Consider the following 115343-nt stretch of genomic DNA (forward strand, 5'->3'; position numbering starts at 1 on the left):
GAAACCGGCTGTTGAGTGCAATGGCATAAGCCCGCCTGACTGCGAGAGTGACAGCTCGAGCAGAGACGAAAGTCGGCCATAGTGATCCGGTGGTCCCGCGTGGAAGGGCCATCGCTCAACGGATAAAAGGTACTCTAGGGATAACAGGCTGATCTCCCCCAAGAGTCCACATCGACGGGGAGGTTTGGCACCTCGATGTCGGCTCATCACATCCTGGGGCTGGAGCAGGTCCCAAGGGTTCGGCTGTTCGCCGATTAAAGTGGTACGTGAGCTGGGTTTAGAACGTCGTGAGACAGTTCGGTCCCTATCTGCCGTGGATGTTGGAGACTTGAGAGGATTTGTCCCTAGTACGAGAGGACCGGGATGAACACACCTCTGGTGCACCGGTTGTCGCGCCAGCGGCACCGCCGGGTAGCTAAGTGTGGACGGGATAACCGCTGAAAGCATCTAAGCGGGAAACCCACCTCAAAACTAGGTCTCCCCAAGGGCCGTGATAGACCATCACGTCAATAGGCCAGGTGTGAAAGCGCAGTAATGCGTGCAGCTAACTGGTCCTAATCGCCCAATAGGCTCACTCTCTTACCGTTCCCTTAAAAGAACGGCCCGTGCACAGAAATCATCCATGCAAAACGTCATACTTCATCATACCCAACCGTCCACACCACCCCAACTCAAGGGTGATTTGGATGACCTGGTGGCCATGGCGGGGAGTGATCCACCCGATCCCATCCCGAACTCGGCCGTGAAAACCCCCAGCGCCTATGATACTGCGGCTTAAGTCGTGGGAAAGTCGGTCGCCGCCAGGTCTTCCAAATCACCCAAAAATCAACACAAACGCGGGGTGGAGCAGCCCGGTAGCTCGTCAGGCTCATAACCTGAAGGCCGCAGGTTCAAATCCTGCCCCCGCAACCAATGAATCCTGCACCAAGAACTTATTAAGAACGCCAGCATCCGGGTGATGCATGACGTTCTTCTTGTTCGTCGCAAAAATAAGCATCGCAGCTAAATCACCTTCAAGAAAAATTCCAAGCTCGTCCTTCTCGGGAATAAGCCTGATCCGCGTGATCAGGGACCGGATGGCTTCCTTAGCCTGCGTCCCGGTGGCTTCGTTCTGCAGGCTGTCGTGGAGGACGCCGATCTTCTGACGATACAGTTCCGCCATGTTCGGATGAAGGAGTGGAGGTGGGCAAGGGGCCTCGGCCAGCCGTGCTTCGATCTCGGCCTTGCGTGCTTCAAGTTGCTCCATGCGTGTCTTGAGAGCAGAACTGGCAAAGCCATCCAGGATCGCCTGAACGGCCTTGTTCAGTTCGCGCTCGATTTTGGGAAGTTCGGATTTCAGGGTAGCCAGATCGGCTCCTTTTTCCATCCGCAGCCGGTTGACCTCTCGTGTGAACTCGTCACAGAATTCCTTGAAGAGGGCAGGATCCATCATCTGGGTCCTCAGACCGTTGAGCACGGATTTCTCCAGGACATCTCGCCGGATTGTCAGGCGGTTCTCGCAGGTGCCCTTGTTGCGGGCTGTCGAGCAGCCAAGATGGTTTTTGGAGATCATCGAGAAGCCACCGCCACAGCAACCGCATTTGCTCAGACCGGTCAGGAGATGGGTCGGACGCTGCAGGGCGTTGAGCGGATGAGTGCCAGTGCCGCGGGATTTCTGGGACCAGGTCGTTTTGCTCTGACGGGCTTTGACCGCCTCCCAAAGATCCTGCTCGATAATCCGCAGTTCAGGCACATCCTGGATGGCCCACTTGGATTCAGGGTTCAGGCGTGAAACACGTTTCTTGGTAACGGGATCCTTGAGATAGCGCAGGCGGTTCCAGACCAGGCGACCGATATAAAGCTCGTTATTGAGAATGCCCGTGCCCCGTTCCCGATTACCATTGAGGGTTGATGGCCCCCAGGCTCCTGAAAGAGGCCCGCGAAGACCTTCTGCGTTCAGGGTAAGAGCAATGGCTTTGGGAGATTTACCGTCGGCATACTCCTGAAAGATCCGGCGGACGATCTGGGCCTGCTCGTTATTAATGGCGCGTTCGCCGTAAATGCGTTCCCCCTCTGCATCGCGGAGCTTGAGAACATCGTAGCCATAACACAGCCCGCCCCCTGATTTACCGTCCTTAATACGGCCGTAGAGGCCGCGATGGGTGTTTTTTGAAAGTTTATCAATGAACTCCGCGTTCATTGTGCCAGTCAGGCCAATATGCAGAGCAGTGATCCTGCCCTCACTGAGCGTCTCGATTTCTATATCCGCAAACTTCATGCGCTTGTAAAAACCCGCCACGTCTTCCTGATCACGGGACAGGCGGTCCAGACCTTCTGCCAGCACGATGTCAAACTGTCCGGCCCGCGCCTGTGCCATCAGGTCCTGAATGCCGGGGCGGAGCAGGGTTGTACCGGAGATCGCCCGGTCACTGTAGCTGGCAACGATCTGCCAGCCGTTTTTTTCTGCGTGTGCGCGGCAGATCCGGAACTGGTCCTCGATGGAGGCATCCCGCTGGTTGTCCGAGGAATAACGGGCGTAAAGCGCAACTCTCATGTCGGTTCGATCCTGTCAGTTCTCTGGCGCGTCCTCGTTCAGAGGATGCCGTGATCTTTGCTCTGCGTACCAGTCTCTGGCTGCCTGCCGGGCCAGAAGTCGAACCAGCGACCTGAGGGTGTGTACGGACTGAGGTGTTGAACACACCTGCTGGGACGACGGAATAGGGGTGACGGGGTCGACCATCGCGCTGTGCCTCCGGAATTGCAAGCACGATCCTCGCGATAAAAAAGAGGTCTGAAACGTCCCCTTTGAAGGGGACTCTCCAAATGACGCTTAATGGCAAGAGAGTGTGCCGGACTGATGATCATGATTTGCGGGGCTTTGATTCAGGACTTTCCTGTCTGGCCATTTCCCGGACAAGACTTTTGGGCAGGGCCGGCAGTGGCAGGAAAAAGGGTGACCCTGACGCTCTGTCAGGTTCAAGAAACGAAGGGGGTGTGGTGCACTGCTCATAAAAAGCACGGCGCGTCTGATAGATCTGGCCTGTTATGCCACTCCTGATCCGTATGAACGGAGTGGTCTGGGCCAGCCATGAGTCTGGATCGAATTCCGGGGCGGAGAGTGCAGTCGCCTCGGGATAGTCAGAGGACTGGAAGCGGGGACTATTGCTCTGCAGAAGCTTCTGTTCCAGCCCCCATCTCTGGAACCACAGGGCATAGGCAAGTGTTGCGACTGTCAGTTCCCGGTCACGATCATCGTCCATGAAACTGCGACGGGGTCGCAATGGTCGGATATCGCAAGTGCCGGCCCTACGTCGGTCCTCAGCATTATGAGAAGGGAGATAGTGGGTGCACCAGATGACATCCATGGCTGCCAGAAGGGGAATAACGCCTGCGAACTGTTTTTTGAGTGCAAAAAACCGCTTGCGTTTATGGCCTAAATTACGGGACCGCTTTCCGGGGGGAGGTGGGGGATGATAGCCGGTCGGGAAAGGATCATGGGGCTCGACCAGCAGGATGTCCGCACCGTTCAGAGCATCAAGGGTCTGTCTGCAGCGTTGCCAGGACAATGGAATGTCCGGATGGTGAAAATATGCACGGGCCGCGATGTGTAAAGGTCGTCCGATAAACACCCTGGCTTCGTGAAGGATCCTGTGACGCATCCTGTCGTAGGTTTCGAATGAATAAGGGGGAGCAAGTGTGGGATCTGGTTCTGAAAAAAAATCTGAATATTCTTTGTTTTTATAAAGGGTTTTGTAGATAGCTTGGAGGGTATCAAGCTGCTCGGAAAGGCTATTGCGGCTAATCTGGCTCAGTTCATCGTCCTGTTGAGACATGAATAAAGACCGGAAACTTTGTCCATCAGGAGGGCCGGCTGCGAGGGTTTCCCGCAGATCCTGCTCAAGCAGGATCTGCGCCACCCGAAGACAGGCGGTCGGGGAGGAATGGTGTTGGGATGATTGACCGCATGATGTTGCTGTCGTTTGGGGAAGGCGCGTCTGCTCTGGTGTGAGGCACTCTAAAAGGAGAGCCTGCATGCGGAAGTTCAGAAACCTGTCTTTTACGTTTAGTGGAACTAAAACCGTTCTGGTTGTGCTTTGCATGGTCCGTTGGAGCCTCGAAAAAGCTGTTTCTTCACAGACAGATAGAGCAACAGAATCATATCGGTATTTTTTCTGCTCTCACAAGATAATATCGATATTCTGTCCCACATCGGCGGTTATCATTTTTAATGCAGAACAGGCTATGAGTCCCCTTCAAAAGAGACTCCCGCTCGTTGAGCCGTTCGGACAAGGTATCTGCATAACTCCAGTTTGGGGTAAGCAGGAAAGGATGATCGGAATGCTGCGGGATAATCGCATCCGGGCTATGTCTTCGGAACAAAGAATAGCGTGGTTGAGTCGTAATGCGCGCTATAATAAAAAGAAAGATATACTTGAGATGTGGAGTATTATTACATGGTCGTGGAGAGAAGTGACACTGAAGACCATCGGACTGGTCTACCCAGCAGAGGTTCGTGGCGCGACAGTGGCCTGGAAGTCCTGGGATAACGTCCGTGAAATTGCGGCCCGATATCCTTATGATTCCAACAAAAAAGGCGATATGCCGGTTTATTCAAATCCGGTTCGTCAGGAATGGATAGAGAGAAGTCGCCGGATTGGACATAAAAGCGGCAAACTGGAGATATGGCATATTATTTTTGGATGTTGGGTTCCTGTAAATCTCGAGACGCTGGCGGCAAATTATTCCGTGGCTTACTGGCATAGTATCGGTCTCGAAAGAGCCTGGATTGAACTTCAGAGTGGCGATATCGAAATAGAAAAAGAGGAGATGAGTTTTGATGAGTCTGTCAGGCTTGTTTCTGAAAAGCTCTTTGGAAAAGGGAGTGATGTCGCGGCAAATTATGAAGAACGCATTTACGTCCTCAATGAAGACGTTAATCTCCCAGAAGAATTAAAAAACGATAATTTACCCAATAAAAAATTGGATTTTATGACGCGACTGCCAGAAAGGATTCCATCGTGCCTTGAACATTGGGCTGCAGCGCAAACAGCTCCCGTGACGTCCAGACTTGTGACGGAGGATTTGCTCGGGTGCGCTTGGCCCCTGTCAACATCACAGATGAGGGCCCTGGCAAATACTATGCGCCAGGCAGGATGGGAATTAACCCGCAAGGCGAGTATCAGGTTCTGGCTCAAAGTAGATCAGAAGTGATCAGAGTAGTGGAAATTATGGCGTCTCTTGTGTTCAGAGGAAGGGGCATGCCGCCTATGAAAATATTATTCTTCCGAAACCGTAATACCTCAATTCCACCACACATATAATATTAGTATTCAGATGCATTTTGAGGTGAAAGTGCAAGCTCCTTCTGAGGGAGGGAGCTTGCAGAAACATCAGGTGTCAAGGCGCTGACGGGTAATCAGTATAGCCATGAGCCCCTTGTGAGTACCAGGTGCGGATATCGTCCTTATTCAGGGGAAGGTCATTTTCCAGACGATGCACCAGATCCGGATTGGCAAGGAAAGGCCGACCGAATGCAATAGCATCGGCCACACCAGTGGCAACCGTTTTGATCGCGTCTTGCCGTGTGTAGTCCTGATTCAAAACTAATGGTTTCGTGAAAACTTGGCGGATTGGTCCATGGAGCTTTGGCTGGTCGGTCTTGCCAAATGTACCATTGGGGCCGGGTTCGCGCAGTTCGAGGAAAGCAATATTCAGATTGTTCAGGAGCTTTGCTGCAGGCACAAAAACCTGTTCGGGATGGCTATCGATGCAACCTTGGGTGTTGCCATTCGGTGAAAGCCTTACGGACGTTCTGTCTGCACCAATCGTGGCGATCACCCGTTCCGTGACCTCATGCAGAAAACGAATACGGTTTTCAGGAGAACCACCATAGTCGTCGGAGCGGTGGTTGGTGCTGTCCCGAAGAAATTCATCAATCAGATAGCCGTTAGCGGCGTGAATCTGGACCCCGTCAAAGCCGGCAGCCAACGCATTGCGGGCGGCTTTTTCGTAATCATTCAGAATGCGGGCAATATCATTTTTGTTAAGAGGACGAGCGACTTCGGGAGCCTGTTTCCCATCATAGGTATGTAATGGCTCAGGGGCCTTCGTCGCTGAGGCGGAGACTGGCTGCTGCCCCGTCACACTGGAATGCACCATACGGCCCATGTGCCAGAGCTGTGCTACGATCTTTCCGCCCTTCGCATGCACTGCCGCAGTAATTGGCTTCCATGCTTCTACCTGCTCCTGCGACCAGAGGCCCGGTGCATAAGGCCATCCAAGGCCTTCCCGACTGATCCCGGTTGCTTCTGAGATAATCAGCCCTGCATCGGCACGCTGAGCATAATACTCAGCCATAATGGCGGTTGGAAGATGCTCTCGGGTGCCTCTGGCGCGTGTCAGTGGTGCCATGAGAATTCTGTTGCTGGCGTAAATGCTTCCCAGTTCAATCGGCTCAAACAGGCTGGGCATGACAGATCCTTCCTAAAAGATGCAGTTTCTATAAACTGGGTAAGCTTCGTGGGGATTACAACAGGACGATTACTACCTCGTCTGAGAAGAAGTGAGTGCTCACTGTCTGCAAGTCGTAAGCATCCGGCGAGAGACGCGGTCATATTCAGGCGGCGATGGTATTGTGGACGTGCTGGCTGGTTTTCCAGTTCCAGGGGAGAAGTTCCTGGAGGCGTGGATTAGGGATGTCGACAGATACACGTGTTTGTCACCGGAATGATAAGCACAATCCAACTCATTGGCGTGCCGTATTGATAAAATACACTGTTATCCCATGAGGCTACAAACACCTCATGGGATAACTTATATACAGCCTAGCCTCTTTCTCTCTAGAGCTATGCAGCATTATATTTCTGATTGAAAAATAGAAAGGTGTTGGAATGCTTGAGGTCTATCCAAATTTATTTGTCGGTAATGAGATTGATGAGCAGTGCCTTCAAGGCGATCCGAACTGGTTCTTTATTCATGCTTGTAAGGAGCCGTATCATCGGCAAGCACTAGGTTATACAGGCAGAGCCGCATCAAAAGGTCACCCAGAATACTTAATAGCACGACGCAATCACCGTCTCATCCTCAATTTAGTCGATGTGGCAGATGTCAATTATGTCTCTTCTGATATCATTGATGCGGCACTTAAGGCTATTGACGTGCCCCCCGGAAATGTCACCATTTTAAAGTAGAGTCCGATCGAGAAGGATACGGACGAATGAAACGCAGTCGTTTTACGGAAGAGCAGATCATAGGGGTGCTGAAAGAACAGGAGGCTGGGCTCAAGGTCTCTGATCTTTGCCGCAAACACGGGATCAGTGATGCGACGTTTTACAAATGGAAGACCCGCTATGGTGGCCTTGAGGTATCTGAGGCCAAACGGCTGAAGGCATTGGAAGATGAAAACAGTCGTCTGAAGCGTCTCCTGGCGGATGCGATGCTGGATAATGCGGCGTTGAAGGAAATTGTTGGAAAAAAGTGGTGACGCCTGTCGCAAAGCGGCAGGCGGTCCTACACCTTCAAAAGGCTCTGGCACTGAGTGAGCGTCGCGCCTGTGCCCTTGTTGGTCTTGCCAGGCGTGTTGCGCGGTATATTTCCACCCGGCAGCCGATGCTCGCCCTGCGCCAGCGCCTGGTGGATCTGGCGAGCCAGAGACGCCGCTTTGGCTATCGCCGCCTGGGTTATCTTCTGGCGCGGGAAGGGTTTAGCCCCAATCTCAAGAAGCTGTTCCGCCTTTACAAGGAGGAAGGGCTGAAAGTCCGCCATCGGGGTGGCCGCAAGAGGGCGCTGGGGACGTTCTCCCATGACCATCCCTCAGGAACCCGGGCAGCGCTGGAGCCTGGATTTTGTCTCGGATGCCCTGATCTGTGGCCGCCGGTTCCGCATTCTAGCTGTTATCGACGATTTCAGTCGCAAGAACCTGGCATTGGTTGCCGACACGTCATTATCAGGTGGACGGGTGGCGCGGGAACTGACGGCTCTGGTAGAACGATATGGCAAACCCCTCATGATTGTCAGCGACAACGGCACGGGAGTTCACATCGCATGCCATCCTGAAATGGGCAGATGAGATGAAGGTTGAATGGCACTATATCGCCCCCGGGAAACCGCAGCAGAACGGCTTTGTCGAAAGTTTCAACGGCCGGCTGAGGGATGAATGCCTCAACGAAACGCTGTTCACCTCCCTCAGCCATGCCCGACAGGTTCTGGCTGACTGGCGGGAAGACTACAACACGGTGCGTCCCCATTCCCAATTGGATGGCAGGACACCGGATCAGGTCGCCAGACCGCGTCTCGCATGCCCCCGAGACACTTGTCATCCCACCAACCCCAAGCCATAAAAAACGGGAACTCTCCTTTTGAGTGGATACAAAAAGGGGGGCACGTCACTATTCACGCCAACATTGGTAATATCAAGGTGTTGCTCCATTGCAATCAAGGTCAATCACGCTCGCCCTCAATCGCTCTCCTCTATTTAGCGCGGTATACAGATCTATTTGTGGGGTTGGATGTGGATAAGGGGGTCGCAGAGTTCCGGAAAATCTATCCGTCATATGCTCCAGCGCGAGGGATGGCTGATTATATCCGATTAAATTGGGCACAATATCAATTTTCTGGCTAAAACGACCTTTCTCTGTTGACCCAACTCACACAGTAGAGAACGCTTGGCTCATGTTCGCATTTTGCCCGCCACACAATTCAGTGGTTTGTCTCACATAAGGGCGGATACCATTCGCCTGCTTAAGCTTTAGAATTATTCGTCATTTCAGCACCTTCTGGCTAACGCTAAATATATTATAGGGGCACTTAGGTTTCAGAAGTTGTTTTTACTCCAGTCGGCAACCTAGAGAGCAGGTCAGCAGCAATAATCGGTACACGTGCCGCGTCGATATGCTCACTGGCGTAACAACGCGCCAGCAATTCGTCTCCTAAATACGCGTCATATTTTGCTCGCTTCATATCAGGCACTAGTCGGGCTAGAGCTTCCGCGTCAGGCGCAGGCCTTTCAGCGAGAGTTTTCAGGGTGGCAACCAGTTTGCCTCCGTCTTTAGCCGGAATTGTGACCGCGATACCCTCCGAATTGGCCGTCACGCCATGAGAGGCAAGCGCTAGCACCAAGGCCAGTTGAGCCCGATTACCGACCCAGGGGAAAAGCAGGAGTTCGTCCTCATATCGATATAAACCTGCATGCCGCAATCCAAGATTATCGAATGTCACTCTGGCTTCCGTAAGGCATTCAAGAGCTATCTTGTCGAGAAAGCGAGGAATGGCGATGCTCTCATAAACCCGACGCATCTCCGCTACGACTTCATCGGCGGGGGGTAAGCCCTCGCCACCGAATTTGGGCGGCACGCCACCATACGCTCGTGTGACCAAAATTTCCCGGCGTTGATTGTCGAGCTCGATCACCCGCCACCGACGTCCGGCGAAGATGATGAGTTGTTCCGGCATTACCGGGCTATCGACCGGAAGCGTGCCAAGGTTCCGTCCGCGATCCGTAATAACCTTGAATTCGTCAGGCGTCATGAATACGGCGTAAAACCCACGGTCATTGATGACCCGTTCGCCTTCTTCGCCTGGTAAAAGCGTTCCGTCTGGCGCCTGCTCAATAAGCTGAACCTCCGGATGCTTCATTCGCCGCAGCACATCAATGTAGAGAGCCTGATCGATGTCAGGATATACTCGACTCTCGATCAAGAGGTTCCAGCCCTGTTTGACTGTCAGCCCGCCGTGTTGAGCAATCAGTGCCAGAATTTGCTGTATCAGCGTGGAAAGATGCAAACACCCAATTTGAGGCGGTTCATTCCAGCGCCTCAGCATCAGATTGAGCATGGCGATGCTCTGCACCGTGCGCGGCCGCATGGCATCAATGGGATGGATGCGTTCGTCAATCGCCATCTCGGTGGTGTAGACCCGCATTACTGAGGATTGTCCCGCACGCCGACCGGAACGCCCCAGTCGCTGGCGCATGCCTGAAACAGTGTGCCCAGGCCCAATCTGGCTCACAGCATCAATGTGGCCAACATCAATGCCTAGTTCGAGCGTCGTGGTTGCGATAATGGAGCCTGGTCGATCATCTTCTTTCAGCCTTCGTTCGGCTTCCTCACGGTGCTCACGCGATAAGCTACCGTGATGAGCGAAAAACTCCTCCGGCAGGCCCGATGTTTCACAAAGACTACGCAGTCTTGCAGTGTACAGTTCAACATTCCGGCGCGAGCCAGCAAAAATCAGACTCCGATGCCCTCGAAGCGTGTCGAAGAGGTGTGTCGCGATCTCTATGTCTGCTGTGCTCTCGGTTGCCTCGCCCTTGTCTGAATTCGCGTCACGTTGCTTCAGGCGTGGCTGTATATAGCCGCGAACCTGAAGTTTCAGGGGTTGGCTACCCATTTTAGATTCCAGTATCTCCACGCCATCCGGATTGAGTGGCCGTAAGAAAGCAGCTGAGATCCTCATGTCGGCCAGGGTGGCCGACAGGCCCACGCGAACGACTGGATGCCCTGCGGCGATCTCGATACGATTGAGCAGAGATTGAAGTTGGCGTCCGCGCTCTGCATCCATAAAGGCATGCACCTCGTCGATCACCATGTAACTTAGCGCAGCGAACAGACGCTTTGCTTCATTCCCTCGTCGGACGAGGATGGCTTCCAGACTTTCTGGTGTAGTCAGCAGTATCCCCTGGGGCCGCTTGCGTGCTCTTTCCTTGACGCTGCTGGCCACATCCCCGTGCCACTTCCAGACAGGCATCTCCACTTCTTCGCAAAGTGTCTCCATTCGACCGAACTGGTCATTGATAAGTGCTCGCAAGGGGCTGATATAAATGGCCTCAAACCCGGCTCCGGGTTTGCGTTCATCTGTAGCCAGTCGCGAAACAATCGGCAGGAAGGCCGCCTCGGTCTTTCCGCTTGCTGTCCCGGCCGCAATAATGAGATCCCGTTGTCCTTCCAGCAGAACCGGAATGGATCGTTCCTGGATATCTCGAAGCTCTGCCCAGGCCTGACGCCAGATCCAGCGCCTGACTTTCTCGTGCAGCAGATCGAAAGACGTCGATGCGCTGTCATCTGAGGCTTGCCCGAACGGGTCGGACGGCACGTCGTTCAAAGTCTGAAGTCCGCCAGATCATCGTCGGGCGAGGTCTGAGTGGAGCCAGTTGTTGAAGAACCAGCCGCACCAGGTGCATCTTTATTGTCGTCATCGATAATATCTCCGCCCGCCGAGGGCGCGTCCGGCGCGATCTCAGCCTGGTCCACCAGACCCTGCCACTGAGCCTGTGGGTTCTGTTCCAGAATGGCGAGCAGGTCGAGGAAAGCCTTGATGGTGTTGCGCGGTGTCCGGAAATAAGACTCACCAATCTTCTGGTTGCAGTGAGTCATAAAGGCCTTGAAAACCTCCTCCGGCACCAGGTAACGATCCTGGTCGCCATAGGCGAACACATGCCGCAATTTACCAAGCAGAATGTAGAGGTCTTCGGGGGTCAGGCTCTGAAGCCGGATGACCGGACCCGAAAGATCGACCAGACCATTGCGGGCAAAGCTGTTTTCAGCCAAACGGGATCGCAGCGCTTCGTAGGAATAGAGGCCCCGGCGGCTGTCCATCAGGAATTCGGGTGTGCCGCCGAAATAGACGCCGAGGGATTCAGCCGAGCCCTGGAGCACATCGTTCACGATACGGAGAATCTGCTCGTAGTTGGCATTGCGTGATTGGGCACTGACCAGCTTGAACAGGTTGACGCATTCATCAAGCATGACCAGAAAACCCGAATATCCTGCCAGGGTCACAAAGCGACTCATGACCTTCAGGTAGTCGTAAACCCAGGCATCGTCGATGATCGAGCGTACGCCGAGCGCCTCTCGAGCCTCGGTTTTGAGCGTGTACTCACCACGGAGCCAGCGAAGTGCCGCCGCCTTTCCACTCTCGCTCCCTTCTTCGAAAGCGCGCCAGTAGCATTCTATGACGGTCGCAAAGTCGTAGCCGGAAACGAGTTCCTGAATGGGGAGCAGCCTTTCCTGAATGACGTCTCCGATCATGCGACCTGATGCCTTGGCTGAAGCCTGTGCCTCCATGATGAAACGTTCGACTACGCTTGCCAGAGCTCCTCCGTCCTGCTTGGTGCGGGTAGCCATGTTACGCATGAGTTCTGCATAAAGACTGCGGGCCTGGCCCCCGCTGGCATGCAGGCGACGATCAGGGGATAAATCTGCGTGAGCCACTACCAGCTTGCTTTGCATGGCAATAGAACGGGCCAGGTTAAGGAAGAAAGTCTTGCCCGCTCCATAGTCGCCAATAATGAAACGAACCGCAGAACCTCCGTCCGCGATGCGTTTGACGTCCTGCACCACCTGATTGACTTCGCCTGCGCGACCGACCTGAACTAACTGGATGCCTGACCGTGGCACGACACCTGCACGAAGCGCCTGAATGACGCCATCACGGTCCTTGGGCTTGATTTTCTCTGCAGTGCGGGTGCCGTCTGACGCTGCGATACTGAGGTTGGTCATGATGATGCTCCCGGCGCGTCAGCAAGGAGCGCCATATTGATGATTAACGGGTCTCCGTCCTCGATAAGTTCCTCATCGAACGTATCATAGGCCCACTCGTTGATAGCTTCGAGCGCGCCATCCGGCATCAACCCGAGTTCGCGTGCCTTGGCCTCAAACCCGGAGCGTGTCCATTCCGGTTGGTTGACTAGGGCCTCAAGCAGGCGGGCCTGCTCAGGGCCAAGTCCGACGAACTTCGTTTCCTGTTCCAAAGTGGGAGAAACGGCTACCGAAATCGGAATTTCAGAGGCTTCTTCCTCATAGATTGGCGCGAGAATTGCATCGACTTCCTTAGTCTCCCGCAGGATGACGCTCACCTTGCTCATGTCAATGGCGATACCATCCTGAGATTTCACTTTCGAGGGGGGGGCTGGGATCCGATGACCGCCTCTCCGCGACTTATCATCCTCGACCACGATCGGTTCCGAAGCGTAGGATGCCGTAGCAGCAGTACCTTGATGCAAGACAGTGTAGAGTTCCCGTCGGCCAAGGCCAAAAGCTTCGTAAAGCCGCTCCAAAGCCACCATCATACCTTGATCTGTCTCACCTATTGTTACGGCGACAGAAGCTGCCAGCGAGGCAAGAGCAGTTCGTTGCTCGGGTTCTGCACTCTCTACGACGGTTTTGAGGCGGCCAAGGGTTGGTAAGCGTTCCGGAAGCAGCTGCAGACGGGCTGTCAGTCGTTTCGTTTCATGCGGGGTAAGCCGCAGCCGTGTGGTGAGAGCATCGACCAGCTTTGAGCCTAAAGTCAGGGTTTTGGCTGCCGAGCCGATGGCGGTCATGATCAGGGCTGCCGTGCGGAAGTCGGCACCTACGGGTGTTAACTGGCCTTGAGCATCGCCAATGCGGAATAGAATTATATTCTCACCTGGCTTGGTCCCACCATAGGTTGGATCTGGCTCCATGCCGTAACCTACTCGTGCCAGCATGGCGGACATGTCACGAGCTTGCCGGAGACCGGAGGCTGCCTTACCAGAACCAAAGCACCGCGGGCCCAGTTCTTCAAGCGGCACATTGGCAAGAGGTTGAGGCAAATCATCCAACCAGGCTTTGAAAGAACGAACAGTTTCTCTTTCCCCGAGTTCCACAGGCAGCATCAAGGCGGCGGCCATACTGTCAGCACGTTCACGTTCCTTGCCGACGGCTTTGGCAAATGCAGTCAAATCCTCACGAGCCCCTTCGCTGAGCGTGATCATTTTGGTCCACGTCAATTGCGCTGGATCAGGCAGGCGATCGAAGCCATCAAACTTTATTGAAGTATGAAGATACTGACTCGCCGACCGATAACTCAGATCAAGTCGGCTCTCTTTTTTATCTCTGAGCCGAAAACCATGCGGAAATTTCTGATTGAAACGATGTCGCATGAGTTCAATGAACTCCGGACGAGCTCGTGTCGTCGCAATGCGCGGCCATAAGCCGGTTAAGTGAGGAGGTAAGGATAGAATACCTGCTATGGCGAGGTCGACATCAAGCGGCATACCTCTCAATGCGTGTAGACCTAATTTAACCTGAAGCAATGGAGACATATGCTCTCCCAAAGCTGCGAGATCTGGCTTCCATGCCTCCACTGTAGGTATATCCGTAACAGCATGCTTCATTGCGATGAAATTGAGTAGTTCAGTGCTATATTTTACAAAAGAGCCGTTATGTCCGAAGAGTTCACGCAGGCGCTCTACTTCAGCTACCAATAACACCTCTTCGTCAATCGAAGGACTATCGGCTATCAGGCGACGTTCGAGCCCATAGAAGTAAAGAAAGGGATAGCCCATAGGGTAGCTGGTGTCGGATTTCCCGCTCGCCAGCCAATGCAGGTAAGCCAATCGTTGATTGGGCGTGATATCAGTGTAAGAGGGCCAATAGCCCAGATCCAGGTTCGTTTGTGGCGCTCCAGACGCGACCTTGAGTGATGGTCTGATAAGACAGGGCGCTGGAGTGTCGGTATTCCAGCCTCCTTCCGGCGCTGCCGTCAAAAAGTTGCCGACATAGACCATGCCATCGGTAATCTCGAAGCGATGGATAGTGACTTTTTCGTCAGGGAACACCCAGCGAGCATCGTCTTTCTTGTGAATCCTTGATTGTCTATACTTTTTTAAACTCTCATCATCATTGGAGAATACGTGTTGGGCATTAAAAGAGAGGCCGTATGTAGGTGGCGATGCGATAGTCTCTTTCCTGGTTTCCTTATTGGTTGTGTCCGAAATTTTGCGGTCACTGAAAATACGTTTTATCCAGGAAAACATGTTACACTCATTAAATAATCGCCAACTCTTTCAAATAGTAGAGGCTGTTCTTACTGTGTAGAAACTCCCCGCCTCTGGCGAATGGAAATCGAGATAGATAGAAGCTATTCCATTCACAATCTCAGGAGCAACCTATTCGCTTTATCGGATAATGATCCATTTGTCCGTCTTCCGAAAGGAATGTGGCATGTTCAGCTTGCGCCTGCGCCATCAGGAGATGGTCAAACGGATCACGATGATGCAGGGGCAAAGACATCAGGGTCTGTAGGTGTTCAGGCTGTATTGGTAGGAGAGAGAAACCTTCCGCAGGAATGGCTGCCAGAATATCGTTCATATCCGCATCAAGCTTTCCGATACGGATTTTGATTGCAATCTCCCATAATGACACGATACTCACCAGAATATCGTGGGCCGGATCTGCGATAATCTCTCGTGCGCTCTCACCCAGCCGGTCGGAGCCCGAAAGCCACCACAGCAACGCATGCGTATCGAGCAGCACCTTCACAGCTCGCGTTCCATGCTTTCAAGAATGTCTGGCGGTGTCTCATCAAAATCTTCGCTCATTCTGATACGCCCGCGAAGAGCTCCTGGCTGACGACGGGGGCGATAGGACGGAGCTGGTGGACGCAGTTCAGCAACGACCTGATCGTGAGACGTCACGAGGATCGTACTGCCCTGTCTGACTTGACGCAGATACGCTGTCAGGTTTCCCCTGAACTCCCGAACACCGATTTTCTGCGGATCTGGTGAGTTATCTGAAAGATGCTGGCTCATGGTCTCCTCCCTGTGTGTCACCATATCATGTACACAGAAGGAAGAGGTAGAGAATTCCTGAAACATGTTCGATTTCAGAGATACAGGTGCATGATTTTGCTTCAGCACAGTCCTATCCCGGGTGGGTTATTAACAGGTGGCAGTCTGCTTCTCATACATGGAGCAAATTCACGTCGGTGGGCACGCCGTTCTGACCAGAGATCTGGCGTGTGGAGATGCTGAGACTGGTGGGTGTCCCCGCATCATCATGAACGTGGCCTGCGACCGTACATGAGATCGATAGTCTGAGCCAATAACGGGAAATGACGTCACAATGACACCATTTCCCGTCATGTCATCGTCCCTGACGGTGTCATCACACTTCAAAACTGCTGTCATGAATGGTGTCATACGGTGTGGCAGTAATGGAGGGGAGTGTCTGGGCCGTAAAAATGGCCGCCTTTTTCCCTTTTCTGTCCCGTTTTTGTCTCTTTTCCGTCCTTTCGAAGGGAGTTTGAAGGCACGCTACCTCAATTTCATATGCATGCTGCGCAAGCATATGAAATCGCTGCGTTTTTTCTTCTTTTCTCTCGTTCTATCGCATTTAAAAATGCTCTCCCTTAACCCGTTGTTTTGGAATGTTTTTCTAAAAAATATTATCTGAGCAGGGTAATTTATGGATGGTTTTGTGTCTGTCCTCACGATTACGCATATCCGCTAATGCCCCATGGGAAGCGATGTGTGTGGTCTTTTCCTCCCTCTCTTTGGACGACAAGGATAAAAGTCATGTCTCATTACCCGCTTTCCGACCTGTTTCCCGTCACCGATGACGTTGTGCATGCAGCGATGGAACTTAAAGCCCTTCATGTTCTGGAGGGTGTTCTGCTGCTTGAGATTCTTGGCGGTAGTGAAGCTGCTTTTGAGGCTCTTGAGGGCCTGGTCATATTGCATCGCGACATGGAACGTCGTTATGGCCGCCTGGAACAGCTTTTGGCGGCTCCAGTGACGATGAAGCAGGCAGCCTGACCTCTTCAATCACACCCTATCCTACCAAAAAAACCTTTTCCTGGCTCCGCTTCACGCTGTGTGATCGGAGCCATTTTTTCAGGATGCTCCCTCATGACAACGGACTATCGTTTCGATCCTCTTCAGTTTCCGATGCCTGCCAGGACCGGTCTTTTTCCGCGTCGGGATATTGACCTCTATGCTGAGCTTTCGGCCCGTGTTGGCGTCTGTGTCCATGGATTTATGCTGGCAGATCTTGGGCGAAAGGCCTGGGATCTGCGCAAAAAATACTGGCAGCCAGGGGAGGGGGCATGGACGGCCTTTCGTGAGGCTGTGCACCAGTGCTATCCGCATCTGCCGGCAGAAGAAAAGCTCGCACAGGACGGTCATGAGTTTGATTCGCTCTACGAACTGGCCGTATACCGACGCCTCAAGTCCATGCTGCCATCGACACTAAAGCTTGACATTCATCCTGCTGTGAAGGGATGCGCTTTTCAGGAAGAAGCTTTCGCCGATTTCAAAGTGAGTTCGGCCCAGTCTGATAAGAGCTGCTTTATCGAAGTCGTCGGTCTGTTTGACCGGACGTTTACAGCCTACTCTTCCACGCAGAAGGAGCGAAAGGACGAGACCTTACGGCGACTGCATCGCTACCCAACTCATCAGCGCCCGATCCTTATTTTCAAGGACATGGTCTGTGATCCTGAACAGGTTGTGGGGGCCCTTAGGCAGGCTATTGAGGCTGTCGCGGAAGACGGGCTGCGAACTGCTGCCTGATGGGGGGCTTGCCGAATGACGCCATGATGACACCTGATTTTGGGTGTCACTGCCTGAAAAGTGGCGTCATGACATCAGAAACATGCTGTCATGCTCGTGTCATGACTGCTGTCACTGAGAAGATGGCAACAGATGCGAGAAAGCCCGAGATCAAGGAAATGGCAGAAAACAGCCGTTTCCTTTGGTATCCTTATGGTCGTTGCCATCGGCAGATGAGGGCACGCTACCTCAATTTCGTACGCACCCTGCGGGATGCATATGAAATGGCTGTTTTTGTCTAGGACTTTTCTGCAAATGCTCCCTCTGTGTTTATGCGGGTCTGTGGTGCTTCATGACACCGTTATCCATTATTCCGGAATTCTTCCCGGCATAAGGGACAGCATTTCAAAAGGCTGCGTGTCTGCCTTTCCAGGAACTCGAATACGATTTCGTTGCCGATAACCCGAGGCTGAGGCTCTTCCATTGCGCGTGACATCGCTCACACCGGTGATCAATGGGGGCGAAGGAGCATGGTGCTGCTTTCGTTCGTCATCTTCCTGATCGCGTATCTCGGTTTTGCTCTGTCCAGGAGTGCCTATCTAATTTCCGCATTTTTCGTCATTTATGGCCTGTATCAGGGCATTTCACGGAGTGTCGGCAAGGCACTCGCGTCCGATCTCGTGCCGCCAGAGCTGCGAGCCACCGGGATTGGCTGGTATAGTGCGACCGTTGGCTTGGTCCAACTGGTGGCCAGCATCGTCGCCGGAGAGTTATGGGACCATATCGGTCACGCGGCCGTATTTTACGACGGCGCGCTCTTTGCGGTCGTCTGCATCATCGGGCTGCTGGTATAGCTTCCACGGGGAACAGGAAACGGATTGTGTCTATCAGCGTCCCGTTCACCTGAAATGTGTCAGTCGGCCTCAACGGACCATGAACGGTCCACTCAGTAGGGCGGTGGAGGATAAGCCGGTGCCATGGGATAACCTGGCGCTACAGGGTACCCCGGACCCACCGGGGCGGACGGCACAGCGCCGACGGTGGCGGCGACCACGCCGGCAATGAGCCCGGTTGCCGCGGCCATCAGCAGATACTGTCCACCGGACTGCATCCAGTAATAGCCGGAAGGTGGTGCCCACAGACCATGGTAGCGGTGCCAGTCACCCACCATCCAGCGCTGCTCTCGCGGGCCGGAATAATAATCCCCTTTGCGCCAGTGTTTCATGTGACCGTAGCCGTGTCCTTCGCCATGATGATCGTGACCACCATGATCATGATCCCCGCGTGCCCATGGCGGGTCAGCGTAAGCGGTCGTGCTGACCATAATCAGGCAGGCCGACAGGAGTGCGGCAGGAAGTCGTGTCGTCATGGTACCTCCATGTGTTGAGAGCAATGAAGAAACATGCTTCTCATGACTTTTTCGTGAACGGGGGATCGGCGGCGCGTAGCGCGCGTACCGGCGCAGGTAATCCAGCGCCTCGTCGCGGGTGGGGTAGCTGCCATCCGGCGTGTCGGGCATCGACGGGGAGTGACCTGTAGGACGCGGGCGAGAACAGATGCAGGGAGTCCCAGCCGTCGAGCCCCGCCCCGCCTGACCACCGCCTACGATCACAACATCGAACTGTTCCGCCATTGCCCGGCTCACAGGCGTTCCGGAAGGCGGAATTCCGCCTTGCGTTCGCTATAGCGGTCCACGAGGTAGTCGGCCCGGTCCCGCAGCAGCCATGTGAACTTGATCAGTTCCTCCATGACATCCACCATCCGGTCATAGAGGGGGGACGGCTTCATGCGATCATCGTCACCGAACTGCGTATAGGCCATTGGCACGCTGGACTGGTTGGGGATGGTAAACATCCGCATCCACCGGCCCAGCACCCGTACGGCATTGACGGAATTGAAGCTCTGCGATCCGCCCGAGACCTGCATGACCGCCAGCGTGCGGCCCTGCGTCGGGCGGATCGAGCCTTCGGTCAGGGGCAACCAGTCGATCTGGTTCTTGAATACTGCCGTCATGTTGCCGTGCCGTTCAGGGCTGCACCAGACCTGGCCTTCCGACCAGTTCGACAGTTCCCGCAGTTCCTGCACTTTCGGATGCGTGGCAGGCACGGAATCCGCTACCGGCAGGCCGGTCGGGTCGAACACCCGTGTCTCGGCGCCCAGCACCTTCAGGATGCGTTCTGCCTCAAGCACCAGCAACCGGCTGAAGGATCGGGGACGCAAAGAGCCGTAGAGCAGAAGGATGCGCGGCGGATGGTCCACACGCGGTTGCGGTTCCAGCCGCGCGAGATCAACCCGTTCAAGATATTCGGGGTGGAGGGCCGGCAAGTCAGGTTCAGTCATTGTGATATTGGTCCATTCGTGCATTACGGGTGACTGATCCAGGGCAGCCACAGAGCCAGCGCCGCGAGTGTTGCCAGCAGGACGGGCGGCGTAATCACCAGTCCGACCTTCATATACTGCCCCCATGTGACCCGATGATTCTTGGATGCCAGCACATGCAGCCACAGCAACGTGGCGAGACTGCCGATCGGTGTAAATTTCGGCCCGAGGTCGCAGCCGATCACATTGGCATAGACCATCAGGTCGCGTGTCAGCGGCGTGAGGTCGTGTGCCTGCTCGATCGCCAGCGCCCCGACCAGTACACTCGGCATATTGTTCATGATGGACGACAGAACAGCCGCCAGAAAGCCGGTGCCGATGGTGGCGATGAACGGCCCCTGATGGCCGAGCCAGACCAGTACGATTGCGAGGTAGTCGGTCAGCCCGGCGTTGCGCAGGCCATACACCACCAGATACATACCCAACGAGAAGATCACGATCTGCCACGGGGCGCCCCGCAGCACCTTGCGAACTGGAATCACCCGGCCATATCCGGCGACGAGCAACAGGATTCCGGCGGCCAGACAGGCCACGACACAGACCGGGATATGAAACGGCGCTGTCAGGAAATAGGCTGCCAGAACGAGCGCCAGCAGCGGAAATGCCGTCCGGAATACATTGTGGTCACGAATGGCCGTGGCAGGTGCTGGCAGTTCGGCGACGGGATAGGTCGCAGGCACCTGCCGCCGATACCACAGCCACAGGACGGCAAGCGTTGCACCAAGTGCTACCAGATCGACAGGGACCATGATCGCGGCATAGCGATCGAACGCAATGCCGAAGAAATTCGCGCTGACAATGTTCACCAGATTGGAAATCACTAGCGGCAGGCTGGTGGTATCGGCGACGAAGCCCGTGGCGACAATAAAGGCCAGGGCCGCAGCAGGACTGAGGCGGAGTTGAGTGAGGATGGCGATGACAATGGGCGTGAGCAGCAGGGCTGCGCCGTCATTGGCGAAAACCGCTGCAATGGCCGCTCCCAGCACCACGATCAGCGGGAATAGCGTCCGGCCTCGCCCTTTGCCCCAGCGCACGACGTGCAGGGCGGCCCAATGGAAAAACCCGGCCTCATCCAGCAACAGCGAGATGACGATCAGCGCGATGAAGGTAAAGGTTGCGTCCCAGACGAGGTGCCAGACGACAGGAATGTCGTGCCAGTGGATCACACCAGCCGCCAGGGCCACGGCGGCACCAGCCATGGCACTCCAGCCGATACCCAGCCCCCGAGGCTGCCAGATGACAAAAACCAGCGTGGCAACGAAAATCAGAAGCGCCAGCATCAGATGATCCGCTTGCCGGATTCATCGACGATCTTCTCCCCGTCCTCTTTGACGAAAGCACCTCTCTGCGGGTTAGGCAGGATGTCCAGAACCGTCTCGGACGGACGGCAGAGTGCCGCACCGAGGGGGGTGACGACGATCGGCCGGTTAATCAGGATCGGATACGCCATCATGGCGTCGATCAGCGCATCATCGCTCAGGGCCGGATTATCGAGGCCGAGTTCGTGAAAGGGCGTGCCCTTTTCCCGCAGGACCGAGCGCACCGGAACGCCCATACGGGCGATCAGACTGACCAGTTCCGCACGGCTTGGTGGGGTTTTCAGATATTCGATGATGCAGGGGTCCTCGCCGCTGTTGCGGATCAGCGCCAGCACGTTGCGCGACGTGCCGCAGGCTGGGTTGTGGTAGATCGTGATGGTCATGAGCAGGATTCCCGGGATGGGCAGCAGGAGGACAGGGTCGCGATCAGGGGCGCGCAGAGTTCGGGGTTGCCCGCACAGCAGTCTCTGACGAGGAAGAGCATCAGGTCGCGCAAGCGCGGAAGGCACGCACGATAGACGATCAGCCGGCTATGGCGTTGCGAGGTCAGCAGACCGGCGCGGGTCAGGGTGGCGAGATGGGCCGAGATCGTGTTTTGCGGGACACCGAGATACCGCGCGACCTCGCCCGCAGGCAGGCCGTCCGGTTCGTGGCGTACCAGCAGGCGGAAGATCTCCAGCCGTGTGGACTGCGACAGGGCGCTCAGGGCAGCGAGGGCGGATTCTGTATCCATAAATCGACGTTCACGGATATATTGGATGAAGTCAACACTACCGAGGGCATGCACCGTTCAGAGCTTGCAACGTGGTGTCACACGCCGAACAGGCGGCCGATTCCGCCCGTGACGATCATCGCAACAATACCCCAGAACGTCACACGCAGTGCTGGACGCAAAGGCGCCGCACCGCCGGCAATGGCGCCAACGACGCCCAGAACAGCGAGAACCACGACGGACGTCAGGGACACGCCCCAGGACACCCATGCCACAGGGGTCAGAACCGCCGCGAGCACGGGCAGCAAGGCTCCAGATGAAAAGGCGGTTGCCGAGGCGAATGCCGCCTGTATGGGTCTTGCCGCCGTGGCTTCGGACAGACCCAGTTCATCCCTTGCATGGGCACCGAGCGCATCATGCTTCATGAGGGCAACGGCGACCTTGCGCGAGAGGTCTTTATCCAGCCCTCTCTTCTGATAAATCCCGGCCAGTTCGGTGACTTCGCCCTCCCAGTCCGTGACCAGTTCCTGTTTCTCGCGGGCGATGTCGGCGTGTTCGGAATCGGCCTGGGAACTGACCGAGACATACTCGCCCGCCGCCATGGACAGGGCGCCCGCGACAAGCGCGGACAGTCCCGCGACGAGAATGCTGCCGCGTGTCGCATGAGAACTGGCAACGCCGACGATGAGGCTGCCGGTCGACAGCGTTCCGTCATTGGCGCCGAGAACAGCCGCACGCAGCCATCCCAGTTTCTCGACGGCATGACGTTCGGCCAAAGGATGGAGGCGCGACATAAGATGACCTGCTGCTTCTGGTGAATACAAATAAAGGTTAAGATGCATCATTTGCCGCGACAACAGATATTTCATTCTGATATTGCGAGTTATTTTCAATATTATTTATGTTTTAGGAAAATCTGTTCTGTTCAGAATCCTGTCAGGTAAGCATGATACGGAAGTGGATTCAGGGTTCTTTTTTGCCGAGACGTATATGCCTTATTCAACGCCGGACATCACGGATAGCCTGCTGCGTTACGACAGGCCGACGATCATCCTTCACTGGATGACGGCCTTTCTGGTGCTGCTTCAGTTAGCTCTTGGCGAAACCTGGAACTGGCCAACAAAACCCGTCCATCATCTGATGGTGGTCGCGCATCTGACAGCCGGCATCCTGCTGACCGCAATTATGGTGTTCCGCATTGTCTGGCGTCTGACGAAAGGCCGGCATCTGTCGGACCTTCTCGTGCCTGTGGACCGGGTATTCGCCCTTGGAGCAGAGTACACGCTCTATGTGCTGCTTCTGGCGGAAATCTTGCTGGGCTATCTCTGGCGATGGGGTGCCGGGCAGACGATGAGTTTTTTCGACCTCCTGATCCCATCCCCGTTTGCACGGTTCCCGGCGGAAACCGTGACGTGGCTTCACACGCTGCATGAGTGGAACGCCTGGCTGATCATGGGCTTTGCGACAGGCCATGGCGCGGCGGCGCTTTTTCATCAGTTCGTCCTGAAGGACAAAGTTCTCGGGCGCATGTTGCCGCAGTGTTTCTTGCTCCGTCAGTGAGGCGGTCAGTATCCTGTCTGATTGTATGACTGGGCACACCGTGATGCTGGGCCGCCAACAACGTCAGCTTTTTTCGGCTTCCGTTGAACAGCAGACGTTTCGCCGTTCCGACCTTCCCGGACATTTGAAAGTGCTGAATTAATGGTCGCCTCCGCCGAGGCGAGGCCCGCATACGCCGATGCATCGGATAAGGCATTTGGCCGCTGCTAAGTCGTTTTGGGAAACAGTCCGGCAACCCAGTCGATGAACACGCGCACCCGTGGTGAGAGCTGCCGGTTGCGCGGATAGAGCAATGAGACTGGCGTCGGCGATGGTGGAGAATCGGGCAGAATCGTCACGAGAGTCCCCTGCACCAGATCCCGTTCGACATGGTAACGAGGAACCTGGATCAGCCCGAACCTGAAGGGCACGTTCAACACGATGCGCGAGGCCGCCAAGCGGCTGCATGACGGCGGGCGGATCATCAATTTCTCGTCCAGCGTCACGGGACTGCTGCAGCCGGGCTACGGCGTCTATGCCGCCACCAAGGACGCAGTGGAGGCTCTGACGAGCATTCTGGCGAAAGAACTGCGTGGCCGCGCCATCACCGTCAACGCGGTGGCCCCCGGACCGACTGCGACGGATCTGTTTCTGAACGGAAAATCACCCGAACTCATCGACCGTCTGTCGAAGCTCGCCCCGCTGGAGCAGCTGGGCCAGCCCGAGGACATCGCCGCCAGCGTCGCCTTCCTGTCCGGCCCGGATGGTGCGTGGATCAACGGCCAGACGCTGCGCGCCAATGGTGGAATCATCTGAACCCAGTCCCTGGCGTCCGGCACCGTGCCGGGCGCCTCCTATTCCATGAAAGATTGCGTGCCATGAAACAGATCATCGTCATCACCGGGGCCTCCGGCGGCTTCGGCGCGCTGGCTGCCCGTGCGCTTGCCCGATGGCTCGTGGCGTAGCGAACTGAATACCTGGCGCCGTTCGGAACGCAGTGGCGGCGCCCCCTTGGAACCTCTCCCGGTCCGTGTCCTGCGCTATCGATTGGACGGCGTGGAGAATGGCGACTAAACCTACACGCTGGTGACGACGATCCTTGATCCGGCACACGCACTTGCTTGCGATCTGGCGGCATTTTATCACGAGCGTTGGGAGATCGAGACCGCGTTCGACGAACTCAAGACCCATCTGCGCGGCGCGCGTCTGTGCTTGAGGAGCAAAACACCGGAACTTGTTCGTCAGGAATTCCACGGCCTGATGCTTGCACATTTCACGATACGAAGCCTGATGCATGAAGCGGCGTTGAAGGTAAGAGAAGATCCAGACCGGCTGTCATTCACCCATAGCCTGCAGGTCATACGCCGCAAGATAGGCCATATGGTCCTGCTTTCCCCCTCGGCAGAGAAATAAAGCGTGCCAGAATATCCTGCTTGAGATTCTTGAAGAGCGCGTCGTCAGCAGTCGCGGAAAATCACGCCATCGCGGCGAGCCTCCACCCTATCAGCCCGAAATCGTCATTATTACCTCTAAATGAACAGTATTAGGGAGATTTCTCCCCCTTGCCAGCTGTTGAATGCTACCTTGGGTAGCCATTCAACACTGCTGGCTCCTCTTAAAGATAACCTATTGAGATGCCCGATTTCCCGTTTTGTTTTTTATGTAAGAAACGAAAACGAACAAATACTTAACGAAAAAAGTGGATATAATAGCAGTGGCTTAAAAACTGGGTCTTGGCGGTCTAGTCACGACTGGCATGATTGAAAGAAGCTGTTGTTGTGGTGATCTCCCACAAATAGGCATTGTGGATATCCGTGAATTCTCAATCAGGTAATCGGTATAGCCGTTCAGGGAGTTGTCAGCTTCATCTGCTATAATAACAATTCTATCGCAGTCCTTTCTCATGATGAAACATACAATCGGCGGAATTTTATGTGTGGTCAAAGTATCGATTCTCTGACTGTAAAATTTAGGTCAAAACTAACGATCATATGTATCGTAGAAGCTGATATATTTCATATCTTGTTTGTTTTTCTGTTTTTCTTAGCTTCTTTTGGGTTTTCTTCAGAAGTGAAAGCCGAGAATTTCACATTTACTCAGGCCGTAGAAGATGCCTGGTCTATTGATCCTGATCGCAATGAATTGACTACAAATTATCACTCGGCATCAAGACGGGCTGTGGCTGCTAGGTCGTGGTTTGCTGGTGGTCCAACTGTGTCAGGCCAGTATTTTGATGACCATGCCATAGGTAGTAACGAAGGATACACAACCTACCAGGGTGGTGTGTCTGTTCCTTTTTGGCTTCCTGGACAAGGTAGCGCAACTGTGGGAGTTGCCAGAGCAGAAGCGCTTACCATCCAGGAACGGCTGCATGTGGCGCGAATGGCGGTGGCCATCAGAGTTCTGGATACATCAGCCAACGTCGTTATGGCTCAGCGCCGACTGGCAATCGCACGCATCCAGAAAGACACACTGGAAAAAATCCGGGCCTCAGTAATCCATGGGAAGCACATCGGGGAGATGACTCTTGCCGATCAGCAGATCATCGCTTCTGAAATCGCAAATGCAGCCAATGAATATTCCCAGTCTGAAGAGCAGGTCGAGACAGCGACCTCAGCGCTTCGTATCTTGCTGGGTCGCCCGGCCGTCCCCGATATCCTCTCATTTGACAATGTGGCGTTAGCGCATCACGGACTCTTCTCTGCCGAAGCCCTCGAAAATAATGATCCTCGCGTCAGAGCCGCCCGTCAGGCCGTGCATACAGCAGAAGCTGGCGTGCATCTCGCCAAAACCTCTTTCATGCCGAACCCTGAAGTTGGCGTAGCTGCAGTTCACGAAAAACAGTATGGCAGCCCGTGGGACGACCGCGTGGGGGTAACAGTTTCCATCCCGCTTCCCAGCGATGTCCGCAACGTTCCCATGGAAGCGGACGCCCGCAACAAGCTGGCAGCGGCTATCAGTCAGGAGCAGCAGGCTCGCCGCAATGTCAGGCAGGAACTTGCTCAGGTTTTTTCTCATCTGACGGCCACGAAAGATATGTTCAGAAATTCTGTTCTGTCCGCTGAGAATATGAACAGGCGCGCAAATGAGATGAATCGATCATGGCAGGTCGGTGAGACATCATTGGTCGAACTGTTACGAGCCAGATCCGCTGCCAGCAGTGCTTTGCAGCTCCGCAATCAGGCGGAAGTTGCCTGGCACGCTGCCATCATACGAACATTGATCGCCGCAGGAGAATTCCAGTGACTATTTCATCTGCCTCCATGAAAGACTGGAAATATTTACTCTGTGTCATGATTATTTTTCGCATTACTGAGCCGCCTGCACGAGCCGCCGGCAGTGCGCCGATTGTCGTAATGGGAGAGGCGGCGCAGAAGAATTCTGCTCTGGTAATCTCGATCGCAAGGAGTGGTACACTCGCAAAAAATCTGGATGCAATGGGAACCGTCACAGCCGAGGCGGGGCATGTCGTCCGTATTCACCCAGCAGGGTCCGGTAAAGTTCTGAATGTTGCTGTGGTACCTGGTCAGCATGTGCATAAAGGAGAGACGCTTCTTACCTATCAGGATCATTCATTACATCTGGTCCGCCTTGAAATGACAAGAGCACAGGCGGCACTGACGACAGCGTATGCGGCCTCTCAGAATGCAGCGTCAGCCTACCACCGGGGGCATGAACTGGAAGGAACAACAGTTGCAGCAGGAGAGACCAGGCGTCGCCTGGCCATATTCCAGGCAGCAAAAGACGATGTTATAGCCCGACAGGCTGATGTAGATACGCTGAAGCATCAACTTGAAGAAGAATACAACTCCGTTACGGAATCAGATAAAGCCCAGACCAGTCCGCTGGACGAGACATCGTCAATCATTGCCCCGACCACAGCAGAAGTACAGAGTGTGTTCGTTGGCGTTGCTGACGACATTTCCCCTGCGACGGAACTGATAGGCCTGACAGACATGTCATCGGTATGGATTGTTTCTGACATCCTGCCTCAGGATGCCGCTCAGGTGGTCCAGGGCGGCGAACAGACCACCGAACTCACATCGGACACAGGGACGACATTACTGAAATCGAAAATAACTTCGGTAGGGAGCATGGCGGATCCGGTCACAGGCCTCGTCCGCGTCATAAGCACGGCCCCCAATCCAGATGGCAGTCTTCATCCAGGCATGTTTCTCAATACCCATCTGCCAACACGCGAAAAGACGGCAGGCATCATTGTGCCGGAGAACGCTGTCACAGAAATCAACGGCGTAAGCACTGTATTTGTGCCGGTGAGTCCAAACCGGTTTCGGCCACAGGAAGTGCATGTTGGTGCTACGGGCAATGGACAGAAAGTCATTACCTCTGGCCTCTCCGCAGGTGAGCGGATCGTAACGCAAGGCGCATTCGCCCTGAAGGCGGTGATGCTGGTGTCAGATATGAATGATGGAGACTGAGAGCGTCATGCGTAGCGTTCTCTCCGCCCTGCAGACCCGACGCTGGCTAGTCCTTGGGGTAATCTTCCTGACATTCATCGCCGGGTGTATGATCGTGCGTGGCCTTCCCGTGGAAGCCGTGCCCGACATTTCGCCCCGGCAGGTGCTCGTTTCCGTTGTTGCTCCCGGCCTCGCTACGGAAGAAGTCGAACGGCTGATCACCTTTCCGATCGAGGCCAGTATGGCCGGCATCCCGGAGATGACAGATCTACGGTCGGTCTCCCGTTCAGGAGTCTCGGTCGTTTACATCCAGTTCGCGGATGAGACGGACATCAATCTTGACCGTGCTCGTGTGGAAGAACGGATTCAGCAGGCCAGAGGCATGATATCTGTGCCGGGAGTCAGTGTGAATATCGGGCCACTCGCTACAGGGCTTGGTGAAATCATGCAGTTGCAGATCAAAGGCGACGGTTATTCGCTGATGGATCTGAACCGTCTGATGACATGGACTGTCGCACCGCAGTTGAAACTGGTTCCGGGCGTCGTGGACGTGAACGTGAACGGTGGTGCCGAACAGACATTTCAGGTCGCTCTCGATCAGGCCCGCCTTATGGCACTGGGTGTGTCAGTTGATGACGTCTTCCGGGCGGTGGATGGCAATAACTCCGCATCAGGAGGTGGATGGATTGAGCATGGTGAAGAACAGCAGATCGTTGTCGGACGCGGCCTGATCGGTTCACTTGATGACTTTGGGTCCATTCCCGTCCGGGCCAACACTAACGGTTCCGCCATTTTCCTGCGGGATGTCGGGCACATTTCCATGGGACCGAGAACACGACTGGGTGCCGTCACGCGTGATGGTCAGGGCGAGGTTGTCATTGGCGTCATCATGATGCGCATGGGAGCGAGTTCCGACACCACCTTAGCCGCCATCGAAGCAGCACTTCCCGGCATTCGTCAATCTCTTCCTAAAGGTGTGACGCTTGACCCTTATTACGTGCGTTCAACGCTGACAGACAGCACCATCAGGACCGTGAAAGAAAATCTTGTCGTTGGAGCACTCCTGGTCATCAGTGTTCTGATCGTGGTGATCGGTGACTGGCGGGCGTCACTGGTCATCGCGTCAGTCATCCCGTTTGCGCTCGTCTGTGCAATGGCCGGCATGCGATGGTTCGGAATTTCCGCCAATCTACTCAGTCTTGGTGCCATCGACTTCGGCATGATCGTCGATAGTTCCCTCGTCGTGGTCGAAAATTTCATGACCCATCGTGCTCGTGACAGGGCCAGTGGACAGAATACGTCGCCGGCTTCTCTCGCAGTCTCAGCAGCAACCGAAGTACTCCGTCCCGTAAGTTTCGGCATTCTTGTCATTGTGATGGTCTATCTGCCGATCCTGACATTGCAGGACATCGAAGGCAAAATGTTCCGCCCCATGGCGCAGACGGTCATCATGGCGCTGTTGGCCTCTCTGTTTTACTGTGTTGTCGGGATACCGGTGATTGCGGCTTTGGCGATGAGGTCTGCAAGCCATCATGACGATACCCGTCTGGTTGCTTTTCTTCGTCGTGGTTATGGTCCCATGCTGAACTGGTGTGAAAACCGACCACGGACCCTGTTTGGCACAACTTTCGCGATTTTTGCTTTTTCTGTCTGGATCGGCCTGCATCTGGGTGGCGAGTTCATTCCGTCTCTCGACGAAGGGGCCCTGACGGTAACTACGACACGACTGCCCGGCATTTCGCTGCCCGAGGCCTTGAAGGAAGTCAACCTTCAGGAGCGTATCCTGCGTCGCTTTCCCGAGGTCACCAGCGTTGTGAGCAACACAGGAACATCAGCCATTCCGACTGATCCGATGGGCGTTAACGAGACAGACAGTTTCATTTTTCTGAGGCCACCATCACAGTGGACCACGGCGCATACGCAGGAGGGGCTCGTTACGGCGATGAGTCAGGTGCTGAGCACTGAACTGCCCGGAATGGAGCAGTCATGGAGTCAGCCAGTGCAGATGCGGATGGATGACCTCCTGTCCGGTGTCAGGACCCAGATTGCCGTTTCGATCTATGGGGATGATCTCGCTACGCTGGCGCGGCTGGGGGACAGGGTAGCGAGTGTCATGAAAACCATTCCCGGTGCGGCTGACGTGGCTCCACAGGGAGACGGCACCGTTTCTTTCATCCATATCGACATTGATCGTCGAAAGGCGGCGCGGCTGGGTATTTCCCAGCAGGAACTTCTAAACGTAGTTGAAGCGGTCGGCGGTCATATTGGACGGCCCGTCACAGTCGGTAACGCACTGATCAGCACGCAGGTCCGTTTCGATCCTGCCCAGGCAGGCACACGTGACCAGATCGCCCGCCTGAGGGTCCGCCGCGCCGATGGCCGAGGAGCGGTCCTGCTTTCAGAGATCGCGGGGGTCACGGTACAGGACGGTCCTCCCCGTATCAGCCGGGATAATATCCGCCGTCGTCTGATCGTGCAGGCCAATGTTCGTGGGCGAGACCTCAGCTCCTTTGTTGCCGAAGCACAGAAGGCAGTCAGCAGAAAAATCACCATGCCTCCCGGTTATCGCATCGTGTGGGCGGGTCAGTTCCAGAACCTGAAGTCAGCCATGGCACGTCTGGGAGTTGTCGTGCCGATTGCATTGGTATTGATTTTTGCCCTGCTTGTCGTTGCGCTGAATTCCGTCTGGCTGGCCGGGCTTGTTTTCGTCAATCTGCCAGTTGCCGCGACAGGTGGCATCCTGGCCCTCGCTCTGCGTGGCCTGCCATTCAGCGTCTCCGCGGGGATCGGGTTTATTGCGCTGTTCGGTGTGGCGGTTCTGAATGGCGTGGTACTCGTCACCGCCATTAATTCCCTGCGCGTGGCAGGCCGGGATGCTGCTCGTGCCGCGTATGAAGCCGCGGAAGAACGTTTCCGGCCGGTCATGGCGACAGCGCTGGTCGCCAGTCTTGGTTTCATTCCCATGGCAGTCTCGACCAGTGCCGGTGCCGAAGTTGAACGCCCTCTGGCGACCGTCGTCATTGGTGGTCTGATCTCCTCGACACTCCTGACATTGCTTGTGCTGCCCTCTCTCTACGCACGTATCATGAAAAATCGCATCGCATGAAAATCCTGATTATCGAAGACGAACCCGCTCTGGGCTCGGCCGTAAGAGACCGCGTCCGCCAGGCCGGACATGTCGTCGACTGGTTCAAAACCCTGACCGATGCCCGGGCAGCCCTGATTGCCTCTTCTTATGATTTCCTACTACTGGATCTTGGTCTTCCAGACGGTAATGGTCGGGATCTGCTACGGGAAATCCGGCGGGACTGTTCATCTCTGGCCATCCTGATCACCACAGCTCAGGATCAGGTCAGTGACAGGATCGCGGGGCTGTCAGAAGGCGCAGATGATTATATTGTCAAACCTTATGATCTCGACGAACTCGTTGCCCGTATCGACGCTGTTGCCAGGCGTTACGCGGCCCTTCCAGACAATGTGGTCATGGTGGGCACTATCAGAATAGACCTCGCGCGCCGTCAGCTTGAACGCGATGGCCAGACAGTTGATCTGTCTGCGCGTGAATGGGCTATTGTCGAACTTCTTGCGCGCCGGCCTGGAGCAGTCTGCAGTCGTGAGCAGATTGAAGACGCCCTTTATGGTCTTAGTGACGATGTGGAAAGCAACGCCATTGAAGTTTTCGTCAGCAGGATAAGGAAGAAAACCGGACCTGGTCTGATCATGACAGTCAGGGGTAGAGGCTATTGTCTCGCGGAGAACACGTCCCGATGAAGCGCTGGAGTCTGGCGTCCCGTATCGTGTCCGGAACACTGATCATCGTGCTTGGCGCACTGGTGCTTCTCAGTATTCTTGTTGCGGCCTTTACCCGCTATGAAGTTACGGAGCGTCTTGACAACTCGTTACAGGAAGTGGCCGAGCGTCTGGAGTTTGTCATCAGTGAACTGGACAAAACCGACAGGGCTTCCGTCACCCCAGGTGGTCAGATTGCGCAACTCCCCGGGGTGAACCGGCGAACGCTGGCCTACCAGATCACCACATCGGACGGTCGCCTTGAGGTCAGGTCACAGAATGCGCCGGAGACACTATTCGTACCACGTCTGAAGTCAGGATTTTACAACATCTCATTATTCAGAGTGTATGTCGTACCATCAGCGTCTGGTCGCCATTACATTCTGGTGGGTGAGCCGACTTTTCACAGAAATGAAGCTGTCAGGCGGGCTATTCTGATTTCAGTTCTGCCAATGGTAATATTTTTCCCGGCGATCTGGGTTCTGGTCCGCTGGCGTGTCCGTCGCGCCATGCGTCCTCTGACCAGCCTTCAGCAGGAAATCAGGAGCCGGGGAGGATCGAATCTGGCCCCCGTTCCCCCATTGGATCTCCCCGAAGAACTGGTGTCCATTCACTCGGCCGTCAATCTTCTGCTTGAACGTCTGAAAATGGCGCTTTCGACAGAGCGCGCTTTTGCGGCCAACGCAGCCCATGAACTACGCAATCCAGTAGGAGCGCTTCTTGCACAGGTTCAGGTTCTCAGGAATTTTCTTGTAGGGTCGGACTATGAAGAGCGTGCAACGATCATCATGCAGCAGGCCCGCAGAATTGGCCGGATGATGGAAAAGCTGCTTCAGCTTTCAAGAGCGACATCAGGGATCGCTCTGACCGGGAACATGTTCGATCTGGTGCCTGTCATTCGATTTCTGGCAGAAGAACTTGAGCGGGAAAAAAACCAGCCGATTGAATTTTCTGGAGCATCTCATCTCATGATCCGGGGCGATATGGATGCAACAGGTATCCTGTTTCGCAATCTTCTCGAAAACGCCGTTCTTCATGGTTCATCTGCGCAAGCCGTCAGTGTGATCATCACGCAAGATCATAAAGTCCTGATCTGCAATGATTGCGAACAGCTGCCATCTGAAATTTTGCGGGATATGGAAAAGCCTTTCGTCAGAGGAAAGACCGATGCCGAAGGCAGCGGCCTCGGCATGGCGATTGCGCGACAGATAGCTCAGCAGCTGCATGCCGACATGGTGGTGAGTTCGCCTATACCTGGAACGGACAGAGGCGTCCTGGTGACAGTTCGATTGCAGGTCAATTAGATCAAAGATTACGTCTGAGCGGACCAGGAAATCTGACGCTCTATCTATCAGATCCTAGGATTAAACAGTTCGCGTCTGCCGAGACGTTGCATTTCGGAATACACGACGTCGAAGCATCCACGTAGTGCATTCCATAGTTGACCAAATTCCATGTCCAGTTTTTCACTACGTTATTTGTCCCAGAACGATTCCTCCCACTGCACCGAGAACAACTACGAACAGTGGTGGCGCTCGCCAGACTGTCAGTAAAACAAAGCCGACAAGCACGAGTCCAAAATCTCCCGACGATTTGACCGCACTTGTCCAGACCGGCGTGTACAACGCGGCGCCCAGCAGGCCCACAACCGTTGCATTGACACCACGCATGATTGCCTGCGCTGCGGGACGGCTGCGGAAGGAATCCCAGAAGGGCAGTACACCGATGAGGATCAGGATACCCGGCAGAAAGATGCCAAACAGGGCTAGGAAGGCGCCTGGCACACCGTGGGGCGATTGCTTGACGATCACGCCGAGATAGGCCGCAAACGTGAAGAGCGGCCCCGGAACCGCCTGTGCGGCGCTATAACCGGCGAGAAAGACATCGTCACTGACCAGACCTGGTGTCACAAAGGCTTCATGGAGCAATGGTAGTACCACATGACCGCCGCCAAACACGAGTGCGCCAGACCGGTAGAAGGCATCGAACAGTGAAAATCTCCCAGGCGCGCCATGGCCGCCGAGAATAGGGAGAGCGAAGAGCAGCACCACAAAGGCCAGAAGCGCAGCCGCCCCGACACGGCGCGATACGGGCACGGCGACATGTCCGATGTCCGATGTCGGAAGAGCGCGACAGAACCATAGGCCGACAATGCCACCGATGGCTATAGCGCCGATCTGGGCAAAGGGCGAGGTGACAAACAGAATGATGAGCGCGGCCACCACCGCGATGGATGCACGACCCCGATCTGGACACAGCGTACGTGCCATGCCCCACACGGCCTGTGCGACGATTGCCACGGCGACGAGCTTCAATCCATGCAAAAGACCAAGGCCAATCGGTCCTACTAGCGCGCTCGCGCTATAAGCAAAGAGAACAAGGGCGAACGCCGAAGGCAGAGTAAAGCCGGTCCATGCGGCGACGCCGCCAAAATAGCCCGCCCGCATCAGACCAATGGAAAATCCCACCTGACTGCTCACCGGACCGGGCAGAAACTGACAGAGCCCCACAAGATCCGCATAGGCGCGCTCATCAAGCCACCGCCGTTGGACGACAAATTCATTGCGGAAATACCCGATATGCGCGATCGGTCCGCCAAAGCAGGTCACGCCCAGCCGGAGGAAAATAAACAGAACTGCCCATGCAGTGGCCGTTCGTTGACGTTCTGGCGCTCGACCACAGGGCGCGGTGGTCATCGGGGTGAGCCCTTTAAATTCCGGACAGGTTCAAGGCAGATATCGTACCCATTTTAAGAACGCTATGTTAACAGATCGACTCCTGCAATCACAAAAAGTCTGCATAAGTCTGCGAGGAATGGTAACCATTTCTCCCTCAATAAGGCGAAGCATAACCCGGTGCTGTCGGGTAGGCTGGCGCTTCGGAACCAACAGTGGCAGCGACAACCCCTGCGATAAGACCGGTTGCTGCAGCCATCAGAAGATACTGTCCGCCTGACTGCATCCAGTAGTAACCCGCAGGAGGAGCCCAGAGCCCCCGCCGTCTCCGCCAGTCACTGACCATCCAGCGCTGCTCACGCGGGCCGGAATAATAGTCGCCTCTCCGCCAATGTTTCATGTGGCCATAGCCATGACCCTTATCGTGATGGTCATGCCCTCCACGTGCCCAGGGAGGGTCTGCATAGGCAGCGGAATAGGTCATAAACAGGCTGACTGACAGGAGAACTGTCGTGAATCGTTTTGTCACAGGCACCTCCATATGAAACTCATCAACAAAGCACGGCCTTACGGCTTTTGTGTGAACAGAGGATTGGCGCCTTGATCTCCACGCAGCATCATACGGCCTAAAACCCCGTCTTTCAGAATAACCTGATGGAACGCTGCCGCCATACCATGGCCTGTTGCGATCGCGACAATCAACCATGCGTTCCAGTGATGGATGGTTTGAATCCAATAAAGTAGCAAAGCCGGGAAGCGGGTAAAAGGTGAGGGTATCAGGAGGCCAAAAAAACTCATGGCCTGTCCTGCTCCCCATCGCCAGAGGTAGCCGAGCACGATTTCAGCCAGAAGCAGCACGTAGAGCGTATATTCCACGCCCAGCGCAAAGAAACGGTCGAGCGGCCGCAGCAGGTCCGATAGATGCCGACCTTTCGTCAGGCGCCAGGCAATGCGGAACGCCATGATTGCCGTCAGCAGGATGCCCGCTGTCAGATGCGCAATGACCATCAGATGATGAACCGGTTTTGCAGGCCAGCCCCAGCTTTCGCCAAGAGCGAACTGAAACAGCACCAGAAAGACGGTTGCCCAGTGAAGGGCAATCGTCGGCCTGTCATAGCGCAGGGTATGCGTGATATCCGGCGCCACGTCAGGCATGCCTTTCTCCCAGATAACGGTGAAGAGACTGTAGTTCATATCACACCAAACCTGACGGGAACCTGAACAAACAGGAATGATAAATAATAAATTCCATTGAAAGTAACTCGCAATATTAGAATTAATTATTTGTTGTCATCTGGAAATTGAAGACCTATTCCTGAACACAATTTAGATTGCCAACGGATAATCTTATGTCGCGACTTCATCCTCTCTCTGAACGTCATGCTGTCGAGAAACTGGGCTGGCTGCGCGCCGCCGTCCTCGGCGCTAATGATGGAACACTCTCCACTGGAAGTCTGATTGTTGGTGTTGCCAGTTCTCACGCGACACACGGCAGTATCCTCATCGCAGGATTATCCGCGCTTGTGGCTGGCGCCCTCTCCATGGCAGCCGGGGAGTATGTTTCGGTCAGTTCCCAGCGGGATTCAGAACAGGCCGATATCGCCCGTGAAAAACAGGAACTGGCTACGGACTGGGACGGCGAAGTGACTGAGTTGGCAGGGATCTATCAGCAGCGTGGGCTGGATGCAGATCTCTCCCACACGGTGGCCGTCGCCCTCATGCAGCATGATGCCCTCGGCGCTCATGCCCGAGATGAACTGGGCCTTTCGGAAGCCACAGCGGCCAGACCCATCCAGGCGGCCTTCGCTTCGGCTTCTGCCTTTTCGTCAGGGGCGGTGCTGCCCGTTCTGGCGGCTGTTCTGGCTCCCATTTCGTGGGTGTCCTGGAGCGTCTCCCTGACGTCCGTCGTGGTTCTCGCCGTTCTGGGTATCGTTGGTGCAGTCGCCGGTGGCGCTCCCCCTCTGCGCCCTGCGCTGCGCGTGACGTTCTGGGGTATTGTGGCGATGATCATCACCGGCGGGATCGGACACCTGTTCGGCGTGTAACGCAGCAGCAGCTTTCAAAAGATACCCATCGATGGCAGGAACAGTGAATTCAATTCTCCTTTAAATTAATATGATTCATCATTAATAAATCCCAATAATAGACAATAACGATTGGCTATTTATTTGTTTAATCATACAATTATGGAATAAGATGTATTGTAAAATTATTAAATTTTTCCTCATTCCTATCGTAATTCAAGAGGGAAAATTACTATATTTCAATATATTTTTCTTCTTTCTCAGCTCTTAGAAAAGAAATTCATCAATTAAACGAAAACAACTCGACCGCACACTCTTAGAAAACTGGATCTTTGCACAATGATCGATGCCTGTAGGGTACTCATGGTCTTTCCCCGCTTCAACGCAAACTCATTCTGGAACTATCAAGAAACCTGCGATCTGACTAACGCACGCTATCCTGCTGCACCGCTTGGCCTTATTACAGTTGCAGCGCTGCTGCCTAAAAACTGGGAAATTCGGCTGGTAAACCGAAACACCGAACAGCTGGATGATGCAGATTTTGGCTGGGCCGATATTGTCATGACCGGCGGGATGCTGCCGCAACGCAACGATGCCCTGCATATTATCGAAATGTGTCGTGCCCTTGGTAAAGCGGTCGTGATTGGTGGTCCCGATGTTACGTCCAGCCCCCACCTTTACAGTGCAGCCAATTTTCAGGTTCTGGGCGAAGCCGAGGAAATCATGATTGATTTCATCACGGCATGGCGACGTGGTGACAGGCAAGGCATATTCAAAGCGGAGATGGGGAAAACGGATGTCACAAAAAGCCCTTTGCCGCGTTTTGATTTATTGAAGCTGGATCAGTATCTGCACGTTGGCGTTCAGTTTTCACGTGGGTGTCCGTTTAGTTGTGAGTTCTGTGATATTATCGAACTCTACGGTAGGGTGCCGCGCACCAAGACCAATGCACAGGTCATAGCAGAGCTTGATGCCCTGTACGCTCTTGGCTATCGTGGACATGTGGATTTTGTGGATGACAACCTGATAGGCAACAAGAAAGCACTCAAAAAATTTCTACCAGACCTCAAACATTGGCAGAGCAAAAAGAACTTTCCGTTCGAATTCTCAACAGAGGCTTCAATTAACCTCGCGGATGATCCCGATCTGCTGCGTAGCCTGTCTGAGACGAATTTCTTTGCCATATTCGTCGGTATCGAAAGTCCAGATACAGAGTCTCTCGTGCTCATGCAAAAAAAACAGAATACAAGGCGGAGCTTACAGCAGAGTATCGAGACAATCCACAAAGCAGGAATTTTTGTTAATGCTGGCTTTATCGTCGGGTTTGATAGCGAAAAAGGCAGTATTGCTAAAGGCATGATCGAATGTATCGAAGAGACATCGATCCCGGTCTGCATGGTGGGTCTGCTTTACGCCCTGCCCACAACGCAGTTGACACGACGCCTTTTTGCTGAAGGCCGTCTTTTTTCCGGCAGCGAACAGACCCAGTCGGGCGATCAGTGTACCGCTGGGCTTAATTTCGAAACAAAACGCCCACGGCGTGAAGTGCTGAATGATTACAGAACAGTGCTTGCCGCAATCTATGATCCGACTGCTTATTTCGGCCGGGTCCGCAGGCTTGGCCGAATGCTCAAGCGTGAACGCACGCACCGAATGATAAAAGGAGATCTGCGCAGTTTTATCCGGCTGCTTTTCCGCATTCACCGGGCAAGACCAGGAACGACGGGGCAGTTCTGGCGTATGATACTGGACTGCGCTTTGCATAACCCCAAAGCACTACCTTATGTAGTCATGACAAGTGCGCTTTACCTTCACCTCGATCCATTTTCACGTCAGGTCATTGCTGAAATTGACGGGGAAATAGCAAATATAGATCAAGGCCGGTGGAGCCCTCCACCTGTAATGCAACCCATTGAAGCCGAGTTTATGGCAATCTGACCTGTATTAAGATCTGGAAGCAATGCACACACATCGTTTGCCGGCATCCAGTTTATCCAGTGCCATTAAGACCATTTTTTCAACTGACGCACAGAAAGTTGCCGGTTTATCGCACGAGCATAAGATCAGAGGCCCGGGAAGTTAACTACCTTAACTGAGTAGGATTTCAGATCCGGATCCTTATCGCAGGAAGAGTGCACTGGGCAGTTTGTCTCTGTTCCTTGATGCCGACACATGGAGGGTTCTAAAAACCTTCTGGTTTTGAGGTCTTTTCTATGGTTCCATTTTTTCGGTTTTTATTGGAGGAATGGCGCTATGAAACAGCCGGGCTTTTTTGACGTTGAAGAGCGGCTTGCTCGGCTGAGCGGGCTTGGTGATCAGCTCGAAGCGTTTTCCCGGACTGTAGATTTCGAAATTTTTCGTGCTGACCTAGAGCGTGTCGTCAGTTAAGGGCTGAGCATGTGCCGTGAGGGTTGTACTTTCTGTCGCTCTGTGCTGACTGTTTTCTTGGCTTTGAAGGAGAACAACGGATGCGGCGATATGGCTTACGTGACGACCAGTGGGAGCGGATAAAAGACCCTCTTCCGGCCCGTTTCGGGGACTGGAAAAACGTGCACCGGCGACTGCGCCGCTGGTGTGAAACTGGTGTGATCGAGCGGATCTTTCGCCATCTCGCCGCAGATCATGACAATGAATACATGATGATCGACAGCACTATTGTCCGGGCGCATCAGCACAGCGCCGGAGCCCTCAAAAAGGGGTACGGATCAGGCCATCGGACGATCCCGGGGCGGATTGACTACAAAGATCCATGCCATCTGCGATGCCCTAGGCAATCCGGTGGAGATCGACATCACACCGGGACAGGATGCGGATATCAACCGGGCGGAACCGATGCTGAAAAACATCGATCCGGATGCCTTCCTTGCTGACAGGGCGTATGACGCAGACAGGTTGATCGACCGATTGACAGAGCGCGGGATTACTCCGGTCATCCCGCCAAAACGCAATAGAACAATGCCGCGGGAAACCGACTTCGCTCTTTACAGGGAACGTAATCTTGTCGAGCGGTTCTTCAATAAACTTAAACAGTTCCGCGCCATCGTAGGTTCTTCCGCACTTTTCGTGATGGGTATCTTGTACTTAGGTTCCGGAACTGGGAAATCCAGAAAGTCGTTCACTTTCATGGATATTCCCCAGTGTCACGCCTTCGGTCTCTTGATCTTCCCCGTTCCCTCGTCGTTCGTCGTGTTGTTGCACTGGACAACAGAGTGGAGATCGAAGTCAGTCTGCGAAAGCGGAGTGCAGTGTGTCCGGACTGTCAGTGCCCGACACGAGGCATTCACAGTTTCTATCAGAGAAAACTCGCGGATCTTCCATGGCAGGGCCGTCCAGCCACGCTGATCGTTTCTGTGCCGCGCTTTTTCTGCCAGACGATGCTTTGTCCACGTCGGACGTTTGTCATGCCCCTTGAGGGGATAACCGTGCGTCATGGCAGACAGACCACACGTTGTTGATTTTCACTGAGAACTGATGGTGTGGACGGCTCGCAGCGGTCCTGAGAGGATACTGAAGAGCTGACTGTCCAGTGGAGGAAACCATTATGTCCCAGTTGATCCGTATTGGCATGGATACGTCGAAAAAAGTGTTCCAGCTTCATGGCGTGGATGCCGATGAGCGGGTTGTTCTGAGCCGGAAACTGAGCCGACATCAGATGATCCGGTTTTTCGCGAACCTTCCGCCCACAGTAATTGGCATTGAAGCCTGTGGAGCCTCCCATCACTGGGCCAGAACCCTTGGTGCACTCGGCCACGAAGTGCGGCTGATGGCGCCACAGCTTGTCAAACCCTACGTCAGACGCAGCAAGAATGATGCGGCAGATGCCGAGGCCCTCTGTGAGGCGATGAGCCGGCCGACCATGCGTTTTGTACCTGTCAAAACCGTTGGGCAGCAGGCAGCCCTCATGCTTGTCGGCATGCGGGAGCGGCTCATTGGCAGGCGGACCCAGCTGGCCAATTCCATTCGGGGCTATGCCGCAGAATTTGGAGTGACCGCCCCTGCGGGTCTCTCCCGTGTGGCCCCGTTCCTTCAGCAGATTGCGTCTGAAGAAACGCTGCCACCTCTCGCACGTGATCTGTTTGCGCAGATGGCAGAAGAGTATGAAGTTCTGATGGAACAGATCAGGGAGCTCGATAAAAAACTGGCCACATGGCATCGAAGTCAGGAGGTGAGCCGCAGGCTGTCCGGAATTCCGGGCATCGGTCCTCTGGCTGCGGCTCTTCTGCTCATGAAGGCCCCGGATCCGCATCTGTTCCGCTCAGGGCGGGATTTCGCGGCGTGGATAGGCCTCACTCCTCGTGATCATTCCTCAGGCGGCAAGGTCAGGCATGGCGGGATCACCAGGGCTGGAGACAGCCGCCTGAGAAGCACGCTGGTGGTTGGCGCGACCACCGTGCTCCGACATGTCAGGCAGAACGGACAGAGCCGTCTCGCCACGCCGTGGCTTCTCAGTCTTCTGAGCAGAAAGAAGCCGAAACCCGCTGCTGTGGCTCTGGCCAACAGGATGGCACGCATTGCATGGAAGCTGATGACCAGTGGCGAGACATATCGCAAACCGGTGGATGCTGTTGCGCTGGCAGCGGCAGCCGCCTGCTGACGAGATTGGCCAACACGATGCACGGAAAAAGAACGTGATCGTGTGAGCCGATACCGCAGTCCTGCAAAGAGGAGATGGGGAGATCGTTCGATCTGAATGGAAGACACTCCGCAAGAGCCCGTGGTTTTCAAAAACCGCAGAACTGAATGGAACTTCCATCGCAGAAACCATCTTGGCCAGCAGTCTGAACACTGCAAAAACAGGCCGGACATATGGGTGCAAACGACACGGTCACACCGCTATTTTCCCCCTTGCAAGACAGAGCCGTCCACATATGGGTTCTTCCGCACTTTTCGTGATGGGTATCTTGTACTGAGGTTCCGGAACTGGGAAATCCAGAAAGTCGTTCACTTTCATGGATATTCCCCAGTGTCACGCCTTCGGTCTCTTGATCTTCCCCGTTCCCTCGTCGTTCGTCGTGTTGTTGCACTGGACAACAGAGTGGAGATCGAAGTCAGTCTGCGAAAGCGGAGTGCAGTGTGTCCGGACTGTCAGTGCCCGACACGACGCATTCACAGTTTCTATCAGAGAAAACTCGCGGATCTTCCATGGCAGGGCCGTCCAGCCACGCTGATCGTTTCTGTGCCGCGCTTTTTCTGCCAGACGATGCTTTGTCCACGTCGGACGTTTGTCATGCCCCTTGAGGGGATAACCGTGCGTCATGGCAGACAGACCACACGTCTTGCCGATCTTCATTATTATATCGCCCATACCCTGGGCGGTTCCGCTGGAGCACGAATGACCGTGCGCCTGTGTTGCCCCATCAGCGCCGATACTCTTGTCCGCCGTCTTCTCTCACGTGCGCAGAACACCACAAAAGGCATGGCCCGTACACGTGTGGTGGGGGTGGATGACTGGGCATGGCGGCGGGGACATCACTATGGAACGATTGTGGTTGATCTTGAGAAAAATGATGTCATTGACCTCCTGCCAGATCGGGACGCTGATACCCTTGCCCGATGGCTGCAGGTCCATCCCGGTATTGAAATCATTGCCAGAGACCGTGCCGGTGCTTATGCAGACGGATGCCGCAGAGGCGCACCATCCGCACTTCAGGTGACAGACCGCTGGCATCTGCTGAAGAACCTGTCAGACGCTTTTGTCAGCATTCTGGACCGTTTTACGACAACAGTGAGGACCCTGACACGACAGCTGAACGTATCAACGGCAGTAAGCAAAATATCTGAAACAATCAGAGCGCATCCAGAAGAGGCGCAGGCGGTCGTCAGGTCAGCCTCTGGGGAACGACGTGATATTCTTTTCAAGGAAGCTCTTGCCCTGAAAGCAGCGGGACACAGCATTCAGGCTATCGCCACAACGATCGGGGTAGAGAGAAAAACCGTGCGGCGCTGGTTTCAGCGGGGCCATGCACCACCATGGAAAAGGACGGTTCCGCTACGCAGCATACTCGTGCCTTACGCAGCCCACCTGGAAAAGAGATGGTCCGAAGGATGTCGCAATAGTCGTCAGCTATGGCGGGAACTCCTGGAGCAGGGCTTTGCAGGACAATATGGCACCGTCTGGAAATGGGTGGCGACGCGACAGGGATATTCCGCGAAATCCGCTCCTTCCACGCATGTCGCTCCACCTCTGGGACGCAGACTTGCGCGGCTTCTCCTTGCAGATGACCCGCTATCTGCCGGACAGGAGGGACTTCTGGTTCCTGCCCTTCTGGAAGCCGAACCGCAACTGGCCGTCACGCTCTGCTGGCTCAGGAAAATGCAGACCCTGCTCTGTAAAAGGGGTGACACCTGCACGGAAGGCAATCTGAAGGCTCTGCTGAAAGAAGGAAAGACGACGCTACTGTCACGTCTGATTCCCGCGCTTGAACGGGATGCGGCTGCCATTGAAGCGTCTCTTGTCTCACCATGGACAACCAGCCCGGTTGAAGGACAGATCAGCCGACTGAAAATGATCAAGCGAACCATGTTCGGAAGAGCAGGATTCGAACTCCTCAGGGCGCGTGTCCTTCAGCCCGCATAATCAAAAAACATCATCACGAAAAGTGCGGAAGAACCCATATGTGGACGGCTCTGTCTTGCAAGGGGGAAAATAGCGGTGTGACCGTGTCGTTTGCACCCATATGTCCGGCCTGTTTTTGCAGTGTTCAGACTGCTGGCCAAGATGGTTTCTGCGATGGAAGTTCCATTCAGTTCTGCGGTTTTTGAAAACCACGGGCTCTTGCGGAGTGTCTTCCATTCAGATCGAACGATCTCCCCATCTCCTCTTTGCAGGACTGCGGTATCGGCTCACACGATCACGTTCTTTTTCCGTGCATCGTGTTGGCCAATCTCGTCAGCAGGCGGCTGCCGCTGCCAGCGCAACAGCATCCACCGGTTTGCGATATGTCTCGCCACTGGTCATCAGCTTCCATGCAATGCGTGCCATCCTGTTGGCCAGAGCCACAGCAGCGGGTTTCGGCTTCTTTCTGCTCAGAAGACTGAGAAGCCACGGCGTGGCGAGACGGCTCTGTCCGTTCTGCCTGACATGTCGGAGCACGGTGGTCGCGCCAACCACCAGCGTGCTTCTCAGGCGGCTGTCTCCAGCCCTGGTGATCCCGCCATGCCTGACCTTGCCGCCTGAGGAATGATCACGAGGAGTGAGGCCTATCCACGCCGCGAAATCCCGCCCTGAGCGGAACAGATGCGGATCCGGGGCCTTCATGAGCAGAAGAGCCGCAGCCAGAGGACCGATGCCCGGAATTCCGGACAGCCTGCGGCTCACCTCCTGACTTCGATGCCATGTGGCCAGTTTTTTATCGAGCTCCCTGATCTGTTCCATCAGAACTTCATACTCTTCTGCCATCTGCGCAAACAGATCACGTGCGAGAGGTGGCAGCGTTTCTTCAGACGCAATCTGCTGAAGGAACGGGGCCACACGGGAGAGACCCGCAGGGGCGGTCACTCCAAATTCTGCGGCATAGCCCCGAATGGAATTGGCCAGCTGGGTCCGCCTGCCAATGAGCCGCTCCCGCATGCCGACAAGCATGAGGGCTGCCTGCTGCCCAACGGTTTTGACAGGTACAAAACGCATGGTCGGCCGGCTCATCGCCTCACAGAGGGCCTCGGCATCTGCCGCATCATTCTTGCTGCGTCTGACGTAGGGTTTGACAAGCTGTGGCGCCATCAGCCGCACTTCGTGGCCGAGTGCACCAAGGGTTCTGGCCCAGTGATGGGAGGCTCCACAGGCTTCAATGCCAATTACTGTGGGCGGAAGGTTCGCGAAAAACCGGATCATCTGATGTCGGCTCAGTTTCCGGCTCAGAACAACCCGCTCATCGGCATCCACGCCATGAAGCTGGAACACTTTTTTCGACGTATCCATGCCAATACGGATCAACTGGGACATAATGGTTTCCTCCACTGGACAGTCAGCTCTTCAGTATCCTCTCAGGACCGCTGCGAGCCGTCCACACCATCAGTTCTCAGTGAAAATCAACAACCATACCGGCCAGTGGCTTCTGAAAGGCCACATCAACAGGCCTTACAGAAGACCGCACACGATCACACGTCAATATGGGTCAGAAAACTCTTGCATAACGGACGGTAACCACAGAAGAAATCCGCGTCGACTGTGAAGTCGAGAAAAGTGGCCTTATCCATCAACTGGAGGCGGTCATAGGCTCCATCGGCAAACAGGTGCTTCACCCAAGGCCAGCGTTTACGAATGGCATCAAGGATCATCTGTCCTCCTGCACTGTCCGAAATATCGGCTGTTGTCAGCTGAACCAGGAGAAGGCGGCCATCCGTATCAACTGCGATGTGACGTTTCCGACCGACGATCTTCTTGCCTGCGTCATAACCACGTGTCTTTGCGTGGGGTGCCTTGATACTCTGGCTATCAATGACACCACCCGATGGACTGGTTTCGCGTCCTGCCGCTTCACGATCGAGCATCAGACAGACATCATGAATGGTCTGGAACAGGAAACGGCGCATCAGCCTGCGGAACCACCAGTAAACCGTTTGCCATGGGCCAAAATGAACCGGAAGCATCTCCCAACCGCAGCCTGAGCGCACGAGATAGCGCAGAGCATTGATGATCTCACGGAAATCGGTTGTCCGTTTCCGACCACGCCGGTTCGCAGGGGGCATCAGAGGCGCTATGCGCTCCCATTCCTCATCTGTCAGATCAGACGGATAGCGTTTCGTCTTGCGTGTAATTCCGGCCATGCGGCCTCGTTGTGCTGGCGTCCACATCCTGCCTTTGAATCACGCTCAAAACCTCTTGAAAACCTATCATAGCGAATTTCCAAAAGGGCTCTAAGAAGAAAGAACATTCAGGTATCAGACAATAAATAAAAAACGCCTGACTATAATATATTTTTTAATATAGATGAATTGTATCACCCCACCCGGCGCATTAAATTAATTTTCAGGATATCATCCGTTATCTTTTGAAAATTTAAATCAGTTTGGATTAGTTTTTATGCGTTTAAAAGCTCTTTTTGCAGCATCTGCTGTATTGCTCACCAGTTTTTCTGTGGCACAGGCAGGCACCGTGCACACCACGTGGGAAAAGTTCAAAGCTGGCCATGCCATGCATCGCCTTTCCGTTGATGGCCAGAAAGCTATGATGGACGTGTTTCAGGCGCGTGATTTGTTGGCTCAGGGCAAAACCGATGCCGCCATTCCGCCGCTGTATGATGCGCAAAAGCGCTTCAAGGCTGCCAGTGCAGATAACAAGAAGTTCTTTGCGGCAGAAAGCCAGCTTCAGCCAGCCCCGCAGCATCCGGTTTCTGCAAACCATACGCCAGTTGCCAACCCCACAACATGGGTGCCAGTTGGCGGTGAATTTATTGTAAGCGAAACACTGGCCCCAGAAAAACAGGCAGCACTGGCTAACGCCAACAAGCAGTTCCAGGCTGGGCAGACCCAGCAGGCACAGCAGAGCCTGCAGGTTGTGGGTGAAGATGCAGACTTCATTCTGGCCCTTGCGCCGCTGGAACAGAGCGAAGGTGCCCTGTACCGCGCAAAAGTGTTTACAGAAGGCCGCCAGCCTCAGCAGGCTGTAGAAGCGCTTAATCAGCTTCTGGATGGCATTGTTTTTGTTTCTGACGATGTGGTGGAAAAAGTAGCTCCTTCCACACCGGCTAAAAAAGCCAACTAAAACAACACACTGTGTTGCAAGGCAGGGGTGGGGAGCAAAAAAGTTCTCCACCCCTGCCTTTTTATGTTGCGTTTATTGAGAATAGTTCTTATTATCAAAATTGTCGCGGCGATGAAGGCGTTTCTGCTGGTGGGGCAAGGGGCATCGTCGCGACAACTCTTGGTTCGTCTTGATTTATCCCGTTCAATCCCCGGTTCCTATCTGGAATGTTTTTGCATCCCCGGTCATTCCAGATAGGTCTTTTAAGTTCCCCTTGCCCCACCAGACTATCTTCTTCCTTATAAAATATCAGGGTTTTTCAGGTAGCGCCCGATAGGGCACAACGCCCCTGGCATCACTTCCCGTATCCAGCATCCGGCCCGAAACAGGCAAAGATCTGTGGCTGCAATTATCCCGCACACAGGCGCGGCAGCCGGGGCCAATGGGCACAACCAATCTGTGGTCATTCAGGTTTAAACCATCTGCATAAACCGTTTTTGCGGCATCGCTTATGGTGCAGCCCAGCACAATGGCAATCTGCCGTGGGCGGTCTGTATAGGTAACACCCTCATGCCCAACTGTGCGGGCAACGTTGAGGTAAATGGAATCATCCGTAGTTTGAGAAAGCTGCACCTGCACCTGCCCCGGTGTGGCAAAAGCCCGAAAGATGTTCCACAACGGGCAGGGGCCACCAAAACGTGCCTGAGAAAAACGATTGGCAGAAAAACTTTTAAGAATATTGCCCGCAATATCCAATTTGAGAAAATAAAAGGGAATGCCCTCCATACCGGGGCGCTGCAACGTGCTTAATCTGTGGCTTATCTGTTCAAAACTGGTGCCAAAATGGCGGCGTAGGCGCTCGATATCATAGCGCATGGTCTGTGCTGCATGCAGGAAGCGCGTATAGGGCAACAGCAAGGCCCCGGCAAAGTAGTTACCCAAATAAACGCGGCCGAGTTCCAGCGCATTTTTCTCTTTGGGGCCTTCACGCCGTAAAATGCTGCTTATCAGGCGGGTATGGTCTCGTTGGCCAATAATCTGCGCCAGATAGAACAGCGTGCTTTCTGGTGGTTGGTCTGGGGGTAAAAGAATGGTGCGGCGGTGCCGGTCTATTCGCCATACCAACCCGCCTTCTTCCAGCGCCGGGTCTTGTTGCGTGTGCAAGCCATGCTGATCAAGCAGATAGGTTTTTAAGGCTTCGGCCAAGCCGTTTTGAAGGTTAAGGTTTTCATAAAACTTTTCGGCAGCACAATCGAGTTCATGAAAATAGTTGCGGTGTTGCTGCACCCAGTCTCCTACCGTTTCATACGGCTCCAGCGGAGGAGAGGGAGAAAGAGTATCGCTTTCACGCTCCTGCTCAAATTTATAGGCGCGGTAAAGGGTTAAAAATGCAGCGCATAAATCCGGGTTGGCATGTACGGCATCTGCCATTTTGGCCAAAGGTAAGGATGCATTTTTTAATACAGGGTCTGCCATGGTTTCGCGCATGGCCTGCACGGTATGGGCTTCTTTGGTGTTGCTGAACCATGCGGGGGTTAGATTAAAGCGTTCACACAGCTTTTGTAACAGATGGTGCGGAACAGGCCGGTGGTTACGTTCTAACTGGTTAAGATAACTTGGTGATATGTCAAGCATGTCTGCCAAGTTGGCTTGGGTCAGGGTTTCGCGTTGGCGCAACTGCCGCAAGCGCGGGCCAGCAAAAAGCTTGGTTCTGGTTTGTGGCATGGTACGAACTTCGCAAACTTCGCAAACGGGAACATTCCCTTCGCATCTTTTTACTCTTATCTCTCTGCCGCTCAAAACAACACTCTGCAACACTCCCCTCACGATCAAATTCCGATCATGAGGTTAAAGCAATGCAGTATCATGATGTGCGTGTTCATCCAGAAAGCGACCGTCTGCCACGGCCCGAACAGCTTGCGTGGAAAATTGCGCAAGTGGCGGCAGATCCGGTGCCGGTGGAGGCCGCAGTTACGGATATGATTATCAACCGGCTTATAGATAACGCATCTGTGGCCATGGCATCTGTAAACCGTCATTCCGTCATGAGCGCACGGGCCGAGGCTCTGGCGCATCGGCGGGAAGGTGGTGCCACGGTGTTTGGCATGGGGCCAAATGTGCGTGTGCATGCAGAATGGGCCGCATGGGCCAATGGCACAGCCGTGCGTGAGCTGGATTTTCACGATACATTTTTAGCAGCAGAATATTCTCATCCGGGGGATAATATTCCCGGCATTCTGGCTGTTGCCCAGCAGTGCCGCCGCAGCGGTGCAGATTTAATCCGTGGTGCCGCCACGGGGTATGAAATTCAGATAGATCTTGCCCGTGCCATTTGTTTGCACAAACACAAGATAGATCATGTGGCGCATCTTGGCCCATCTGTGGCTGCGGGTATTGGCACGCTCATGCGCCTGCCGCCAGCGGTTATCTATCAGGCCATTGGGCACGCCTTGCATGTCACCACCGCCACGCGCCAGAGCCGCAAGGGCGAGATTTCATCATGGAAAGCCTATGCCCCCGCCCATGCCAGCAAAATGGCGGTAGAGGCCGTTGACCGCGCCATGATGGGCGAAACATCTCCAACCCCGATTTATGAAGGGGAAGATGGTGTTATTGCCTGGATGCTGGATGGTAAAAATGCGCATTACCGTGTGCCATTACCAGAAATGGGTGAGCCAAAACGTGCCATTCTGTCCTCCTTCACCAAGGAGCATTCGGCAGAATATCAAAGTCAGGCGCTTATTGATCTTGCCTTTCGTATGGGGCAGAAAATCAAAAACTGGGATGATGTTGAAGATGTGCTGATAGAAACCAGCCATCACACGCATTACGTTATTGGCACGGGCTCGAATGATCCGCAAAAGTTTGATCCGCAAGCCTCGCGGGAAACGCTGGATCATTCCATCATGTATATTGTGGCCGTGGCTTTGCAGGATGGTAGCTGGCACCATGTGCATTCCTACGCGCCGGAACGCGCCCGCAGGCCAGATACCGTGCGGCTCTGGCGCAAGATCCACACAATAGAAAAACCCGAGTGGACACAACGCTACCATGAAACAGACCCGGATAAAAAAGCCTTTGGTGGCCGTATTGTTATCCGCATGAAAGATGGCTCGGTTATTGCGGATGAGCTGGCTGTTGCCAATGCCCATACACTAGGGGCTACACCGTGGCAGCGTGCTGATTATATCCGTAAGTTCCAAACACTTTCAGAAGGCATTGTGCCGCATCAGGAAGCCGAAAGGTTTTTGGATATTGTGCAAAACCTGCCCAATCTGAAAGCCGGAGAACTGCATATGTTGGAAATTGCCATTCCCGAGCGTGATATTCGCCAGAACACTGCGGAAGGTATTTTCAATTTCGGGCAGGCCAAGCCCGCTGCGATTACGGCTGCTACCTCTACAGCTCTGGCTTCCTAAACAGGCGATAACGCACAGGAAGGAATGGAAAAATGACAACGCATCTGCACAGAAAACCAAAAAAATCTGTTGCGCTGTCAGGCGCGGTTGCGGGCAACACGGCGCTCAGCACTGTGGGGCAGAGCGGGAATGATCTGCATTATCGTGGGTACGATATCAAAGATCTTGCGCGCGCCAGCACGTTTGAGGAGGTCGCACACCTTCTTATCCACGGTTATCTGCCCAATAGTGCAGAGCTGGAAGCCTACAGGCGGCATCTGGCCAGCATGCGGGATATTCCTGCCATTGTGCGTGCCGCCGTGGAACGTCTGCCAGCCGCTACACACCCTATGGATGTTTTGCGCACGGCGGTTTCCGTTCTGGGCTGTGCACTGCCAGAACGGAGCGATTGCCCCACCGCAGGTGCGCGGGATATTGCGGATAGGCTTGTGGCCTCGTTAGGCTCCATGTTGCTGTATTGGTATCATTTTTCCAACCACGGTCGGCGGATAGATACCAATACGGATGATGAAAGCGTAGGCGGCCACTTTTTGCATCTTCTGCATGGCAAAGCACCACCGGAGGATTGGGTGCAGGCCATGCACACATCCCTTATTCTGTATGCCGAGCATGAATTCAACGCTTCCACATTTACCGCCAGAGTGGTGGCTGGCACGGGTTCGGATATGTATTCTGCCGTAACAGCCGCCATAGGTGCCCTACGTGGCCCCAAGCATGGCGGTGCCAATGAGGTGGCGCTGGATATTCAGCAACGCTATCGCACAGCGGATGAGGCCGAGGAGGATATTCTCAGGCGCTTGGAAAACCGTGAAGTTATCATCGGTTTTGGGCACCCGGTTTATACCATAGCAGACCCGCGTAACGAGATTATCAAGGAAACAGCACGCAACCTTTCACGCCGGAATGGCAACATGCGGCTGTATCATGTGGCTGAGCGGATTGAACGGATTATGGATGAACAGAAAAAGATGTTCCCTAACCTGGATTGGTTTAGCGCGGTTTCCTACAACGCCATGGGTATCCCCACGGCCATGTTTACACCCATTTTTGTAATTGCCCGCGTAACAGGGTGGTGCGCCCACATTATGGAACAGCGGCAGGATGGAAAAATCATTCGCCCGTCTGCCAATTATGTGGGGCCGGATAATCGGCCTTTTGTGCCCCTGCGTGAACGCGATGGCCTGGAGCATGCAGCATGACATATCTGGTAGGCAAGGATCTGCCGCAAACACCAGCCGGGCAGCGGTTTCGCGCTTTGCTGAACAAACCGGGCATTATGCAAATTCCCGGCGCGCATAATGGGCAGGCGGCATTGCAGGCCAAGGATAACGGATTTCAGGCTCTTTATCTTTCAGGTGCGGCCATGTCTGCCAGCATGGGGCTGCCTGATCTGGGTATTATCACTATTGAGGATGCGTGTTTCTTTATCCGCCAGATTGCACGGGCCTCCGGCCTGCCGCTTTTGGTAGATGGTGATACCGGGTATGGCGAAGTTCTGAATGTCATGAACATGGTCAGGGCTTTTGAAGATGCCGGTGCTGCTGCCGTGCATATTGAGGACCAGATCCTGCCCAAAAAATGCGGGCACCTGAATAACAAAAAGCTCGCCACCCCGCAGGAGATGGCGCAAAAGGTGGCCGCAGCAGCCAAGGCTCGGCGTGATATGGTAATTATTGCCCGCACAGATGCCGCCAGCTCAGAAGGACTGGATGGTGCAGTAGCCCGCGCCCGTTTGTATTACGAGGCCGGAGCAGATGCCATTTTTCCCGAAGCACTGATTTCTGAAGATATGTTCAGGGAGTTTGTGCGCCGTATGCCGGATGTGCCCTTGCTTGCTAACATGACGGAATTTGGCCGTTCTCCTTATTTCACGGCATCTCAGTTTGAAGATATGGGGTACCGTATGGTCATCTGGCCTGTCAGTTCCCTGCGGGCAGCCAATAAGGCGCAGGAGGATTTGTACAAAACCATTGCACGCACAGGCGGTACGCAGGACATGCTGCCCCGTATGCAAACGCGAGAGGAACTGTACAAAACAATCCGGTATTATGATTATGAGTCATTGGACGCAGGCATTGTGGCCACGGTTCTGCCGCACATCGGTCAGGCCGATCGCAACGCCGCCTGAACATTCTCTTTCTATCCCGAACAACAAACAACAAAAAAGTAAGGGAGACGGAACAATGTCGGAAAACATCACTATCCTGCCTACACAGTATGCAGATTACCCGGCCCTGATGCCACCTGCGGAACTGGCCGCCATGCAGCGCTATGCACGTCGAGACCCGGATGGTTTCTGGCTGCAACAGGCCAAGCGCGTGCATTGGCACCGCAAGCCCAGGCGAGGCTTTACGGGCAGCTTTACGGGTGATGTGTCCATAAGCTGGTTTGAAGATGGCCTTATCAATGCATCTGTGTGCTGTATTGATAAGCATCTGACAGACAAGGCCGATCAGGTTGCCCTTATCAGCCATCGTGAAGGCCGGGCCGAGGCAGAAAAAATTACATATGCCATGCTAGCTGTCAGGTTGTGAGACGTCATTGGGATGATGTAGCGTGGGCGATACCGCGTTATGCTTCGTTGTTTTCTTCCGTTTGCAGGGAGACCGAATGATGCTTCAGATCCACCCACAGGCACGCACGACACCGGCTGTCCGGGCTGAGATAGCTCGTTCGTCAGAACCGACATCCGTGCTCGCCAGACGCTACGGGATCAGCGATGAAACAGTCCGCAAGTGGCGCAGGCGTGGTTCGGACGCCTGTCAGGACCGCAGCAGCCGTCCCTGGAGGCTGGCCTGGAAAGCCTCGGAGGAGGAGCGCGCCATTGTCTGTCAGCTTCGGCGTTCTACCGGTTTTGGTCTGGATGATCTGACCTTTGTCTTACGGCATTTCCTGCCGCATCTGAACCGGGACAATATCTGGCGGATACTGAAAGACGCCGGATTGAACAGGCTGCCTCCTGTTCCAAAGGCCGGACCAGTTCGGGGACAGGGAAAGTTCCGCGATTACGATCCCGGTTATGTCCATATCGATGTGAAACATCTGCCAAAATTACAGACAGCAGATGGGGACCGGCGGAAACGTTTTCTGTATGTCGCCATCGATCGCTGTTCCCGTTCAGTGCACCTGGCTGTTTATGACGCGGAAAATGCGGATAATTCCGTTGATTTCCTCAATGCCGTCAAATCGGCCTTTCCTTTCCGGATCACCCATATCCTGACCGATCGTGGCTCCTGCTTTACAGCGGACGCCTTCGAAAAAGCCTGTCATGACATGGGAATCGACCGACGCCGGACCAAGGCTTACTCCCCTCAGACCAATGGAATGGTGGAACGCTTCAATGGCCGTGTCGCTACAGAAGTACTGCAGGTCTGTGTCTCAAACCATGAAGATCTGGAAATTCTGCTCAGAGGCTTCTGTTTCGCCTACAATCATCGCCCGCAGCGTGTTCTGGGCGGCATCGCTCCCGCCCAATGCATCATCTCATGGCTTGAAAAACATCCCGCGTCACGTAATCAAGACTATATCAAACCGGCTGGTCGTGACATCATGAAACAGGTCGACAAAATCCTTGATTACGCCAATGACGTCTCACAACCTGACAGCTAGCACTACAGTTGCAGTTCGCTTTGTTCTCTAATTGTTCATGATTCCAATGCTTTCCGGACGGCTCGAATTTCAGGCAGTCTACGTCGAGATAGCCCCTGAATTCTTCATCTTTCCGGCCCAGAAAACGAATTGCAACTGTAGTGCTAGGCTCAGGACCTATTAATTTATTGAACTGAGCCTAGCTTGAGCAGTGTAACAGTGGATCTGGCGCCGAATGATAACAAGATCGAGATTACCGCAACTGTTACAACAACCGGCGCAACCGGGGTGGAAATGGAAGCGTTAACCGCCGTGTCTGCTGCTGCCCTTACACTTTATGATATGTGCAAAGCAGTTGACCGCGGCATGCAGATAGAAAATATAAAGCTCCTTCACAAAAGTGGAGGACGCTCAGGAGACTACAACGCTGCATAATGAATCACGCGAAACACCATGCGGTTTTACTGGGCCTTTAGGAAATACCTGAAGATCTGGAAACGGATGCCGCTGTTACGCACCATTTATTACGAACTGTTTACATATCGCAGAAGGTTCATCACGCATGGGAACGAACGCCAAACAGGTCGGTAAGGCAGGGAATAATGGTCCTTCCTTAACACGAGACCAGTTTCTTAAAGCCTACTATGACATGCTTCTGATCCGCCGCTTTGAAGAAAAAGCCGGGCAACTTTACGGCATGGGTCTGATTGGCGGTTTCTGCCACCTGTATATCGGGCAAGAAGCTGTGGTGGTTGGTATCCAGATGAGCCTGAAAGACGGCGATAAGCTGATTACATCTTACCGAGACCACGGCCAGATGCTGGTGGCCGGTATGACCCCTCGTGGCGTAATGGCAGAACTTACGGGCCGCTCTACCGGGTATTCCCACGGTAAGGGTGGCTCCATGCACATGTTCTCCCGCGAGAAAAACTTTTATGGCGGCCACGGCATTGTTGGCGCTCAGGTTTCTCTGGGTATCGGGCTGGCATTTGCCAACAAATACCGCGATACGGATGAAGTTTCCGTAGCTTATTTTGGTGATGGCGCAGCCAACCAGGGCCAGGTTTACGAAAGCTTCAACCTGGCTGCTCTGCTCAAGCTTCCCTGTATTTTTGTTATTGAAAACAACCGTTACGGCATGGGCACCGCTGTTGAACGGGCATCTGCCTCGCACGAACTCTACAAAAATGGTGAGCCATGGGGCATTCCCGGCAAGCGGGTGGATGGCATGGATGTTGCCGCCGTATATGCCGCAGCAGAAGAAGCCGTAAAGCATTGCCACGAAGGGAAGGGACCTTACCTGCTGGAGATGATGACATACCGCTATCGTGGCCATTCCATGTCTGACCCGGCAAAATACCGCACGCGAGATGAGGTGGATGAAGTCCGCAAAACGCGTGATCCCATTGAACACGTTAAACACATCCTGCTGGATTCTGGCGTGACAGAAGCAGAACTGAAAACCATGGAAACCGAGATCAAGGGCATCGTGAACGACTCTGCGGAATTTGCGCAGACCAGCCCGGAACCAGATCCGGCCGAACTTTATACGGATGTTGTTCTGGAGGCTTGAGCATAAACATGGCGACTGAAATTTTAATGCCCGCCCTTTCTCCTACCATGACAGAGGGCAAACTGGCCCGCTGGCTGAAAAAGGAAGGGGACGCCGTAAATAGCGGTGACGTTCTGGCCGAGATTGAAACCGACAAAGCCACAATGGAAGTAGAAGCCATTGAAGAAGGTATTCTAGGCCGTATTCTTACAGCAGAAGGCACAGAAGGCGTTGCCGTCAACACACCTATCGCCATTCTGGTGGAAGAAGGTGAGGCAGTGCCAGATAATCTCGACACGCCTAAAAGTGCAGCTTCCGCAGAAGCTCTACCCGTAGCACAGCCTGTCGCCTCTGCCCCTGTAAGCGCGCCGGTATCTGCCCCTGTTGAAGAAGAAAAAGACTGGGGTGAGACACAGGAAATCACTGTGCGTGAAGCGCTACGTGATGCATTGGCCGCCGAATTGCGGCGTGATACAGACGTGTTCCTGATGGGTGAAGAAGTTGCCCAATATCAGGGTGCTTACAAAATCTCCCAAGGCCTATTGCAGGAATTTGGCGAAAAGCGCGTAATTGACATGCCTATTGCTGAGCATGGCTTTACTGGCATGGCCGTGGGTGCTGCCCTTACTGGCCTCAAGCCCGTGGTGGAGTTCATGACCATGAACTTCTCCATGCAGGCTATTGACCACATCATCAATTCCGCAGCCAAAACGCTGTATATGTCTGGCGGTCAGATGGGGTGCCCCATTGTGTTCCGCGGGCCAAACGGTCCGGCATCTCGCGTGGGTGCACAGCATTCTCAGTGCTACGGTAGCTGGTACGCCCATGTTCCGGGCCTGAAAGTGGTTGTGCCTTGGTCTTCCGCAGATGCCAAAGGTCTGTTGCGCGCTGCTATCCGAGACCCCAACCCCGTTGTAGTGCTGGAAAACGAAATTCTTTACGGGCGCAAATTCCCTTGCCCGATTGATGAAGACTTCATTGTGCCCATCGGCAAGGCCAAGATCGAACGTGCTGGTTCGGATGTTACAATTGTTGCGTTCTCCATTGCTGTCACTACGGCGCTGGATGCTGCTGCTGAGCTGGCCAAACAGGGTATTGAGGCAGAAGTTATCAACCTGCGCAGCCTGCGCCCGCTAGATACAGATACAATTGTAGAAAGCGTAAAGAAAACCAGCCGCTTGGTTACAGTAGAAGAAGGCTGGCCGTTTGCAGGCATTGGCGCAGAAGTTGCCATGCAGGTAATCGAACATGCGTTTGATTGGCTGGATGCCCCACCGGCCCGTGTAACGGGTGTGGATGTGCCCATGCCGTTTGCCGCCAATCTGGAAAAACTGGCCCTGCCACAGCCTGAAGATGTGGTTAAAGCCGCACTTGGCCTGATGTGAGGGAATGACAGATGGCGACTGAAATTTTAATGCCCGCCCTTTCTCCTACCATGACAGAGGGCAAACTGGCCCGCTGGCTGAAAAAGGAAGGGGACACCGTAAACAGCGGTGACGTTCTGGCCGAGATTGAAACCGACAAAGCCACAATGGAAGTAGAAGCCATTGAGGAAGGTATTCTGGGCCGCATCCTTGTTCAGGAAGGCGCAGAAGGTGTTGCGGTCAACACACCTATCGCCATTCTGGTGGAAGAAGGTGAGGCAGTGCCAGATAACATCGACACGCCTAAAAACGCGGCGTCTGCTGAGCCAGCCCCTGTGCCGCAACCTGTTGCTTCTGCACCAGTAGCAGCACAGGCCGCACCTGCACAGCGGGCAGATAAGCCTGTTGGCCGGGTTGTGGCATCTCCACTGGCGCGGCGTATTGCACGCCAGAAGAGTATTGATCTGGCAGCCATTCAAGGCACAGGCCCCAATGGCCGCATTGTTAAACGGGATGTGGAAGCCGCTCTTAACAAAGCCCCAAGTGCAGGGCAGGTGGCTTCTGCCTTGCCCGCATCTGGTGGCAGCAGTGCGGTGCCGCACACCACTATGCGTAAGGTTATTGCGCGCCGCCTGAGTGAATCCAAAGCCACCATTCCGCACTTCTATGTCTCCATAGATGTAGAACTGGATGCACTTCTTGCTTTGCGTGCGCAGCTTAATGCCATGTCTCCAGCAGAAGGGGCTGATGCCTTCAAGCTGTCTGTAAACGATATGCTCATTAAGGCTTCTGCCGTTGCCCTTAAGCAGGTGCCGGAAGTAAACGCGTCTTACACTGAAGAGGCCATGATCCTGCACGAAGATGCAGATATCTCGGTTGCGGTTTCTCTGGATGATGGGCTGATCACGCCTATCGTCAAACAGGCAGACCGCAAAAGCCTGAAAGACATCAGTCAGGAAGCCAAGGATCTGATTGCCCGCGCCCGCGCTGGCAAACTGAAGCCGGAAGAATTCCAGGGCGGTACGTTCTCCATCTCCAACATGGGGATGTACGGCGTGAAAGACTTTGCCGCCATTGTTAACCCGCCGCAGGCTGCCATTCTGGCTATTGCAGCAGGTAAAAAACAGGCTGTGGTAAAAGGGAATGAGCTGGCTATTGCTACAGTCATGACCGTTACACTCTCGGTTGATCACCGTGTGGTGGATGGTGCGGCGGCTGCGCGTTGGCTTTCTGCTTTCCGCACAGCGGTTGAATCTCCGCTTTCACTCGTTCTCTAACCGCACGGCTTTCTGAGGATCAGGCATATTATGAGCCAGACTGATTTTGATATCATCGTTATTGGCGGTGGGCCGGGCGGTTATGTAGCGGCACTTCGGGCAGCACAACTCAAGCTTTCCGTTGCAGTGGTGGAAGCCAACCATCTTGGGGGCATCTGCCTGAACTGGGGTTGTATTCCCACCAAGGCTTTGCTGCGTGCTTCCGAGATCAACCATCTGCTGCATGATCTGGGCACATACGGCTTTAAAGCTGATGGCGTAAGCTTTGATTTTAAAGCAATTGTTGCACGCTCCCGTGCTGTTTCCAAACAGCTTGCATCTGGTGTGCAGCACCTACTGAAAAAAGCCAAAGTTCCTGTTTTTAAAGGATTTGGCAAGCTGGACGGCGTTGCTGCCGGTGGCAAGCGCAAGGTGCTGGTGCAGCCAGAAAGTGGCGCACCACAAACCCTTACCGCCAAGCACGTTATTCTGGCCACAGGTGCGCGGGCGCGTGCATTGCCGGGGCTGGAAGCAGACGGCAAACTTGTCTGGTCTTACCGGGAAGCCTTGGTGCCAGATGAACTCCCCAAACGGCTGCTTGTTATTGGGTCTGGCGCTATTGGCACGGAATTTGCCTCTTTCTATCGCAACATGGGGTCTGAAGTTACGCTGGTGGAAGTTGCGCCGCGTATTCTGCCCGTGGAAGACGAAGAAATCAGCGCCTTGGCCCGCAAGGAATTTGAAAAACAGGGCATGCGCGTTCTCACCAGCGCCAAGGTTGGGGCGCTGAAAAAGGGTAAGAACGATGTCACTGTGCCAGTGGAAGTAGGCGGCAAAACGGAAACCATTACCGTAGACCGCGTTATTTCTGCCGTGGGCATTGTCGGCAATGTTGAAAATATCGGGCTGGAAGGCACCAAGATCAAAGTAGACCGCACGCATGTGGTCACGGATGATCTGTGCCGCACGGGTGAACCCGGTGTTTACGCTATTGGTGACCTAGCAGGAGCCCCGTGGCTTGCACACAAAGCCAGCCATGAAGCTGTTATGTGTGTTGAAGCCATTGCTGGCAAAACCGTGCATCCTATTGATGTTACAAAAATTCCGGGCTGCACGTACTGTCGGCCTCAGGTGGCTTCTGTTGGGTATACAGAAGCTCGTGCCAAGGAAGCTGGTTACAAGGTGCGCGTGGGCAAATTCCCGCTTATGGCTAACGGTAAAGCACTTGCCATGGGTGAGCCTGAAGGCATGGTGAAAACCGTATTTGATGCCCAGACAGGCGAACTGCTGGGCGCGCATATGATTGGTGCGGAAGTTACGGAAATGATCCAGGGCTTTGTGATTGCCCGCACAGCAGAGCTGACTGAAGCCGAGCTGATGGAAACCATTTTCCCTCATCCCACCATTTCTGAATCCATGCACGAAGCCGTTCTGGCCGCTTATGGCGGGGCGCTTCACTTCTAGCTGTCAGGTTGTGAGACGTCATTGGGATGATGTAGCGTGGGCGATACCGCGTTATGCTTCGTTGTTTTCTTCCGTTTGCAGGGAGACCGAATGATGCTTCAGATCCACCCACAGGCACGCACGACACCGGCTGTCCGGGCTGAGATAGCTCGTTCGTCAGAACCGACATCCGTGCTCGCCAGACGCTACGGGATCAGCGATGAAACAGTCCGCAAGTGGCGCAGGCGTGGTTCGGACGCCTGTCAGGACCGCAGCAGCCGTCCCTGGAGGCTGGCCTGGAAAGCCTCGGAGGAGGAGCGCGCCATTGTCTGTCAGCTTCGGCGTTCTACCGGTTTTGGTCTGGATGATCTGACCTTTGTCTTACGGCATTTCCTGCCGCATCTGAACCGGGACAATATCTGGCGGATACTGAAAGACGCCGGATTGAACAGGCTGCCTCCTGTTCCAAAGGCCGGACCAGTTCGGGGACAGGGAAAGTTCCGCGATTACGATCCCGGTTATGTCCATATCGATGTGAAACATCTGCCAAAATTACAGACAGCAGATGGGGACCGGCGGAAACGTTTTCTGTATGTCGCCATCGATCGCTGTTCCCGTTCAGTGCACCTGGCTGTTTATGACGCGGAAAATGCGGATAATTCCGTTGATTTCCTCAATGCCGTCAAATCGGCCTTTCCTTTCCGGATCACCCATATCCTGACCGATCGTGGCTCCTGCTTTACAGCGGACGCCTTCGAAAAAGCCTGTCATGACATGGGAATCGACCGACGCCGGACCAAGGCTTACTCCCCTCAGACCAATGGAATGGTGGAACGCTTCAATGGCCGTGTCGCTACAGAAGTACTGCAGGTCTGTGTCTCAAACCATGAAGATCTGGAAATTCTGCTCAGAGGCTTCTGTTTCGCCTACAATCATCGCCCGCAGCGTGTTCTGGGCGGCATCGCTCCCGCCCAATGCATCATCTCATGGCTTGAAAAACATCCCGCGTCACGTAATCAAGACTATATCAAACCGGCTGGTCGTGACATCATGAAACAGGTCGACAAAATCCTTGATTACGCCAATGACGTCTCACAACCTGACAGGTAACGCTCCCAAGAGAGGGAGGATGAGAAAATACCGGTTAAAGCGCCGCTTGGGGTTTTCCGAGTAACAGATTTCAGGCGGATTTTTCTAAAATAAATATAATATTTTCAAATGATTATATTGATTGCGTGCGATGGAAATATTTTTCTCATGATCAGGGAGGTAAAGTTCCAGAAAACATGGGCTTATGAGGTGCAGGGGCTTGTTCGCGGTTCTTCCAAGGTGGGGATTGCAATCTAAAACACGCCGATCGACTGCCTATTTTGATCGATAAAAGCGATTGATTGGGTGGGGTGAGGAAAGAAAGATGTCACTCCTGCGTGAAAGAGCCATAATTTTATAAAATGCTGTCGCAAGAGTTGCATTATCCCAGTAGCAGAAGGGAACATGCTGCATTCTGGATAAGCAGAAAAGAAGGATTGTTTTCAGTGGATGGTGGCGAGCAGAGTTACTGGGTACATGACGATAACCTTGCTGTCCGTGTTGTGGCGATGCGACGGGATACCAATGCGGCCGGAGATGTCTTTGGTGGATGGGTTGCTGCGCATATGGATCTGGCTGCCAGCACAACGGCTGAAGACAGGGCTGGGCGGAAATGTGCCACGGTTGCGATAGACGGGCTGGTATTTCATCGCCCCATGGCGGTGGGGGATGAATTGAACGTTTATACCCGTATTCTCAAGGTTGGCCGTACATCCATGACAATTGAGGTTGAGGCAATTCGCAGAATACGGCGCACCGCCATCCGGCAGAAAGTCACGCAGGGAAAATTCATTTTTGTAGCGTTGGATGATGACGGGAAACCGTGCGCTGTTGACAAATAAAACCCTACGTTTCTGCTCTTTTTTATAAGTCAGAACGCTTAGGCACGTTTTCTGCAACGCCGGAGAGGTTTTTTCGTGGGGCGAGACAGACTGCTCATAGTAAGGAGCATCGGTCCAGCAGTAAGATCACCTCTGCCGGGGAGCAGCCGATATCTGGAGCTCTGCTTGCTACTGGCAGGAAGGTAATAAGGTATAGTGATATAAGCGTTTTGGCTTGTAATGCAGGCAGGCTGGGGGCAGCATGGGGGCATGAAAAAGATCATGCACCTTCTTTCCTCGGCTCTTTTCACCGGTTTTCTCTATGCCGGGAGTGCGTATGCAGAGACCGAAGGGGGAAGTAAAGAGGTCGCTCCCTCCGCTGCGGAAAAACGTGTTATTCAAAACCGTATTGATGCTGTGCGTAACGGTCAAGAACGCGCAGCCATAGAAAGCCAAAGTGCTGTATGGAAGATGACAACCTTCCTGTGTCAGGATGCAGCGCGGGCTGTATTGAAAAAAAGAGGCTCAGGGCGACGGTTTTTCCTACAGGATGACCAACCTGAGAGTCAGGTTTTTGTGGGGCCGGACCTTCTGACCGGACGCGGGCAGTTCAGTCTGAAAAAAGACCCCATGCAGTGGGTTCCATTTACGTGGGCATGCCATCTTAACCCCCAAACAGCTAAGGTTGTGCGGTTTGATGTGACCCCGGTAAGCAAGGCTGCTGATGTCTCGGCAAGTCAGCCGGTTTGTAAGGCAAAAGAGTTACATCTGACTGTTGATGATCAGAATGGGGCTTTTAATGGAATGTCCCATTCCGGAACGATGGTCACGTTGAAGAACGTAGGGGCCACTCCTTGTTCTGTTCCGGCTTATCCGGTGGTGGAACTTCAGGACAGTGCAGGGAATAGTTTGCCGGCTGTCCGTCAGAAAGACGGCGCTACGGCTTCGGATATAAAGAACGGCCAGCCGCAAGGTAAGGCAGCCATTACACTCCCGGCGGCAGGTGAGGTGCATACTGCTCTGCGGTGGGTTTCCGGCGATGTATATGATGACAGCCATAATTGTATGACGGCTGCGGCTCTTCAGGTGAAATGGGATGATGGACGGCAGATCGCGCGTGTTCCTGTGCAGGCTCACGTGTGCGCACCCGCCCATAAGAGTGCGGAATTCGAACAGGCACCATTGAGCCCTGCGAAGGCTGCGCCGTAGAAGAGGGAGAGGGTTCTCTGGTGAGGGTTTAATCGTGTTTCTTCGGCAACTGACCTATCTGCTCGCGCTTGATCGCTTTCATCATTTTTCTCGCGCGGCGGAAGCCTGTGGGGTTTCTCAACCTGCGCTCTCGGCGGGTATTCGGCAGTTGGAAGCGGAGTTGGGTATTACCATCATCCAGCGAAACCGTCGGTTTTTTGGTCTGACAGCGGAAGGGGAGCGCGTGCTGGCGTGGGCACGCCAGACGCTGGCCGCCTTGGATGGTTTGCGCCAGGAGGCTGCCCTTGCGCAGGATGTAGCTGGCGGGTCGCTCGCCATTGGGGTCATTCCGGCAGCTAGGGCCTGTTAGCACTTGATCCAGTCTGCGGCGGCAGCGATGTGGATGACCGCGAGAAACGACGTTGCTGTTTTTTCGTATCTGGTTGCGACAGCGCGCCACTCCTTGAGGCGAGCCCAGAGGTTCTAGACAAGATGTCGACACCGATAGGCCCATTTTGGGCAGGCGACCGGCCCATCGCGTCGTTTCGCAGGAATGGCGGGCCGGGCTCCCATGTCCCATATCCGTTCACGAAAGGCATTCGACGCATAGCCCTTGTCCGCCACTACCCACAGGGGAATGGCGGGAAGGTTGTCGAGCATGGCTGGTGCCAGGGGCAGTTCATGAGCCTGTCCGGGGGCCAGCGCAAAACCGAAGGCTTTTCCATGTCCATCAGCGATCACGCAGACTTTCGTGCCATAGCCGCTGCGAGAGCGGCCAAGTGCTTCACGATGGTCCCGCTCTTCGAAAGAGGCCCCTTTTTTTGGGCTCCCGTCGCCTTGTGGTGAGCCCTGATGTTCGTACCATCCAGAAAAGTCATTCCGAACGCCACTCCCTGTTGTTCCTGAACCAGTTCGAGCAGGCGTTCCCATACGCCGAGTTTCGCCCAGCGGATGAAAAGCTGCGCCGCCCGCCACAGAGGTGGTCCCCATTTTTCGGACAGGGCGATAAGCTATCATCTGGCCTGAACGAGGACGGGTTTTATGGGCAAGGTTACGCGGAAACGGTATGCGGCAGAGTTTAAGTCACGGGTTGCGCTGGAGGCGATCCGTGGGGAACTGACGCTGGCGGAACTGGCTTCGAAACATGGCGTGCATCAGACGATGATCGCCCAATGGAAGCGCCAGGCGATCGAAGGCATGGCAAGCCTTTTTTCTGGTAAGTCAGTAACGGAACCTTCAGTCAGCCCTGCTGATGTAGAGAAACTGCACGCCAAGATCGGCCAGTTGCTGGTGGAACGGGATTTTTTGCGGGATGCCTCTGCTCGGTTGGGCGTGATCAGAGGCGGCAGATGATTGACCCGAAGAGAGCATGCCTGCCGATAATCCGGCAATGCACGCTACTGCAACTCAACCGGTCGGGCGTCTACTATCGGCCTGTGCCACAGAGCGAAGCCAATCTGGAGCTGATGCGGCTGATCGACGCCCAGTTCCTGGAAACGCCGTATTATGGCTCACGGCAGATGACATGGCATCTGCGCCGCCTGGGACATGAAGTGGGCCGCAAGCGGGTCCGGCGGCTCATGGCGATCATGGGCCTGCGGGCGATCTACCAGAAGCCGCGCACGACCGTGCCCCATCCGGAGCATCGGAAATATCCATATCTGCTACGGGATCTGGTCATCAATCGGCCTGACCAGGTCTGGTGTTCCGATATCACATATATTCCCATGAAACGGGGATTTCTCTATCTCGTGGCGATCATGGACTGGTTCACGCGCAAGGTCCTGTCCTGGCGTCTGTCGAACACGATGGACGTGGAGTTCTGTATCGAGGCGCTACAGGATGCCCTCATGCGCTATGGCGCCCCGGACATTTTCAATACTGACCAGGGGTCGCAATTTACGACACCCCGTTTCACCGGGATACTGGAAGAGCGTCAGATCCGCATCAGTATGGACGGGCGTGGGCGATGGCTGGACAACGTGTTCATCGAGCGTCTGTGGCGGTCGCTGAAATATGAATGCGTCTACCTGCACGCGTTCGAGACCGGATCAGAGCTGAGGGCCGGGCTTGGCAGATGGATCGCCCATTATAACGAAAGGCGTCCGCATACGGCGCTGGCTGGACGAACGCCCGATGAGGCGTATCATAACGTGCCGACGCCATCTGGTCCGGGGTTAACCCCGGACCAGATGGCCAACAGCAACGCCGTCAGAAGGGCGGCATAACAACAACCGGGTATAGCTTATCAAGCCCGCAAAACTGTCCGAACGGACGGGACCACCTCTGGTGCGTGCTCATGCTGGTCAAGGAAGAGCGTGACGAACAGGGTAGCCAGGGCCTCATGATCAGCAATGATCCGACAGTAACGATCTGCCTTGTGCCCACTGCGCTCCAACCGGTTCAGTGTAGATTTGCCAGCCAATGCTGCGCAGTTTGCCCGGCCTCCTGACAGACGGCCCGAGGCCAGACCAAAGATCAGGTCATGCCGCAGGGCATCGTGATCATTGAGATCTTCATAGCCCAGTGCCAGGCCCATGATCCGCTGACGGACTAGGTCTTCAACCCGGTATTCCACAAAGCCGGGATGCCGTTCATCGCGAAAACAGGCAGCAAAGCGGCGGCTGAGACCCAGAATGTCATCAGCCTGCTTCACCAGAATGACGCCCCCATCCGAACTCATGCGACCCCCGTCAAAACGGGCCACAACACGCCGTCCACAGGAGGCTGGAAACTCATACGCGCCTGCGCTACACTCTGTCTGCATCGGGTTCGTTTATTGCTTATGAAAAATTCTTTTGTACAAAACAGACTTTTTCATAATCTAACCCGATGTACAACCCTTCTGTGAGATTTCCGCGTCGAGATCATCCGGCGGTCAGAGACAGCAAAAGGGTTTGAAATCCTGCCGCGTCGGTGGGTTGTTGAACGGACCTTCGGTTGGATGATCCGCTGGCGTCGCCTTGTGAAGGACTACGAACAGCGGATCGACGTCGCAGAGGCCATGATCCACATCGCCATGGGAAGCCTCATGCTACGCCGAAACGCTCATCCGTGAATTTCCAAAAGGGCTCTAAGACGTCATAGCCTTAGCCTCAAGTCGAGTGTCGGATAGCTTACAGCTTCCACTGTTTGCCTGAGGTTTTCTGTAGTAATACCTGAGAGATAGGTCGTGGCCCCTTGGCTTTTATGGCTGGCTTCATGACCAAGGAGGGCATCAATCCAGAGCTCTCTCAGGTCTCCAGCCTGATTGCGCAGGCGTGTGGACACTGTGTGACGGAAACTATGGAACGTGATGGTAGCAGGTAGGCCAATCGTTGTTTTAAACTTCGAGAAATTTCGGCCAAAGTCTGTGCCACGTGGGCCGCTTTTGGGGGTTTTCAGTTCAGAGAAGAGGAATTTCTCGCCTTCGTTCTTGAGGTCCAGAATGCCCCATTCCAGCAAGGCACTATGGATGGGTACGTTACGGGCGCCTGCTTCTGTCTTGGGTGTCCATTTATCTTCGGGGTGGGGGCGGATAAGGAAACAGGGGATACCATCAACCTCCTGAATATCCTCATTGCGCAGGTTGCAGATTTCTCCCAACCTCATACCGCTATAGGCAGCAACCAGTGTAATGCCTGCAAAGGTTGCTTGCGAGATGGTGCTGCACGTCCATGGTGAAGACGAAAGTAGGGCTAGTTCATCGTCTGTCCATGCCCTGCGGGGATTTCGCTTGGTCAGGTCAAAATCCCAATTGCTCCAAGGGTTCTTCTCTGCAATTTCACGGCGAATAAGCTGGTTCCACAGGGCTGAGAGCCGCATAAAGTGGTTCTTCACGCTCTTGCCACTGAGGGTTGGCAGGTCATACTCCTGCGCCCGTTCGACCTCAGCGTTTAAATCCATCTCCTGTTTGCCTTTGGCGTAGGAGGTCGGGAGGGAGAAAAGCAGGTCTCGAAACTCCCCAGCGACGCGCCCGGTAATTTCTTTAACCGGCTTATCGCCAAAAGCCTGCACAAAGAGTGCTACCGTGCGGGCTGTTTCTTTCTTGGTGGCCTCACTTTTCTGGTTGTCAGCCAACAAAGCCGTCTGAAGGGCGTCTGTCAGACGTGGGGAGGATGGGAGAACTGGGGCCGGAGACGGTGTAGGGGGTGCCAACTGATGGGAAGGTGGCACTGCGCCGGGAGACTGAGAGAGGGCAGGGCCAGTCTGGAACAGTTTGACTAGGGTCGCATGAAGCCGCTCTATCTCTTCGGTCTTGCGGGCAAGGCTGGCCTTGTCTTGCATGGTGCCCGTTATCATGTCCTTGCGTAGTTTTATCATGTTCTGGTTCAGACGTTCCAACGCCTCAGAAGAATAGGCGATGAAGGCTCTTGTCTTGAGCAGGTCTGCATAGCGGGTCATGCTGGCACGGTAGCGTTCAAGTTTGAGTTGCCCTGCGGCAGCGCGTTCGCTGTTTTCTATGACCTTTTCCTGCTGTTTGATGATGTCTTCATACAGGGCCAGAAGGTCGTCTTTGGTGATGGGTTTCTTCTGGGCTGGGTCAGTCATGAGGCGGGCCGTTCTAAATAGCGCACTCGTCTGGGCATGGAGGGCCATGGCAGAGAGGCGGGCTTCTGATTTGTTCCCCGTTTTGAGGGAAATCCAGAACTCAGTTTTGCCGAAGAGGGGCCGTAAGGCAACGGGGACGACGCGCCGAAAATGGTAATGGGTGCCTACGAGAGCCAGCATTGAGAACTTCTCCAGTTTGGAGAAGGACTATGGAGAAGCGGGTTTACACTTCACCGCTTTCAAATTTTCTCAATAAAATCAATGTATTAAGGTATGCGAACTGCGGGACTCGAACCCGCACGCTTCGGTCGCAACCAATCAGACAACCTATTGAAACAGAACGATAATTTCAGATGAAATCATCCTTCACATGGTGACTGCGGGTTCACTCTGTGGGCAAACCCGTGGGGCAGTCAAGAGAGTGGTGCAGGGTTTAATCTAGCGGATTGCTTATCAGTGTTTCGTTGTTGAATAGCGCCAATAGTTTCTGTTATGTAATACGGATTGTATTACGGAGATGTGTCATGGAAACAGTTGTTGTGCGGAAACAGGGAAATTCTATTGGAATTACCCTTCCTGCTGAAACACGTATTCGGCTGGGTCTGGAAGTAGGGCAGGAACTCACGCTTGTTGAGATGGCCGATGGCATTAAGCTGGTGAAGCGTAATTTAAAGTTGGAACGTCAGATGCAAATGGCGCGTGAGACGCTTCGAGAGCAGGCTGATGCGCTTCAGGAACTGGCCAAGCGATAATGACGGAGAAGCCAGAGTTTCTCGAACCAGATGTGGTGCTGTTCATGCATGACCAAGCACTCAGGGAATATGGCGGCACACAAGGCATCAAAAGCGAAGACTTGTTGCATAGTGCATTAGCGCGGCCAGAAAATCGTTGGCATTATGCGGAGAGTGAAGCGCCTGATATGGCTACTTTGGCGGCAGCCTATGCTTACGGTATAGCCCGCAATCATCCTTTTAATGATGCAAACAAGCGGACGGCCTGGAGTTGCTGTGTGCTGTTTCTGAGAGTGAATGGGGTGCGTATTCAGGTCCATGCCCCAGAGGCGGTAGAGGTTATGGTGACACTTGCTTCAGGGGGTATGGAAGAGGAAGCATTTGCTGTCTGGCTACGACAACACTTTGTTTGTCATTAACGTTCAGTTTTCTCATAAAGTTTAAGGGCACACAGGCGGTTGTCTTTCTGCATACCCTTTAAACTATGCTAAACTGATATGGCGTATGTAAAAGCTATTTCTTTTTACGACCGTTAGGTAGTATATCCGCAACGCGTTCCTTGAATGTATTTATAAGTGCAGTATCTATATCGGAAAGAGTATTAGTTATTATTTCACCGCCGGCTGCCTCACCAAAATCAAATTTATATTTTACTTCCTTGCTTTCATATAAATCGAATAAACGACCGGCACGTTCTTTGCCATAAAATACAACAAACTTACCCTTGTAATCCTTGAATTCTATAGAATCAATAGCAGAAAATAATTCATCTGTATCTGAAAGAAAAGCAAGCCTCTTCTTTGTGTATTCAAAGACTTCCATTTCTGTTTCTGATGGTATTATTTCCTGTTCTTTATTGTCATCGTTTTCTGTTTTAGAAACATCTGCTGCGACTAGTGGTTTATCCGCCTCTTTATCTTTTGCGGGTAAATCAAGGCGTTGTAAAATTCTTAAGTTAATGAACTCGCCAAAGGCGCTTTTGGTCAAGGTTATATAGTCTGCCATCGCTTTCGAGCGGATGTTGCTAAGGCCAATACCCTGCAATAAAAGGCGTACAAATGCATCACTAGGCTCTTTAGCCAACTCTTCAATTTTTTGCACGAGATTCTGAAAAATTAGCTTTCTTTTAGCTTCGGCGCCAATGTTTTCTGGGTCAAAATTCGATTTTTGTAGGCTTTTTAAGCCGTCTACTACGGAGTCTTCAATCTTCCCCTTTGCGATATCATGTAAATCAAAAGAAAGGAAAGCGTTAGAGTCCATCATATTGGGTTCATCTGAATCGGCATAGAATTCGTAGACCATACCATCAGTGATGACGCCCATTTTCACGGTGGGGGCTGCATTGAAATAAGAACGCAGTTGTCCTCTATCGTCTTTTAGTTCAGAGCCTAGAGACTTGCATTCAATAGCAATAACAGGAGCTCCTTCTTTTAAGATAGCAAAGTCCACCCTATTTTTATACTTATCAGAAAAGTCTGCGTTATGTTCTGGACACACCTCATCAGGGTTCATGGTGTCGTAGCCCAGAAAATTAATTAAAGGCAGGACAAGAAAGAGTTTGGTGGCTTCTTCATTATTGCAGCGTGTCGATATGCTAATCATTCGTTCAGAAAAGATTTTAAATTTTTGACGAAAATCATCTGACATAAGCTCGAATCCTAGTGCGGCTAAAAAAGGGTTTGCGACTATCGCATTAGATTGAATAAAAAGAAACACGAGTGCTTATGAGTTTGACGCAAAGATGGCTGGAACACTGCTTACTATCGCTCCGGAATGTTTGCGAAACTGAGGGAGAGGTTGATTCTATAATCCGTACATTTTCTGATAGGAAAAAATGAAGAGCAGCTTCGGATGCATTAAGGTTGGAATATAGAAAGCCAGCCGTGCAAACCAGCGGACACGTTGTGTCGCGATGGTTTGCAAGCAGGCAAGGGGGAGTAACCTCCCCCGTTGACCCCCTTGTCTAGTTAGTTTTCCAGAATATCCAGAGCTGGCAAGGTTTTTACGATTTTCATGGTTTTAAGGCTGATAGTCAGTACCCGAAGGAACAGTTCCAACGGGTAACGTGGGTTACCCATAGTTTCGATAGCCCAGTCATTGGCATCATTTACAATACCGCTGGCCTTGTCGGTTTTGACGCACTGACGTTCGACAACCCACTCCAGTGCAGCCTTGCCATTTACAATGTAATCGTAGGCTTCCAGTGGGATACCGGTTATGGTGATACGGTCATTGTAATGCAGGACGCTTTTGTCTTTACCCTTGCCGTATTTCATCTTTTCAACCCGGAAGGCTTCAGGTGACAGGGGGCCTTTGCCATAATCGACCTTTACACCCTCGTAGATGGGCTGGCTGTCAAAATTGACATGCATTTCTCCAAGTCTGCGACCTGCATCGCTGAATGCTATGAACGCCTCATATGTTTTGACACGAGGAATGCGGGGTAACTCTTTGCGTAGGGTGTCAGCATAGCGTTGCCGATATTCCTCAGAGTGCAGGATACCGTAGACGTAATAGAACAACTCTCTCTTGCTAATGGTCTGGCCCGGATAAGCATCTTGGAAATGCTTTAATCCTTCATCTGTAATGGCCTCACGGCGTACAAGGCGTGGCTGAGTTGAGGGCTGTTCAAAGAGGCTACCTTGAGAAATGCTCATTGGTTGTCCTCCGTGTCGTAAAGGAACATCGGGAAGCATTGGCCCCCGTGCAGTAGGTGCAGGTCTGGTGTGGATGACGCCATTATTGCTGAGAACGGACGGTCTTCTCCCGGGCTGGATGTGCAGATAACCAGATTTATCTCTTGACACTCTGTCAGGCAGCGCGTTTGCTCTGTTGCTCTGTTGCTCTGTTGCTCTGTTGCTCTGTTGCTCTGTTGCTCTGTTGCTCTGTTGCTCTGTTGCTCTGTTGCTCTGTTGCTCTGTTGCTCTGTTGCTCTGTTGCTCTGTTGCTCTGTTGCTCTGTTGCTCTGTTGCTCTGTTGCTCTGTTGCTCTGTTGCTCTGTTGCTCTGTTGCTCTGTTGCTCTGTTGCTCTGTTGCTCTGTTGCTCTGTTGCTCTGTTGCTCTGTTGCTCTGTTTCATAAGCAAATTGCGGGAAGGCCTGATAGCCCCCCATTGCGGGGGCGAGGTTTAAATCAATAATGTTATTGGTCATGAAAGCTGAAAAACCCTTGTCTCCTCCCAACCCGGGAACGCAGATTACTTGATTGTATGCTATTGCATTAGGGAAAATCCGAGGCATTTGGTAGACGCGCTCGTTGAGTTTACGGTCGTAGTAAAGCCACTGGCGCGTGAATGGGCGGTAGATAGATTGGGTTAGAGCATTTTCTGAAAAATCTAATTGTGCATTCCGTGCAAAATCCTGCTTGAAGCCATCTGACCAACTTATCGTTGTTGGGTCTGTATCAATAAAGCTGGAAAGTGCTTTTTCTCGCTCTTTTCTATTGAGGGAGGGGAAACTATTGTTAAAGCGGTTCAGTTCTGAGTTGTATGAATCAATAGTGGCCTGTACATTCGAGGTTAGGCGGCTTTTCCCTGCATTATAACACCAGGCATCGCGTTGTGTTTTTACGCCTGCTGAATAAATGGAAAACAAGGTTGCCCCAGCATCTTTATCTTTGCTTCCAATAGAAATGAATTTTTCGAAGCTGTCGTCCCTCTGCCTTAGCCAGTCGCCATGCTCATCTGGGGCAACATTTTGCCATAGGCCTGCTTCGGTTAACCCGTTTATGCTGGTTAATTCTCTAATTTTTTTCAGTTTTTGCTCGCGTGTCAGGTAATCCCCAATATCATGAAACAGGATGTGTCCCTGTTTTTTTGCTTCAGGGTTTTTTACCAAAATGGAAATGGCTGGGGGAACCATAATATCAAAAATATTACCGCCTTCCCGTTTGGCTAAATCCCCGGATTTTCCGCGGATGCCGCCACGTAAGTGAAAGACAAAGAGAGAGGAAAATTCTTCTCCTAAGCATTGACGAAGACCATTTGCGGAGTTGGATTCCAGAAAGCCCGCGTTAGTTATGAAGCCGATAACACCACAAGTTCCAACACGGTCAGAAGCCCAGCGAATAGCTCGAATATAGCTGTCATAAAGAGCACGTTTGTTTGTTGCCGTTGTTCGCTTTGCGTAGGTTTCGGCAATACGGGCATCCAGTGCGGGGTAAGCCACATTCTGGTTGTTATCGTTCCCGCTTGCCTGTCCGACGGAATAGGGCGGGTTGCCCATAATGACGCGGATATCGAGCTTTTTCTGTTTTTTGATACGTTTATTGTTGTCTTCCAGTGTGGAACCAATCAGGTCATGCGCTTCATTCAGGCGGAAGGTATCTGTCAGGCAAATACCTTCAAATGGCTCGTACTTCCCGTCCATGAGGTCAGAGAAGGTCGCTTCGATGTTGATAGAGGCAATGTAATAGGCCAGCAGGACAATTTCGTTGGCGTGAAGTTCATGTTTGAACTTGTGGAGTAGCTGTTCTTTTGTAATCAGGCCACTTTGCAGCAGGCGGGTAATGAAGGTTCCGGTGCCTGTGAAGGGGTCCATGATATGGACACCCTCGCTGCCCAGTGTCTGGCCGAACTCGCTTTCCAGCACATCATTGATGGAGTGAATGATAAAGTCCACGACTTCCAGCGGGGTGTAGACAATCCCGAGGCGCTCTTTCAGTCGGGGGAAGGCCTGCTGGAAAAACCCATCATACAGTTCCTTGATGACCTTCTGCCGACCATAAGCCGTATCGATCCCCGAGGCGCGTTCACGCACATTGGCATAAAAGTCTTCCAGCGTGTCGGCTTCCTTGTGCAGGCTGTGCTTATCCAGAGCATCCAGAACAGACTGCATGGCCTTGGACATGGGATTGTCGGAGACAAAACTGTGGCCTGAGAACAGGGCTTCAAACACCGGACGGGTAATGAGGTGCTGGGCCAGCATCTCGATAATTTCTTCCCGATTAATGCTGTCATTCAGTTCGGAGCGCAGGTCAGACACGAATTGGTCGAACGCGGCCCGCGCCTGAACATTATCGGGGTTATCAAGGATTGTGGTGATACGGGTAATGTGGGTCTGGGCAATCTTGGCAATATCCCCAGCCCAGTCCTCCCAGTGGTGGCGGTTACCAACTTTTTTGACAATTTTTGCATAGATGGCGCGTTCGATTTCCCCAACTTGGAACGGGATAGGGGCCTGACGTTCGTCTGTCTGAGGGGTGGCTTTTTTTCCAAGAGTGTAAGATGCGTGCGCTTTCTGGGCTGTTCCGGTGCTCAGAGCCATCGTCTTCTGAGTGATTTTCTTTGTAACCGCGATGACTTCCATGCGCGACGTGTCAGGCTTCGCCTGAAGGTCCATCTTATTAACCATGTTGTCGAAGCGATCGTCGTGAGACCGAAGTGCCTGAAGCACCTGCCAGACCACCTTATAGGCCTGATTATTGTCCAGAGACTGTTCGGGCGGTGTGCCAGCAGGGATGACAACGGGCAGAACCACATAACCCCGCTTTTTGCCGGGTGCATTCCGCATCACGCGACCGACCGATTGCACCACATCAACCTGAGAATTACGAGGTGTCAGGAACAGGACGGCATCAAGAGCAGGAACATCCACACCTTCAGAAAGGCATCGAACATTCGATAGCACCCGGCAGACTTTGTCACGCGTTTCCTCTTTCAGCCATGAGAGCTTGCCTTCTTTCTCGCTGGCATTCATCCCGCCATCGACATGTTCTGCTTCGCAGGTCAGGTAGGCTTCCGGTTCGATACCGTCCCCTTTCTGGTATTCCTCGACTACTTTCTGGAACATGTCAGCAATCTGAATGGAACTGACCTTGTGGGCGCGTCCTTTGTAGTCAGGAGAGATCACCTGACAGAACGCCACGGCCCGCTTCATGGGGGCGGGGTCATCAACACCCTCTTGGGATAAACCAATCTTTGCCAGAGCTTTCCAGCATCCGATAATCTTGGCAGCGTCATCGACCTTCAAGCCATTTTCGGGGTCGTCAAGAAGCTTCTGAAGTCTTGCACTGACTGTGCCTTCATCTACAGCCAGCACAATGACCTTATAATCGACCAAGAGTTCGCGTCTGACAGCCTCGGAGAAGGTGATGACATGGAACTCTGGGCCAAAAATCTCGGCATTGTTCATGCCATAGACAATGGCTCCCTCTTTTTCAGCTTTCTCCTGGGCCACATCACCATAAATCCGGGGTGTGGCAGTCATGTAGAGGCGACGCTGGCCGTGCAGATAATCCTGATTATGGACTCTCACAAAGGCGCTGTCGTTTTCTTCTCCACCAAAGGTCACGCCGGTCGTCCGATGAGCTTCATCGCAGACAATCAGATTGAATTCCGGGAAGCCATGCTCTTTCTGGGCCTGACTGATGACATCAATGGAATGATAGGTGGAGAACACCACTGTCATATGCGTAGCGTCATGACGTTTCTGGTATTCGGTCGCCAGTCGCTCCGGATTTGTGGTCGCAGGGTAGCGAAGTTCGTGAACCTTGACCTTGATTTCGTCGTCGTTCGACGCCTTCTTTTTGCCCACGTCGCTGTCTGAACAGACAGCAAAGCTGTGTAGGGGAATCTGACTTTCCTGTGTCCATTCCGTGAGGGACTGGGAGAGTAGGGACAAGCTGGGAACCAGAAACAGGACGCGACCACCCGCACCAACCAGCTCTTCTGCCAGTTTCAGGCTGGTGAAGGTCTTGCCTGTTCCACAGGCCATGATGAGACGGCCACGGTTATGGTTTTTGAAACCGGCCAGCACGTTCCCGATAGCCGTTTTCTGATGTTCGCGAGGCTTCTTTTTCTCCCGCAGGACGGGATTCTGTTTCGGCTGATACTGTGACCAGTCGATGATGCTGGTTTCAAGGTCGAGCAGATCAATCTTGCTAACGGGCGGGTGCTGGTTGGCCAGTGTGTCTTCGGCGTTGCTGTTCCAGTAGTTCGTGGTCGCGACAATGACGCGATGGGAGAACCAGCTTTTGCCGGACGCTGAGAAGAAGGTGTCGATATCTTTTTTGGTTATCTTGTGGTCAGGGGCATAGAATTTGCACTGGATAGCATGGAGATTGCCCGTACCTCGTTCTCTGGCCACAAGGTCGATACCTGTATCCTTGACAGGATACCCTTCTTCCTTTGCCCATCTCTTATAGGGCCAGACCTTGTCATAGAGATCGACATAGCTGGGTTCTGTCCGGAGATAGCAGATCACCAACTCCTCAAAATACGTCCCTTTTTCGCTCTCGGTAACTGCCATATGGCGCAGGGTATCAAGGAGGGTAGAAAGAGCAGACATAAACAGAGGCCTTCAAGGATAAGATATTTCATCTTATCGCTCAACGTCTGTCAGTAAAGTCGTGTCTTTATGACTCAGTAATGTGGAAGGATGAAATCGAGCCCTTCTTCCACACTTTCCATCTTTGCTGGGGCGAGAAATAAAGGCAGTAAACTGCCTTTATGGGGGTCAACGGGGGAAGTATTCCCCCTTGCCAGATGTTGAATGGGTAGCCATTCAACACTGCTGGCTCCCTTTTAAATCATCTGGTTTGCAAAGGCTGTTTCTGGGTAGCTTATGGCCTCTACGGTTTGTTGCAGATTGGTTGTTGAAATGCCTGTCAGATAGGTTGTGGTGCCCTGACTTTTATGGGTAGCTTCATGACCGAGTAAGCGGTCAATCCAGACCTCCCGGATATTGGCATCTGCGTTTCTGAGTTGGGTTGATACGGTGTGCCGGAATGAGTGGAATGTAATTTCAGCGGGCAGACCAATGCGGGTTTTGAGTAACGAGAAAGCCCGGCCCAGTGCTGCGCCCCTGATACCTTGCTTTGAAGTTTCCAAGCCGGGAATGAGGTGGGGGCCTTCCGTGGTCTCTGTCAGCATCAGCACACCGGCTTCAATGAGTTTTGAGTGGACAGGCACAATACGGGTGCCTGCTTCTGTTTTCGGTGCCCAGCCGGTTTCGGTATGGGGGCGGATAAGAAAGCAGGGGATGCCGTCAACGCTCTGTAGGTCTTCTTTCCGTAAGGTGCAGATTTCGCCCAGCCTCATGCCCGAATAGGCTGCAATCAATGTGACCAACCGGAAGGTCTCTTCTGGTACCGAAGTGCTATGCCATGATGCAGAAGCCAGCAAAGCCAGTTCTCTGGCAGTCCAGCTTCTTCTTATGGTTTTCTGTCCATTCTCGAAATTCCAGCCCGTCCACGGGTTGCGTGTGACCAATTCCCTTTGGTGTAACTGGTTCCACAGGGCAGAGAGGCGCATCATATGGTTTTTGACGCTCTTACCGCTTAAGGTTGGCAGACCTTCCTCTCTGGCCCGCTGAGCCTCTTCTTCAAGGGTAAGGCTGCTTTTACGTTTGCCAAGTGATGCTGGAAGGGAAAACAGCAGGTCACGGAAGGCTCCGGCCATCTCACCACCAATAATGGACACGGGGGCATCTCCAAAGGCTTGCAGGAACAGGTCTACAGCCCGCTGGGTCGCCTTTTTCGTATCGGCGCTGGCGTGGGGATTATCCAGCACAAAGCGTTTCAGGGCACCAGAGAGCATCAAAGGTTGGGCTTTGGGTGCTTTGGCCGGTTTCTTTGCTGTTCGGGGTTTTGGCATCGGTGCTGACACCGGCACGGACCCCGTTTCCTGAGTAGATGAAGGCAGGTTCACGCTCTGCAAATCCCGCAGTGCAACCCGCAGTCCCTCAAGCCTGCTTAAAGCGTCTGGTTCAGAGAGGGCCAGATGGGCCTGAGAAAATAATTCTGTGGTTCTGGCGTGAAGCAGAGAAGCGCGTTTGCGGGCTTCATTTTGGTAGCCTGTTTTCAAAGAAACCCAGATTTCCCGCCGGTTTAAGGCTGCTCGTAGGGCAGGGGGAACGATACGGCGGAAGTGGTAAGTAGTGCCTCGGACACGGAGCATAAAATCTTCCCTCGGTGGGGAAGGACGATGGAGCAAAGACAGCCTTTGCCCCTCATTCAGCCGAAAAATCGTGCTATTTCAGGTGTCTGTGGTGCGAACTGCGGGACTCGAACCTGCATCAACCCGCAGTGACACTTTTCTAACCCTTTGAAACAGCAAATAGAATGATGAGGCGCTGTCTTCTGGTTACTGAATTTCTTATATCGTTGGTTAAACATTCTGGGAAGTATCATGCTGAAAGTTGCTCAAAAGTAAGCTTGTTTCGGCCTTCATCCCGGATATGCAATATTGCGATTTGATTTCTCGATATAAATATATGAAAAATAATGGTTTATAGATGCTTCGAAAATTCTCATGTTGGGCTATCGTAATCCTAAGTATCCTATTAAAGTTCCCATCAATTTTTTAACGTCCGGATTATGGTTAATAAAACAGCGGATTAGTTAAGCGCGGGTTTTATGGAAGACGGTGACCCATGACCTTTGCTTCGCAAAGCCACTTGTCTAATGGACTGGGGGAAGAGTGGATACTTTGAATTTTGGTTTTTTAGGGCCGCACAACAAGCAATTAGTGACCCTTGCTGCTCTTGCAGAGCACTATTTCCCCAGCGATCCCTCTACTGCGATCGTCAAGCTACGCCAGTTTGCTGAGTTGATGGCCAAGTTAGTCGCTGCTCATCACGCTGTTTATCGTGATGAGCGCGAAACATTTGAAGAAACTCTGCGTCGCCTATCATATGACCGCCTGATACCGAGGGAGGTCTCTGATATTTTTCATACTCTTCGGAAGGCCGGAAACAGCGCTGTACATGAAGCAAAGGGCGATCATTCTACCGCTCTTACAGCACTAAAATTCGCTTGGTCCCTCAGCATCTGGTTTCATCGGACTTATGATCGTGCACCCGATTTTAAGTCCGGTGCTTTCATGCCACCGCGCAAGCCCATCGATGCAACAGTTGCGCTGCGCGAAGAGATTGAAACACTTAGGCAGAAAGTAGCAGATACTGAAGGTGATGCTGCTCGCGCTCGTCTTGAAGCTGAAGAACAGGCGCAGGCCCGCGAAGCGGTAGAAGAAAGGCTACAGCGAGAGGCTGAGGAGCGTGCCGCCTGGGAGAAGATCGCTCAGGAAATTGATGCCGAGAAGGCAGAGGTCACAAACAAGCTCACTGCTCTCCAAGCCGAAGCGGAAACCACTCCTCGAGTTGAGGCCGCTCAGTTGGTGGAGCAGGGTAAAAAAGCTGCGGTGAAAATTGACCTCGACGAGGCAGAAACGCGTGCTCTCATAGATCAGCAATTGCGCGACCGGGGATGGGAAGTCGATACCCAAGTTCTTCGATACAGCAAAGGTATTCGCCCAGTCAAAGGCCGTAATCTCGCCATCGCTGAATGGCCGACCGCAAAAGGGCCTGCTGATTACGCCTTGTTTGTTGGTTCCACGTTGGTCGGCGTTGTTGAGGCAAAGCGGAAACGGAAAAACGTGTCCGCAGCGATTGATCAGGCTGAGCGCTATTCAATCGCCATTAAGGACAGTGCCGATTTTAGTTATGCAGGTGGTCCTTGGGGTGGTTACAAAGTACCATTTGTGTTCAGTGCGAACGGCAGATCCTATCTCAAGCAGATTGAGACAGAGAGCGGCATCTGGTTCCGCGATACCCGTCGTGCCGCAAACCATCGCCGTGCATTGGTAGACTGGCCGACGCCAGAAGGCCTTACCGGTCAGCTTGAAGTCGATCAGGATGCGGCCAACGCTGCCCTGAAGGCGCAGCCATTCGAATTCGGTTTTCCGCTTCGGTATTATCAGGAAAGTGCAATTCGCTCAGTTGAATCCGCGCTATCTGCGGAACAACGCGCCGTCTTGGTCGCAATGGCAACCGGTACCGGAAAGACTAAACTTGCTATCGCCATGCTATACCGCTTGCTCTCGGCGAAGCGGTTCCGGCGCATCTGCTTTGTAGTAGACCGCAGTGCTCTTGGCGATCAGACAGAGGGAGAATTTTCGACGACTAAAGTCGTATCCGGCAAGACATTCGCGGAAATCTTTGGCCTTAAAGGGCTGGGAGATGTGAAGCCCGATATAGAAACGAAAGTCCATATCTGCACGATTCAAGGCTTAGTGAAGCGCGTGCTATTTGCTGCTGATGCAGCGTTTGCGCCGCCTGTCGACCAATATGACTTGATGGTCATCGACGAATGCCATCGTGGTTATCTGCTTGATCGTGAAATGTCTGATGCCGAACTCAGTTTCCGGGGGCAGGACGATTACATCTCAAAATATCGGCGTGTGCTGGACTATTTTGATGCGGTGAAGATTGGCCTGACGGCAACACCTGCGCTGCACACCACTGATATTTTTGGTGATCCAGTCTTTACCTATTCCTATCGCGAGGCGGTAGTTGATGGTTTTCTGGTTGATCACGAACCCCCTATCCGTATCGAAACAGCTTTGGCGCGGGCAGGCATTAAGTTCGAGAAGGATGAAGAGCTTGAGCGGCTCAATACCCAAACTGGCGAGGTCGATCTCGTTCACGCGCCAGACGAAATCAGTTTTGAAGTTGAGGCATTCAACAAACAGGTTATTACTCCGGAGTTCAATCGCGCTGTTGCAGAGGAGCTGGCGCAGCATATTGATCCGGCACTTCAGGGTAAGACGCTTATTTTCGCGGCGACCGATGCCCATGCAGACATGGTGGTGAGCGCCATCAAGAAGGCTTTTGCAGAGCAATATGGTGAAATTGATGATGCTGCGGTGAAGAAAATTACCGGCAGCGTGGACAAGGTAAAAAACTTGATCCGTTCGTTCCGTAATGATGCCACTCCGCAAATCGTTGTAACGGTCGATCTGCTCACCACAGGCATTGATGTGCCAAAAATCACCAACCTTGTGTTCCTGCGTCGCGTGAACAGTCGTATCCTGTATGAACAGATGATCGGACGTGCGACGCGCTTGTGCCCGGAAATCAACAAGGAGGTTTTCCGTATTTTTGATGCGGTTGATCTCTATCCTCATCTTCAGAACATGACCGACATGAAGCCTGTCGTTGTTAATCCGTCGATTGACTTCACTCAGCTTGTTCAGGAAATGACAGCGGCGCAGAACGATGAGCAGCGTGAGGTCATTCGGGAACAAATTGCCGTCAAGCTACGCCGCCAGATCAAGAAGCTGACCGAGGAAGCAAAGCAGCAGTTTGAGGCCATCGCGGGGGAAGCACCGGAGGCGACATTGCAGAGGGTTATGGCTGGTGATGCACCGGGCCTTGCCGCATGGCTGAAGGATCGCGTCGCGATTGGCCCCATTCTCGACTGGAAAGATGGTAATAATAATCCCCGCTATGTTCCGATTTCTCATCATGCAGACCAAGTCGTTGCTGTATCGCGTGGTTATGGCAGCGCCACCAAGCCTGAGGATTTTCTGGACAGCTTCACCGCTTTCGTGCGCGACAATATCAACACTATTGCCGCACTGAAACTTGTCGTGCAGCGTCCGCGCGATCTGACCCGCGCCGATTTGAAGGCATTGCGCTTGGCTCTGGATTCCAAGGGATTTTCTGACGCCAACCTGCGTCGTGCCTGGGCGGATGCGCTCAATGAGGAAATTGCCGCTTCCGTCATTGGCTTCGTTCGTCAGGCCGCGCTGGGAGACGCTCTCGTCCCCTATGAAGATCGCGTGCGGGAAGCTATGCGTGCGATCATGGCGAGCCGTGCATGGACCGACCCACAGAAACGCTGGCTCAAGCGGATCGGCGAACAGATTGAAAAAGAAATTGTCGTAGACCGAGCCGCCATCGACAAAGAGCCATTTATCGCCGATGGCGGCTTTAATCGTCTGAACAAGGTGTTTGGCGGGGAACTGGAAAGTATCCTCGCCGGGATCAATGAAGAATTGTGGAAGAAGACTGCGTAAATGAGCACCACTATCGATATCGTCGCCAAGCTCTGGAGCTTGTGCAACGTCCTGCGCGATGATGGCATCACCTACAACGAATATGTGACGGAGCTGACCTACCTGCTGTTCCTCAAAATGCTGGAGGAAACGGGGAAGGAGGAACGTTTGCCAGAAGGGTGGCGCTGGAGCCTGCTCGCCAAGCGTGAGGGCATGGAACAGCTTGATTATTACAAGGCCATGCTCCTCGCACTCGGAAAGTCAAAGGATGCACTGGTCAGCGCTATTTTTATTGACGCCCAGACCCGCCTGCGCAAGCCGACGAATCTCAAAGCATTGACCTCTAACATTGATCAGCTCGACTGGTTTTCCGCACGCGAAGAGGGGCTTGGCAACCTTTATGAAGGCCTGTTGGAAAAGAACGCGTCTGACAAGAAATCCGGTGCCGGACAATATTTCACGCCCCGTCCGCTGATTGATAGCATCGTGCGCCTGATGCAACCTCAGCAGGGAGAGGTGATGCAGGACCCGGCAGCGGGAACAGCGGGCTTCCTTGTCGCTGCTGATCGCTACATCAAGGATCACACAGACGATCTCTATACGTTGACAGAACAACAGGCCTTCTTCCAGCGGCACAACGCTTTCTGTGGTGCAGAGCTGGTGCCAGACACCCACCGCTTAAGCATGATGAACCTGCTGCTGCACGGCATAGAAGGCGGCGTGGAGAATATTGATACGCTTTCGCCCGATGGTGAGGCGTTGCCCAAGGCCAATCTGATCCTGACCAATCCACCATTCGGCACGAAGAAAGGCGGGGGACGTCCAACCCGTTCCGATTTCTCGATCACAGCGGATACGTCGAACAAGCAACTCGCCTTCGTCGAGCATATTGTGCGTGCACTGACCCCTGGCGGACGTGCTGCTGTGGTCATTCCCGACAACGTGCTGTTTGAGGACAATACTGGCCGCCGCCTGCGCACTTGGCTGATGGATCTGTGTGACCTGCATACCATCCTGCGCCTGCCGACCGGCATTTTCTACGCACAAGGCGTCAAGACCAACGTGCTGTTCTTCCAGCGTGGCAAGAGCGACAAAGGGAACACCAAGGCGGTCTGGGTCTATGACATGCGGGCGAACGCTCCTGCCTATGGCAAGACACGACCCCTGACCGTTGCCGACTTTGCGGATTTTGAGAAGGCGTATGGGGCGGACGCCAATGGGGGAGCCAAGCGGCGAGATGGCGGGGAGGGCAGCCGGTGGCGCAAGTTCGATCGTGCTGCTATTGCCGGTCGTAATGACAACCTCGACATAAGCTGGCTTCGGGATACAGAGGCAGAGGCGGAAGAGGCGCTGACCGAGCCGGAGGATATTGCAGCGGCGATCATCGGCCATTTGAAGGCGGCGCTGGAAGAAATTGAAACACTGTCGGGCGAGCTTGAGCTGGACAGCGTTGAGGAAGCTGCCTCCATTGCGGAGGTACCAGAATGAGCGATTTCCCGGAACGGTGGGCGTGTGTTCGGCTTCAGGACGTCTGCGAACTCATAAACGGCCGCGCGTATAAGCAAGATGAGCTTCTCGAGAGAGGAAAATATCCCGTTCTCCGCGTTGGAAATTTCTTTTCCAATAGGAACTGGTATTATTCCAATTTGGACCTCGATTCCGAGAAGTATTGCGACAGTGGTGACTTGCTTTATGCATGGTCAGCCTCGTTTGGTCCCCGCATATGGGATGGCGGGAAGGTTATCTTCCACTATCATATCTGGAAGACGCGGCTAGTTGATGTGCTTATCGAAAAGCGTTTTCTGTACCACTGGTTTGAATGGGATAAAGAAAACATCAAATCCGATCATGGCACTGGGTCAACGATGATCCACGTCACCAAAGGTGATATGGAGGCACGTAAATTTGCTCTTCCGTCACTGTCCGAACAGCGACGGATCGTGGCGAAGATCGACAGCCTCACCGGCAAATCCAGACGGGCTCGCGACCATCTCGACCACATCCCCCGCCTTGTCGAGAAATACAAACAGGCTGTGCTGAACCTTGCCTTTTCGCATCTCACCGAAAGGACACGCTTGCTTGATCTGGTCGAAAGGGAACGGGGTATTCCATACGGAATCGTGCAAACTGGCACGCCTTATGAAGGCGGAATTCCGACTGTGCGCTGTGGAGATGTTAAAGATTTCTGCGTTGGATTGGATCAGCTAAAGCTGGTCGATCCCAAAATCGAGTTAGGACATCAACGTACTCGTCTCAAAGGCGGCGAGGTCCTTATAACGATACGCGGTAGCGTTGGAGAAACGTGTGTTGTTCCGTTGCAGCTCGCAGGTTGTAACATTAGTCGAGAAGTGGCGATGATTCCGCCAAAACCAGAAATTTCCTCTGAATTTGTCATGTATTTTCTAGCTACATCCGAAGCAAAACGTTTCATCTTGGGCAATACTAAGGGTGTCGCGCAGCAAGGCATAAATTTACGAGACCTGAAGGAACTTCCTACCCCCAATTGTTCACTGGATGAACAGATTGTGGTAGCCGAACGCATCCAAGCCGCCTTCACTTGGATAGACCGCCTTACTGCGGATACCACTAGTGCTCGCAAGCTGATCGACCACCTCGACCAGTCGGTATTGGCTAAAGCTTTCAAAGGCGAGCTAGTGCCACAAGACCCTACCGACGAACCCGCCAGTGCCTTGCTCGAACGCATCCGGGCAGAACGTGCTGCTGCGCCGAAGGCCAAGCGTGGTCGCAGAAAGGTCGCCTGACCCATGGCCATTCCCGATTATCAGACATTGATGTTGCCGGTCTTGCGTCTTGCTGCCAGCGGCGAACAGCGTGTGGCCGATTCTGCCGAACGTATTGCGGACGATCTCGGCCTCAGTCCCGATGAGCGCGAAGAAATGCTGCCCAGCGGGCGACAACGTTTGTTGCACAACCGCATCCATTGGGCAAAATTCTATATGTCCAAAGCGGGTCTTGTGACCTCGCCAAAACGGGGGCGGTTCATCGCGACCGAAGCAGGGCGGGCGCTGCTGGCATCCAATCCCGCACGCATCAGTGTGAACGACCTCAAGGACTATGAAGGCTTCTGCGAATTTTACAGCGGACAAAAATCTTCTGACGACGAGGCTGGTCCTGTTGCCATTGCCCCGTCAGTCGAAACTGACACGCCAGAAGAGCAGATTGAGACGGCCTATCAGGCTGTGCAATCGGCCCTTCGTGCGGAATTGCTGGAACGCATCGTCCAGAATAGTCCGGCCTTTTTCGAGCAACTGATCGTCGATTTGCTGATCGCTATGGGATATGGCGGATCGTACAAGAATGCAGCCACCCAGCTCGGCCGTTCTGGTGACGGCGGCGTGGATGGCGTCATCAACGAGGACAGGCTGGGGCTGGATCGTGTTTATGTGCAGGCCAAGCGTTATGCCGACACGTCTGTGGGTCGCCCCGATGTGCAGGCGTTCGTCGGTAGTCTGGTCGGGCATGGTGCTACCAAGGGCGTGTTCGTCACCACCTCCACCTTCAGCAACCACGCGCGGGATTATGTTAAACACCTTACGCAGCGGGTCATACTGATCGACGGGCAGCGGCTGACCGACCTGATGATCGAATATGGGGTGGGTGTCCGCGTTAGCCGAAAGATAGAGTTCAAGCGCGTCGATGAGGATTTCTTCTCGGAAGAATAATCCGACTGTATGCGCTACTCAAAGTTTCGAAGAGCAGTGGGAGATATCTATCGTTAGAAATCTATTCTTTTGAGTTTTATGCCGAAAGTGGGTTTTGGTTCATATCCTCATAAATGATTTGGCTGATAGATAAATTGCTTCCCATTCAGCGTCATTGCAGGGCTCATCATAGGCTTCTGTAATGCCTGAAGCAGGCCGTCTTCCAGAAGCATCTGTGATGCCAGTTTTGTCAGGTCTCTGCGCTCGGCAGAAAACAGCTTGCTGTCGAGTAAAGACCGAAACAGGGACATGTCGCGACGGGCTTGTTCCCTGGCAGGACGGTGTTGTTCATTCCATTCATAAATCTGCCTTTGACGTGCCCGGCTTTGCGTCTCGAATTGCCTGTTTAGCCATTCCTCGCGTTTCTACAGCCTGTCAGCCCAGATCCGTCAGGAGCGGAAAGAGTATTACGCCGTTCTTGAGGCCACCCAAAAAGGGGATAGGGACATCACGGTCTGGCTGCACTGGTTTCTGGCGGCTCTGAATCGTGCTTTTGATCGTGCCGAGCAGGTTCTGGGAAAGGCCATTCAGAAGGCCCGCTTCTGGGATACTCTGGCCGGTCAATCAATCAATGACCGGCAGCGCCTCATGCTGAACCGTCTGCTGGACGGGTTTGAGGGTAAGCTGACCTCATCCAAATGGGCGAAGCTGGCAAAGACGTCACCGGATACCGCCCTGCGGGATATCAATGATCTCGTAGAGCGCGGTATCCTGAATAAGGAGGCGGCGGGTGGCAGGAGCACGAGTTATGTTCTGGTTCTTCCCGAGATGTAAAATGCCTGTCGGAGATGATGATCATGGCAGTGGAATTTATCGGAATAGCCCCTTCGATGAATATATTGATTTATCACTGTGTTGAGGGAACTTTAAAGGCGATCAATCAATCCGCTCGTCAGTAGCAGTTTTCTTGGGTTGTGGGCCCCCGCAACCATCTCAAGTCCTTGATAGGACACGATAAACCCGCCCTCAATAGGCGGGTTTTTTTTGTGCACAAATCCCCGATATATGAAAAAATAAGTGTAAACTCAGGGGAAGAAAATAAGGGGTGACCAACCTTTACCCCATCCCACGTAGAAGTTTGCGGGGTCATCAGGCCCTACCTTGCCGCTAAAAAAATACACAAATTCAGTTATTCGATGAAATTATTGCTATTTTGTTAGCCTTCTTGAAATGGTGGCTTAGGGCAAAAAATATGATCAAGGCGTTCATATGCTTATGCGGATAATTACTCTTATTCATCGCTGGGTCGGAGCGCTGATGGGGATAGTTCTCGTTGTTTTAGGGCTTTCTGGAGCAGTGTTGGTTCATAAGGATGCATGGACCAGCGTCCCCCACAAATATGACGCAGTGGAACGAAATGCTCAGCACATTGGGACTTTTGTTACCCATGTTATGAATGCTGAAGGCAAGTCTCCACAAATGATCGTTTTTGCTTCTCCTTCTCTGGGTGTAAATCGGCTGGCCCATGCTGATGGGAGAGGGGAATATGCCGATCAGACTGGTCATGTTCTGGTTTCTTGGACAAGTGACTGGTCTCGTCCTGAGTTATGGCTGGTGACCTTGCATCGTTACCTTTTCATGCGTCCGCAAGGCGAAACGTATGTAGGTGTGGCCGGGCTTATAGGTATTCTTATGGTGATAACAGGTAGCGTCCTGTGGTGGCGCACCCGGAAAACATTTGAATTTCGTCTCTGGCCAAAGCGTTTCAGTCGCGCTGCTATCATTCGGCACCATCGTGATCTGGGCATAATAATCGCCCCTTTATTGCTTCTTTCTTTTATGACTGGTGTTCTCATGGTCTTCCGCCCTCTTGGCGGAATTGCGTTTGGACCAGGAACCTCGGCCGCACTTACCCATAGCCTGAAGCCGCCAGTGTATCCCCATGTCAAAATGGGTAGAGATCTGAACTGGGTTTCTATGATGGAAACGGCACAGCAGCAATTTCCTGAAGCAGAGTTTAGAAGTCTAGCCCTTCCACGGAAAGAGAGTGGCCTGATTACGTTGCGGATGCGTCAACCTGATGAATGGTTGCCCAATGGGCGTACCATGCTGTGGTTTGCCGCCGATACGGGGCATTTGATAGAGGCCCGAGACGCCAGGAGCATGTCTCTGCAGGCACGGTTATTCAATGATGTTTTTCCTGTGCATGCGGCTAAGATTGGTGGCCTTTTTTACAGAATAGTCATGACGCTTTCTGGTGTCGGGTTGGCTCTGCTGGGAGTGTTCGCCATATGGACGTTCTGGACTGCTGGGAATAAAAAAGAGGCAAAGAAGCCAAAGCACAAACCGGCCTGATGGGGTAATTTGTAATGATAGGTTGGTAAACTTGTTATTTAGAAATAAATTTTACGAACCCTATAAAAATATTTTTGCTCTTTAAGAAGGTGGGTGTGGGAAGAAAATGGCGTATTTGCCATATTGTATGAAACTTGTGACACTGTCCGGTGTTCAAGATGAAGGAGTTGACGCCTTGGTAAAAGCTTCAACTCATCAAAAAGAATAAAAATGGCGTAGGAGGACGAAATGGCAGGCCTTCTCCATTTTTTCCAGCATCATGCTTGGAAAAATTACGTGGAAACAGAGTCCGATTTAGTGTCGGGCTGGGAAGACATTGATCCTCCGGTCTCCCGCCGAGGGAAAAGAGACAGTACTTTGAAAGCGGCGTCTTCTCCTCTCTTTGAGACAGCCCGCCTAACCATGGCGCGCAATCTGAAAGAGAGCTGACAAGAGCAGGGTAGCGTAAGGTTGTCCGCGCGCTTATGCTGATGGCATGACACATCAGGCCGCTGAAATGCTTCCCCGCTGCAAGTGGGCACAGACAAACTCCCTCTTACGTACCTATCATGATGAAGAATGGGGTGCGCCTGTTACAGAGAGCCGGGCGTTGTGGGAAATGCTCATGCTTGAAGGCTTTCAGGCAGGGCTTTCATGGCTGACGGTTCTCCGTCGACGTGAGGGCTTCCGTCAGGCTTTTGCGGGCTTCGACCCTGAACGCGTGGCAAATTTCGATCAGAGAGATGTAGAACGTCTCATGGCTGACCCCGGTATTATCCGTGCCCGTTCCAAAATTGAAGCGACTATTGGGAATGCGCGCTCGTATCTAGCTATGCAGGCGCGTGGAGAAGACTTTGCCATCTTTACGTGGGGAATGGTGCCCAATGCTCCACTCCGTAATACTACCGGCCAAGTTTTAACCCAGTCCCCTCACTCGCAGGCGCTTTCAAAGGCCTTGAAAGACCGTGGGTTCAAGTTTGTTGGTCCGGTTATTGTGTATGCTTGGATGCAGGCTGTGGGCATGGTCGATGACCATGACCCAACCTGTTTCCGCTATAAAAAATGTGAAGAGGGTTAATTAAACAGGGTTAACATCCTTTGCCCAAGGCATGGATACAAAACCGGGTAATGCTTCAATTCTTTTCAACCACTCCTGAATATGAAGGTAGTTTTCTAAAGAAATGCCGCCTTCTGGTGCGCGCGCTGTATAGGCATAACAGGCCAGATCAGCCAGCGTAGGGTGGGGAGTGGCAAGAAACTCCTGCTGGCCCAGATGCGTATTCATGAAGGTAAAAAGAGCATGGCTTTGCTCTTTGGCGTTCGCGGGTTCATTTTCCTTATGAAAGAGACAGACCATCCGAGCCGCTGCTGGTCCCTGACGGAGTTCTCCTGTTGCTATGGAAAGCCATCGTTGCACATGCGCGGCTGGAACAGGGTCTTGTGGCAGCAGGCTGGAGCCGGGAGCGTAGCGTTTAACCAGATAAACCATAATAGCGTTACTATCTGACAGGATTATACCGTTATCTTTTAGAATAGGAATCTGTCCAAGGGGGTTCATGCCTAACAGTTCAGATGAAGGACCACTTACAGCTTCAAATTGATAATCCAGTTTCAGGATAGATAAAAGCAGGCGGACCCGGTGCACATGGCCTGAAAGCAGTGTGCCGTATAAAATAATCATTCAGATTGATCTCCCTCAGTTTCTTATAATCTTTTCAGTATTTTTCGCTTTTGACGAGTGACCCTTCCAAAACGGCACTCTGTACCTTTCTGCATCAAGTATTAGCCGGACTTTTGCAGCCTTTGAATATAGACTGGAAGCCCTTTGCGTGAGTGTGCCACCTAGGCGGGTAGCGCCTATGAATTTTGGAATCAGGTTTGCCAAACAGGCCAGAATGGTGATGCTGGAATAACGGGCGTTCTTTCTTATCCGGTGATAAATGAACTGCGGGTAGGAAATCTGTTTCAGGCTCTAGAAAAAGAGATACTTCTTCATATCCTGTGCAACTCGTGACGTCCGGTCTGTTGTATCCACCTTCTGTCTAACTGTCTGAATGAATGAGGGCTTTTGTAAAGCGCGTGGTGTGCTTTGATAAACGTTTTTCAAACGATGGACGTAGAAGAATAGTTGGCTGGTGGGCGGCCATCATGCTGGCGGGTTTGGTTGGATGGAACCTGTAGCAAAGGCGAGGCTGGATGCCGCAATCAGGGACGCATAATAAGCATCTGATTTGCCGAGTTGAGCATCAAGCAGCCCTGTTTGCGCCATGGTGGCTTGCGTGATGGAGCCAACACCGTTGCGGTAGGCCGCAAAGGCGGCATCAAACGCAGTTTGGGATGCGGTTAGTAGTTTAGTGGCTGCTGTGTAGGCGCTTAGACTGGCATGTACGCTGTTTTCAGCCACAATGATTTGTTTGACTGATTCATCAACCGTTTTACGTAAAAGGGTTTGTGCGCTGTCAGCCTGATTTTTTACCTGTCGTAGAACAGCCGCCCGCATGCCTCCATCAAAAACTGGAACGGTGATGCCGCCCAGAATAAGACTACTGAAATTGTTGGTGGAGAGGTTGAGAGTGGGAGAAGAATCAGACCCTACACCCGGTACGGAGGAGAGGGCCAATTGTCCCGTACTATAAGCCACATTTCCTGATACAAAAACCTTTGGCAGAAACTCCGCCTTTGCTGCTGCTATTCGGCTTTGGGAGGCTTTGGCCGAGGCATAGGCGGCGAGAACATCCGGTCTTTGGGCCACAGCCTGACGCACCATGTCGTCTGTCAGCCGGGCATCCGCCATTGTCAGGGCGCGGTTGGAGACATTCGTGGTTTGCAAACGGGTGTTGGGGGAAATACCCATAGCTGTCATCAGATCAAGGTAGGTGTTTTCCGCTGCGTTCTGAGCCTGCACCAGCCGGAGTTCTGCCTGCGCCGTCATTTGGCGGGCCTGGGTAACATCCACAATGGTGCCTTGTCCTTGCTTCAGGCGCATTTCAGCGGCGGCCTGTACCGAGTGGGCATTGGTTACGGCCTGCTGCACGAGCACTACACGGGCGCCTGCCGCAGCGTGAGTGTAAAACGCCAGTGTGACGTCATAAATCACCTTCTGATGTGCGGCGGTAAAGAGAATGTTGTTGGCAAGCTGGGCTTGTTTTGCCGCATTGATAATGGCTTCCCGCTTCCCGAAATCGAACAGTAGCCATTCCATACTGAGGGTCTGGACTTCACCAGAACCGGAATTCCGATTTCTAACTCCATCTGTCAAACCTTCGGCCTGATTAATAAGGTCGTTTGCACCTTCTCCAATTTGTCCAGCGTTGCTCAGGCTGGGGTTGCCGCCATTGTTATGCTGGTGCGTGTAACCGCCCACAACGGTTGCACTTAAATGCGGGAGATAGGCTGTGCGGGTAATGCCAACGGCTAGGGCTGCGTCACGGGCAGTATTCCATGCAATCCGGGTTGTGGGGTTGCTGGACTGTGCAATGTCAATCAGTTCAGCCAGAGAATAGGGATGAGTGCTGTTGATCTCTGCATCTGGTGCGCGCGGACCAAGTGCCTGATTGGCGGGTAATGTGAAATCTGCGGGTATTTTCAGCCCATGGCCGGTCTGGCTTTTTCCTGGCAGAATTTCGCCTTTTTCTGAAACATTGGGCTGCCATGGTGTGTCCGCTCGCTCTGGTGCGGTTTCAAGAGCCTGTGTTGCACAACTGCTCAGCAGAAGGAGGGCGAGAGGGTGCCAAAGAGTGGAACAGGGGCGGGAAAAACGCATCATTTTGGAAGTCCCTGCTCAAGCTGTGTGATCTGATGAGCGGTCTCGGAGGAAAGGGCTGGGATCAAAACGTCTTCTGCCAGAAGGGCAGCCTGCTGAGTGGCTGTGTGGTAAGCGGCCAGATGCGGCATATCCGCACGCATGTGTGGTGGTTCCATGCTGGCAAATTCAATGGTCCGCTCGGTCGTACCAAGCGCGGTCTGAACTGCTGCGGCATGGACAAGCTGCTGCGTTCGGGGTGGGGCAATGGCAAGCGCATCAAGAGCGTGAAAAACGTTTCTCAGCGTATCCCGGATTTTATCATAGGCGCTGGTAGGCCAGATGCTGGTAAAAACGGCATAGGTGATGAAATTTCCAAGAAGAATACCAATAATACGGTCACGGGCAGTGGTCATGTCCGTGGTGGGGCCGTAACCTTTCAGGTCAGAGAGGAAAAAGGCCAGCCCTATTTGCAGGCCCGCATAGGCAATCCGTTCATCGCCTGTTTTGATCCAGCAGGCCACAAGCGTGCCTGCTGCCATCATGGCCAGAAATGCTGCACTATTTTGCAAATGGGGCATCAGGATAATCAGAGAGCCAATCCCCATGGCCCCCCCTACCAGTGCGCCTGCAATACGAAGTGTCAATTTGGAAATCATTTCTCCCATTGTGGGGAGAGCTACAATAAAACAGGTGATGACGCAGGTATGGATACCCGGCCATGCTAGAACCTTGAACAAAAAATAGCTGAGCATGACAGCCGCAGTGCCTTTAACGGCAAAGCGCACATGTTCCGGGTTGGTGAAGGCATCGGGAAAAAAGAAGCCGGCTGGACCACTCTCGTCTTTTTCAGCTTCTTTCTGTTGATTTTTTGGAGCCGGGGTTGTGAACGTGGAAAGCAGAAGCGCAAGTTCTTGCAACGCAGGGGATGTGCCTAGAGCAGAGGGCGTGCTGATATCCGTAGGGTAATCGCCCTTCTCAAAAATTGCCGCCATTTCAAAGAGTGTCTGAATCAGAGAGGAGGCGGAATGTGGTATGGAGTGGTCTCGGGTTGCTGCGTGCGCCAGTGCCAGTGTTGCCACACTGCTGTAAATGGCCTGATGCAGACATTCCAGATCATGATCGCGCCAGAGTTTTTCCAGCTTAGCCATTTTAAGGGATTTCAGCATGTCGCCTGCACCTTCGCGCAACATGGCGGTGGCCTGTTCCTGAACAAGGGCATCTGGTTGCTGATGCAGGCGTGCGCTCAGGCGTAGGCGTGCTGCAATGGCATGAGTGAGAACGGTTTTGGGAGAGGGGCAGATCAATCCGCCCACCACAACCATGACACCGCCTGGAATGAGAATGAACAGATCAGCATATAGTAGGGCGCGGGTGGCGAGTTCTCCAACCGGCGCCTGATCTATGGCGATCAGCGCATACACAACAATCAGCGCCAGCATATAGGCAACCGGTTTCAGCTTGCTGGCCGAGCCAAGGAAAAAGAAACCAAGTGAGAGCAGAGCGGTGGCGGCAACCAGACTCAAAGGATGATCAAGTGTGAGATGTACCAGCCCGAACATCAGTAAAATAACCACTGCAAACAGAAGATTGACGCCAACGCCAGCCAGCACATTGGTCATGCGGTCTTTCTGCCAGAGCGCCATGGTGACAAATGCCGGGAGTGCTGTTTCGGGAACCTGCCAGATTTCACAAATCAGAATGACAAGAGTGCAGGCGCACGTCATGCGTAGGCTGTAGCCCAGTCGGCCGGGTGCGGGATCACACACCAGCCGCCAGAACCGGACCAGTGTCAGGTGCAGGGTATCAGGGACAGGCAGTGCCATGGCGGATCTCGACTGTGGCCGTGGCTCCCAGACGGAGCAGGCGGGGGTCTGCCGCTTCCAGCTTGATTCTGACCGGGAAACGCTGCGCCACATGCACCCAGTCCATCTGGCGCGGCACCAGCGGCAGAGTGGCGCCAATGCCTGCGGAATCGGCGGAGAGTACACCCCAGCCAATGCTTTCCACATGCCCACGCAGGGCTGTGTGTTTATCAATCATGGAATACACCGTGGCGCAGGCGCCCGGTTGCACGGCCTTGAGCGCAATCTCCCGGATGTTGGCCGTAACGTACCAGGCATCATTAGCGATCAGTGTGAAGAGCACCTGAGAGGGAGCAAGGATTTCTCCAGCCTTGACCCGCAGGCTGGTTACGTACCCATCTGTGGGGGCAATGACAGTTGTTTGCCGCAGGGCGTAGCGGGCCTGATCAAGTGCGGCTTGTGCTGCCTGCTGTGCGGCAATGGAGCTTTTCAGATCTCCAATGGCAATCTGCGTAGCTTGTTCCTGCTGCTGGCTCTGGGAGAGCGAAACCGTGGCGTTGTTCAGGGCAACACGTGCCTGATCATACTCCTGCCAGGGAATATAGGATTTTCCGGCAAGCGGTTTGAGGCGCTCTACCGTGCGGGCTGCGAGATCATGGTTAGTCTGGGCTCGTTCCGTCTGACTTTTGGCAACGGCAGCGTTGGCTGTTTTTACGGCAACCAGTCGCTGCTGGTTTTCCACCTCGGCCGAGGTCAATGCCAGATTGGCTTCAGCCTGACGCACGGCCAACTCATAGGGTTCAGGGTCCAGCCGGTAGAGTACGTCTCCCTTTTTCACAGCCTGATTGACCCGGACCCGCAAATCAACCAGTCGCCCGCCGACAGTGGAGGCCATATGTACCAGTTCAGCGTCTAGTTCTGCACTATCGGAGGAGGGATAGGCGCTATCCTGCCGGGAAACATACACCCCAAGCGCAATGGCACCAACAACACAGATGCCCGCGATAACAACACCCACAGGCCGGGTGGAAGACAGGGGGACTTTTTTCATAGGATTACGGCCCAAACCCTACCAGCCAGACCAGTAGCGCGGCGATGATACCGAGTGAGACATATGTAAAAAGACGCAGGCTCAAAATAGAATCGATCCCGCTGACAAGAAACAGCACGCGCAACCCCACGGCTACGGCCACGCCAATTATGCCGCAGAGCATCCAGTCTGGAAAATATGCGCCGAAAATGGAAAAGGATGGCGCCCCTTGCGCGGTACAGCCGCTTAGCAAAGGCGTGGCAAAGAAGCCAATATGGCGGCGGGCAGACGGGCGCAACATCTGGTCAAATTGGGCTGAATGAGTCTGGCCTGTCAACATGGCGTGTGGTGCCGTGTCTGGGCGAGGCCAATCAGTGGCGGTAACAGGCCTGCGCAAGGTGACAATCCGGTGGCTTGCGTGGACCAGCATGTGCCGCGTGGCTATGATGCAAAGCGTGTTATGCAAAACGGCAAAGGTGCGGCATAGGCCGCTTTTGCCTTGTATCGGGAGAGAATGAAGAACAATGGCGTGGTCTGTAGCCCTGTATGGCATCAAAACCTGTGACACCATGCGCAAGGCCCGTGCATGGCTGGATGAGCGCGGCATTGCCTATGCCTTCCATGACTACAAAAGTCAGGGAATTGATGCGGAGCATCTAAAAAAATGGATTCAGCAGGTTGGATGGGAAAAGCTGCTTAACAAGGCCGGAACTACGTTCAGAAAACTGCCGGAAGCAGACAAGGCCAATTTGACGGAAGCGCGGGCGGTGGCTCTGATGGTAGCTCAGCCCTCCATGATCAAGCGCCCGGTGCTTGAGGCGGAGGGAGCATTGGAAGTGGGTTTTAAGCCAGACGTGTATGAGCGCTTTTTCGCAAAGTCCTGAAAGGTAAACTGCCGGAGAGAGGTAGCCTCCACAGGTGTGGAGGCTACGGCAGCAGGATTATTCCTGATCAGGAGCAGCAGCAGAGTTAAGCTGAATGTAGCGCTCAATGCCAATCTGCTTGATGAGGTCGAACTGACGATCCAGGAAGTCTTCGTGTTCTTCTTCGTTTTCAAGGATCTTCAGCAGAAGGTCACGGGAGACGAAGTCACGCACGCTTTCGCAATAGGCAATACCTTCACGCAGGTCGGCCATTGCCTTTTCTTCCAGCTTCAGATCGCATTCCAGAATTTCTTTCACGTCCTGACCGATCAGGATGGTGTTCAGGCGCTGTACGTTGGGCAGGCCACCCAGATACAGAATGCGTTCGATCAGCGAGTCAGCGTGACGCATTTCCTCAATGGATTCTTCGTATTCCTTTTTGCCCAGCAGGGTCACGCCCCAGTGGCGCAGCGTGCGGGCATGCAGGAAGTACTGGTTGATGGCCGTCAGCTCGTTTGTGAGCTGCGTGTTCAGGTGTTCAATAACTTTTGGGTCTTTAACCATGATATGTCTCTTTGCTGGTGTGGGAGGAAATACAGTTTGCTGTCTAGCTGAGTGTAAAACGCGATGCAAATAAAAAAACAATGATATATCAACATTTTATGGGAATTAATTCTTACTATCAACATCGCATTTCAGCCATTTTTTGAGTGATTATTAACTGCGGGGGGGAATGGTTTTTGCAACGCGTTTGCGTCTGATCACGTAAGCACTTGATCGTCTTGAGCTTTATGGAGCGAAAGCCTACAAAACGCATGGCCTCTGCCGGATGCCATGCGGGGGAAACCCGTTTTTTCATTGTCGGACCAAAATATCATGATGCTGCATATTCCCGAGGTTCTTACCCCTGAAGAACTGGCGCACTGCCGCTCAGTTCTTGAAAAGGCGGACTGGCAGGACGGGAAGGCAACCGCCGGGCAGCAGTCGGCCAAAGCCAAATACAATCTGCAACTACCGCTGAACCACCCGCAGCACCGTGAACTGGCAGAACTGATTCTGCGCGCTCTTGGCCGGAATCGCATCTTCAACAGTGCCGTGGTGCCGTTTCGCGTTGTACCGCCCCTCTTCAACCGGTACGATCCGGGTATGGGATTCGGCGCGCATGTGGATAACGCTGTGCGGCCAATTCCGGATTCCGGTGGCATGCGGGTGCGGACAGATGTGTCCGCCACGCTTTTCCTGAGCCATCCGGGGGAATATGACGGCGGGGAACTCTGTATTTATGATGAAGCCGGGATGCAGGAAATCAAGCTGCCTGCGGGCGATATGATCGTTTACGATACAACGGTGCTGCATAGTGTGGCCCCGGTAACACGCGGTAGCCGCTGGGCCTCATTTTTCTGGACGCAGTCCATGGTGCGGGATGAAAGCCGCCGCCGGGTGTTGTACGATCTGGATCGTGCCATCATGGATCTGCGTACCCGTCTGTCCGATCATGACCCCGCAGTACTGCAACTGGTCAATTGTTATCATAACCTGATGCGCCAGTGGTGTGATCTCTGATCTGACATGATACCTCACGAGTGGTTAGGTATTTTTCCGTCCTGCTGGACTCGTGTGGAGCCTTCAAACCGACTTTTTCAACGTCAAAAGCCTCTCGCCAGCTCTTAGCTGTAAAGAGTTTTCAAACGAAATCTGTCAGGGCAATTTTGCGAGATCATCGTCACGTTGGGGGAGTGAGTTCAGGCGCTCCTGCAGGGCTGCATATAATTGGGGCGCTTTGTCTGGCCCCAGTTTGGTCAGGGAGCGGTTCATGGCCAAAAGAATATCGGAGGTAGCGTTCGGGAGCGCTTGCGCCCACCACAGAAGCGCCTCTTGGGTTTTGCCAGCTTCCGCCAAGGCGGTAGCGTAATTGTGCTGGCCCCGATAATCCCCTCCTTCTGCCGAACGTTTATACCATGCCAGCGCGGCCTGTCGGTCCTGTGGAATTTCCCACCCTTCTTCAAGGAAGCGGGCCAGAATGTTCATGGATTTGGCATGGCCGTTCTGGGCTGCCGTCTGAAAGAGAAGGAGGGCCTGTTTCAGATTCTGGGGCATGCCCATGCCTCGCATGGTCAGAATACCCAGATTATACCGGCCCCATTCATCTCCCAATGCGGCGGCGGCTTCATAATGCTGGGCCGCTTTTTGCAGGTTTTTTTCACATCCCCAGCCAAAATGCGCGCAGCGGCCCAGCATGTTGTGGGCGGGCCCATACCCGGCATTGGCGGCAATGGTGAACCATATTAAAGCCTGGTCCGGGTCTCTGGGCACATAAATGCTGTTCAGTAAGGTCTTGCCCCAGAGCACCTGCTCCAGATGATGCCCCCGGATGGCTTTCTGCCGAATGGCTTCAATGGCGTCCGGTAACAGCGGGTGCGCGATGGTGCGCGCTTTTTCACGCTTTCCAAACAGCTTTCCAACCACGTTTTTCGCCACCATCTCACCCTGAAGTCTTATAGGCTGTTTTTGAGAAGGATTATTATTAGCGAATGGCAGTGCCGGGAGCAATCATGCGTGGGCGGGCATCTGCCCCGCGTGGCATGTCAGCGCCAGTGAGTGGAGGGCGTTCAGCCCCAACGGCCAGTAATCTACGCCCGAATTATTCCCGATATGGCCTGTATAACCGGCATCCAGCAGGGATGCGCCCCATTTGCCAGCCAATTGATGTGCGCGGGTGGGGGTTAACCATGGGTCATTCTGGCTGAAAATCACCGTGCTTGGAAATGGCAGCCGTTTGTCTGGCAAAGGTAGGAAAGAGGCAAGGCGTGCGGCATCTGGGCTACCACTTTGTTCACCATCTGCGGGGGCAACCAGAAGAGCTCCTGCTACTGGAGATGCCGGGTGCTTCAGCCCGTGATGCACACTCAGGATGGCACCCAGGCTATGGGCAATCAGCAGCACGGGTCGGCGGCTGGCCTCAAGTGTCTGTTCCAGTTTGGCCTGCCACTCAGACAGGGTGGGGTGAGACCAGTTTTCCTGCTCTATCCGTTTTATGGAAAGCCCATGTCCACGGAACACATCCTCCCAGATAGATTGCCAATGATCTTCATCAGACCCAAACAGCCCCGGCACCACCAGCATGTCGAACGGGGAGAGTGCACGGACCAATGCAGGGGAAAGCCGTGGGGTTGTTGCCAGAAAATCTGCCGCGTGGGGATGAACAGCAGAATGACGCAGAGATGTTGGCATCAGACAAAACTCCTCTTCCCTATGGTCAGGCCCCGGCTTGGGCTTGGAACGCCATAAGGCACTATCAAGTATGGTGATACATTATAAAAAACAAAAATATAAGTTAAAAAATGCGATGAGGTGTGGATTCTGTCAGAGTCTTAATCTGTGAGGCTACGGGCGCGTGAAGGGTTTGCAAAAGGGAATATCATATATCTTATTGTAAAATAATGATAAAATAATTATACAATCATTCTGATTGGCGTGAAAATTAATCACGAATTGGAATCGTTTTAAAATATTGACACTGCCTAAAGAACCGATCATTGTTGCGTTGTTCCGGCATGTGGTCGGACGCTGATGAAAGGAGAGCTTTCATGGTGGATATCAAAATGGGCGCAGGCCGATGTTGCCGCTTCCGAATGTGGTGTTGTGGCGCATCTGAGCATGCGCTCTAAAAATTGCCGGTAGTGAGACTGCCGGCGGATACGGCTTTTACAAGCCTTGTGTTCGAGGGTAAGTCATTATGTTGGATTCAAAAATTATTGAAATAGATGGCGTTTTTCTGGGAACAGCCATTCAGGTCAAAGGGCATGGCGGACGGCGTTTCTACGCTGCGCATGAAAGTGTGCGAGTCTTGCATAACGCCGTAAAGCCTGACCTTGCCGTTATGGCGCGGGTTGTGGCCAGCCAGTTCCGTAAAAGCCGCGTTGAACGCCTGGCTGCCTGATAAACAGGTACTTCAGGCGGGTTTATCCGTTCTTTGTAGGGTAATTGAAGATTGGAGAAGAGAAACTGCGGCTTGAGGGGGTCGCAGTTTTTTTATGGCGGCAGTCATCACGCTCAGAGAGCTGAGCATTGATTACGGGTGCTTTTTTAGAAGTCAGCTATCGTTGATGCAGCGCATAGACTGGAACCCAATCGATTGGTGTCTTGCTTCATGGCGCGCATCAGAGCCTGAAAACCCTCCCTCAGCCTCCTAGAAGACGTCCAGATCCAGACAGCGGAGCTGAGCCAGAAGAGCTTCCAATGTCACCTTACTTTCTGGCGTGCCGTCTTGTTGCGCAGAGGCAAGATCCTTGTTCAATTTGGCGTAGAGCTCTGCTCTCTGGAGGGCAACGGCGGAAGGGGGTGTGGTTTGTTCCAGCCACCATACGCTGGCGGCACCAGCCATTTTGCGGAGTAGAAATAGGATTTCCGCACTGATGTTCAGGTATTCCGCACGGCGAAGTCCTTCCACACGGGCCTGTTGATACTGGATTTCCGCCTGCGTGCTGGTTGTGCCCGCTGTTCTGCGGGCGCGTTCAATATGAGGCCAGTCCACGGGTTGCGGGTTTGTGGCGAGAGCGGCGTATTGCATGTTGGCTTTAAAAGCGGCGGCAATCAGTGTGGGTAACGGAGGGCTGCGCCGTTCCGGCCAAAGCAGAAGGCACGCGGCCAAGCCAACCAGGCTGCCTATAATGTTGTTGATGGACCGTGCTAACGCCACATCCCAGCCCAGAGCAGGACTGACAAGGTCTGTCACCAGCACAAACAACTGGGTCATGAACATGACACACAATGTGTAATTCACGCTGCGCAGAGCGATAGTGGCGGCTGCCAAGGGAAACACCAGAAGCAGAATGCTCCACATGGGGAGCAAAACACCCATAATGGCGGCCAGAAGCCCCCCTGCAATACTGCCTGCCACGCGCTCAATGGTACGCGGCAAAGTGGTATTAACCTGCGGTTGCGTGACGACCACCACGGCCATCATGGCCCAGTAGGCATAAGACAGCTCCAGCTTTAGGGAGATGGTATATGCTACCATAACGCCAACGGAAAGGCGTGCCGCATGGCGCAGGAAAAGCCGTGTTGGCAGGGTAGCACGGGCCGGCGCACTAACAGGGCGGGTCTCCGGTGCTGCTGGGGTAGGCTTTTGCCACGCCGTTTGTAGATCCGTGAGGGCTGTGGCGCATAAACGGGCTCCCTTGGCAAACAGGTCATCTTCCCGTTCGCTCACGACTATCAGGAAACGGATTTGTTGTTGCAGTGCATCCGGTCGGGGCTCGGTCGAGAGGATTTCCCGAGAGACGCGTTGCAGGGTGGAGGCAAGAAGCCGAATGGTGCGGCGGGCCAGAGGTGTGGGGGCGGGCGAGCCAGACAGGATGGCGTGTTCAAAAGCCATTACGGCAATAAAAATACGGTCGGCGGCCTCTACTGCCGGCAAAAGGGTTTTGCGGGTGTGGCTGGTGAGGGCGCTGGCAGACAGAACTTCTATTTTTGCACGTGTCTGTTCAATCCGGCTGCGAATGTCCCGGCGGTAGGCGCTTATGGTGTTCTGCTGCATCAGGCTTTCCGGTTCGGCGGCCATCCCAACTTGAAGCAGGCGGCGTGTCATGCGGGCTTGTTCCCGAAAAATGGCCGCACATGCCTGACGCTGCGGGGCGTAGGGATCTACAGGCCATGCCACCATGCAAATAAGGGTGGCCCATGCGGACCCCATGATGAACAAACCGGAAAGATGCAGTGCTCCGAAAGGAGTTTGTGGGTAACATACGGCCACTACGCCAACAATGGCTGCCAGTACGCTGATCTGCGTGGCAATGGCCCCACGCATACGGGCCAGTCCGCACAGAAAAGAACACAGGCCGAGGCCGATAAACGCGGGGAGAGTACCATACCCGGCTGCAGCCGAGATCATCCCCGTTATGAGTGTTCCCGCCGCAGCGAAGGTAACCATGGTTTGAAGGCGACGCCGCAGAAGGCCACCCGGATCAACCAGACACGTCCAGAACGCCGCAAAAGCGGCCCATGCCATAAGCGGCATGCCCAGATGCAGCGCCAGAATCATGACTGTCCCTACGGCTACGCCAGCCCGTAACCCTTCCCGTATAGCAATTTGCTCGGGTGCAATGGCAATGGCACGTACTCCCAGCCAGTGGGCAAGGGCGGAGGGCATGATGCTGCCGGAAACTGCACGCAGCACTGTGTGTTTGCGGGAAAGAGGAAAAGACAGGCTTTTTTTCATCGGGCGGGGCAGTCAGTTCTGGGGCAGAAAGGGGGCGGTGAGGGCTGCAAGGACAGGGATAATGGATAAGGAGAGCGAAAGAAGGGGTCAGTTTACGTGTCTTAAATGAATAGAATAGGGTGTGGTTCTGAAGAGCATCGCAGAGATATCACTCTCGTGAAACTCAAATCCTGTGTACAGACCAAGGCAGGATGAGGAGGCTGCAAAGAACAGGCCGGGAGTGACATTGGCTCTGGGCGCTCACCAAAGGAACAATAAAGTGAAGGAGCTGGCCGTTCTGTCATGCCTGTTCGCACAATGCAATAAGTTTTGTTGTAACAAGAATAATGTGGCGAAAATGGCTATTTTTTGCGGTTTTAAGAAACTCCAGCCCTGAGGCATGCTGGTGGTTCCGTGCCACGGGCTTACCACAAACACCATGAGAAGAGCGGCAGAGAGTGGTCCGGCATAGAGTGAGGCCTCTGGCTTTTTAACAAGAACCCGTGGTCTGGCCGGGAGTTGGGTATTCCTAGAAAATAAGGCTGCTGTTACACTCGTCGCGCCCTGTGCCTTTGAGGCGCGTGCAAAATGTTGGCCATGCGTAAGGGAAGCAGACAAACAAGATGAGTGCGGGGTGGGCACCCTGCACTCATTCATTCGGCAGTTCTGAAAACAGGATCAGAAGGAGATCAGGGCAGTCACTTTGAAGGTTCTGCCAGGCTGTGTGTAATAGGTTTTGGGCAGGGAAGAACTGTCTGGAATATCAAGTGCATTATAATAGGTTTTGTTGAAAACGTTGTACATACCCGCTTGCAAGCGCAGTTTTTTTGCAAAAGAGGGAGAATACCATCCCGTCAGGTCAAAGAGGACATAACCGGGTGTTTTATTCTTGCTGGAGGTTGGGTCCTGTACCTTGTCACGCGCAGCCGCAAAGGTGCTGGATAGGCTGGCCCCCCAGTTGGTCTGTTTGTAGCCAAACCCGATAATGCCACGAAAAGGGGCAACGGAGTTGAGGTGTACGTTCTCATCAGTATCCCGGCCATTTGCATAGGAAAGAGAGGTCCAGGCCTGCCAATGTGTGTCAAATGTCCAGTGGGCGCTGGCTTCTACACCGTAAATCCGTACATGCTGGCGGTTGGCATATTCAAATACGCCCATGGGATAATACCCGCCAATCCCCGCAGCGGCTGATGTGGTGGTAATGGTATCAATAAAGTTATGGTAGTAGTTATCATAGAAAGAAATAGTAGCACCTTTGTCAGAATTTCCATACCGCGCGCCCACTTCCCACCCTCGGCTGGTTTCAGGTTTAAGGTTGGCATTGCCAATATTTACGTAACTGCCGTTACCGCCATAGGTAAGATAAAGTTCTGTAGCGGAGGGGGCGCGGAAGGCTTCCGAATACTGGCCATATAAGGTCAGATTCCGTAAGATTTTTGCCTCTGCCAGAACCTTTGGTGAGAAACGGGAGCTGCTAGAGCGGCCAGGCTCGCCCATATAGGCGGCATTGGACGTGTAGGAGGCCGTTGCCTGCGGGTTGCGTTCATACCAATCAAACCGGAAACCGGGGGTGAGGTGAAACCATTCATTTCGGCCTATGCCCATGCGGTCCTGTACAATGGCTCCTAGATCATTTCCATGAACCCGTGGCATGTCAGACTGGTTTACATGCAGGAAGTTGCAGGAGAAAATGGCGGGGGAACAATTATCTCTTCCGGCTGCATACTGGCTGGTATCTGTCATATAGGCTTCCCCACCAAAGGTAAGGGCGTGGTGTACCGGGCCGGTGAAAAGATTGGCAGTGGCAGAGCCTGTTACCCCGTAGGACTGCACGGAAAGATCTGAATTCCGGTCATATTCCCCGCGTGGGGCCGCCAGCCTGTTGGACGAAGTATTTGTAATCATGTTCATCTGTTGCCAGTAGGCCAGAAAGTGGCCTTCGCTGAACAAAGCCGTCGGGCTGGGGGCTTTATAGTCATAATTGGCGGATACACGGGAGCGTTTGTTTTCTTCGCGCGTGCGGTAATGGCTGTAGGTGGACCCAACACTGGTAAGTGTATTTTCATCAGAATTGCGGTCAAACCACTCGCCTGTCAGGCCAACTCTGTGCCCGCCTGCAAAATAGTGGTGGATTTTACCAAGGAAATTTCCTTGCTCATAAGATTGCGGGTTCTTTTTGGAACGGGTTGTGCCACTTCCACTTGTTTTGCCCATGTTCCAGATTTCACTACCATTCTGGTAGCCGCCCTGAACCAGAAATACGGTATTCTTATATCGGCCAGCCAGAGCCTGATTAAGGTAGGCACTCTCGCTGGATCCATCATATGTCAGTTTAGACAAGCCACCAAAAGTCTTGCCATTTTTTAGAATATCTTCCGGGTCCAGTGTGCGGAGGGCGACCACTCCCCCAAGAGACCCTGTGCCGAAGAAGCTGGAATCAGCACTTTTGACAATATCCATTGCACCAAGTGAGTTGAAGTCAAATGCAGCAACCCCGCCTTCCACGCCGCGTGCGCCATCATTGGCCCATACGGTTCTGACACCATCAATGGTAGTCAGGAGCCTGTTCTGGTCCAGTCCGCGCATGTTGATGCTGAAGTTGCTGGCATTGTAGTTTACTGCGGCATCTACGCGCCGCGCATAGTCGGATAAATTATCAACCATGCGTTCCTGGAACGTTTTCATGGTTGTTGTGGTTGTCAGAACACGTGGTTTTCCGGTTGCGCTGTAATCTGCATCCGGATCAATTTTCATTGACTCAATAATGTCAGCTTTGCCGCGCACCCGTACAGGCCGCAATATCACAGTGCTTTTTTGTGGGGATGCTTTGTAAGGCGTTTGTGTGGGGGTGGTCTGTTGCGTTTCTGCCGGAGTAGCGGAAACGGAAGAATGTTCTGCTGCGTGGGCATTTATAGCAGGGATGGAAAGGATAGTCGAAGCCATTAGAAGAGGAGGCCAGAATGCTCCTGGCGCGCGAATGGTCATGAGCGACTCCGATAATAAGAATTATTCGCAAAAATAGAGGGTGGAAGAATTCTTTGTCAATCTAGTTGCATATGATTATCATTTGCGATATAGAATCGGGCAGGCGCCGGACATAGTGCGGGTATGGGGGGCATATGTTCACAGGTCCGGCGCCAAACCATCCGTATAAAAACACCGCAAAGGGGGGCACATGACGTTGCACACACAAGCTGGTCTGATCAGCGTGCTCAGGCAGTGTACACACGCAGCGCATGAGCGGCTTGATCACCGCATGACGGCTCTCAACCTGTTTTCAAGCCATGAACGCTATACGGTTTTTCTGGCGGTACAGTATCTTTTTCATCGCGATATAGCGGATCTTTACGCAAGGGCGGATGTCGCTGCCCTTGTGCCGGACATAGCGTCCAGAAACCGCCTTGCGCTTATTGAACAGGATATGCAGGACCTGTGTGTGCCTTACCCGATGGTGCGGCGTAACCCGCCTGTGGCCGGGAGTGTTTCTGCGGCTATCGGGTGGTTATATGTTGCGGAAGGATCAAAGCTGGGGGCGGCTGTTCTGGCAAAACGTGTTCAGGATATGGGCCTTACCGTGAAATTTGGTGCCAGACATTTTGCTCCGGATGCGCAGGGGAGGGCGCATGCGTGGCAGAGTTTCAAGGCCGCTATTGATCATGCCAATCTGGATACATCTGTCTGTGTGCGCCATGCTGGTACAGCGTTTGAGCGTGTGACACAGTATCTGGAGCGATGCGAACCTTATCTTCAGGCGGCGTAAGGTTATGGTTCTTCTGAAGAAACCTTTTTACAGAACATCTTTCTCTGAAAAGGGAAAGGTGACCAGCTACTCTGTCTCGCGCCGTATGATGATGGTGGGGATGGGGGCGGGGCTGGCTGCTGCTTTTGGCGGAGCGGCAGCCAGCGCACATTCATCCGGTGAACTGGCACAAAGAGACATAACAGATTGCCGGGGCAGGCGTGTTGTCGTGGGGACACCGCAGCGTATTGCCTGCATTGGTGGTGCCATTACAGAAACCCTTTATGCACTGGGCGCGCAGGACCGGATTGTGGCTGTGGATACCACCAGTACATGGCCGGTTGAGGCTTTACAGAAAAAGAAATCTCTTGGGTATATGAGGACAGTTTCAGCCGAAGGTGTTCTCTCCCTTCAGTCAGATCTTGTGTTGAGCTTGAATGATGCCGGGCCTCCCACAGCTATTGAGCAGCTTATGGCGTCATCTGTGCCAGTCGTTATGGTGGATTCCACACCTACGCCAGAAACAATAATGAATAGAACACGCTTTTTGGCCACGATCATAAACAGCCCGAAAGAAGGTGATGCGTTGTGTCAGACCATAAGCGAGGGATTTGATGCTTTGGCGCAGTGGCGCCGGGCTTTGCCCACTCCTCCACTCAAAGTCCTTTTTGTCATGAGTATGCAAAATGGAAGACCCATGGTGGCAGGAACTGGAACCGCTGCAGATAGCATGATAAAATTGACAGGATGTGTAAATGCTGCCGGCAGTATGCATGGTTACAAGATGCTGAATGATGAAGCCCTTATTCCTATGGCACCGCAGGTGGTGCTGCTGATGGCACAAAGTGCGTCCCGGATACAGTCTGAACTGATGGGGTCTGTGGCGTTTCAGCAAACACCTGCCGGACAAAGCAAAGGGTTTGTGCCAATGGAAGGAGGGCGCATGCTTGGCTTTGGTCCTGACACGCCGCATGTCGCCCTTGAACTGAGCCGAAGACTCAGTATGTTTCGCAAGCCTGCTTGAAGTTTTGTAGAATGAGCACAAAACTTATTTTTCTGGTCATTATCCTTCTATCTCTTCTGATCTCAATTTTATTTTCTCTGAATATTGGCGCAACACACATCAATCTCTGGGCGCTTGTGTCCTCTCAGGCGCACCAGGCCCTTAACCGGGAGGTTGTGCTCTTTATCCGTGCGCCGCGTGTTGCAATGGGAGTTCTGGCTGGCGCGGCCCTGGGGGGAGCGGGTGCCATCATGCAAGGGTTGTTCCGTAACCCTCTGGCAGACCCAAGTCTGATAGGTGTTTCCTCCGGTGCAGGGCTTGTAACATCCGTTTTGATTGTATGTGGCGTGCCAGAGCTTCTTCCGCCCGCATATGGAGCGTGGAGCCTCCCACTTGGTGGCATGGGGGGTGGATTTGGCGCAACTGCGTTACTCTATCTCTTTGCCAGGCGGCAGGGAGAAACATCTATCAGCACTATTCTGTTGGCTGGTGTGGCATTTTCTGCGTTCTGTGGTGCGCTAACAGGCATATTGGTGTTTCGTGCAACGGATCAGGCTTTGAGAGATATCACGTTCTGGACCATGGGCAGCCTGGTGGGGGTTAATTGGTCACGTGTTCTGCTCGTTCTTCCTTTTTTTGCAGTTTCCCTGCTTTGCACAGTCGGTCTGGCGCAGCCATTGAACGCCTTGCTGCTGGGGGAGGCTGATGCCAGTTTGATGGGGTTTCCGGTTGAACGTACCAAGCAACTTGCCATGGTGGCCTGTGCGGCTTCTGTGGGGGCCTCGGTTTCCATGGTTGGGTCCATAGGGTTTATTGGCGTGGTGGTGCCACATCTTGTCAGGTTGGTCACAGGGCCCGATTACAGGTGGGTTTTACCCGGCAGTGTTCTTTTGGGTGCCATGCTTCTGGTGATGTCAGATTCGCTTGCGCGTATTGTGGCCGCGCCAGCAGAAGTGCCGGTAGGGATTATCACAGCCATATTGGGCGCGCCGGTTTTTGTCTGGTTATTGGTGCGCACCCATAAAGGGAGCAGTGTGTCATGAAGCTGCGCCTTGAGGAGTGTTGTGTTGTTCGTCAGAGTAAAACCCTTCTGGAATCGCTTTATCTTTCCGTAAAGCCCGGAGAAATTCTTGCAATTATTGGCCCAAATGGTGCCGGGAAAAGTACGCTGTTGCGGGTAATGAGTGGCTCCATACAGCCCACATCTGGCACCGTGTGGCTTGGTGGTCGCAATATGGCAGAATTCAGCGGCATGGAACTTGCTCAGCACCGTGCGCTTCTGGCGCAGGAGTGCACAACAACAGCACGTTTTTCTGTGCAGGATCTGGTGAGTATGGGGTTAACCTATACTGGGAAACATATTGTCCGAAAAAAGAAAAATGAGATTATAGAATCGGTTCTCGACCGCGTGGGTTTAGCTGATTTTGGGGAGCGGGATAGCACTACCCTTTCCGGAGGAGAGCGGCAACGGGCGCATCTGGCGCGCGTGTTGGCTCAGTTGCACGGTGGAGGGGAGAGTCGGGGCGCTGGCATTCTGTTGCTGGATGAACCTCTAGCCGCGCAGGATCTGGCCCACCAGAAATTGATCATGGAGTGTGTGCTTGCGTACGCTGCACAGGGCGGGAGCGTTGTGCTGGTGTTGCATGATCTTAACTGGGCGGCAGCCTGTGCTGATACCATTGCAGTCTTGTCTAGAGGGCGGTTGCATGCGCAGGGTAAGCCGGTGGAAGTTCTAAACATCCATCTTCTGGCAGAGGTGTTTGGAGTGCAGTCACGCAATTATGTGACTCACGTTGGCACAGGTCGGCCGTTTATCATACCGCACGATCTGATGGAACGTTCATCTTTAAGGACATGAAAAAGGAAAGCATATGTATATCGCCATGAATCGCTTCAAGGTTCATCCTGACCACGAGGAAGCTTTTAAAAAGCGTTGGCTTGACCGTGAAGTTCTTTTGAAAACGGTTCCCGGTTTTGAAAGCTTTCAGTTTCTTCAGGGGCCACGGTATGAGGATTATGTGCTGTATGCCTCTCATACTGTCTGGGCGTCTTATGATGCCTTTATCGGGTGGACAAAATCCGAACAGTTTCGGGCCGCTCATGCCAATGCGGGAGAGGGCAAACCACTGACAGTTGGTCCCCCGGTTTTTGAGGGGTTCCAGGTTCTTCAGAATATTAGTAACTGAGATTTTGCATTTCTTTCTGCCGTATGTTCTGAACCATACGGCAGTTTTTTGGCCTGACGGTGATTTTGGAAATGCTGGAAGGAGGCGTCTAAAGACCTCCTTTCATGATCGAATGACAATTATGACTGATTGATATCTCAAGATGTGGAAAATTCTTGAGAGAGGTTTTTCGACCCCTTCATGTACAATATTTATAAACTTCTATAAAACAGTTCTAAAATTTAAAACATTCCAAAAAAGATGGGTTTTTGTTCCTTCAGTTTTTGGGAGAGTGGCGATCAATGTGGCCCAGATCACGGTCTGGGGCGATCACATTGCGGACGCGTCGTTTTAGTTCCTTCGCGTCAGGAAAACCACCATCCTGTTTCCTCTCCCAGATGACATGATCATTAACGCAAATTTCAAACCGCCCTCCTGTATCAGGGATAAGGGAAACTTCTCCCAGCTCTTGCCCGAATGTGGACAGAAGCTCCTGCGCCATCCACCCAGCGCGCAAAAGCCAGTTGCATTGTGTGCAGTAGCGAATGGAAACGTGAGGGGCTGTGGAAGAAAAGACAGTCATGCGGACACCACTTGAGTTTTGCGAAAGATGGGGAGGCAAAGATCAGAGTGGGTTTATAGCATGTGTGAAAGCGCCGGATGGAAAATATTCTTGGAGAATGAACGGGAAGCGCTATTGCGTAGAGCGCAAAAGGCAGGGCCCGTTACGATTCAGTAAGATCCGACTTGCTTAGAAAAAGAGAAAAAAGCTGATTATGTAAACGCTGGAGAGAATGAGGTGCACTTGAATGATAGGCGACAAGAGGTGTGATTATTATGCAGGCGACGTTAGCAACAAAGAGTCAATAGAGGGCATAAAAAAACGCCGGGTTTTTACGCCCGGCGTTTTTTGCTGGTGAAGCTAGATGCTTCAGAACTCGACGCTTGCGCTGCCCATGACCATGAAAGGAGCGGCGATGGAGTAAGTGCTGTTGCCAGCCCTGATCTTGGAGCCAAACACGCCTGTTGTGGCCAAGCCATTGGCCGCGGTTCCGTTTACATAGCCAAGATAGTGCCGGTCCGTGATGTTGCGCAGGTTGAGGCGCAGGGTGGGGGCCTTCAGAACACCCCAGTCCTTGAAACGGTAGCCGGCATTGACGTTCATGGTCAGATAGCCAGGAATATGCTGGTCATTGTTGAAGGAGGAATACTGCTTGGCGATATATTTCAGGCCGTATCCTGCAAAGAAGTGACCGTCATCGTAATCAAGATTGAAAGCCAGTGAGTATTTAGGGGTTTGGGGTGCGAACTTGCCTTTGCTGAACACATAGTCGCTACCGCTGCCAGCGGCCACGTTGCTGTCCGTGCGTGCATTAATATATTCTGCGGAGAAATACGGACGGAGATGGTAGAGGATCGGGCGGGTACCCACTTCAACATCCACACCATCGGCATGGGAGTTCCCGCCATTGATGCTCTGGCTGTAATAATCACCATTCGGCATGACCACGGTCTGCTGGTATAGGCGGTTGGTGAAATTGTAATGGAAGTAGGTGATGGAGCTCATCACCAGCGGTCCCTGATAACGCCAGCCAAATTCTTCAGAAATCGAGATTTCAGGCTTCATGTTGGCATTGGCGTGGGTGGAATAGCCACTGCCTGCAAAGTAGGCGCCGGAATCATAGAGAGACGTATTCATGGGAATACGGAAATTTGTAGTAGAGGACGCGAAAAGCTGGTTTTCGTTGTTGATCTTGAAACGGATAGAAGCGGCGGGCAGAGGCTGCTGCCAGGAACCGTTGATATAGGGGCCAGTTGAGGTGTCTGGCAGGAAGTTGTGACCCTGCCGGTTGACTACCGTATATTTCAGACCAGCTTCCAGTGTCAGGCGGTTATGCAGAAGGGAAAGGCTGTCTGCAATGAACATGGTGTGAATGCGGGTTTGGGTCAGGTTGTCCCGATATTGTGCGGTTTCACCGTTAGAGAGAAGAAGGTGAGGGCCGCTTCCCATCAGATCATTGGGTTTGCCGGTGGCGTAATCGATCAGGCTGTAAGGGCCAGTCTGGATCTGCTTGGAATATTCGAACCAGTAGCCGATGCTCAAACGGTTGATGCCGGTATGCAGGGACAGCTTTGTAACCGCACCGGGACGGTAGGTTTGTGTGTTGGATGGGTTATACAGCAGCAGGGAGCTGGTGTTGGACGCATTATAGGGGCCGATAGAGCCCGTCATGGTCTGAGACCCGTACTGCTGCTTTGTCAGGTCTTCGTTATAGGCGCCCCCACCATTGCCGTTCCCATACCAGAAATAAGGGGTTTCGGTCAGGGTCAGGTTATCAGTCAGCGTAAAGGTTGAAGGCGCACTGGCGTAGATATTGGTGAAGGGGTTGCGGTGCAACTGATAGTAGGTGGAGTTGGGTTTTTTGGGATCCCATTGGGAGGAATAGGCATTATGAATGCCCTTTTGCTGCCAAGCGCTCATGTTGGTGGATGGGAACATCACACCTGTTGACTGGTTGCCGACGAGGGAGAAGGAAATTTTGTTTCCTTTGCCCCATTCACTGACCCACTTTGTTTCACCATGCAGCTTGTTCTGGCCGCCGGGGCCGCGCCAGGATTGTTCGACAGCATCCGAGAAGGACACATAACCGCGCACATTGGTGTGGCCAACATACCCGGTATCAAGGCGACCGAAAATGCGACGGGCATTATAGTTGCCGTAGGAGCCAACTATTTTACCGCCCAGGCGCTCCTTGGGGTCCAGCAGATACATGTTCACAGCACCGCCCGTGGCGCTGATGTGCGGACTATCAAGATCGGCGGAGCCCTGTTCCACATTAATGGTACGCAGATTTTCAGGATCGACGATTTCCTGCGGATAGACAGCGTAGCTGCCGATATCGTTGATGGGGAACCCTTCAAGCGTGAAGCCGATCTGACTTTCGGTCAGACCGCGCATGCTGACATGCCCACCGGACAGCCCCATGGGGTCGGTAGAGGTTGTGTTGACACCCGGCAGCATTTCAATGAGCTGCATGGGGTTGAGGCCCGCAGCCTGTTTCTGAATGAATTCGGCTGTCACGGTCGAGCGGGACTTGGGCGCATCTTCCTTGATCATCAGACCACCGCCCACGGACCGATGGCGGGAGCCTTTGACATCCAGATTTTCAGGAGCCTGATCGGTAGGGGCTGTTGATCCCATCATGGAGGGCTGAGAGGAGGAAGCGGCTCTCGGGGCCTGTTTGACCTGCCGGACAGGTTTACTGCTTCTCTCCGTATGCGCCTCCGTCGGAGCGGCTAAGGCGTTTGCCGCTGGAATGGCAAAGCTGATCAATGCAGAGGTTGTAAGAAGGCGGCGCATGAAGGAGGGCATTGGGTCCTGTTCACATCGGCTGGTATAGTGAGCATGAGCTCTTGGAATGACGATAGCGTCTCATTACGATAAAATAACATCAGTGGGCACAGCAGAATCAGGGCAGAGGTGTGTTTGCTGCATGGCCGTGTCAAATTGGTAACAGTGTGCCCATGGAGCATGACTAATTGGCCTCTTAACCTGCGAGTTGTTTGTGCAACTGGTCAGGTATTGAGCAACAGGAGAAGGGATGGCCCTTGGGAAGGCAGGGGTGGGACGCATTATTGGAAGGGAGCCGGACCCTACAGCGGGTGGTAATATATACAGCGAGGATGCGTGGTTTTTTATGTTGCCACAGTGTGTTGTTATTTTTTTGATTTTTATTTCTGGTTGTGGGTGTTTTTTAATAATAATATAAATTTGTATTTTATCTGTAAATAGAACTCAAATAATTGTTGTATTTATTCCATTGATTTTTTATTTGGAATAAGGTGTTCGTAATATTTCTATATCGCTATGTGTTAAAGGCATTTTTGGCCTGAGGGCAGAGGAGCACAATCATTCTCCTCTTTTCTCAAGTGGGATCTCGTCAGCCGTTTTTGCAAAAAAGAAGTTAAAACCGGAAAACGAAGTTTGACTGATAGTAGGTGGCGCTGGACCCGCCTGCGCGGTTGAGGCTGTGAGATGTCATGAAGCGTGAGACATATTGTGTCCAGGAGAGATGAGGCGTGATCTGCCATGCCAGAGAGGCCTGCGGGGCCATGCCAATGAATTTCCCATCAAAATTATGAGCGAACGTATAAAATCCAGAAGACCGGTAAACAGGATCTTGAGTGCTGTAACGCCAGAAGAGCGGGTATTTTACTTGCAGGCTAAGCGATTTTACAAAAGTGGCTCTCACCAAGGGCGCAAAGCTGATCAGGTTTGATCCTGTCATGTAAGTGGTGGTGTCCAGATAATTGGTTTGCGGATTAAAGGGAGAAATGTAGGTGCCGATTGTGCCGGAATTCTTGTTCTTGTTGCCTCCAGAATAGACATCTGTCTGGAGGCCCAGAAATGTATGAAACCGGTTTTTAGGTAAGCGGTATCCTACAAGCGTATTGATGGCATAACTGCTGACAGAACGGGCTTCATTGGTTTTGGCATAACGGAACACCCCACCCTGCCAGATGCCGCCAAGGGAAAATTCAAATGGGCCCGCAATTCCATGCCAGCGGATGCCAAAATTGTTACGGGTGTTGGACCCTTTGCTGCTGCCTGTGGCCGTTGCAATAGCGCCGCCGGAGCCTGAAAGTTTGTAGCCAACATAAAAGGCATCCAGAAAAGAATAGGTGCGGTCTCCCATGAAGTGACCATCAGGTGCGGCCCATGTCATGTTGAAACCATAAAGACGGGTATTGTAGTTTTCAGTATCCCGGAACATTTTTGTATAGCTGTCATTGGTCTGGACAAAATCCCAGCCATCTATACGCAGACGTGGCCAGACCATATAGGCCCGAAAGCCGTTCCAGGACAGGGGGACGTTGGGCGTCTCCCGGTTGTAGAGCATATAGGATGGGGCATCCAGAAACTGCTGTCGGCCAAACATGAAACCACTTTTTGCCCCCAGCATGTTCCAGCGGGTTTCAATGAAAGCCTGCTGCACATCAAGCCGTTTTCTGTAGGTGCTTCCATAACCGTAACCATTCCAGCCCCCGGCATCCGCATTGATGAGCTGACCAAACAGGCGCACGTGAGAGCCCAGATGCAGATCAGCACCGTACAGGTTTCTGACCCCAAAGCGACCGGAATCATTGTTTTTCTGGGTGCCCAGATTAGGACGACTTTCAAACCAGTTGCGCAACCGGGTCTCGCCAGAGAAACTGAGCCATATTGAGCCACTGTTGTTCAGGGCGATGTATTTGAGAATATCAAAAGGGTCCGTCCGCCTGCTTTTGTCTCGCAGACGGCTCCAGTCTTCCGCCCAGGGCGCGATACCGTATTGCCCTACAGGACCAAATCCTGCTGCTTCACCATTGCCTCTGTTGAAAACACCCCAGTCATATTGTCGGCCAGAGGAACGCCCTTGTGCGCCAGTGGTGCGGATTGGCTGCCCGACAGGTGTGGCGTGCGGGTAGAGGATAATTTTAGGCAGGGGGGCGGTGTGGACTGTAATCTGTTCTCCCGAATGAGCAGGAAGCTGAGCGATGCCATCTGGTGCGGGGACAGTGGTGCCAGTCTGTGCGGAGGCCTGAGGGGTGATGGTTGTTGGAACACTGACGGCAGAAGGCGCGGCGGCCATAGCCGGAGCAGCCATCAGGCAGAGCGCAGAAGGTGAGGCGAGAAAGAGGAAGCGCTGAACGGCTGAAGACTGAAAACCAACCATGGGATTTCCCAAAAAGCAGTATAAAACCAATAAATGAAATTTAATCGTAACGAAAAAAGAATATGCATATCACGAATTAAAACGCAATATAAAACTAACAACGATATATATTAGTTAGTATGTGAACTATTCTCTAAGGTTGTGGGGTGGTTTGTAGAGGGATGTTACAAAAGGTGAGATGCGATGATGATAAGGGTTATCAAAAAATACTATAATTTATGTTTTTACTTGACGAATAATATACAAATGATAACGTGAATTAGGCGCTGGGGTTGCTGCGGTACCCGAAGAGATACGCGCAAGCTATGAGGAGAGACAATTACAGTGTCAGATATCCTGTCACGGCGCGCTTTTATGGGCGCCGCAGCTTTAGCTGGGGGCGTAGCCGCCGGTTTTGCTTTTCGTCCCGCAAAGGCGGACACTATCCGGTTGCTGAATGTCTCCTACGACCCCACACGGGAGCTGTATGCGGATATCAATAAGGCTTTTGCCGCAGCTTATACCAAAACGCATGCTGACAGTTCCGTTTTTGTCAGAACATCAAATGGTGGGTCTGGTGCGCAGGCGCGTTCCGTTCTGGAAGGGGCCCCTGCCGATGTTGTCACGCTGGGTCTGGCGTATGATATTGATATTCTTGCCCAGCACGGCTTGCTGGCTCAAGATTGGCAGAAGCGTCTGCCTCATAATTCCACACCCTTTACCAGCACGATTGTTTTTCTCGTCAGAAAGGGAAACCCCAAAAACATTCATGATTGGCCAGACCTGATCCGTGATGATGTAAAGGTTGTTACGCCTAACCCCAAAACATCAGGGGGTGCCCGGTGGAACTATCTGGCTGCATGGGGATGGGCCCTGCGTCAGCCCGGTGGTTCGGAAGAAACGGCACGCGCTTATTTGAAAGCGCTTTTCAAGCATGTGCCTGTGTTGGATACGGGCGCGCGCGGCGCGACAAACAGCTTTGTACAGCGTGGATTGGGTGATGTGTTGCTGGCGTGGGAAGATGAGGCCCTGCTGGCGGCCAAGGATATCGGGCCAGACCAGTTTGATATTGTGGTTCCCAAAGTGACCATTCTGGCGGAGCCGCCTGTCGCTGTTGTGGATAAGAATGTGGCCCAGCATGGCACGCAGACTGCTGCGCAAGCGTATGTTGATTTCCTGTTCTCTCCTGAAGGGCAGCGTATTGGCGCGAAACATTATTTCCGTCCCGTAGACCCCGCGGTGGCTGCTGAAAGCCAAAGTCGCTTTCCAAAAGTGGAAACGTTTGACATCGCCAGTTTGGGTGGGTGGGCCACGGTGCAGAAAAAGCACTTTGGTGACAACGGTATCTTTGACCAGATTTATCGTGGCTGAATAAGAGAGACTTTGGCTTGGTATGATGGTTGCCAAGCCTAAAAGCGTCCTATTTCAGGTGCCCTTTTAGAAAGGGCGGAATGCCGTTTGTGGTGGCATAGGCGGCTGAGGGGCTGCCTGAGAAGAAACGGGTGGCCTGCCGAAAGGACCAAAGGGGCCTTTGGGTACGGCAGGCCAATTTCCCGTGGAGGGAGGTTCCACCAGATCTGAGGGGGGATGGGGCATAGCCTGTTCTGCTGCTGTCATGGCCAGACGGTTGCGCGGCAGAGCTTCCGGGCAGTGGTCACACATCCAGCGAATGATTTTTTCCCGAATTTCACAGCGTAAATCCCAGCTTCTGATAGCCGTGCGCGCGCTGGCCGTAACACGGATGATCATGGTCTGGTCTGTGCAGTCAGCAACCTGTGCGCTGAAATCCTTTCCCGTCCATTGTGGGCAGCCGCGCACAATTTCTTCCAGCTTGGCGCGGATACGGTCCATGGGGGCGCGGTAATCCACATGCAGATAGACCGCCCCAATCAGTTCTGCTGAGTTGTAGGTCCAGTTTTCAAAAGGCGTATCGAGAAAATACGCAATGGGCACAATCCGCCTGCGCCAGTCCCATGAGCGCAGCACCACAAAGGTGGAGGTGATCTCCTCCACCCAAGTCCAGTCCCCCTGAAAGGCGATCAGATCCCCCATGCGGATGGGTTGTGTCATGGCAATCTGAACACCGGCAAACAGGTTCACCAGAATAGGGCGGGCCGCAAGACCTGCAATCAGGGAGGCCGCACCTGCAGAGGCAAACAGGCTCAGCCCATATTCTCTGACCGGTTCAAACGTGATCAGTTCGGCGCTGACGGTTAGCACGCAGATCAGAATTTCCGCAACGCGCCGGAGCAGGCGTACCTGTGTGGCATGTTTGCGGGCAAGGATATCATCGTCCTGATCAGCTTCTGCAAAGCGCACCAGATAGGCATCTGAAATTACGCGAGTGGTCAGCAGGGTGCCCAGGCCCATGACGGCCACAAAGCTCATCAGCAATAGATGCGCGACTGTATCCAGTAACTCGCCGCGCAGGCCGCAGGCGGGTAGGGCCACACTCATGGCGAGAATGACAACGGTCAGCCGGACAGGGCGGCGCATGGTGCGGGTGAAGGACCGAACAAAGGCGCCCCGTTTGGCCCCGGGAATGCGCATGAGAATGCGGTCTGTCACCAGACGGCTGAGAGCCGCCGCGCAAAGGCCGATGAGGGCGAGGACCAGAAGGGAGACGAGCGAGGGCGGAAGCCAGCTCAACCATGTGCGGAAGGAAGAGACAAGAGGGGTCAGTTTAGTCTGGATAGTCTCCGCCATGGGTTCATGCTGGAGGGTGGTCGATGTGATGGACATAAAGAAAAGTGGGAACCTTGTGGTAAACGAACAAAAAAGCGGGTGATGGACTGCTCCGGCACTGGCAGCACCACACAACAGGCTTGGGGATAAGTTTAAGACGCCTGAGCAACAAAGAGGTTCAGGCCGGGCTGCCTTGCAGCGGAAAGAGGAAGGTCTTCAGGGCGATGAAGAGGAAGGCATTATCTAACTGATGGGGGGCAGTGCTTCGTCCGCAAGGCTGCCGGTTGGTTTTCTCGCCCACCGCCAGGCGCCTAACCCCTGCCGGGCTAACTCACGGTGCATGATCATGATGGGCCATTGGCCGGACCCCTGATACGTGCCCATGCCATCTGGTGCAGCCAGACGCTGGGCAAGGGCTTCCACGAGTGTAACGGAGCGATGGCGTCCGCCAGAGCAGCCAATGGCAATGGTGGCGTATTTTTTACCTTCCCGCACAAACCGCGGGAGCACCAGTTGCAGCATGGCGTGAATCTGGTCCAGAAACGGCAGATAATCCGTATCTTCCGCCACATAGGCCGCAACATCCGCATCCAGTCCGGTTTTGGGGGCTAGGGCAGGGTCATAATGAGGGTTTCTCAGGAAGCGGGCGTCAAACACAATGTCGGCTTCACGCGGTAAGCCTGCCGGAAAGGCAAAGGACATCAGGGCAACGGTCAACCCCTCAGCAGACCCTCCCTGCCACGGACTAAAGCGACTTTCTACAAACTGCCGTAATTCTGGCGGTGGCATGTCTGATGTATCAATAACCAGATCGGCTGCGGCGCGTAGGGGGGCCGTAAGGGTTGTTTCTTCTTCAATCCCTTCC

General features: G+C 53.4%; 90 protein-coding genes, 1 tRNA gene, 2 rRNA genes and 12 pseudogenes (2 of these 105 running past the window's edge). 61 read left to right on the forward strand and 44 right to left on the reverse strand.

The features are described from left to right. From QWU00_RS08225 to QWU00_RS08235, 3 genes are all read left to right on the forward strand, one after another. Positions 1-579: ribosomal RNA gene (locus QWU00_RS08225) — 23S ribosomal RNA — on the forward strand (it extends 2162 nt beyond the left edge of the window). Between the two features lie 111 nt (positions 580-690). Then, positions 691-806: ribosomal RNA gene (gene rrf, locus QWU00_RS08230) — 5S ribosomal RNA — on the forward strand. 29 nt (positions 807-835) lie between these two features. After that, a tRNA-Met gene (locus tag QWU00_RS08235) sits at positions 836-912 on the forward strand. On the opposite strand, the gene QWU00_RS08240 is transcribed toward QWU00_RS08235, so the two are convergent. Together QWU00_RS08240 and QWU00_RS08245 are read right to left on the reverse strand one after the other, a co-directional pair. Beyond that, complete coding sequence (locus QWU00_RS08240) at positions 869-2533, reverse strand: recombinase family protein (RefSeq protein ID WP_150395651.1); 1665 nt, start codon at positions 2531-2533, stop codon at positions 869-871. The two genes, QWU00_RS08235 and QWU00_RS08240, sit on opposite strands and share 44 nt — an antisense overlap. 307 nt (positions 2534-2840) lie before the next feature. After that, a complete protein-coding gene (locus tag QWU00_RS08245; RefSeq protein WP_150396152.1) occupies positions 2841-4013 on the reverse strand; it encodes a hypothetical protein in 1173 nt (390 codons plus the stop codon). Between the two features lie 295 nt (positions 4014-4308). On the opposite strand from QWU00_RS08245, the gene QWU00_RS08250 reads away from it, so the two are divergent. Further along, complete coding sequence (locus QWU00_RS08250; protein WP_304651034.1) at positions 4309-5190, forward strand: hypothetical protein; 882 nt, start codon at positions 4309-4311, stop codon at positions 5188-5190. A gap of 186 nt (positions 5191-5376) precedes the next feature. Here QWU00_RS08250 and QWU00_RS08255 read toward each other — a convergent pair whose 3' ends face one another. Next, positions 5377-6450: an alkene reductase gene (locus tag QWU00_RS08255; protein WP_187668713.1), complete on the reverse strand. Its 1074-nt coding sequence runs from the start codon at positions 6448-6450 to the stop codon at positions 5377-5379. A gap of 419 nt (positions 6451-6869) precedes the next feature. Between QWU00_RS08255 and QWU00_RS08260 the strand changes: the two genes are divergently transcribed. Together QWU00_RS08260 and QWU00_RS08265 are read left to right on the forward strand one after the other, a co-directional pair. Continuing rightward, complete coding sequence (locus tag QWU00_RS08260; RefSeq protein WP_187668714.1) at positions 6870-7169, forward strand: hypothetical protein; 300 nt, start codon at positions 6870-6872, stop codon at positions 7167-7169. Positions 7170-7195: 26 nt separating this feature from the next. Continuing rightward, positions 7196-8318, forward strand: a pseudogene (locus tag QWU00_RS08265) (IS3 family transposase). Positions 8319-8784: 466 nt separating this feature from the next. Here the strand turns inward: QWU00_RS08265 and QWU00_RS08270 are convergent. The 5 genes from QWU00_RS08270 to QWU00_RS08290 form a co-directional block, all read right to left on the reverse strand. Then, positions 8785-11067, reverse strand: coding sequence for a DEAD/DEAH box helicase (locus QWU00_RS08270; RefSeq protein WP_231551661.1), 2283 nt, complete (start codon positions 11065-11067; stop codon positions 8785-8787). Between the two features lie 5 nt (positions 11068-11072). Further along, positions 11073-12473, reverse strand: a complete 1401-nt coding sequence (locus tag QWU00_RS08275; protein ID WP_035379734.1) for an ATP-binding protein — start codon at positions 12471-12473, stop codon at positions 11073-11075. After that, entirely contained in the window at positions 12470-14752 is a 2283-nt protein-coding gene (locus QWU00_RS08280) for a TerB N-terminal domain-containing protein (protein WP_035379732.1), read from the reverse strand. Before QWU00_RS08280 ends, QWU00_RS08275 begins: the two co-directional genes overlap by 4 nt. Before the next feature lie 121 nt (positions 14753-14873). Continuing rightward, positions 14874-15257 carry a type II toxin-antitoxin system VapC family toxin gene (locus QWU00_RS08285; RefSeq protein WP_035379729.1) on the reverse strand — a complete coding sequence of 128 codons (384 nt, stop codon included), beginning with the start codon at positions 15255-15257 and terminating at the stop codon, positions 14874-14876. Then, entirely contained in the window at positions 15254-15592 is a 339-nt protein-coding gene (locus QWU00_RS08290; RefSeq protein WP_179946508.1) for a type II toxin-antitoxin system Phd/YefM family antitoxin, read from the reverse strand. The genes QWU00_RS08285 and QWU00_RS08290 overlap by 4 nt, the downstream gene beginning before the upstream one ends. Positions 15593-15839: 247 nt before the next feature. Here QWU00_RS08290 and QWU00_RS08295 point away from each other — a divergent pair, with 247 nt between their 5' ends. The 5 genes from QWU00_RS08295 (at position 15840) to QWU00_RS08315 (ending at position 18117) form a co-directional block, all read left to right on the forward strand. Continuing rightward, on the forward strand, positions 15840-16169 hold the full coding sequence (locus QWU00_RS08295; protein ID WP_145912914.1) for a hypothetical protein: 330 nt from the start codon (positions 15840-15842) through the stop codon (positions 16167-16169). A 122-nt stretch (positions 16170-16291) separates the two neighbouring features. Then, positions 16292-16531 carry a hypothetical protein gene (locus QWU00_RS08300; RefSeq protein ID WP_035379726.1) on the forward strand — a complete coding sequence of 80 codons (240 nt, stop codon included), beginning with the start codon at positions 16292-16294 and terminating at the stop codon, positions 16529-16531. Between the two features lie 93 nt (positions 16532-16624). Beyond that, the gene (locus QWU00_RS08305) at positions 16625-17284 is read left to right on the forward strand and encodes a hypothetical protein (RefSeq protein WP_035379724.1); all 660 of its coding nucleotides are present in this window, start codon (positions 16625-16627) and stop codon (positions 17282-17284) included. Positions 17285-17307: 23 nt separating this feature from the next. Further along, positions 17308-17565 carry a hypothetical protein gene (locus tag QWU00_RS08310; protein WP_150395644.1) on the forward strand — a complete coding sequence of 86 codons (258 nt, stop codon included), beginning with the start codon at positions 17308-17310 and terminating at the stop codon, positions 17563-17565. Between the two features lie 192 nt (positions 17566-17757). Beyond that, the gene (locus QWU00_RS08315) at positions 17758-18117 is read left to right on the forward strand and encodes an MFS transporter (protein ID WP_261763960.1); all 360 of its coding nucleotides are present in this window, start codon (positions 17758-17760) and stop codon (positions 18115-18117) included. Positions 18118-18209: 92 nt separating this feature from the next. Here the strand turns inward: QWU00_RS08315 and QWU00_RS08320 are convergent, their stop codons facing one another. The 6 genes from QWU00_RS08320 to QWU00_RS08345 all read right to left on the reverse strand — a co-directional run bounded on the left by QWU00_RS08320 (position 18210) and on the right by QWU00_RS08345 (position 22467). Next, positions 18210-18896, reverse strand: coding sequence for an RcnB family protein (locus tag QWU00_RS08320; protein ID WP_231551659.1), 687 nt, complete (start codon positions 18894-18896; stop codon positions 18210-18212). 8 nt (positions 18897-18904) lie between these two features. Further along, positions 18905-19603, reverse strand: a complete 699-nt coding sequence (arsH, locus tag QWU00_RS08325) for an arsenical resistance protein ArsH (protein WP_035379757.1) — start codon at positions 19601-19603, stop codon at positions 18905-18907. 23 nt (positions 19604-19626) lie between these two features. Then, complete coding sequence (locus tag QWU00_RS08330; protein ID WP_035379720.1) at positions 19627-20922, reverse strand: arsenic transporter; 1296 nt, start codon at positions 20920-20922, stop codon at positions 19627-19629. Then, a complete protein-coding gene (arsC, locus tag QWU00_RS08335; protein WP_035379718.1) occupies positions 20922-21344 on the reverse strand; it encodes an arsenate reductase (glutaredoxin) in 423 nt (140 codons plus the stop codon). The genes QWU00_RS08330 and arsC overlap by 1 nt, the downstream gene beginning before the upstream one ends. Beyond that, entirely contained in the window at positions 21341-21694 is a 354-nt protein-coding gene (locus tag QWU00_RS08340) for an ArsR/SmtB family transcription factor (RefSeq protein WP_035379755.1), read from the reverse strand. Before QWU00_RS08340 ends, arsC begins: the two co-directional genes overlap by 4 nt. A gap of 77 nt (positions 21695-21771) precedes the next feature. After that, the gene (locus QWU00_RS08345) at positions 21772-22467 is read right to left on the reverse strand and encodes a VIT1/CCC1 transporter family protein (RefSeq protein WP_035379753.1); all 696 of its coding nucleotides are present in this window, start codon (positions 22465-22467) and stop codon (positions 21772-21774) included. Positions 22468-22630: 163 nt separating this feature from the next. Here QWU00_RS08345 and QWU00_RS08350 point away from each other — a divergent pair, with 163 nt between their 5' ends. Next, complete coding sequence (locus QWU00_RS08350) at positions 22631-23233, forward strand: cytochrome b (RefSeq protein WP_304651035.1); 603 nt, start codon at positions 22631-22633, stop codon at positions 23231-23233. 206 nt (positions 23234-23439) lie between these two features. Here the strand turns inward: QWU00_RS08350 and QWU00_RS08355 are convergent, their stop codons facing one another. Next, positions 23440-23697, reverse strand: coding sequence for a LysR substrate-binding domain-containing protein (locus QWU00_RS08355; RefSeq protein ID WP_197056315.1), 258 nt, complete (start codon positions 23695-23697; stop codon positions 23440-23442). Here QWU00_RS08355 and QWU00_RS08360 point away from each other — a divergent pair. The 7 genes from QWU00_RS08360 to QWU00_RS08390 all read left to right on the forward strand — a co-directional run bounded on the left by QWU00_RS08360 (position 23654) and on the right by QWU00_RS08390 (position 32723). Beyond that, positions 23654-24028 (forward strand): SDR family oxidoreductase, encoded by a 375-nt coding sequence (locus QWU00_RS08360; protein WP_456303478.1) that lies wholly within the window; start codon positions 23654-23656, stop codon positions 24026-24028. The two genes, QWU00_RS08355 and QWU00_RS08360, sit on opposite strands and share 44 nt — an antisense overlap. A 270-nt stretch (positions 24029-24298) precedes the next feature. After that, positions 24299-24625, forward strand: coding sequence for a transposase (locus QWU00_RS08365; RefSeq protein WP_052051307.1), 327 nt, complete (start codon positions 24299-24301; stop codon positions 24623-24625). Positions 24626-25282: 657 nt separating this feature from the next. Continuing rightward, a complete protein-coding gene (locus QWU00_RS08370) occupies positions 25283-26458 on the forward strand; it encodes a TolC family protein (protein WP_052051309.1) in 1176 nt (391 codons plus the stop codon). After that, positions 26455-27651, forward strand: coding sequence for an efflux RND transporter periplasmic adaptor subunit (locus QWU00_RS08375; protein WP_231551658.1), 1197 nt, complete (start codon positions 26455-26457; stop codon positions 27649-27651). Before QWU00_RS08370 ends, QWU00_RS08375 begins: the two co-directional genes overlap by 4 nt. Before the next feature lie 7 nt (positions 27652-27658). Beyond that, positions 27659-30736, forward strand: coding sequence for an efflux RND transporter permease subunit (locus QWU00_RS08380; protein WP_035379745.1), 3078 nt, complete (start codon positions 27659-27661; stop codon positions 30734-30736). Beyond that, positions 30733-31401, forward strand: coding sequence for a response regulator transcription factor (locus tag QWU00_RS08385; protein ID WP_035379714.1), 669 nt, complete (start codon positions 30733-30735; stop codon positions 31399-31401). Before QWU00_RS08380 ends, QWU00_RS08385 begins: the two co-directional genes overlap by 4 nt. Next, on the forward strand, positions 31398-32723 hold the full coding sequence (locus QWU00_RS08390; RefSeq protein WP_035379712.1) for a sensor histidine kinase: 1326 nt from the start codon (positions 31398-31400) through the stop codon (positions 32721-32723). The genes QWU00_RS08385 and QWU00_RS08390 overlap by 4 nt, the downstream gene beginning before the upstream one ends. A gap of 165 nt (positions 32724-32888) precedes the next feature. Here QWU00_RS08390 and chrA read toward each other — a convergent pair whose 3' ends face one another. The 3 genes from chrA to QWU00_RS08405 all read right to left on the reverse strand — a co-directional run bounded on the left by chrA (position 32889) and on the right by QWU00_RS08405 (position 35249). Beyond that, the gene (gene chrA / locus QWU00_RS08395; RefSeq protein ID WP_035379710.1) at positions 32889-34115 is read right to left on the reverse strand and encodes a chromate efflux transporter; all 1227 of its coding nucleotides are present in this window, start codon (positions 34113-34115) and stop codon (positions 32889-32891) included. Positions 34116-34251: 136 nt separating this feature from the next. Further along, positions 34252-34623: an RcnB family protein gene (locus QWU00_RS08400; RefSeq protein WP_231551657.1), complete on the reverse strand. Its 372-nt coding sequence runs from the start codon at positions 34621-34623 to the stop codon at positions 34252-34254. Between the two features lie 38 nt (positions 34624-34661). Further along, positions 34662-35249: a cytochrome b gene (locus QWU00_RS08405; protein WP_035379741.1), complete on the reverse strand. Its 588-nt coding sequence runs from the start codon at positions 35247-35249 to the stop codon at positions 34662-34664. Between the two features lie 194 nt (positions 35250-35443). On the opposite strand from QWU00_RS08405, the gene QWU00_RS08410 reads away from it, so the two are divergent. The 7 genes and pseudogenes from QWU00_RS08410 (at position 35444) to QWU00_RS08440 (ending at position 42695) form a co-directional block, all read left to right on the forward strand. Then, positions 35444-36139, forward strand: coding sequence for a VIT1/CCC1 transporter family protein (locus QWU00_RS08410; RefSeq protein ID WP_035379708.1), 696 nt, complete (start codon positions 35444-35446; stop codon positions 36137-36139). Positions 36140-36457: 318 nt separating this feature from the next. After that, entirely contained in the window at positions 36458-38056 is a 1599-nt protein-coding gene (locus QWU00_RS08415) for a B12-binding domain-containing radical SAM protein (protein ID WP_035379706.1), read from the forward strand. A 315-nt stretch (positions 38057-38371) separates the two neighbouring features. Beyond that, positions 38372-38503: pseudogene (locus tag QWU00_RS08420) on the forward strand (IS5/IS1182 family transposase); the annotation flags it as partial. A gap of 83 nt (positions 38504-38586) precedes the next feature. Further along, positions 38587-39160, forward strand: a pseudogene (locus tag QWU00_RS08425) (IS5 family transposase); the annotation flags it as partial. A gap of 95 nt (positions 39161-39255) precedes the next feature. Then, positions 39256-39567: pseudogene (locus tag QWU00_RS08430) on the forward strand (transposase family protein); the annotation flags it as partial. 92 nt (positions 39568-39659) lie between these two features. Next, positions 39660-40712, forward strand: coding sequence for an IS110 family RNA-guided transposase (locus QWU00_RS08435; RefSeq protein WP_035379099.1), 1053 nt, complete (start codon positions 39660-39662; stop codon positions 40710-40712). A gap of 369 nt (positions 40713-41081) precedes the next feature. Further along, complete coding sequence (locus QWU00_RS08440) at positions 41082-42695, forward strand: ISL3 family transposase (protein WP_035379103.1); 1614 nt, start codon at positions 41082-41084, stop codon at positions 42693-42695. 312 nt (positions 42696-43007) lie between these two features. On the opposite strand, the gene QWU00_RS08445 is transcribed toward QWU00_RS08440, so the two are convergent. After that, complete coding sequence (locus tag QWU00_RS08445; protein ID WP_035379099.1) at positions 43008-44060, reverse strand: IS110 family RNA-guided transposase; 1053 nt, start codon at positions 44058-44060, stop codon at positions 43008-43010. 218 nt (positions 44061-44278) lie between these two features. Continuing rightward, a pseudogene (locus QWU00_RS08450) lies at positions 44279-44911 on the reverse strand (IS5-like element IS12528 family transposase); the annotation flags it as partial. 229 nt (positions 44912-45140) lie between these two features. Here QWU00_RS08450 and QWU00_RS08455 point away from each other — a divergent pair. Further along, the gene (locus tag QWU00_RS08455; protein ID WP_003625035.1) at positions 45141-45821 is read left to right on the forward strand and encodes a YfdX family protein; all 681 of its coding nucleotides are present in this window, start codon (positions 45141-45143) and stop codon (positions 45819-45821) included. A 288-nt stretch (positions 45822-46109) separates the two neighbouring features. On the opposite strand, the gene QWU00_RS08460 is transcribed toward QWU00_RS08455, so the two are convergent. Then, on the reverse strand, positions 46110-47525 hold the full coding sequence (locus QWU00_RS08460) for a helix-turn-helix domain-containing protein (protein WP_035379081.1): 1416 nt from the start codon (positions 47523-47525) through the stop codon (positions 46110-46112). 131 nt (positions 47526-47656) lie between these two features. Between QWU00_RS08460 and QWU00_RS08465 the strand changes: the two genes are divergently transcribed. The 14 genes and pseudogenes from QWU00_RS08465 to QWU00_RS08530 all read left to right on the forward strand — a co-directional run. Next, on the forward strand, positions 47657-49219 hold the full coding sequence (locus tag QWU00_RS08465; RefSeq protein WP_035379079.1) for an MmgE/PrpD family protein: 1563 nt from the start codon (positions 47657-47659) through the stop codon (positions 49217-49219). A gap of 32 nt (positions 49220-49251) precedes the next feature. Continuing rightward, the gene (gene prpC, locus QWU00_RS08470; RefSeq protein WP_035379077.1) at positions 49252-50418 is read left to right on the forward strand and encodes a bifunctional 2-methylcitrate synthase/citrate synthase; all 1167 of its coding nucleotides are present in this window, start codon (positions 49252-49254) and stop codon (positions 50416-50418) included. Continuing rightward, the gene (prpB, locus tag QWU00_RS08475; RefSeq protein ID WP_035379075.1) at positions 50415-51347 is read left to right on the forward strand and encodes a methylisocitrate lyase; all 933 of its coding nucleotides are present in this window, start codon (positions 50415-50417) and stop codon (positions 51345-51347) included. Before prpC ends, prpB begins: the two co-directional genes overlap by 4 nt. A 55-nt stretch (positions 51348-51402) precedes the next feature. Continuing rightward, a pseudogene (locus QWU00_RS08480) lies at positions 51403-51750 on the forward strand (acetyl-coenzyme A synthetase N-terminal domain-containing protein); the annotation flags it as partial. An 82-nt stretch (positions 51751-51832) separates the two neighbouring features. Further along, positions 51833-52828, forward strand: a complete 996-nt coding sequence (locus QWU00_RS08485; protein ID WP_304651054.1) for an IS481 family transposase — start codon at positions 51833-51835, stop codon at positions 52826-52828. Positions 52829-53008: 180 nt separating this feature from the next. After that, a pseudogene (locus QWU00_RS08490) lies at positions 53009-53242 on the forward strand (cyclic pyranopterin monophosphate synthase MoaC); the annotation flags it as partial. Positions 53243-53369: 127 nt separating this feature from the next. Continuing rightward, positions 53370-54380 (forward strand): pyruvate dehydrogenase (acetyl-transferring) E1 component subunit alpha, encoded by a 1011-nt coding sequence (gene pdhA, locus QWU00_RS08495; protein ID WP_035381212.1) that lies wholly within the window; start codon positions 53370-53372, stop codon positions 54378-54380. Positions 54381-54388: 8 nt separating this feature from the next. Then, the gene (locus tag QWU00_RS08500) at positions 54389-55744 is read left to right on the forward strand and encodes a pyruvate dehydrogenase complex E1 component subunit beta (protein ID WP_150395720.1); all 1356 of its coding nucleotides are present in this window, start codon (positions 54389-54391) and stop codon (positions 55742-55744) included. An 11-nt stretch (positions 55745-55755) separates the two neighbouring features. Then, positions 55756-57000, forward strand: a complete 1245-nt coding sequence (locus QWU00_RS08505) for a pyruvate dehydrogenase complex dihydrolipoamide acetyltransferase (protein ID WP_150395719.1) — start codon at positions 55756-55758, stop codon at positions 56998-57000. A 30-nt stretch (positions 57001-57030) separates the two neighbouring features. After that, positions 57031-58443 carry a dihydrolipoyl dehydrogenase gene (lpdA, locus tag QWU00_RS08510; protein ID WP_004449163.1) on the forward strand — a complete coding sequence of 471 codons (1413 nt, stop codon included), beginning with the start codon at positions 57031-57033 and terminating at the stop codon, positions 58441-58443. Between the two features lie 93 nt (positions 58444-58536). Continuing rightward, on the forward strand, positions 58537-59532 hold the full coding sequence (locus QWU00_RS08515) for an IS481 family transposase (protein WP_304651055.1): 996 nt from the start codon (positions 58537-58539) through the stop codon (positions 59530-59532). A 488-nt stretch (positions 59533-60020) separates the two neighbouring features. Next, positions 60021-60353, forward strand: coding sequence for an acyl-CoA thioesterase (locus QWU00_RS08520; protein ID WP_045543692.1), 333 nt, complete (start codon positions 60021-60023; stop codon positions 60351-60353). Positions 60354-60614: 261 nt separating this feature from the next. Then, positions 60615-61541 (forward strand): DUF4232 domain-containing protein, encoded by a 927-nt coding sequence (locus tag QWU00_RS08525; protein WP_166443822.1) that lies wholly within the window; start codon positions 60615-60617, stop codon positions 61539-61541. Positions 61542-61575: 34 nt separating this feature from the next. Next, positions 61576-61872 (forward strand): annotated as a pseudogene (locus QWU00_RS08530) (LysR family transcriptional regulator); the annotation flags it as partial. A 14-nt stretch (positions 61873-61886) separates the two neighbouring features. On the opposite strand, the pseudogene QWU00_RS08535 reads toward QWU00_RS08530, so the two are convergent. Further along, positions 61887-62524: pseudogene (locus QWU00_RS08535) on the reverse strand (IS5 family transposase); the annotation flags it as partial. Positions 62525-62561: 37 nt separating this feature from the next. Between QWU00_RS08535 and QWU00_RS08540 the strand changes: the two are divergent. Beyond that, positions 62562-63748, forward strand: a protein-coding gene (locus QWU00_RS08540; protein ID WP_150395534.1) for an IS3 family transposase whose coding sequence is annotated in 2 segments (ribosomal slippage) — positions 62562-62832 and positions 62832-63748 — 1188 coding nt in all. Because the reading frame shifts where the segments join, the coding sequence is not laid out codon by codon here. A 59-nt stretch (positions 63749-63807) separates the two neighbouring features. Here the strand turns inward: QWU00_RS08540 and QWU00_RS08545 are convergent. Beyond that, positions 63808-64287 (reverse strand): annotated as a pseudogene (locus QWU00_RS08545) (transposase); the annotation flags it as partial. An 84-nt stretch (positions 64288-64371) separates the two neighbouring features. Here QWU00_RS08545 and QWU00_RS08550 point away from each other — a divergent pair. Further along, positions 64372-64578: pseudogene (locus QWU00_RS08550) on the forward strand (transposase); the annotation flags it as partial. Between the two features lie 23 nt (positions 64579-64601). Here the strand turns inward: QWU00_RS08550 and QWU00_RS08555 are convergent. After that, positions 64602-66230: a site-specific integrase gene (locus QWU00_RS08555; protein WP_035378264.1), complete on the reverse strand. Its 1629-nt coding sequence runs from the start codon at positions 66228-66230 to the stop codon at positions 64602-64604. 344 nt (positions 66231-66574) lie between these two features. On the opposite strand from QWU00_RS08555, the gene QWU00_RS08560 reads away from it, so the two are divergent. Beyond that, entirely contained in the window at positions 66575-66802 is a 228-nt protein-coding gene (locus QWU00_RS08560) for an AbrB/MazE/SpoVT family DNA-binding domain-containing protein (protein WP_035378266.1), read from the forward strand. Further along, entirely contained in the window at positions 66802-67200 is a 399-nt protein-coding gene (locus QWU00_RS08565) for a type II toxin-antitoxin system death-on-curing family toxin (RefSeq protein ID WP_035378267.1), read from the forward strand. The genes QWU00_RS08560 and QWU00_RS08565 overlap by 1 nt, the downstream gene beginning before the upstream one ends. 94 nt (positions 67201-67294) lie before the next feature. Here QWU00_RS08565 and QWU00_RS08570 read toward each other — a convergent pair whose 3' ends face one another. The 4 genes from QWU00_RS08570 to QWU00_RS08585 all read right to left on the reverse strand — a co-directional run bounded on the left by QWU00_RS08570 (position 67295) and on the right by QWU00_RS08585 (position 75676). Continuing rightward, positions 67295-68428, reverse strand: coding sequence for a type I restriction endonuclease (locus QWU00_RS08570; protein ID WP_150395537.1), 1134 nt, complete (start codon positions 68426-68428; stop codon positions 67295-67297). Between the two features lie 320 nt (positions 68429-68748). Continuing rightward, positions 68749-69438, reverse strand: a complete 690-nt coding sequence (locus tag QWU00_RS08575; RefSeq protein ID WP_035378271.1) for a type ISP restriction/modification enzyme — start codon at positions 69436-69438, stop codon at positions 68749-68751. Next, complete coding sequence (locus QWU00_RS08580; protein ID WP_304651037.1) at positions 69435-74066, reverse strand: DEAD/DEAH box helicase; 4632 nt, start codon at positions 74064-74066, stop codon at positions 69435-69437. The genes QWU00_RS08575 and QWU00_RS08580 overlap by 4 nt, the downstream gene beginning before the upstream one ends. 236 nt (positions 74067-74302) lie before the next feature. After that, positions 74303-75676, reverse strand: coding sequence for a DUF6538 domain-containing protein (locus QWU00_RS08585; RefSeq protein ID WP_035381529.1), 1374 nt, complete (start codon positions 75674-75676; stop codon positions 74303-74305). A 522-nt stretch (positions 75677-76198) separates the two neighbouring features. Here QWU00_RS08585 and hsdR point away from each other — a divergent pair. Genes hsdR through QWU00_RS08605 form a run of 4 tightly spaced genes read left to right on the forward strand, consistent with a single transcriptional unit; the run spans position 76199 to position 83238 of the window. Continuing rightward, complete coding sequence (gene hsdR, locus QWU00_RS08590; RefSeq protein ID WP_035381531.1) at positions 76199-79576, forward strand: type I restriction-modification system endonuclease; 3378 nt, start codon at positions 76199-76201, stop codon at positions 79574-79576. Beyond that, positions 79577-81043 carry a class I SAM-dependent DNA methyltransferase gene (locus tag QWU00_RS08595; protein ID WP_035381532.1) on the forward strand — a complete coding sequence of 489 codons (1467 nt, stop codon included), beginning with the start codon at positions 79577-79579 and terminating at the stop codon, positions 81041-81043. Then, positions 81040-82317: a restriction endonuclease subunit S gene (locus tag QWU00_RS08600; protein ID WP_052051472.1), complete on the forward strand. Its 1278-nt coding sequence runs from the start codon at positions 81040-81042 to the stop codon at positions 82315-82317. Before QWU00_RS08595 ends, QWU00_RS08600 begins: the two co-directional genes overlap by 4 nt. Positions 82318-82320: 3 nt before the next feature. Then, a complete protein-coding gene (locus QWU00_RS08605) occupies positions 82321-83238 on the forward strand; it encodes a restriction endonuclease (protein WP_035381533.1) in 918 nt (305 codons plus the stop codon). Between the two features lie 107 nt (positions 83239-83345). On the opposite strand, the gene QWU00_RS08610 is transcribed toward QWU00_RS08605, so the two are convergent. Next, entirely contained in the window at positions 83346-83528 is a 183-nt protein-coding gene (locus QWU00_RS08610; RefSeq protein ID WP_035381535.1) for a hypothetical protein, read from the reverse strand. A gap of 109 nt (positions 83529-83637) precedes the next feature. Between QWU00_RS08610 and QWU00_RS08615 the strand changes: the two are divergent. The 3 genes and pseudogenes from QWU00_RS08615 to QWU00_RS08625 form a co-directional block, all read left to right on the forward strand. Then, positions 83638-84051, forward strand: a pseudogene (locus tag QWU00_RS08615) (Fic family protein); the annotation flags it as partial. Positions 84052-84486: 435 nt separating this feature from the next. Next, positions 84487-85572: a PepSY-associated TM helix domain-containing protein gene (locus tag QWU00_RS08620; protein WP_238706748.1), complete on the forward strand. Its 1086-nt coding sequence runs from the start codon at positions 84487-84489 to the stop codon at positions 85570-85572. A gap of 475 nt (positions 85573-86047) precedes the next feature. After that, positions 86048-86629 (forward strand): DNA-3-methyladenine glycosylase I, encoded by a 582-nt coding sequence (locus tag QWU00_RS08625; protein WP_035377118.1) that lies wholly within the window; start codon positions 86048-86050, stop codon positions 86627-86629. Here the strand turns inward: QWU00_RS08625 and QWU00_RS08630 are convergent, their stop codons facing one another. The 5 genes from QWU00_RS08630 to QWU00_RS08650 all read right to left on the reverse strand — a co-directional run bounded on the left by QWU00_RS08630 (position 86630) and on the right by QWU00_RS08650 (position 92558). Next, positions 86630-87232, reverse strand: a complete 603-nt coding sequence (locus QWU00_RS08630; RefSeq protein ID WP_035377116.1) for a glutathione S-transferase family protein — start codon at positions 87230-87232, stop codon at positions 86630-86632. It abuts the gene before it with no gap. Between the two features lie 465 nt (positions 87233-87697). Next, positions 87698-89317, reverse strand: coding sequence for a TolC family protein (locus tag QWU00_RS08635; protein ID WP_035377114.1), 1620 nt, complete (start codon positions 89315-89317; stop codon positions 87698-87700). Continuing rightward, the gene (locus QWU00_RS08640; protein WP_081938908.1) at positions 89314-91119 is read right to left on the reverse strand and encodes an FUSC family protein; all 1806 of its coding nucleotides are present in this window, start codon (positions 91117-91119) and stop codon (positions 89314-89316) included. The genes QWU00_RS08635 and QWU00_RS08640 overlap by 4 nt, the downstream gene beginning before the upstream one ends. Next, the gene (mdtN, locus tag QWU00_RS08645; protein WP_035377112.1) at positions 91100-92149 is read right to left on the reverse strand and encodes a multidrug transporter subunit MdtN; all 1050 of its coding nucleotides are present in this window, start codon (positions 92147-92149) and stop codon (positions 91100-91102) included. The genes QWU00_RS08640 and mdtN overlap by 20 nt, the downstream gene beginning before the upstream one ends. Positions 92150-92153: 4 nt before the next feature. Then, entirely contained in the window at positions 92154-92558 is a 405-nt protein-coding gene (locus QWU00_RS08650; protein WP_231551526.1) for a YtcA family lipoprotein, read from the reverse strand. Between the two features lie 94 nt (positions 92559-92652). On the opposite strand from QWU00_RS08650, the gene QWU00_RS08655 reads away from it, so the two are divergent. Beyond that, positions 92653-93012, forward strand: coding sequence for an ArsC family reductase (locus tag QWU00_RS08655; protein ID WP_035377110.1), 360 nt, complete (start codon positions 92653-92655; stop codon positions 93010-93012). Positions 93013-93069: 57 nt separating this feature from the next. Here the strand turns inward: QWU00_RS08655 and bfr are convergent, their stop codons facing one another. Then, positions 93070-93558 carry a bacterioferritin gene (gene bfr, locus QWU00_RS08660; protein WP_061474842.1) on the reverse strand — a complete coding sequence of 163 codons (489 nt, stop codon included), beginning with the start codon at positions 93556-93558 and terminating at the stop codon, positions 93070-93072. A gap of 309 nt (positions 93559-93867) precedes the next feature. Between bfr and QWU00_RS08665 the strand changes: the two genes are divergently transcribed. Continuing rightward, the gene (locus tag QWU00_RS08665; RefSeq protein WP_035377160.1) at positions 93868-94554 is read left to right on the forward strand and encodes a Fe2+-dependent dioxygenase; all 687 of its coding nucleotides are present in this window, start codon (positions 93868-93870) and stop codon (positions 94552-94554) included. Positions 94555-94689: 135 nt separating this feature from the next. On the opposite strand, the gene QWU00_RS08670 is transcribed toward QWU00_RS08665, so the two are convergent. Both QWU00_RS08670 and QWU00_RS08675 read right to left on the reverse strand, forming a co-directional pair. Beyond that, a complete protein-coding gene (locus QWU00_RS08670) occupies positions 94690-95472 on the reverse strand; it encodes a tetratricopeptide repeat protein (RefSeq protein WP_081938907.1) in 783 nt (260 codons plus the stop codon). Positions 95473-95541: 69 nt separating this feature from the next. Continuing rightward, on the reverse strand, positions 95542-96222 hold the full coding sequence (locus QWU00_RS08675) for an RBBP9/YdeN family alpha/beta hydrolase (RefSeq protein ID WP_052051099.1): 681 nt from the start codon (positions 96220-96222) through the stop codon (positions 95542-95544). 505 nt (positions 96223-96727) lie between these two features. On the opposite strand from QWU00_RS08675, the gene QWU00_RS08680 reads away from it, so the two are divergent. Beyond that, positions 96728-96931, forward strand: coding sequence for a hypothetical protein (locus QWU00_RS08680; protein ID WP_035377105.1), 204 nt, complete (start codon positions 96728-96730; stop codon positions 96929-96931). A 249-nt stretch (positions 96932-97180) separates the two neighbouring features. Here the strand turns inward: QWU00_RS08680 and QWU00_RS08685 are convergent, their stop codons facing one another. Both QWU00_RS08685 and QWU00_RS08690 read right to left on the reverse strand, forming a co-directional pair. Then, positions 97181-99211, reverse strand: coding sequence for an FUSC family protein (locus tag QWU00_RS08685; protein ID WP_035377103.1), 2031 nt, complete (start codon positions 99209-99211; stop codon positions 97181-97183). Between the two features lie 657 nt (positions 99212-99868). After that, positions 99869-102175 carry a TonB-dependent hemoglobin/transferrin/lactoferrin family receptor gene (locus QWU00_RS08690; protein ID WP_231551525.1) on the reverse strand — a complete coding sequence of 769 codons (2307 nt, stop codon included), beginning with the start codon at positions 102173-102175 and terminating at the stop codon, positions 99869-99871. Positions 102176-102365: 190 nt separating this feature from the next. Here QWU00_RS08690 and QWU00_RS08695 point away from each other — a divergent pair, with 190 nt between their 5' ends. From QWU00_RS08695 to QWU00_RS08715, 5 genes are read left to right on the forward strand one after another with little or no spacing between them, the layout of a single operon-like run. After that, the gene (locus QWU00_RS08695) at positions 102366-102950 is read left to right on the forward strand and encodes a biliverdin-producing heme oxygenase (RefSeq protein ID WP_035377101.1); all 585 of its coding nucleotides are present in this window, start codon (positions 102366-102368) and stop codon (positions 102948-102950) included. A gap of 58 nt (positions 102951-103008) precedes the next feature. Then, a complete protein-coding gene (locus QWU00_RS08700) occupies positions 103009-103953 on the forward strand; it encodes a heme/hemin ABC transporter substrate-binding protein (RefSeq protein ID WP_231551524.1) in 945 nt (314 codons plus the stop codon). Between the two features lie 11 nt (positions 103954-103964). Continuing rightward, positions 103965-104975: a FecCD family ABC transporter permease gene (locus QWU00_RS08705; protein WP_035377099.1), complete on the forward strand. Its 1011-nt coding sequence runs from the start codon at positions 103965-103967 to the stop codon at positions 104973-104975. Next, positions 104972-105790: a heme ABC transporter ATP-binding protein gene (locus tag QWU00_RS08710; protein WP_035377097.1), complete on the forward strand. Its 819-nt coding sequence runs from the start codon at positions 104972-104974 to the stop codon at positions 105788-105790. The genes QWU00_RS08705 and QWU00_RS08710 overlap by 4 nt, the downstream gene beginning before the upstream one ends. A gap of 13 nt (positions 105791-105803) precedes the next feature. After that, positions 105804-106118 carry an antibiotic biosynthesis monooxygenase family protein gene (locus QWU00_RS08715; RefSeq protein ID WP_035377095.1) on the forward strand — a complete coding sequence of 105 codons (315 nt, stop codon included), beginning with the start codon at positions 105804-105806 and terminating at the stop codon, positions 106116-106118. A 256-nt stretch (positions 106119-106374) separates the two neighbouring features. On the opposite strand, the gene QWU00_RS08720 is transcribed toward QWU00_RS08715, so the two are convergent. The 3 genes from QWU00_RS08720 to QWU00_RS08730 form a co-directional block, all read right to left on the reverse strand. Next, a complete protein-coding gene (locus QWU00_RS08720; protein ID WP_035377093.1) occupies positions 106375-106680 on the reverse strand; it encodes a SelT/SelW/SelH family protein in 306 nt (101 codons plus the stop codon). 348 nt (positions 106681-107028) lie between these two features. Next, positions 107029-109302: a TonB-dependent receptor gene (locus QWU00_RS08725; RefSeq protein WP_373863242.1), complete on the reverse strand. Its 2274-nt coding sequence runs from the start codon at positions 109300-109302 to the stop codon at positions 107029-107031. A 760-nt stretch (positions 109303-110062) separates the two neighbouring features. Beyond that, on the reverse strand, positions 110063-111814 hold the full coding sequence (locus tag QWU00_RS08730; RefSeq protein WP_231551523.1) for an alginate export family protein: 1752 nt from the start codon (positions 111812-111814) through the stop codon (positions 110063-110065). 354 nt (positions 111815-112168) lie between these two features. On the opposite strand from QWU00_RS08730, the gene QWU00_RS08735 reads away from it, so the two are divergent. Then, entirely contained in the window at positions 112169-113164 is a 996-nt protein-coding gene (locus tag QWU00_RS08735; protein WP_045542103.1) for a sulfate ABC transporter substrate-binding protein, read from the forward strand. Positions 113165-113230: 66 nt separating this feature from the next. On the opposite strand, the gene QWU00_RS08740 is transcribed toward QWU00_RS08735, so the two are convergent. Both QWU00_RS08740 and rapZ read right to left on the reverse strand, forming a co-directional pair. Further along, entirely contained in the window at positions 113231-114535 is a 1305-nt protein-coding gene (locus QWU00_RS08740; RefSeq protein ID WP_052051098.1) for a mechanosensitive ion channel family protein, read from the reverse strand. 186 nt (positions 114536-114721) lie between these two features. Further along, positions 114722-115343: the 3' portion of an RNase adapter RapZ gene (rapZ, locus tag QWU00_RS08745; protein WP_035377088.1), read on the reverse strand. 359 nt of this gene lie beyond the right edge of the window; the window shows 622 of its 981 coding nt (coding positions 360-981); its start codon lies off the right edge, out of view; the stop codon is at positions 114722-114724.

It is taken from the genome of Acetobacter tropicalis (assembly GCF_030644465.1).
Taxonomy (GTDB): Bacteria; Pseudomonadota; Alphaproteobacteria; order Acetobacterales; family Acetobacteraceae; genus Acetobacter; species Acetobacter tropicalis.

Excerpts from the sequence above, each read along its gene's own strand:
- QWU00_RS08635 (WP_035377114.1), bottom strand. The coding sequence starts at position 89,317 with ATGATGCGTTTTTCCCGCCCCTGTTCCACTCTTTGGCACCCTCTCGCC.
- QWU00_RS08620 (WP_238706748.1), top strand. The coding sequence starts at position 84,487 with ATGCTTATGCGGATAATTACTCTTATTCATCGCTGGGTCGGAGCGCTG.
- QWU00_RS08410 (WP_035379708.1), top strand. The coding sequence starts at position 35,444 with ATGTCGCGACTTCATCCTCTCTCTGAACGTCATGCTGTCGAGAAACTG.
- QWU00_RS08260 (WP_187668714.1), top strand. The coding sequence starts at position 6,870 with ATGCTTGAGGTCTATCCAAATTTATTTGTCGGTAATGAGATTGATGAG.
- QWU00_RS08310 (WP_150395644.1), top strand. The coding sequence starts at position 17,308 with ATGATGACACCTGATTTTGGGTGTCACTGCCTGAAAAGTGGCGTCATG.
- QWU00_RS08725 (WP_373863242.1), bottom strand. The coding sequence starts at position 109,302 with ATGATGGGATCAACAGCCCCTACCGATCAGGCTCCTGAAAATCTGGAT.
- QWU00_RS08740 (WP_052051098.1), bottom strand. The coding sequence starts at position 114,535 with ATGTCCATCACATCGACCACCCTCCAGCATGAACCCATGGCGGAGACT.
- QWU00_RS08465 (WP_035379079.1), top strand. The coding sequence starts at position 47,657 with ATGCAGTATCATGATGTGCGTGTTCATCCAGAAAGCGACCGTCTGCCA.
- QWU00_RS08240 (WP_150395651.1), bottom strand. The coding sequence starts at position 2,533 with ATGAGAGTTGCGCTTTACGCCCGTTATTCCTCGGACAACCAGCGGGAT.
- QWU00_RS08330 (WP_035379720.1), bottom strand. The coding sequence starts at position 20,922 with ATGCTGGCGCTTCTGATTTTCGTTGCCACGCTGGTTTTTGTCATCTGG.
- QWU00_RS08380 (WP_035379745.1), top strand. The coding sequence starts at position 27,659 with ATGCGTAGCGTTCTCTCCGCCCTGCAGACCCGACGCTGGCTAGTCCTT.
- QWU00_RS08625 (WP_035377118.1), top strand. The coding sequence starts at position 86,048 with ATGACACATCAGGCCGCTGAAATGCTTCCCCGCTGCAAGTGGGCACAG.
- QWU00_RS08460 (WP_035379081.1), bottom strand. The coding sequence starts at position 47,525 with ATGCCACAAACCAGAACCAAGCTTTTTGCTGGCCCGCGCTTGCGGCAG.
- QWU00_RS08355 (WP_197056315.1), bottom strand. The coding sequence starts at position 23,697 with ATGATCCGCCCGCCGTCATGCAGCCGCTTGGCGGCCTCGCGCATCGTG.
- QWU00_RS08525 (WP_166443822.1), top strand. The coding sequence starts at position 60,615 with ATGCACCTTCTTTCCTCGGCTCTTTTCACCGGTTTTCTCTATGCCGGG.
- QWU00_RS08555 (WP_035378264.1), bottom strand. The coding sequence starts at position 66,230 with ATGCTGGCTCTCGTAGGCACCCATTACCATTTTCGGCGCGTCGTCCCC.
- QWU00_RS08295 (WP_145912914.1), top strand. The coding sequence starts at position 15,840 with ATGACACCATTTCCCGTCATGTCATCGTCCCTGACGGTGTCATCACAC.
- QWU00_RS08630 (WP_035377116.1), bottom strand. The coding sequence starts at position 87,232 with ATGATTATTTTATACGGCACACTGCTTTCAGGCCATGTGCACCGGGTC.
- QWU00_RS08575 (WP_035378271.1), bottom strand. The coding sequence starts at position 69,438 with ATGAGCATTTCTCAAGGTAGCCTCTTTGAACAGCCCTCAACTCAGCCA.
- chrA (WP_035379710.1), bottom strand. The coding sequence starts at position 34,115 with ATGACCACCGCGCCCTGTGGTCGAGCGCCAGAACGTCAACGAACGGCC.
- QWU00_RS08735 (WP_045542103.1), top strand. The coding sequence starts at position 112,169 with ATGGGCGCCGCAGCTTTAGCTGGGGGCGTAGCCGCCGGTTTTGCTTTT.
- QWU00_RS08345 (WP_035379753.1), bottom strand. The coding sequence starts at position 22,467 with ATGTCGCGCCTCCATCCTTTGGCCGAACGTCATGCCGTCGAGAAACTG.
- QWU00_RS08515 (WP_304651055.1), top strand. The coding sequence starts at position 58,537 with ATGCTTCAGATCCACCCACAGGCACGCACGACACCGGCTGTCCGGGCT.
- QWU00_RS08685 (WP_035377103.1), bottom strand. The coding sequence starts at position 99,211 with ATGAAAAAAAGCCTGTCTTTTCCTCTTTCCCGCAAACACACAGTGCTG.
- QWU00_RS08435 (WP_035379099.1), top strand. The coding sequence starts at position 39,660 with ATGTCCCAGTTGATCCGTATTGGCATGGATACGTCGAAAAAAGTGTTC.
- QWU00_RS08565 (WP_035378267.1), top strand. The coding sequence starts at position 66,802 with ATGACGGAGAAGCCAGAGTTTCTCGAACCAGATGTGGTGCTGTTCATG.
- QWU00_RS08670 (WP_081938907.1), bottom strand. The coding sequence starts at position 95,472 with ATGGTGGCGAAAAACGTGGTTGGAAAGCTGTTTGGAAAGCGTGAAAAA.
- lpdA (WP_004449163.1), top strand. The coding sequence starts at position 57,031 with ATGAGCCAGACTGATTTTGATATCATCGTTATTGGCGGTGGGCCGGGC.
- QWU00_RS08245 (WP_150396152.1), bottom strand. The coding sequence starts at position 4,013 with ATGCAGGCTCTCCTTTTAGAGTGCCTCACACCAGAGCAGACGCGCCTT.
- QWU00_RS08560 (WP_035378266.1), top strand. The coding sequence starts at position 66,575 with ATGGAAACAGTTGTTGTGCGGAAACAGGGAAATTCTATTGGAATTACC.
- QWU00_RS08585 (WP_035381529.1), bottom strand. The coding sequence starts at position 75,676 with ATGCTCCGTGTCCGAGGCACTACTTACCACTTCCGCCGTATCGTTCCC.
- QWU00_RS08485 (WP_304651054.1), top strand. The coding sequence starts at position 51,833 with ATGCTTCAGATCCACCCACAGGCACGCACGACACCGGCTGTCCGGGCT.
- QWU00_RS08600 (WP_052051472.1), top strand. The coding sequence starts at position 81,040 with ATGAGCGATTTCCCGGAACGGTGGGCGTGTGTTCGGCTTCAGGACGTC.
- QWU00_RS08675 (WP_052051099.1), bottom strand. The coding sequence starts at position 96,222 with ATGCCAACATCTCTGCGTCATTCTGCTGTTCATCCCCACGCGGCAGAT.
- QWU00_RS08255 (WP_187668713.1), bottom strand. The coding sequence starts at position 6,450 with ATGCCCAGCCTGTTTGAGCCGATTGAACTGGGAAGCATTTACGCCAGC.
- QWU00_RS08275 (WP_035379734.1), bottom strand. The coding sequence starts at position 12,473 with ATGACCAACCTCAGTATCGCAGCGTCAGACGGCACCCGCACTGCAGAG.
- QWU00_RS08300 (WP_035379726.1), top strand. The coding sequence starts at position 16,292 with ATGTCTCATTACCCGCTTTCCGACCTGTTTCCCGTCACCGATGACGTT.
- QWU00_RS08455 (WP_003625035.1), top strand. The coding sequence starts at position 45,141 with ATGCGTTTAAAAGCTCTTTTTGCAGCATCTGCTGTATTGCTCACCAGT.
- QWU00_RS08715 (WP_035377095.1), top strand. The coding sequence starts at position 105,804 with ATGTATATCGCCATGAATCGCTTCAAGGTTCATCCTGACCACGAGGAA.
- QWU00_RS08705 (WP_035377099.1), top strand. The coding sequence starts at position 103,965 with ATGAGCACAAAACTTATTTTTCTGGTCATTATCCTTCTATCTCTTCTG.
- QWU00_RS08710 (WP_035377097.1), top strand. The coding sequence starts at position 104,972 with ATGAAGCTGCGCCTTGAGGAGTGTTGTGTTGTTCGTCAGAGTAAAACC.
- QWU00_RS08500 (WP_150395720.1), top strand. The coding sequence starts at position 54,389 with ATGGCGACTGAAATTTTAATGCCCGCCCTTTCTCCTACCATGACAGAG.
- QWU00_RS08680 (WP_035377105.1), top strand. The coding sequence starts at position 96,728 with ATGTTGGATTCAAAAATTATTGAAATAGATGGCGTTTTTCTGGGAACA.
- arsC (WP_035379718.1), bottom strand. The coding sequence starts at position 21,344 with ATGACCATCACGATCTACCACAACCCAGCCTGCGGCACGTCGCGCAAC.
- arsH (WP_035379757.1), bottom strand. The coding sequence starts at position 19,603 with ATGACTGAACCTGACTTGCCGGCCCTCCACCCCGAATATCTTGAACGG.
- QWU00_RS08340 (WP_035379755.1), bottom strand. The coding sequence starts at position 21,694 with ATGGATACAGAATCCGCCCTCGCTGCCCTGAGCGCCCTGTCGCAGTCC.
- QWU00_RS08280 (WP_035379732.1), bottom strand. The coding sequence starts at position 14,752 with ATGTTTTCCTGGATAAAACGTATTTTCAGTGACCGCAAAATTTCGGAC.
- QWU00_RS08360 (WP_456303478.1), top strand. The coding sequence starts at position 23,654 with ATGCGCGAGGCCGCCAAGCGGCTGCATGACGGCGGGCGGATCATCAAT.
- pdhA (WP_035381212.1), top strand. The coding sequence starts at position 53,370 with ATGGGAACGAACGCCAAACAGGTCGGTAAGGCAGGGAATAATGGTCCT.
- QWU00_RS08290 (WP_179946508.1), bottom strand. The coding sequence starts at position 15,592 with ATGTTTCAGGAATTCTCTACCTCTTCCTTCTGTGTACATGATATGGTG.
- QWU00_RS08595 (WP_035381532.1), top strand. The coding sequence starts at position 79,577 with ATGAGCACCACTATCGATATCGTCGCCAAGCTCTGGAGCTTGTGCAAC.
- QWU00_RS08250 (WP_304651034.1), top strand. The coding sequence starts at position 4,309 with ATGATCGGAATGCTGCGGGATAATCGCATCCGGGCTATGTCTTCGGAA.
- QWU00_RS08605 (WP_035381533.1), top strand. The coding sequence starts at position 82,321 with ATGGCCATTCCCGATTATCAGACATTGATGTTGCCGGTCTTGCGTCTT.
- QWU00_RS08610 (WP_035381535.1), bottom strand. The coding sequence starts at position 83,528 with ATGTCCCTGTTTCGGTCTTTACTCGACAGCAAGCTGTTTTCTGCCGAG.
- QWU00_RS08580 (WP_304651037.1), bottom strand. The coding sequence starts at position 74,066 with ATGTCTGCTCTTTCTACCCTCCTTGATACCCTGCGCCATATGGCAGTT.
- QWU00_RS08505 (WP_150395719.1), top strand. The coding sequence starts at position 55,756 with ATGGCGACTGAAATTTTAATGCCCGCCCTTTCTCCTACCATGACAGAG.
- QWU00_RS08305 (WP_035379724.1), top strand. The coding sequence starts at position 16,625 with ATGACAACGGACTATCGTTTCGATCCTCTTCAGTTTCCGATGCCTGCC.
- QWU00_RS08570 (WP_150395537.1), bottom strand. The coding sequence starts at position 68,428 with ATGTCAGATGATTTTCGTCAAAAATTTAAAATCTTTTCTGAACGAATG.
- QWU00_RS08520 (WP_045543692.1), top strand. The coding sequence starts at position 60,021 with ATGCGACGGGATACCAATGCGGCCGGAGATGTCTTTGGTGGATGGGTT.
- QWU00_RS08730 (WP_231551523.1), bottom strand. The coding sequence starts at position 111,814 with ATGGTTGGTTTTCAGTCTTCAGCCGTTCAGCGCTTCCTCTTTCTCGCC.
- QWU00_RS08320 (WP_231551659.1), bottom strand. The coding sequence starts at position 18,896 with ATGGCGGAACAGTTCGATGTTGTGATCGTAGGCGGTGGTCAGGCGGGG.
- QWU00_RS08720 (WP_035377093.1), bottom strand. The coding sequence starts at position 106,680 with ATGACTGTCTTTTCTTCCACAGCCCCTCACGTTTCCATTCGCTACTGC.
- QWU00_RS08390 (WP_035379712.1), top strand. The coding sequence starts at position 31,398 with ATGAAGCGCTGGAGTCTGGCGTCCCGTATCGTGTCCGGAACACTGATC.
- prpB (WP_035379075.1), top strand. The coding sequence starts at position 50,415 with ATGACATATCTGGTAGGCAAGGATCTGCCGCAAACACCAGCCGGGCAG.
- QWU00_RS08640 (WP_081938908.1), bottom strand. The coding sequence starts at position 91,119 with ATGGCACTGCCTGTCCCTGATACCCTGCACCTGACACTGGTCCGGTTC.
- QWU00_RS08655 (WP_035377110.1), top strand. The coding sequence starts at position 92,653 with ATGGCGTGGTCTGTAGCCCTGTATGGCATCAAAACCTGTGACACCATG.
- mdtN (WP_035377112.1), bottom strand. The coding sequence starts at position 92,149 with ATGAAAAAAGTCCCCCTGTCTTCCACCCGGCCTGTGGGTGTTGTTATC.
- QWU00_RS08445 (WP_035379099.1), bottom strand. The coding sequence starts at position 44,060 with ATGTCCCAGTTGATCCGTATTGGCATGGATACGTCGAAAAAAGTGTTC.
- QWU00_RS08385 (WP_035379714.1), top strand. The coding sequence starts at position 30,733 with ATGAAAATCCTGATTATCGAAGACGAACCCGCTCTGGGCTCGGCCGTA.
- QWU00_RS08690 (WP_231551525.1), bottom strand. The coding sequence starts at position 102,175 with ATGACCATTCGCGCGCCAGGAGCATTCTGGCCTCCTCTTCTAATGGCT.
- QWU00_RS08650 (WP_231551526.1), bottom strand. The coding sequence starts at position 92,558 with ATGCTGGTCCACGCAAGCCACCGGATTGTCACCTTGCGCAGGCCTGTT.
- QWU00_RS08695 (WP_035377101.1), top strand. The coding sequence starts at position 102,366 with ATGACGTTGCACACACAAGCTGGTCTGATCAGCGTGCTCAGGCAGTGT.
- QWU00_RS08415 (WP_035379706.1), top strand. The coding sequence starts at position 36,458 with ATGATCGATGCCTGTAGGGTACTCATGGTCTTTCCCCGCTTCAACGCA.
- QWU00_RS08665 (WP_035377160.1), top strand. The coding sequence starts at position 93,868 with ATGATGCTGCATATTCCCGAGGTTCTTACCCCTGAAGAACTGGCGCAC.
- prpC (WP_035379077.1), top strand. The coding sequence starts at position 49,252 with ATGACAACGCATCTGCACAGAAAACCAAAAAAATCTGTTGCGCTGTCA.
- QWU00_RS08405 (WP_035379741.1), bottom strand. The coding sequence starts at position 35,249 with ATGCCTGACGTGGCGCCGGATATCACGCATACCCTGCGCTATGACAGG.